Here is a 96,165-nt window from a genome sequence, read left to right as displayed (position 1 = left end):
GATCAGTACTGCGTATTCGTGGTAGGCCGTGCGGGATTCGAACCTGCGACCAACGGATTAAAAGTCCGCTGCTCTACCAGCTGAGCTAACGACCCGAAGAAGAAAGATTATAGGGGGTGCCCGGGGTTCTGTCAAACCTAACGGGCAACTTTTTCCCCGGTTTTACTTTTTACCGGCCCGTTCCTTGGCCGTTTGCGCGGCGCTGGAGTCCGGATAGCGCGCGATCAGTGCGTTCAGGGTCTTGGTGGTATTGGCCTTGTCTTTCAGTTCCGTGTAGCAGCTGGCGATGTTGAGCATGGCATCGGCCGCCTTCGGGCTGTCCGGGTAGTTCTTCACGACGGCTTGCTGGGCGCTGATGGCGCTCTTGCAGTCGCGCTGGGCGTAATACGCGTTGCCCAGCCAGTATTGCGCGTTGGCCGCGTAGGCCGAGTCCGGGTAGCGCTTGACGAAGGCGTCCAGCGCCGTGGCGGCGCCCTTGTAGTCGCCCGATTTGAACAGGGCCAGCGCCGCTTCATATGAACTTTGCTCGGACACCCCGACGGCCGCTTCCTGGCCGTCGATGGTGACCTGGCGCGGTTCGAGCTTGCGCAGGCGCGCGTCGAGGTCGGTGTAGAAATCTTTCTGGCGCTTTTGCACATTGGCCAGGTCATTGCCCAGCACTTCGATCTGGCCGCGCAGGCGGGCGATTTCCTGCATGGTCTGGTCGTGCTGGTTGAGCATGGCGAGGGTACTGGTCTTGTCCGCCTTGGTATCGATGCGGCTGTTCATGTCGCGTGATAGCGCGTCGACTTTCGAGCGCAGCTCCAGGATGGCCTTGCGTGCTTCGTCGTCGTCGAACAGGGCTGCGTTGGCGTGCAGGGGCAGGGCGGCGAAGGCGGCCAGCAGGGCGGCGGCGAGGCCGGCTTTCGAGAATGTCATCATGAGTCGGGCTTTCAAAAGTTACGCATACATGCAAACGGGGCGCCGGGCGGTAATCCGCGCAGCGCCCCATTATTATGCCTATGACTGGCCAGTTAGGTAAGCGTCTATCTTGCCGCGCCTACCGCTGTACATCAATAAACGATGTCAGCGCGGCGGTTTTCTGCCCATGCTGCTTCGTTGTTGCCTTGTGCCTTAGGCTTTTCTTTACCGAAGGACACAGCTTCCATCTGGCTGTCGGACACGCCCAGGGCAGCCATCGACTTGCGCACGGCTTCGGCACGTTTCTGGCCCAGGGCCAGGTTGTACTCGGCGCCGCCGCGATCATCGGTGTTGCCTTGGATGATGACTTTGCGCGATGGGGTTTTCACCAGGTAGGCCGCGTGGTTTTGCACCACTGGCGTTTCCGATTCACGCACGACGTATTTGTCGAAATCGAAGTACACGCTGCGGTTGGCCAGCACGCCTTTTGGATCGTTCAGCGGATCGACGACTTCAGCGACAACGGTGTTGACGGCGCGCGTGTCCGGTGCTGGAGGCGCGGTTTTTTCAGGAGCGCGCTCGACGACTGGGGTTTCTGCCAGTTTGACAGGGGTGCTGCAAGCCGACAACAGGGCTGCAGTAGCTGCGATGAAAGCTAAACTTTTAAAGTTACTCATTTTTATTCTCCGGGTCGTGGTTAAGGTAAAACGTACTGCATTACTTCATGAAAGGACCCCAGGTGGGCTCCTTGATATTGCCAGCTTGCGTGGTCAGACGCTGCTTGACGCGACCATCCACCGAAACCACCGCCAACGACTTGCGTCGTCCGGATTCGGTCGCGTACATGATATATTTCCCGTTGGGCGAGAAGCTCGGTGATTCGTCGTTGGCGGTGTCCGACAGGCGCAGGTCCTGGCCACTAGCCAGGTCGAGCGCGTAGAGCTGGAAATTGCCGTCGCGACGGGAAATATAAGCGAGTGTCTTCCCGTCGGGGGAGACCCGCGGGCTGGTATTGTAGGAGCCGCCAAACGTCACGCGCTTGGCTTCGCCGCCATTGATGGGCATGCGGTAGATTTGTGGTCCGCCGCTGCGATCGCTGGTGAAGTAGATGCTTTGGCCATCGGCCGAGAATTGTGGTTCCGTATCGATGCCGCTGCTGGTGGTCAGGCGGCGCAAGCCACCGCCATCGGCGTTCATGATATAGACCTGGGTATGGCCGTCGCGCGACAGGGCCACGGCCAGGCGCGTGCCGTCCGGGCTCCAGCTGGGCGCTGAATTGCTGCCTTTTTCGTTCGATACGATGGTGCGCTGGCGCGTCACCAGGTTTTGCACGTAGACGATGGGCTTGCGTTTTTCAAACGACACATACGCCACCTTGGTGCCGTCTGGCGACCAGGCGGGCGAAATGATCGGCTCGTTCGAGCGCAGGGCCACCTGGATGCCTTCGCCATCGGCGTCGGCCACTTCCAGGCGGTATTCGCGGCCCGATTGCGTGACGTAGGCGATGCGCGTGGAAAACGCGCCCTTGGTGCCCGTCAGCTTTTCATAGATGTCATCGGCGATCTTGTGCGCCAGCAGGCGGTTGAACTGCGGCGCGGCCGCATTGTTCATGCTCGACAGCTGCGTGCCCTTGATGGTGTCGAACAGCTTGTAGCGCACGTCCAGGCGGCCGTCGGCCATGGTTTGCACGCTGCCGGCCGCCAGCGCGTCGGCGCCGCGCGACTTCCACTGGTCGTAGCTGACGGGCGCCGTTTCGGCGATGGCCGTGTCGGCATCGATCAGCTTGAACACGCCGCTGCGCGTCAGGTCGGCCTTGATGATGGACGACAGCGGTTGCGGCGCCGCCGATTCATTGACGAAGTTGGCGATGGCGACAGGAATCTGGTTGCTGCCGATACCGGTAATTTCCACGCGCAGCTGCGCCTGGGCGCCGGCTGCGCCCAGCATCAGGCTGGCGCAGAGCACGACATAGCTCATTTTTTTCATGGTCATCATTTAGGCAAATCCTTCATCTCGAATATGAGTTCAATCTCGCGTTCCACAGTGCCGTCTTTTTTCTTCGGCAGTGGCGACGATTTATTAATGGCGTTTTCCACCGCGCTGTCATACGCCGGCAGTCCGCTACTTTTTATCTTTCGGACCGAAATAATTTCCCCAGTTGGCAATTGCTCGATCTTGAACACGGCGCGCGGGTTGCCCGGCACGTCCGTGCTGCCGCTATACGCGAGGTTGCCCTTGATCTTGCTCGTCAGGGCAGCGACATAGCCGCTGTCCTTGCGTGGCGCGGTCGCTTTCGCGGCCGTGCCCGTCGTACCCGTGCCGACGGCGCCCGTGATGCGGCTCATTTCGGCGGCGCGTGCCTTGTCGGCGGCTTTTTTCTCTTCCGCCGCTTTCTTCGCCTTGGCGGCTTTTTCCGCCGCGGCTTTCTTGTCCGCCAGTTCCTTCTCGGCTTTTTCTTCCGCTTTCTCTTTTTCCTTGGCCAGCTTGGCTTTTTCCAGCTTGTCAGCCTTCTCTTTTTCCAGCTTCTCGGCCTTGTCTTTCTCTTTCTGCTTCTGTTTTTCCAGTTCGCGCTTTTCTTCCTCGCGTTCCTTCTGTTCCTGCTTGCGGCGCTCTTCCGCCGCGGCCTTGTCTTTTTCTTCCTTCAGCTTGGCCTTCTTGCGTGCGAGGGCGATTTCCGCTTCGCGCAGGTCGACCTTCGGCTCGGGCGCCGCCACGGGCGGCGGTGGCGGCGGGGCGGGCTGCTCCACTACCGGCTCCGGCGGCGGCGCCGGGGTGGGTTCCGGCTCGGTAGTCACTTCGGGCGCCGGCGCGGCCGTCTGCACCTGCATGTCCCACACTTCCGCTTCCACGGCGACCGGCTCCGTACTTTGCCAGTGTACGCCCACCCACAGGAAAAACAGCAGGCCAAGGTGCATCGCCAGCGCCAGGCCCAGCGAGGGCCAGCGGCTGCGTTCGCGCGGCACGCTGTAGGGCTTGCCGAGTACATGGTCGATTTGTTTGGTCTGCAAAGTCTAGTCTATCTAAAAACGGTCAAGTCTGGAGTCGGGGTGCTGCGCTTACTTGGTGGCCAGGCCAACGCGGGTGATGCCCATCTTCTTCGCTTCCGAAATCAGCTGGATCACGTCGTCGTATTTGCTGTCCTTGTCGCCCGCGATCATCACGGGATACTCCGGATTGGTTTCATGCAAGCCGCGCAGCTTGCGCAGCAGGGCGTCGCGGTTCGGCTCCGTTTCCGGCGCCAGCTGTTCCTTGCCAATCAGGCCGATCGACAGCGAACCATTCGGTTTCAGCACGATCTGAATATAGTCGTCGGGCGGTTTCGCCGACTTTTCCGCGTTGGGCAGGTTCACCACGCTGGGATTGTTCGACGACGGCATCACCATGAAAATGATCAGCAGCACCAGCATCACGTCGATGTATGGCACGACGTTGATTTCCGACTTGAACTTGCGGCCGCGGCCACCGCGCATGCCGCCACTATTGAATGAGGAACCCATGGGCAGTGCTCCCTCTTAGCGCGACTGGCGCTGCAAGATGTTCGAGAATTCCTCGACGAAGCTCTCGAAGCGGATCGCCAGGCGGTCGATGTCGTGCGAAAAACGGTTGTAGGCGACGACGGCGGGAATCGCCGCGAACAGGCCGATGGCGGTGGCGATCAGCGCTTCGGCAATACCGGGCGCGACGGCGGCCAGGGTGGCTTGCTGCACGTTGGCCAGGCCGCGGAAGGCGTTCATGATGCCCCATACGGTACCCAGCAAGCCGATGTACGGCGAGACGGAGCCGACGGAAGCGAGGAAGGCCAGGTGCGATTCGAGCGCGTCCATTTCGCGCTGGAAGGCGGCGCGCATGGCGCGGCGGGCACCGTCGAGCACGGCACCGACGTCCAGCGCTTCGCGCGAACCGTAGGACGCCTTGCCCTTGATGAATTCGCCCATGCCGGCGTCGAAGATGCGGGCCAGCGCGCCGCTCTGGTCGCGGTTGCCGCTGGCGCTCTGGTGCAGCGCATGCAGGTTGCCGCCGGCCCAGAAGCTACGTTCAAATTCGATGGTCTGCTTGCGCGCCTGGCGCACGGCAAACATCTTGCGGAAAATATAGGTCCAGCTGGTCAGGGAAATCAGCAGCAACAGGGCCATGATCAATTGCACGATCAGGTGGGCATTGGTGATGAGCGCGAGGAAAGAAAGATCTTGTGTAACGTTCATTGGCAGGCAGTCTGTTGGGTGAATTGTCCGGGGTGGCGGGTGGGGCTCAGGCGGCGCGCATGCGGGCCGCCACGGCATCGGGCACGGCGCGCGGGCGCAGTGCCGAATCGACGCAGCCGATCTTGACGCGGGCCGTGTTGAGCAGGCTGTCGCCGCACCAGGCTTGTTGCAGGAAAACGATGGAGGCGCGCCCCATTTTTTCTATGCTCAGGGTTAATCTTAACGTGTCATCGAGCCTGGCTGGCGCATGATAGTCGGCGTTGACGCTTTTGACAACGAACATCGCGTCGTGCTGTTCCAGCAATTCCTGCTGGCCCACGTCGATGGCGCGCAGCCATTCGGTGCGCGCGCGCTCGAAGAATTTCAGGTAGTTTGCGTAATAGACGATGCCGCCGGCGTCGGTGTCTTCATAGTAGACACGTACGTTCCAGGTAAAGACTGAAGGCATGTTTATTGCGCCAGTAGTGAGATTGAGCAACATTTTACGCGATTTTTCTTGTTGTGACTGTGGGCGCTTGCTGGAAAGCCATGTAAAAGCAGCATGCAAGTTGCACCGCAGCATTGTAGATCCGGGGTGCGCAATGGCAAGCTTCGTAACATACGCTTACACGCCCTGGCCAGGTTTAAGTTCAGCTTAAGAACTGGCGCCCGCGCCCGGGGCGCGCCCGGGCCGTTGCGGCGCGCGGCGATTATAGCCGCACCGTTGCATTCCTTGCTCAATTTGGGCACTTAACTTACAATTTGATTTCCATTACGTCTCACGTGACTGGCGAAAAGTCGGCGATCAGCCTGAATGGCGATCGGCAAACCGGCGAAAGGTGGGCATCCACCGGGAAACGTGAGATTTTTCATCAGCCGTTCGCCTGGGTAGCCACTATGGAAAAGCACGAAGAGGCTGCCTGTCCAATGTTGTTATTCACTTAACGCCGGCTCCCCTCATTCGATCCAACCTGCCAGTACAAGCACCCTCATACTTGGAGTTTTTACATGTTTGCAAAAGATCACAACCTCGCCAACGTCGATCCGGAACTGTTCGCCGTCATTCAAAAAGAAAATACGCGCCAGCACGACCACATTGAACTGATCGCGTCGGAGAACTACACGTCGCCAGCCGTAATGGAAGCGCAAGGCTCGCAGCTGACGAATAAATATGCCGAAGGCTATCCAGGCAAGCGCTACTACGGCGGCTGCGAATACGTCGACGTCGCCGAGCAACTGGCCATCGACCGCGTGAAACAGCTGTTCGGCGCCGAATGCGCGAACGTGCAGCCGAACTCCGGTTCGCAGGCGAACCAGGGCGTGTTCTTCGCCATGCTGAAACCGGGCGATCTGATCATGGGCATGTCGCTGGCCGAAGGCGGCCACCTGACCCACGGCATGCCGCTGAACATGTCCGGCAAGTGGTTCGACGTGGTCTCGTATGGCTTGACGGCGGAAGAAGACATCGACTACGACGCCATGGAACGCCTGGCCCGCGAGCGCAAGCCAAAGCTGATCATCGCCGGCGCGTCCGCGTTCTCGAAAAAGATCGACTTCGAACGCTTCAGCAAGATCGCCAAGGAAGTGGGCGCCTACTTCATGGTGGACATGGCCCACTACGCGGGCCTGATCGCGGCCGGCCTGTACCCGAACCCGGTGCCGTTCGCCGACTTCGTCACCTCGACCACGCACAAATCGCTGCGCGGCCCGCGCGGCGGCATCATCCTGATGAAGGCCGAGCACGAAAAAGCCATCAACTCGGCCATCTTCCCTGGCATCCAGGGCGGCCCGCTGATGCACGTGATCGCCGGCAAGGCCGTCGCCTTCAAGGAAGCGCTGAGCCCTGAGTTCGTCGAATACCAGAAGCAAGTGATCAAGAACGCCGACGTGCTGGCGAAGACCCTGATCAAGCGCGGCCTGCGCATCGTGTCCGGCGGCACCGAGTCGCACGTCATGCTGGTCGACCTGCGCGCCAAGAACCTGACGGGCAAGGAAGCCGAAGCCATCCTCGGTTCCGCGCACATCACCTGCAACAAGAACGGCATCCCGAACGACCCGCAAAAGCCATTCGTCACCTCGGGCATCCGCCTGGGCAGCCCGGCGATGACGACGCGCGGTTTCAAGGAAGCGCAAGCGGAAGAAGTGGGCAACCTGATCGCCGACGTGCTGGACAATCCGCATGACGCCGCCACCATCGAGCGCGTCAAGGCGGCCGTAAAAGTGCTGGCCGATGCGCACCCTGTGTACGCTGCTTAAGAGACTGTCCAGAATGTGTCATACAGAGTAAGATTCTGTCTGACACATTCCAGTTCTGCCCAAGGGCGTCCGGAGTGATTCGGGCGCCCTTTGTACAAGGGCGGCGATTTTCCGTCATTAACTACTATAAAGCTGTCCCGCCCCATGAAATGTCCATTTTGCCAGCACGGCGACACCCAGGTTCTCGATACGCGCGTATCGGAGGAAGGGGATGCCATCCGTCGGCGCCGCCGCTGCGGCAAATGCGACAAGCGTTTCACCACCTACGAGCGCATTGAACTTATCATGCCGGCCGTCGTCAAAAAGAATGGCAGCCGGACGGAGTTCGCTGCGGATAAGTTGCGCGGCAGTCTGATGCTGGCCTTGCGCAAGCGCCCCGTCGCGGCCGCCTCCGTGGATACGGCCATCGCCTCCATCCAGGAAAAACTGCTGACCAGCGGCTTGCGCGAAGTCGATTCCGGCTATATCGGCGAGCTCGTCATGCAGGAACTCAAGCGCCTCGACAAGATCGCGTATATCCGCTTCGCGTCCGTGTACAAGAATTTCGAAGACCTGGCCGAATTCCAGGATGCGATTGCCGAAGTGGGGCAGGCCCGCAAGCCCTGACGCTTCTGCCGTAACGGGGCGGAGCGTCCACCGCGTTACGGCGCGTTTGATCGGCCCGTTTTCCGTTTTCCGTTTCCCGTTTTCCCCCGTTCCCGCTCACCACGCCAGCGTTCGCCTGGCAAGCCGCCTGATCAATTCCAGCGCCGTTCTTTGCTGCTTATCGCCGGACTGTTTGCGCTCGCGCAGACCGGAGTGCGCTAGCGCGCCTATCTTGTAGCTGGGCCGCCGGTTCCTGCGACTCTTTCCGCGGAAGGGAGCACCTCATGCGCAACGGCGGTCGCGCCTATCGTTTGCCCGGTGGCAGCAGCCTGGTCGAGGTACTGGTGTCGCTGCTGCTGTTGGCGCTGGGCCTGCTGGGCGCCAGCATCCTGCAACTGACCTCCCTGCGCGCGCGCCATGAATCGGCGCTTCTGTCGGCGGGGACGCAACTGGCCGCCGGCATGGCCGAACGCATGCGCGCGAATAGCGCACTCATGTATGGCCCCGATGCGGGCAATCCCTATCTTGGCGTGTCCTATGTGGCACCGGCGGATGGCGCCGCGCCTGGCGGCGGCGCGGTGGCCTGTTTCGGCATTGCCGCCTGCAGTGCGGCGCAGCTGGCGCAATTCGATATCGCCGAGTGGAAGCAGCAGCTGCATGCCGCCTTGCCCGGCGCGCGCGTGCAGGTCTGCCGCGACGCGCAAGCGTGGGACGGCGCGGCGCAAGGCTGGCACTGGAGCTGCAGCGGCGGCAAGGGCGCCCCCGTCGTCATCAAGCTGGGCTGGCGCGGCCGCCAGCCCGATGGCCAGGCGGCCGTGAATGGGGCGGGCGAGTCGCTGCCCAGGGTGGTGTTGCAGCTGGGGGGAAGCGGGGCATGAGAATCGCACGTCGTCGCGGCATGAGCCTGGTCGAACTGCTGCTGGCCTTGTCCCTGGGCGCCATGCTGATGCTCGCGGCCAGCGCCGTGCTGCTGGCGGCCAGCGGCAGTTACGCCGGCCAGTCCGCCGGCGCGCGCCTGGACGACAACGGCCGCTATGCGCTCGACACCATCGCCCGGGCCGTGCGCCAGACGGCGTACGTGAACTGGGACAGCAGCGCCGCGCCGCTGTTCCAGGCCGACCACGACAGCGCGAACATCGCCGGCCTCGACGCGCACGGCCTGGGCAAGAATAGCGAGGGCATCAGCCAGCCACTGGCCGATGCCATGCACGGCAGCGACGTGCTGGCCTTGCGCTATGACGGCGCCGGCGCGAACGAGGGTGGCGACGGTTCCATCCTTAACTGCGCCGGCTTCGGCGTGGGCGCCGCGCAGTCGGAGGCGCAGCGGGGCTGGAGCATTTTTTATGTTGCGCAAGGCGCCGATGGCGACGGGGAACTGCGCTGCAAATACCGCGGCGCGAATGGCTGGGGCGCGGACGCCATCATCCGCGGCGTGGATGGCTTTCAGGTGCTGTACGGCCTCGATACGGATACGCCGCCCGATGGGGTGGCGAACCAGTATGTCAACGCCACGCTGCTTGACGCCGCCGACGCGGCGCTGCTGCTGGCAGGGGAAACGGCAGCGGAACGCCAGCGCGACTTGCACCGCCGCACGCACTGGAAACGCATCGCCGGCGTGCGCGTGGCCCTGCTGCTGCATGGCGAGACGGGCGCGGCGGCCAAGTTCGAGGACATGGGGCCGGCGCAGTTCGACCTGTTTGGCAAGGACTATACCCAGACGTCCGGCGCCAATGATCCCGGTGTGCATATCCTGCGCACGGCCTTTCCGGCCGCGCAGCAGGGACGACGACGGCACGTCGTCCAGACCAGCATCCTGCTGCGCAACGGGCCGGGATAGGGGATGCGCGCCATGGCCAGCCATCATGCCGGGCCGCGGCGCGAGGGCGGTGCCACCCTCGTGTATGTGCTGTGCCTGCTGATCGTCATCTTGCTGCTGGGCGTGTCGGCCGCGCAGATGGCCTTGCAGGGTGAAAAGGCGGCGCGTGGCGGGCGTGACCGGCATGTCGCGTTCCAGGCGGCGGAGGAGGCATTGATGGATGCGCAGAACGATATCGAAGGCTTGCCCGGCGCGCCGGGGCGCAGCGGCCTGTTCGCCCCCGGCAGTGCGGCGGGATTTGCGGCCGGCTGCGGCGATGGGCTTGGTGCGGGTGGCGAGCTGGGCTTGTGCCTGCCCGCGGCCCCAGGCGCGCCGGCGCTGTGGTTGAGCATGGAACTGGATGCCGCCGGCGCGGCCAGTGGAAGCGGCGCCAGCCGTTCGGTGCCATATGGACAGTTTACGGGCGCGCTCATGCAGACGGGGCAGGGTTTCCTGCCATCGCGCCGGCCCCGCTACATCATCGAACTGCTGCCGTTTCACCCGCCCGGCGAAGAGGCGGGGGCGGCGGCTGGCAGCCTGGGCACGGAAAATTATGTGTACCGCATCACGGCCATCGGTTTTGGCGCGCAGGACAGCACGCAAGTCGTACTGCAAAGTTACTACCGCAAGCAGGCTGCGGGGGCGGTGCCATGACGGCGCGCCGCTTCGTCTGGCGGGGCGCCGGCCGCGCATGCCTGGCACTGGCGGCTTGCCTGGGCTGCGGCGCTGCCATTGCCGCCGCAGCCGCCACGCCCGCAGTGGATTTGGCGCGCGCCGACGTGGGCCTGTATGGCGCGAGAGTGCCGCCGAACCTGCTGCTCAATCTGTCGCTCACGCATGCGGCCGCCGCTGCGGCCCATGGCGGCGACTATGCGCCGCAGCGCGACTACGCCGGCTACTTTCATGCGCGCATGTGCTACAGCTATCCATATCGCAGCAAGGATGGCGTCATGCTGCCGGACTTGCGCGTAGCGACCGCTTACTTCTCCGTGTCGAAGCGGGCTGACGCACTGCACGGCTGCGGCGGCGACAGTTTCAGCGGCAATTTTCTGAACTGGGCCAGCGCCAGCATGCTCGATATCGTCCGCTATGCCTTGACGGGGGGCGAGCGGGTCATCGACGAGGTGCGCAAGACGGTGCTGCAGCGCGCCTATCTGCCCGATGGCGGGGGCGGCCCCGATTTTTTCTCGCATCCCGTGTATTTTCCGCGCAAGGTCCTGCACGAAGGCGTGGCGGCCGCGACACCATTCAGCCTGGCGCAACTGGCCATCGTTTCTTGCCGCAACCGCCTGCTGTTTGGTGATGGCAGCTTGCCCCTCGACGCCAGCTGCGAGGCGCCCGGTGCCGCCGGCAAGCATGGCGTGTTCCTGGCGCGCGTGCGCGTCTGCGATGCAGACGAGGGACCGGTGCGCGCCGACTTGTGCATGGCCTATGGCAAGAACTACAAGCCGGTGGGGGCGATCCAGCGCCATGACGGCAGGGTGCGCGTGGGGGTCTTCGGCCACCTGAACGCCGCGCCGTCCAGCGCCGGTCCCGTGTATGGCGGCGTGCTGCGCGCACCGCTGGCGCATGTGGGACGGCAGCGCTGGCTGGCGCCCGATTTCCTGCCGCAAGACAATGCTGACGCCGAGTGGTATGCCGCCAACGGCATGTACGCGGAGCATGGCGGTGGAGTGACCGCTTACATCAATGGCCTGGGCCGCAGCCATGCCGAACGCCCTGGAGCGTACGCGGCGGTGGCGCCGCTGGCCGAACTGCTATACGAATCCTTGCGCTACCTGCAGGGCCGGCAAGCCAGCGCCGTGTTGCCAGCGGCCATGCCACCGCCCGCTGTCGATGACGGCTGGCCCGTCGTGAGCCCATGGAGCGATCCGCAGCTGGCCAGTTGCCAGCGCCACGTCGTCGTCACCGTGGGCGACGCTGGCATGGCGGGCGACCGTTACGTGCCTGGCAATGTCCCCGTGCATACCGGCTCCGCCGGGGGCGCTGACATTGCGCGCGCCGCGGACACTTTTTCCTCGCCGGCGCTGGACGCGATGGCCTGGACCCGTGCGGTGGGCAAGCTGGAAAGCGAAGGCGGGCAGGGCAATCCCGCGCCGCAGCCTGAACTGGCGGGGCTGGAGGCGCTGGCCGATGGCGCGGGTGGTGCCAGCTATCATGCGGCGGGCTTGGCGTACTGGTCGCATGTCAAGGCGCTGCGCCCTGGCGGCAAGGCAGGCGGCGCCGTCGCGGCAACGTTTGAGCCGCTGCTGCAGCATTATGCGGGCGACTTGCGCCCCGGCGATCCTGCTGCCGCGCCGCTCTCCACGCCCCTGCTGCTGGCGGCCAAGTATGGCGGCTTTGCCGATACGAATGGCGATGCCAATCCGTACAAGAGTGGCACGGGCGACGCGAACGCGGAGTGGCGTGGCGGACGCTGGCCGGAGCATTACTTGCCGGGCAGCGATCCTGCCGCCCTCATCGCCGGCCTGCGCGCCGCGTTCGTGGCGGCCGACAAGGGTACTGGCGTAGCGGCGCTGGCTGGTCCGTCGCTGATGGCGCTGGCCGGCGGCGCGGAAGAAGCATACTGGTTTCAGACGCAGCTGCGCCTGGCGGATGGCGGCATGAGCGTGTCGCGCAGCGCCTTCGCGCTGGGTAGCGACGGCGCCCTGGCGGCGGGCAAGACTTTGTGGCGGACGGGCGAGCGAAATGATGCGGGGCCGGGCGACGCGCCGGCAGCCTTGCGCCCCGTATATACGCTCGATGGTCAGGGCGCATTGACGCCGCTGGCGTGGAAACAACTCGATGCAGAGCAGCGCGCGCTGTTCGACGGCGGTAGCGGCGGCCAGGGGGAGCAGCGCCTCGATTATGTACTGGGAAATCGAAGCCATGAGGTGGGCCAGCCGGGCGGCTTTTTGCGGCGCCGTTCTGGCAGCCTGGGCGCCGCGCCGCATGGCAATCTGGTCCATGTGGGCGCGCCGGGGCTGGGCATGTCCGGGCCTGGCTATGGCGTGCACCGCCAGATGTTGCTGCAGCGGCGCAAAATGCTGTATCTGGGCGCCAATGATGGTTTGCTGCATGCCTTCGATGCGCGCACGGGCAAGGAATGGTTTGCCTATCTGCCGCAAGCGCTGCTGGGCGCTGCTGCCGCCACGGCGAGCACTCACTACAGCCCGGGTCCCGTGCTGGACGGCGCCGCCGCCACGGCGGAAGTGCTGGCGCTGGGGCGCTGGAAGACGGTGCTGGCGTCGGGCATGGGCGGCGGGGCACAGGGCGTATTCGCGCTCGATATCACCGACCCGGCCCGCTTCGCGCAGGACGGCGCACTGTGGGAATTTACGGACCGCGACGACAAGCTCATCGGCAATGTGCGCGGGCCGCCGGGCTTTGCCCGCATCAACATGGGCGGCAAGGAGGGCGCGCTGGCTTACCGTGACTTTGTCGTGGTCGGCAGTGGCTACAACAACCACGTGGATGATGGCAAGGAAACGACGGCACCCGCTTCCAGCGCCGCCGTCTTCCTGCTGGCGCTGGACAGGCCGCCTGACACGCCGTGGCTGTTGGGCAGCAATTACTTCCGCTTGAAAGTCCCCGTGGCCGGCGGCGGCGATGCCGGCCATGATGCCGGCGCGGACGCTGCGGCGGTGGCTGTCTCCCATGCGCTGGGACCGCCCGCGCTGGTGCCGGGGGAGGATGGCGCGCTGGCCGTCCTGTACGCGGGCGATTTGCAGGGCAATATCTGGCGTTTCAGGATGGCTGGCGGGCCGCCGTGGAACGATGGCGTGGTGCGCAAGCTGGTCTTTGTCGCGCGCGATGCGCAGGGGCGCCGCCAGCCCGTGACCCAGCAAATCAAGGTGGCGCATGCGCCGGGCGGCGGTTATCTGTTGCTGTTTGGCACGGGCAAGCTGGTCGAGGCCGCGGATGCCTGGCCAGGCGCCTTCCTGTCGCAGGCCTTGTATGCCGTTCACGATGACTTGCAGGAACAGTCCGCCACGCGCAGCCGCGCCGACCTGGAACCGCGCCACCTGGCCGAGGCGCCAGGCGGCATGAGCGTCGATGGCGCCGCGTTGCGCTACACGGGCGACGACGCCAGGCATGGCTGGTACGTCGATTTCATCCATGCCGCGCAAACGGGCGAGCGCAGCGTGCATAGCCCCGTGCTGGCGGGCGGCAAGGTGCTGTTCAATACCGTCCTGCCGGGGCGCGACGCGTGCGCCCGGCCAGCCACGCGCCTGTATGCGCTCGATGTGCTGAGTGGCTTTGCCGCCGATGGCGCGGGCCTGGTGCAGCCGGGAGCGGTCACGGGAAGTGTGTTCGACGGCCTGGCGCGCGCGCCGCCGCTGGTGCTGGAAGTGGGCAGCAGTGTCGGCGCCGTCACGGCGGCGGGGCGTGCCGAAGGGCGCAAGCAGCTGGCCGTGCTGCAACCCGGCTTGCCAGGCACGGTGAACGAGACGAGCGGGGTAATCAATGCCGTCAAGGTGGTCAGTGCGGCATTGCCGGCGCGACGCATCAGCTGGCGCGAAGTGGCGAACTGGAGGGAGTTGCACGAAGCTGCCGAGAAAAAAGTGCCGTGAATGGCATGCGAGGGAAGGTGATGGATCGCCAAACGGCAGGCAGTCCGCAAGTGGCCGGTCAGTAAGGGCCTATTCAGCGCCTATTCAGCGGCAATTAGGCCGCGATTAGGTCGCAATTAGGTCGCAATTCGGCGGCAATTAGGCGGCAATTAAGCGCTAACTGCGCGGTCATTGCGTGCTAACTGCGCGGCAACTGCGTGCCAACTGAGCGGCAACGATATCGGGTAGTCCGGGAGATGGGAGCGGGCATGGAAATGGCAGCAAGGCGCAGCGGGACCGCCGTATGTCAAGGTCGTGCCAGCCTGCGCTCAGGCCAGCGGAGCCAGCACGGCATCAGTCGACGGCAGCTTGCCTTGCCATCGTCGCTGGCGCGCAAGGTGCAGGGCAGTATGCTGCGCGCGGGCTTCAGCCTGATCGAACTGCTGGCCGCGCTGGTGATCGTGGGCGTGTTGCTGGCGCTGGTCATGCCCGCGTATCAAGGCCATGTCGTGCGGGCCAAGCGGGTGCAGGGGCAAGCGGCACTGCTGCGTCTGATGCAGCAAGAGGAGCGCTATTACACGCAAAACAACCAGTATCTGGCGTTTTCATCGGCCTCGCCTACTTTGCTGGCGCAGCAATTTCCGTGGTGGTCCGGCGACGGCCCTGCCAGTAGCGCGGCCGGCAGCGCCTATGAAATCGAGGCGCTCGCCTGTGCGGAATCGACGCTGGCACAGTGCGTGCTGCTGCGCGCCACGCCGGGCACCGCCAAGGTGGATGCGCAGTTTCACGATGCCGCGTGCGGCACCTTGTCCTTGAGCAGCACGGGCCAGCGCGGCAGCAGCGGGCCAGCCAGCCACTGCTGGCCATGATGGCTGGACTTGGCCATGATCCTCATGACAGCGATGGCTGCTGCCACTGCCATGATTGGACCGGCCCGCTCTGGAAGCGTGCATGGCGCCGGCCTGCGCGCGGTCATGGCGGCGGCGCGCAGGCACGCCGGCGGCCATGCCGTACCGGCCATACCCTGCTGGAACTGCTGGCCGTCTTGTCGATCGCGGCGCTGCTGATGGCGGCGGCCTTGCCCAGCCTGCAGCAGGTGCTGGCCCGTCAACAGGTGCGCGCGGCGGCCACGGACCTGTTTTCCGCCATCGAGTTGACGCGGGCGCAGGCGATGGCGCGGGGCCAGCGCGTGCTGTTGATGCCGGCCGGGCCCGGTGGCATGGACTGGCGCACGGGCTGGCTGGCCTTCATCGACCGCAATGTCAACCTGGTTTTCGATGGCGACGACGAACTGCTGTTCCGGCAGGGCCCGCTGGCGGCGGGCTTCACTGTGCAGTTCGCCTTTTCCTCCGCCACGCCCCCCTTGTATATCGCCTACAATGGCGCGGGACGCAGTTGCAGTGCCACCAACAGTCTGGCGGCACGCTGGGGTACCTTGTCGCTGATATTGGGGAAACAGCGGCGGCATATTAAAATCAATATGCTGGGCAGGGTGCGCGTGTGCGACCCGCAGCAGCAGGCGGCCAATTGCAGCGGCGTGGCCGACAGTTCCTGACAAGATTCACTCATTCTTTACCTCTTTCAAGCAAAGTAGCCCGTGGAAATACTCAACGATATCGATGGCATGCGCCTGGCACTGGAATGGGCGGCGCGCGGTTTGTATACGACCTCGCCGAATCCCCGCATCGGCTGCGTGATCGTCAAGGATGGCCAGGTGATCGGCGCCGGCGTGACGCAGGCGGCGGGACAGGATCATGCCGAGGTGCAAGCGCTGGCCAATGCGGCGGCGCGCGGCAATGACGTGCGCGGCGCCACGGCCTATGTCACCCTGGAGCCGTGCAACCACCATGGCCGCACGCCGCCGTGCTCGGATGCGCTGGTGCGCGCCGGCCTCGGGCGTGTCGTGGCCGCCATGACGGACCCCAACCCCTTGGTGGCGGGGCAGGGACTGGCCAAGCTGGAGGCGGCCGGCATCGCCGTCACCACGGGCGTGCTGGCGGACGAGGCCCATGAAATGAATATCGGCTTTTTCTCGCGCATGCAGCGTGGCAAGCCGTGGGTGCGCATGAAAACGGCGGCCAGCCTCGATGGCATGACCGCCTTGCACAATGGCCAGAGCCAATGGATCACGGGGCCGCAAGCGCGCGCCGACGGCCATGCCTGGCGCGCGCGCGCCTGCGCCATCCTGACGGGCATCGGCACCGTCAAGGCGGACGATCCGCAATTGAACGTGCGGGCCGTCGATACGCCGCGCCAGCCCCGGCGCATCGTCATCGACAGCCGGCTCGACATCAGCCTTGACGCGCGCATCCTTGCCGGCGGCGGCACGTGGATCGTGGCGGCCGTCGCCCATCCCGAAAAGGAGGCGCAGCTGCGCGCCCTGGGCGCGGAAATCATCATGCTGCCGAACGCGGCCGGCAAGGTCGACCTGGCCGCGCTGATGCTGGAACTGGGGCGCCGGCAAATCAATGAAGTCCATGTCGAGGCCGGTTCCAAGCTGAACGGTTCGCTGATCCGCGAAGGCTGCGTCGACGAATTGCTGCTGTACCTGGCGCCCACCTTGCTGGGCGACGCGCAAGGCATGTTTGCCTTGCCCGCCTTGACGGACCTGAAGCAGCAACGGACCCTGCAATTTCACCAGGTTCAGCAAGTGGGCGAAGATTTGCGTATCCTTGCAAGGTTCACCCAGCGCAACTAATCGCAACTAATCGCAACGCATACGCAACGCATACATTCATTCATTTTTTATAGGTATAGCTCCATGTTTACAGGAATTGTTGCCGCCATTGGCAAGATTGAAACCGTCCAACCGCTTGAAGGCGGCCTCGACGCAGGCGTGCGCCTGACCATCCACGCGGGCGGCTTGCCGCTGGCCGACGTGGCCCTGGGCGACTCGATCGCCATCAATGGCGCCTGCATGACCGTGGTGGAAAAGTCGGAGACGGGCTTTGCCGTCGACGTCTCGCGCGAAAGTCTCAATTGCACCGTGGGCCTCGATACCACCACGGAAGTGAACCTGGAAAAAGCCCTGACCCTGGCCGAGCGCCTGGGCGGCCACCTGGTGTCCGGCCACGTCGACGGCCTGGGCATCGTGCGCAAGTTCGAAGCCGTGGGCGAGTCGTGGGAACTGGTCATCGAAGCGCCGCATGCGCTGGCGAAATACCTGGCGTTCAAAGGTTCCGTCGTCGTCAACGGCGTGTCCCTGACCGTCAACCGCGTGGAAGACCTCGGTGACGGCGCCATCAATGGCTGCCGTTTCTCGATCAACCTGATTCCGCACACGATTGCCATGACGACGTTGAAACATTTGACGGTCGACGGCAAGGTGAACCTGGAGATCGACCTGATCGCGCGCTATGTCGAGCGCATGTTGTCCCTGGATAAAAAAGCGTAAGCAGCCGGCCCCTGCATGCAAGGTGCAGGGGCCGCCAGCCCAGGCCAGCCCAGGCCAGCCTTGGCCGGTTCTGGCCTGGCGCTGCAAGCTGGCGCCAAGCGTGTGTTGCTTTTCCCGCAGGCGCGCATACTATGAAGCTTTCCGCAGTGAAGGATTGCCATGGACCCGATTTCGCGCGCCACCCTGCCTAATATCATCCCGGCCACGCCACGTGTGGGCGAAACGGCCCCGCTGGCGCCAGCTGCGGCTGTGCCCGCCCCCGGCGCGGCGGCCGTCAATGCCATCCTCGCTTCCACCCAGGTCGATATTTCGCCGTTGGGCCAGTTTCTCTCTGGCGTGGCCTTGTCGCGCCGGCAATTGCTGGCCTTGCAGGGCGCCACGGAGCAGGCCGGCGCGGCGACTACCCCCGTGAATGTCAACGATGACTTGCTGGCGCTGGCGCGGCAGCTGACGGAATCGTTTGCGCAGCTGCAAACGAGCGGCATCGACGCGAGCCAACTGGCGACGGCCGGCGATACGCCGGGCAGCCTGGCGCAGCGCTACGACTTGCTGTCGGGCGACGGCACGACGGATGCGGCAGCGGCGCTGGCGCAAGACGGCAAGCTGCTCACGCAGGCGGGCCTGGCGCGCATCGGCATCGACTTGCGCAATGAAGACGTGGATGCGGCCACCTTGCAGGCGGCCTATGCGGCCGACCGTACGGCCACGCTGGATGCCTTGCAGCAGGGGACGGACGTGCTGGCGCAAGTGGGCGCCGTGCTGGCCCAGCGGCAAGGCGCCCCCGTCGCCTCCGTCGTGGAAGCCGATCTGAACGGAGAAAGCGTGGCGGCCAGCGCCGTTGCCGCGGGGCCGGCGGCGTCGACCGCAACGCCAGCGAATGCGTCGGCTCAAGCGCCACTCGATGCATTGGGGCAGCGGCAGCTGGAAGTGCGGCAACAGATGGAAACGGAAGAGCTGAGCCAGGACTTGCAGGAGGTGCGCCAGGCGGCGCAAGATGCCGCCGGACAGCCGCCCGCGACAGCCGCCCGCGACCCGCTGGACCAGGCAAGCGCCTTGCAAACCCAGCAAACCCAGCAAGCCCAGCAAGCCCAGCAAGCCCAGCAAGCCCAGCAAACCCAGCAGGCCCAGCAAGCCCAGCAAGCCCAGCAAGCCCAGCAATCCCAGCAAGCCCAGCAAGCCCAGCAAGCCCAGCAAAGCAATGCCGAGTTGCTGCGGCAGCAGGCGCTGCAGGCCGATAGCGGCCAGGACCGGCTGCCGGCGCAGCGCACCGACAGTGTGCGCATCGACGCCCAGCGCGTCGATACCGAGCGTATCGACGGTGATCTCCAGGCCCGACAGCAAGATACGGCGCGCGTGGAGGATCTGCGCCAGGAACAATTGCGGCAAGCGCAGTTGCAGCAGTCACAGCTGCAGGAGCAGGCGCAAGTGGCGGCCGACGAGGCGGCGCGGGCGCAGCTGGCCGCCAGTGATGCGCAACTGGCCGCGCAGGCGGCTGCCGAGCGCACGCAGTCGCTGGCGCGCACGGAGCAGTTGCAAGCCGATCAGGGTCTGGCGGCGACGGCGCAGTCCCAGCTGGCACAGCAAAATGCGCAGGCGCAAGCACTGGCCGCGCAAAACGCGGGCATGGCCGTGCCGCCACCGTCATCGCAAGACCCGTCCGTGGCGGCGGCCATCGCCGCGTATAACCTGAATAATGCGGCCTTGAACCCGGGCTTGATGAACCGGCAATTGTCCGCCAGCGACGTGCAGAAGCCGCTGGTGACGCCGGTCGCCCCCGTGGAGCCCGTCAAGCCCGTGAACAAGATCCAGGGCGGAGGAGTTTAGGACAGCAGTGTGGCATCCAGGGTAATGTTGGCTTTTAGTAATTTCGACACGGGGCAGCCCGCCTTGGCCTTGCCCGTCAACTCCGCGAATTTGGCCTGGTCGGCGCCGGGTATCCTGGCTTTCAGGATCAGATGGACGGCCGTGATGGCAAAGCCGTCGTCGACCTTGTCCAGGGTCACTTCCGCCGTGGTCTCCATCTTTTCCGCCGTCAGGCCCGCTTCGCCGAGGATCAGCGACAGGGCCATGGTGAAGCAGCCCGCGTGGGCCGCGCCGATCAGCTCCTCGGGATTGGTGCCCGGCTTGCCTTCGAAACGGCTGGCAAAGCCGTAGGGGTAGTCCTGCAAGGCGCCGCTGCGGGTGCTGATGGCGCCCTTGCCATCCTTGATGCCGCCTGACCAGATGGCCGATCCGTTGGTTTTCATGCTGCCGCTCCTGTGTGGGGATAATGCGAAACATAAGAAAGCGCCCGCTGCGGCGGGATCCGCGGGGTGCGCGCGATAGTCAGCGTGCTGACCCGGTGATCTTATGCTCTTCGCAACGCTGGCGGCGCGCGTTTTGCCGTCGCCGTTTGCGCTGGATCGGGGAATCGGCACTTTTCAAGGCTGCCAGGGCAGGTACTGCCATTCTCGCCGTTGTCAGACTGTCTTATTTCAGGTCTGCAAGCGCTAAATCCTTTAAAATAGCAGGTTATATGTAAATTCCCGGAAATGCCGCGGAAGATACACAGCAGCTTTTTCAGTTTCATTAAAGGATCAATGATGTCTATTTCAAGCACCGAAGAGATCGTCGCTGAGTTGCGCGCCGGCCGCATGGTGATACTGGTCGATGAAGAAGACCGGGAAAATGAAGGCGATCTGGTGCTTGCCGCCGATTTCGTCACGCCTGAAGCCATCAATTTCATGATCACGCATGCGCGTGGCCTGGTCTGCCTGACCCTGACGGAAGAGCGTTGCGACGAGTTGAACCTGTCGATGATGACCTCGCGCAACGGTACCGCCTATGGCACCAATTTCACCGTGTCCATCGAAGCGGCTGAAGGCGTGACCACGGGCATTTCCGCCGCCGACCGCGCCAAGACCATCCAGGTGGCCGTGGCCAAGGGCACGCAGCCCAGCGATATCGTCCAGCCTGGCCATATCTTCCCGCTGAAAGCGCAAAAGGGCGGCGTGCTGATGCGCGCAGGCCATACGGAAGCCGGCTGCGACCTGACGGCCATGGCCGGCCTGACGCCCGCCTCCGTGATTTGCGAAATCATGAAGGACGACGGCACCATGGCGCGCCTGCCGGACTTGCTGGTATTTGCCGAACAACATGGCCTGAAAATCGGCACCATTGCCGACCTGATCCATTACCGCAGCCAGACGGAATCGCTGGTCGAGCGCGTTGCCGAGCGTACCCTGCACACGGCGCACGGCGAATTCCGCCTGATCGCCTTCCGCGACAAGCCCAGCGCGTCGGCCCACCTGGCCCTCGTGCACGGCGACCTGGCCCCTGGCTTGGAAGCGCTGGTGCGCGTGCACCAGCCCGTTTCCCTGCTGGACGTGCTGGAAAGCGAAGCGACCACCCACTCGTGGACGGTGGCTGCCTCGATGGCCGCCATCAAGCAGGCCGAGCGGGGCGTGATGGTCTTGCTGAACTGCGGCGAGACCTCGAGCGAGCTGTTTGCCCAGTTCGCCGCGCTCGATACGCCGCAAGCCAAGCCGAAAGGCCGCGCCGCCAGCATGGATTTGCGCAGCTACGGCATCGGCGCGCAGATCCTGCGCGACCTGGGCGTGAGCAAGATGCAATTGCTGGCCAGCCCCCGCAAGATGCCGTCGATGGTCGGTTTCGACCTGGAAGTCACGGGTTTTCAGTGCCACCCAGGCCAGACGCCTGGCTAAATCTACTGCGCGGCGCGATTTGCGGCCTGCGATGCTCACTGTACCTTCGTACAGTTGCGCTTCTCGGCCACAAATCACTGCCGCTCGCTATGATTTTGTCAGGCGTCGATGTGAGAGTAAATGATGGCGGCATGTGCATGTCGCCCTGAACCACCAGATTAAAGAGGCATATGATGACCGTAGGAACCTATGAAACCAATTTTGCCGGCGAAGGTTTGCGCGTCGGTATCGTCCAGGCACGATTCAATGAAATCGTCGGTGGTGGCTTGCTGTCGGCATGCCTGGAAGAGTTGAGCAAGCTGGGCGTGGCCGATGAAGATATCCTGCACGTGACCGTGCCGGGCGCCCTGGAAATCCCACTGATTCTGCAAAAAATGGCGGAAACCGAGCAATTCGACGCCCTGATCGCACTGGGCGCCGTGATTCGCGGTGAAACCTACCACTTCGAGCTGGTATCGAACGAATCGGGCGCGGGCATCACGCGCGTCGGTCTCGATTACGGCATCCCCATCGCCAACGCAGTGTTGACGACGGAAAACGACGAGCAGGCGGAAGTGCGCATGCTGGTCAAGGGAGCCGAAGCGGCACGCGTGGCAGTGGAAATGGCTAATCTGGCGCAAGCGCTAGAAGAGTTGCAAGAATCCGAGGAGGACTAGCCGTGTAGTGAACGTCCGATAAAACGCCCATAGCTGCGTTGCGAGCCCTCGCCGTACATTCGGGCTCGCGCCTTGCTCTGAGCATTTTCTCGAACGTTCTGACACGCGGTTGGCTGCGGCGCGTTGAAAAGCGCGCCGTGCTGTCTCGCCGGAATTTGTAGTGAACACGTACTTAAGAACAGGTAACAATCATGACTGAGAAAAATTTGCTCGCCAACCCCAGCAAAAACCGCACGCCGCGTCACCGCGCGCGCGAGTTTGCGCTGCAGGGCTTGTACCAGTGGCTGCTGAACAATGAAGATGCGACCACCGTGGTGAACAATATTCGCGCCGCGCACGGTTTCGACAAGGCCGATGGCGATCATTTCACCGTGCTGCTGTACGGCGCCATCAAGGATTCGCTGGCGCTGCGCGACAGCATGGCACCCTTGATCGACCGCAATATCGCAGAACTGTCGCCCATCGAACACGGCATCCTGCTGATCGGCGCATTCGAGCTGAAGAACAACATGGAAATCCCGTACCGCGTCGTCATCAACGAAGCGGTCGAGCTGGCCAAGTCGTTTGGCGGCATCGACGGCCACAAGTATGTGAATGGCGTGCTTGACAAGCTGGCAGTGAAATTCCGCGAGGAAGAAGTCAACGCCGGCAAGCGCAAGTAATTAGCAGGAGATCCTGCGGCTGATGCTGCAGGGCAAAGTAGTAGGAAATCCTGCGGCTGATGCCGCAGGGCAAAGAAAAAGCCACCGCACGCAAGTGCCGGTGGCTTTTTCTTTGGATGCCCCTGCAAGGGCTTTTAAAGGGGTGCAGGGGGATCAGAGGCCCGCGATCTCGTTATGCGGTGCGATCTTGATGGTAATGTTGCCGCTTTCCGCTGCAGGCGCCTTGACTGGCGCCGGCGTGTTCGATGCCATCACCGGCGTGCTGGTCGGCACGCGCTGGCCGGCCGACACTTGCTTCAGGCGCCGGTATTCGGCCAGCACGCGCGAGCCGTAGCCCGAGTCGGTGGCGAAGTTGGCGGCGCCCACATAGGTTTTCAGGCCCGCTTCGACGGAACCGCCACGCGTCACATAGTCTTTCAGGATCAAGGAGCCGACACGGATGTTGGCCACCGGATTCAAGGCCGCTTGCACGCCGCCCATTTCCTGGAAGCGCTCGTGGTGGATCTTCGACATGACCTGCATCAGGCCTTGCGCGCCGACCGGGCTTTCCGCGAACGGATTCAGGCCCGATTCGATGGCCATCACGGCCAGGATCAGCAGCGGGTCCAGCTTGATTTCACGTGCCGTCAGGTAAGCCGTCGAGACCAGCATATTGGTCGCGTCATTGGCCACGCGGTAGCGCTTGGAGAGCCAGTCGGTCACCCATTGCTGCTGCTTCTTTGTGCCCAGCAAGGCTTTTTCTTCCTTGGTCAGCGGTGCCTCGTTGACGGCGGCCGTCTGCACGGAAGCAGGTGCTTCCATCAGTGCCGACAGGGCCGGTGCCTCGACGGCCTGCGCCTCTGCCATCGGCAGCGGGAACAGGCTGTGCGTCAGTTGCTTGCCCAGTTCAGGGCGGAACATCAGCAAGGCAATCAGTGCCAGGGCGGAAATGCCAAACACGGTCAGAGTATGTTGCGCCGTGGTTAATACGCCACGAGCTGAAATGGCTTGTGCGCGGGCGCGCAAACGCGCCAACGCTGGCTGGCCAGCCACGGTTGAAGCAGGCAAGGCTGCTTCGGTGCTACGATGAGTCATAGAGTTCCCCGAAATGTCGCGTCAACAGGCAGCCCCTCCGCGGTCTCGCGGTGTCGTGGGTACTGCCAATGCCGTGCATCAGAAATATCATCGTTTCCGCCGCGTATGGATGCGTGCGAGAAACGCCGTCATTGCTTGCTTGAGCTGATCGGTCCACATTGGTATTGGATCAGTCGCAATACAACTTTTACCGGGGGTAAGGCAGACGCCTTTTGAAAACACTCCTTAAAATGTCATGTGGAGCCCCGACTCCGTGAATGAGAGAGAGACGCTAAAATCAAGCCTTGGGCCGGCGTCCTCTTTCAAGTTGGGCGAATTGTAGAAGCCGTTTTATATCAAGTCAATACTAACGAATCGATTCTTTATTACTTTTATGTCTTACTTTTTGACTTGCATTGTGCCAAAAGCCAATAAAATCAATTACTTGGCATAGATCCTTCAGCAACGGCGTCCGACGTCAAAAAAAATTAAAAACACATGAAATATTCAGATTTGCGAGATTTTATTTCTCAACTGCAACAAATGGGTGAACTTAAGCCCATTTCGACGCCTGTTTCACCATATTTGGAGATGACGGAGGTGTGCGACCGCACCTTGCGCGCGGGCGGACCGGCCTTGCTGTTCAACAATCCGACGGGTCATGCGATGCCGGTGCTGGGCAATCTGTTCGGCACCACGCGCCGCGTGGCGCTGGGCATGGGCGCGGAAGACGTCAGCGAGCTGCGCAAGATCGGCCATGTGCTGGCGCGTCTGAAGGAACCGGAACCGCCGAAGGATTTCAAGGATCTGCTGGGCCTTGGTTCCTTGGTGAAATCCGTGTGGGACATGTCGCCGAAGGAATTGCGCGGCGCCAAGTGCCAGGAAATCGTCTGGGAAGGCAATGACGTCGACCTGGCGCGCCTGCCCATCCAGCATTGCTGGCCCGGCGACGTCGCCCCCCTGATCACCTGGGGCCTGGTGATCACCAAGGGACCGAACAAGAAGCGGCAAAACCTGGGCATCTACCGCCAGCAGGTGCTGGGGCGCAACAAGGTCATCATGCGCTGGCTGGCCCATCGTGGCGGGGCGCTGGACTTCCGCGAGCACGCGATCCAGAGCAAGGGCAAGCCGTATCCGATCGCCGTCGCGCTGGGCGCCGATCCCGCTACTATATTAGGCGCCGTCACGCCGGTGCCGGACAGCCTGTCCGAATACCAGTTCGCCGGCTTGCTGCGCGGCAGCCGCACGGAGCTGGTGAAAGCCATCGGCAGTGAACTGCGCGTGCCCGCATCGGCCGAGATCGTGCTCGAAGGGCATATCTACCCGGACGAAAACCATCCGAGCGGCTACGAGCACGCGCTGGAAGGGCCGTATGGCGACCACACGGGCTACTATAATGAGCAGGACAGTTTCCCGGTCTTCACCATCGACCGCATCACCATGCGCCGCGACCCGATCTACCACTCCACGTATACAGGCAAACCGCCGGACGAGCCGGCCGTGCTGGGCCTGGCCCTGAACGAGGTGTTCGTGCCGCTGCTGCAAAAGCAGTTCAGCGAAATCACGGATTTCTATCTGCCGCCCGAAGGCTGCAGCTACCGCATGGCCGTGGTGCAGATCAAGAAGCAGTACGCGGGCCACGCCAAGCGCGTGATGTTCGGCGTGTGGAGCTTCCTGCGCCAGTTCATGTATACCAAGTTCATCGTCGTCGTCGACGAAGACGTGAATATCCGCGACTGGAAAGAGGTCATCTGGGCCATCACCACGCGCGTCGACCCCATCCGCGACACCACCCTGGTCGACAACACGCCGATCGACTACCTGGACTTCGCCTCGCCCGTTAGCGGCCTGGGCAGCAAGATGGGCATCGACGCGACGAATAAATGGCCGGGCGAAACGACGCGCGAGTGGGGCACGACGATCGCCATGACGCCGGAAGTGAAGGCCAAGGTGGATGGCATCTGGCAGGAGCTGGGCTTGTAAGGCCAACCCAAGAGCAGGGCTTGTAGGGCGGCTGGGGTCAGACCCTCAACACCGCTAACACAAAGGTCATTGCCAACGCGACCGGGGGTCTGACCCCGGATTTCAGCTTGCTTTCCCAATCCGCGCCAAGTCGGTTATAATTGTCCCCGGCGGGCCCCTGCGCATCGTGGCATGGCTAACCTGGTCAGGTCGGGAACGAAGCAGCCACGGCTATTAACCATGAGTGCCGCAGATCAGGCTCGCCTCCTTCGGGAATGTTTTATCAGGATCAACAATCAAGCTGCCATGGGCAGCTTTTTTGCTTTTACGGCGCCATTTTTTTGTGACGCCGCAGCATTGCCGGGCTTGCCGTGTTTTCCATATTTCCACCTGGCCATGTTATACAATTGCTGCTTTGCCGCGTTTGCCATATTGGAATGGCCCGGCCATGAGGCTTGCGCCCGCCGCGCAGGATCACCCGCAAAATCGCATGGTAAAATCTCAGCATGTCCTATCAAGTCCTCGCCCGTAAATACCGCCCCAAGAATTTCGAGACGCTCGTCGGCCAGGAGCACGTCGTGCGCGCGCTCACGCATGCCTTGCACAGCGGCCGATTGCATCACGCCTACCTGTTCACGGGCACGCGCGGCGTCGGCAAGACGACCCTGTCGCGCATCCTGGCCAAATCGCTCAATTGCATCGGCCTTGACGGCACGGGCGGCATCACGGCGCAGCCGTGCGGCCAGTGCGAAGCGTGCACGGCCATCGATGCGGGACGCTTTGTCGACTATATAGAGATGGATGCGGCGTCGAACCGCGGCGTCGATGAAATGGCGCAACTGCTGGAACAGGCGGTCTACGCGCCAAGCAATGCGCGCTTCAAGGTCTACATGATCGATGAGGTGCACATGCTGACGAACCACGCGTTCAATGCCATGCTGAAAACGCTGGAAGAGCCGCCCGAGCACGTCAAGTTCATCCTGGCCACGACGGACCCGCAAAAGATTCCCGTCACCGTGCTGTCGCGCTGCCTGCAGTTCAACCTCAAGCAGATGCCGCCCGGCCACATCATCAGCCATTTGGACAATATCCTGGGGCAGGAGGGCATCGCCTTCGAACAGCCGGCCTTGCGCCTGCTGGCCCAGGGCGCCCACGGCTCCATGCGCGATGCGCTGTCGCTGACGGACCAGGCCATCGCGTACGCGGCCGGCGAAGTCACGCTCGACGCCGTGCAAGGCATGCTGGGCGCGCTCGATCAGTCCTACCTGGTGCGCCTGCTCGACGCGCTGGCGCAGCAGGATGGCGCCGATCTGCTGGCCGTGGCCGACGAGATGGCCTCGCGCAGCCTGTCCTACAACGGCGCCCTGCAAGACTTGGGCACCTTGCTGCACCGCATTGCGCTGGCGCAAACCGTGCCGGCCGCCTTGCCGCAGGACTTGCCCGAATATGCGGACATCGTGCGTTTGGCCGGCGCGTTCGACGCGGAAGAAGTGCAGCTGTTTTATCAGATCGCCGTGCATGGCCGCAATGAACTGGGCCTGGCGCCCGACGAATACGCGGGCTTTACCATGACCTTGCTGCGCATGCTGGCCTTTCGGCCCGGCATAGGCGGCGCCGACGGCGTGCCGGCCGCGGCACCGGCGGCTGCGCCTGGCAACCGTCCCGCCGCTGTCGCCGCCGCGCGCGCCGCCGCTGGCGCCTCCGCACCGGCCGCCCGCGCCGCGACAAACAGCGTGGCCAGCCATGCCGCCGTGACCCCGCCTGCCGTGGTGGCCGCCGCGGCCGCCAGCATGGCCCGCAGCGAAGCGCCGCCGCCGCGCGCGGCCGCGCCGGCACCGGCACCCGCACCTGTGACAGCCCCGGCGCCAGCGGCGCCGCCGCCCGCCGCGCCGGTTCCCGCGGCTGCGGCTGCCCCGGCAGCATCGGGCGCCCCCATCAGTTCCGCGCGCGCCGCCATCAATGCGGCGCTGGAAGCGGCCCGCGCCGCCTCGAAAGGCCGTCCTGGCAGTGCGCCGTCGGCGCCGTCCTCCGCGCCGAAGCCGGCCGCCGCCCCTGCGCCGGCGGCGGAACCTGTCGCCGCGGCGGCGCCGGCCGCGCCCGTTCAGGCCGCTCCGCCAGCAGCGCCCGCCGCCGCCAAAGCACCGGCGCCGTGGGACGATGCGCCCCCTGTCGCCGTCATGGACGCTCCCGCAGCGGCGCCGGCCCAGCCGGTCCGCCAGGCGCCGCCGCAGCAAGCGCCAGCCGACGACGACCTGCCGCCCTGGGTCACGGAATTTTCCGACGACAGCGCCTCCGTCGCCGTCTCGGCGCCCGCCAGCGGGCCCGCCGAGCAGCCCGCCGTCATCATGCCGCAGCGTGCCGCCAAGCAAGCCGCACCCAGCGGGCCGTACGTGATCACGCCCGTGCCCGGCCTGGACTGGGACGGCAACTGGCCCGCCGTGGCCGCCGTGCTGCCCTTGCGCGGCGTGGCCCAGCAGCTGGCCGTGCAGGCCGAGCTGATCGAATGTCTGCATGACGGCCACAGCACCACGTTCCGCCTGCGCGTGCCCATCGACACGTGGCGCAGTCCCGCCAACGTGGAAAAACTGGCCGCCGCCCTGAGCGAACGCTTCGGCCGCAAGGTGAATGTCGACACGGAACTGGGCGCCGTCTGGTACACGGCCAGCGCGGAAGCGCAGGCGCACCGCGAGGCGTGCCAGCTTGCGGCCGAAGAAACCATCGCCAGCGATCCCTTCGTGCTCGACATGAAGCGGGCATTCGACGCTTTTGTCGTGCCGGGAACGATTACCCCTGCACCGGCCGGCTCCGCCGCGCCGACCCTGCATTGATGATTAACACACTCACAAACTGAATTAACGGAGCATTCTTATGATGAAAAATCAACTGGCTGGCCTGATGAAGCAGGCGCAAGCAATGCAAGACAACATGAAAAAGGCCCAGGAACAACTGGCGCTGGTGGAAGTGGAAGGCCAGTCCGGCGCCGGCCTCGTGAAAATCGTCATGACCTGCAAGAACGACGTCAAGCGCGTTTCCATCGACCCGTCCTTGCTGGCCGACGACAAGGACATGCTGGAAGACCTGGTGGCCGCCGCCTTCAACGACGCCGTGCGCAAGGCGGAAGCGACGTCCGCGGAAAAAATGGCAGGCTTGACCGGCGGCATGAACTTGCCAGCTGGCTTCAAAATGCCATTCTGATGCACAGCCGCATGCGCCCGATCGATGGCACGGGACAGGGTTGATCCATGTCCAAGTCGCTTGAATTCTTGACCGAGGCGCTGCGGCGCCTGCCTGGCGTCGGCCCCAAGTCGGCGCAGCGGATGGCGTTTCATTTGTTGCAGCACGATAGGGAAGGCGCGGCCATGCTGTCGCGCGCCCTGTTCCAGGCCGTCGATGCCGTGCATCACTGCGGCCTGTGCAACACCTTTACCGAACATGAAGTGTGCGAGACCTGTCTCGATGACGAGCGCGACAAGCGCTTGCTATGCGTGGTGGAAACGCCCGCCGACCAGCTGATGATCGAGCAGACGCTCACCTACAAGGGCCTGTATTTTGTCCTCATGGGACGGCTCTCTCCGCTGGACGGCATCGGCCCGAAAGATATCCACCTCGAAAAATTGCTGAACCGCGCCAACGATGGCGTGGTCGGTGAAGTGGTGCTGGCCACCAATTTCACGAATGAAGGCGAAGCGACGGCCCACTACATCAGCGAAATGCTGAAGGCGCGGGGCTTGCGCGTGAGCCGCCTGGCCCGCGGCGTGCCCGTGGGGGGCGAACTGGAATACGTCGATGCGGGCACCATCGCCCGCGCGATGCTCGACCGCAGGGCAACTTAAATCATGCAAGAAAAAACGTCGGCTGGTCCTTTGGCGGGCATCAAAGTCCTGGAACTGGGCACCCTGATCGCGGGGCCGTTCTGCGCCCGCATGCTGGCCGAGTTCGGCGCCGACGTGATCAAGATCGAGTCGCCCGACGGTGGCGACCCCATCCGTACTTGGCGCGTGCTGAAGGATGGCACCTCGCTGTGGTGGTCGGTGCAGGCGCGCAACAAGAAAAGTCTGACCTTGAACCTGAAGGCGCCCGAGGGCCGCGCCATCGCCCGCCAGCTGGCGCTGGAAGCGGACATCATCATCGAGAATTACCGTCCCGGCGTGCTGGAAAAGTGGGACCTGGGCTACGAACAACTGAAGAAGGACAAGCCTTCGCTCATCATGGTGCGCCTGTCCGGCTTTGGCCAGACGGGGCCGATGAAGGATTTGCCCGGTTTCGGCGCCATCGGCGAATCGATGGGCGGCTTGCGCTACGTGTCCGGCTTTGCCGACCGCCCGCCCGTGCGCGTGGGCGTGTCGATCGGCGACTCGGTGGCGGCCCTGCACGGCGTGATCGGCGCCATGATGGCGCTGCGCCACCGCGATGTGACGGGTGGGCGCGAGCACGGGGAAGGGCAGATGGTCGACGTGGCCCTGTACGAATCCGTGTTCAACCTGATGGAGTCGCTGGTGCCCGAGTACGACCAGGCGGGCGTGGTGCGCGAGCGCACGGGCGGCTCGCTGCCCGGCATCGTGCCCTCGAATACCTACACGACGGGCGATGGCGAAAACATCGTCATCGCCGGCAATGGCGACGCCATCTTCAAGCGCCTGATGCTGGCCATGGGCCGCATCGACATGGCGGGCGACCCGCAGCTGGCGCGCAACGACGGCAGGGTGGCGCGCACGCAGGAGATCGACGACGCCATCGGCGCCTGGTGCGCCACGCACACCATCGATAGCGCGCTGGCCGTGCTGAAGGCGGCCGACGTGCCCGCCGGAAAAATTTATTCCGTGCGCGACATGCTGGTCGATCCGCAATTCCTTGCCCGCGAGATGTTCGAACAGCACCATTTCGCCGATGGCACGCCCGTCAAATTACCCGCCATCAGCCCGAAACTATCGGCCACGCCGGGCAAGACGCAGTGGCTGGGGCCGACGCTGGGCCAGCACAACGACGAGGTGCTGGCATCGCTGGGCTATGATGCGGCCGCCATCGCGCGGCTCAAGGCCGGTGGCGTGGTGTAATCCGCTCTTAACCCACAGAACTAAAGCTGGGGTCAGACCCGGCGGGTCTGACCCCGGAATTTTCTTCCCGACTTATTTGATACCGATCATGTCTCCATTGTTCCGCACCGCGCTTGCCCTGGCGTCCGCCGCTGTTCTTCTCTCCGCCTGCGCCAGCATCCCCCGCGAGGAGTCGATTGCCGGCCTGCGCCTGATCGGCGAACAGCGCATCGCGCTCAAATACGCGTTCGAGGGCACCACGGTGGGCGGCTTGTCCGGCATCGACTACGATGCGGCCAGCCATAGCTGGGTGATGGAAAGCGATGACCGCTCGGAAATCAATCCGGCCCGCTTCTACCGCGCCACGCTCAGCTATGACAGCGCTGCATTCTCCGGCGTGACCCTGAACAGCGTGCATTTCTTCACCCAGCCTGATGGCAGCCGCTATCCGAACCTGGCCCATGCAAAACTGGAGCGGGGCGACCAGGTGGCCGACATCGAGACCATCCGCGTCGATCCGCAGGATGGCAGCCTGTGGTATGGCAGCGAAGGCAACCGCAAGGTGGGCTTGCACCCGTTCGTGCGCCATGCCGACCGCGATGGAAAATATCTCGCGACCTTGCCGACGCCCGCCATGTTCAAGGTGTCGCAGGCGGAAATCGGCTCGCGCAACAACATGAGTTTTGAAGGCTTGTCCTTCGCGTCGGACGGCAAGAGCCTGTGGCTGGGCATGGAAGCGGCCCTGTACCAGGATGGCCCGCTGGCTACGCCCGAGCACGGCTCCGTGGTGCGCATCACGCGCCTGGACCGCGCCGGCACCGTGCTGGGCCAGTATGCCTATCCGCTTGACGCGGTGGCCTCGCGGCCCGCCCCGGGGCGCGAGGCGGACAATGGCGTGTCGGAAATCCTTGCCGTCAACGACCATCAGGTGCTGGTGGTGGAGCGCGCCGGCGTGGAAAACGCGGACGGCATCTACACGAATCACGTGCGCGTGTACGAGATGGAGACGCAGGGCGCTACGGATATCGCGTCCATCCCGGCGCTGGCGGGCGCGGCCTACGTGCCGGCGCGCAAGCGCCTGCTGCTGGACCTGGAAAGGATCGGCCTGGCCAGGGTCGACAATATCGAAGGCATCAGCTGGGGCCCGCGCCTGGCGAATGGCCGCCGCAGCCTGGTGATGATTTCCGACGATAATTTCAACGCACAGCAAGTCACGCAAATCCTTGCCTTCGAAGTGCTCTAGCTTCCAGGCTGGCCACTTGGCCCGCCTGTTTGACGAGCATGGCCGTGATCGTGTCGTGCGGCGACGGGTGGCCCAAGAAGTATCCCTGGACCATGTCGCAGCCGTATTCTTCCAGCATCAGCAACTGCTCGTCCGTTTCCACGCCCTCGGCCACCACCACCATCTTCAGCCCATGCGCCATGGCGATGATGGCGCGCGTGATGGCCGCGTTTTCCGCATCCTGCGGCAAGCCGGCGATAAAGCTCTTGTCGATTTTCAAGGCCCGCACGTCGAAGCGCTTTAAATAATTCATCGATGAGTATCCCGTGCCGAAGTCGTCGATGGACAGGTAGACGCCGATGCCGCGCAATTGCTCCAACGTCACCATGGTGGCGCGCGCGTCGTCCATCAGGGTGCCCTCCGTCAACTCCAGCTCCAGCAGGCGCGCATCGAGGCCCGTGTCGGCCAGCGCCGAGAGCACGATCTGCATCAGGTTTTCATCCTTGAATTGCTTGGCCGACAGGTTCACGGCCATGCGGATGGCCCGCCCGCCATCGCTTTGCCACGCCTTGGCCTGGTTGCAGGCCGTGCGCAGCACCCATTCGCCGATCGGCACGATGAGTCCCGTCTCTTCGGCCAGCGGGATGAATTCCGTGGGCGAAATGATGCCCCGCTCGGGATGGCGCCAGCGCACCAGCGCTTCCACGCCGACGATCTGCGTGCTGGGCACGTCGATCTGCGGCTGGTACAGCAGATACAGCTCATTGTTTTGCAAGGCTTTCCGCAAGCCCACTTCCATTTTGACGTGGCTCATGATTTCCATCGTCAGCGAAGAGCTGTACAGCTTGGCGTTGTTCTTGCCGCAGTTCTTCGCGTGGTACATGGCAGTGTCCGCATATTTCAACAGCGAATTGCAATCCTCGCCATCTTCCGGGTACAGCGAGATGCCGATGCTGGCCGTGACGAAAATCTCGTGCGCCTCGATCATGAACGGCCGGCGCATGGCTTCCTTGACCCGGTGCGCCACGTTCAGCGCGTCCTCCACCCGCTCCAGGTCGGGGATCAGGATCGTGAATTCATCGCCGCCCAGGCGCGCCAGGTTGCTGCCGCCGGAGGTGGGTTCAAACTCGTGCCCGGCGCGCAGCACCAGGTCGCTGGGGCGGATGGTTTCGCGCAGGCGCTCGGACACCACCTTGAGCAGGTGGTCGCCCACGTCGTGGCCCAGGGTGTCGTTGATGCGCTTGAAGGCGTCGAGGTCCATGAACAGCACGGCGAACTTCTTGTCGTGTTCCTTCGAGCGCACCAGCTCGCGCTCCAGGGTTTCCAGGAACGCTTGCCGGTTCGGGATGCCCGTCAGGCTGTCGCAGTAGGCGAGGCGGCGGATCTGTTCTTCCGTGCGCTTGCGCTCGCTGATGTCGCGCACCAGGCCCAGCACCTCGTCGGCCCCCGTCGCCACCAGCCGCGCCTCGAAGTGGCGCGTGCTGTCGGCATGCGTCAGCGTGTAGTCGACCGAGCCGATGTGCTGCGTGGCGAGCACGGCGTGCGCCTGGTCCAGCAGGCGCGCGGCGATCTCGGGCGGCAGCACGTCGCGGATGTGGCTGCCCACGCAATTGTCGATGGAAAAGCCGGCGCTGGCGTCGTGGCCCTGTTCGTAGTCGAGATAAAAGCCGTCGCGGTTGAGGCGGAAGAAGGTGTCGGGAATGGCGGCCAGCACGGCGCGGTTGTGTGCGTCGGCGATGCGCAGGCGGGCGATGGCGTCGCTGGCGCGCAGCACGTACAGCACGCGGTGTCCGAGGATGGGCCAGTTGATGGGCTTGGAAATGAAATCGGTGGCGCCCACCTCGTACGCGCGCGTGACGGCTTCCAGTTCGTCGCCGCCCGTGACCATGATGATGGGCACGGTGCCGCCGACTTCCTGGTGGCGGATTTCGCGGCACACGGCAAAGCCGTCCAGGGCCGGCATGTCGACGTCGAGCATGACCAGGTCCGGGCCGCTGTGCTTGTAGCTGGCCAGCGCCTGCACGCCATCCTCGGCCTCGATCACGTCCAGGCCCACCTGCGTGAGCATCTGCCGCATCAGCAGGCGCATCACGGGATCGTCGTCGGCCACCAGCACCAGGCCGCGTGGGGGAGGGAGGGGCGCTGTCATGTCAGTGTTCCTTCACGAGGATGGCGCTCAGCGATTCGCGCACCGCCAGGAACGCCTGCTGCATTTCCTGCAGCAGGGGCGCGGCGCCTTCCGTGCTGCCGGCGCGGCCGAGTTTTTCCATCTCCTTGCACAGTTGCGCCAGGCCGTCGGCGCCCACGTTGGCGCTGCCCGATTTCAGGCTGTGCGCCACCTTGCGCAGCGCTTCCGCATCGGTGCCGGCGATGGCGTCGCGCATGGCGGCCAGCTGGCGCGGCGTTTCGCCCGTGAAGGCGAGGATCACGCGTTCCAGCAGCGCATCGCCGTCCGTGCCGGACAGGGCGCGGATGTTTTCCAGCGCCTGGCGGTTGAGCGGTAGGCCGGGTGCTTGCTGCGGCGCCTGCTGGGCAGGCGCAGGCTGCTCCGGCATCGGTTTCGCGGCCACTTCCTGCTGCTCGCTGTGGTGCACGGTGGCCGCGCGCGGCAGGGTGATCCAGCGCGCGATGGTATGGCCCAGGTCTTGCTGCGTAAAAGGCTTGCTCAGGTAATCGTCCATGCCGGCCGCCAGGCACGCTTCGCGGTCGCCCTGCAGCGCGTTGGCCGTGATGGCGACGATGGGCAGCACGCGCGCGTGGCCGCAATGCTGTTCGTGGCGGCGGATTTCCGCCGTGGCGGCAAAGCCATCCATCACGGGCATCTGGCAATCCATCAGGATCAGGTCGAAATCCTCGGCCTGCGCCGCCTGCAGCGCCTCTTCGCCATTGCGCGCGCAGACCACGTCCAGGCCCAGGCTGTCGAGCATGGCCAGCGCCACTTCCACGTTGACGGGATTGTCTTCGGCCAGCAGCACGCGGCGGCGCTGGCGCCGGCCCACCTGGCGCGCCGCGTGCGGCGGGTGGATGCGCATGCCTTCGCTGGCGCGCGGCGGCGTGACGATGCAGTCGAACAGGTCGCATTCGCGGGCCGGCTTGATCAGCTGGAAGGCCACGCCCGCCTCGCGCCGCTGGACCGGGTCGGCCGCGCCCTGTTCCGTACTCAGCAATAACAGTTTCAGGTCGGCCAGCAGCGGGTCGCTCTTGATGGTGGCGGCCAGGGCCAGGCCGCTGGTGCGCGGCAATTCCATGTCGAGCAGGGCCACGGCATACGGCGTGCCCGCCCGGGCGGCCGCGCGCAGGCGGTCGAGGCAGTCGCCTGCCGTGTCGGCGCTGTCGCTGACGATGTGCCAGCTGGCCAGCTGCCGCTCCAGCACGGCGCGCGTGGCGGGGGTGTGATCGACGATCAAGGCGCGTAATCCTCGCGTGGTTTTCAGATTGAAGGACGGGTCGTCGCTGTCGACCCTCCGCTTATCGAAATTTACTTCGAACCAGAAGATGGAGCCTTGCGTTAAAGCATTGTCGACGCCGATAGTTCCGCCCATCAACTCCACCAGCTGTTTCGAGATCGTCAGGCCCAGGCCCGTGCCGCCATGCTTGCGCGTGGTCGAGCCGTCCGCCTGCGAGAACGATTCGAAGATGCGGCTCTGCGCTTCGCTGGAGACGCCGATGCCCGTGTCGTGCACCTCGAAGCGCAAGCCCACGCTGGGCGCATCCTCGCCGCACACTTCCACCTTGACCGTCACCTTGCCCGTCTCCGTGAACTTGATGGCATTGCCCAGCAAATTGACGATGATCTGGCGCAGGCGGTTCGGGTCGCCGCAGATGGCGATGGGAATGTCGTTGGCGATATCGAATTCCAGGCAGATATTCTTCGCTTCCGCCTGTGGCGCGAAGACGTGCTCTATATCGTCGAGCAATTCGCGGAAATTGAAGCGGATGTATTCCACGCTCAGCTTGCCCGCCTCGATCTTGGAGAAATCGAGGATGTCGTTGATGATCACCAGCAAGTTCTGCCCCGAGCGCTGCACCATGCTCGTGTAGTGGCGCTGCTGCGGGCTCAAAGGGCTGGCCAGCAGCAATTCCGTCATGCCCAGCACGCCATTCATGGGCGTGCGGATTTCATGGCTCATGGTGGCGAGAAACGCGCTCTTCGCCTGGCTGGCCGCCTCGGCCGCATCCTTGGCCTTCTCCAGCTGCGCCGTGCGCACGCCCACCTGGCGTTCCAGCTGGTCGCGGTAATTGGCCAGGGTGCTGTCGCGGCTGTCAATCTGCGCCAGCATGTCGTTGAAACTGTCGATCAGCACGCCCAGCTCGTCGCTGCGCTGGTGCGCGATGCGGTGGCTGTAGGTCTGGCTGCTGGAGACTTTTTGCGCGGTATCGATCAGCTTGGTGATGGGCTCGGCGATCACGCTCTTGAAGCGCCGCGCCAGGAAGACGGCGACGAGAAAGGACAGCAAGGTGGCGCCGCCGATGGCGCCCACGTGGCGGCCGATGTCGCGCCACATGTGGTTCAGGTCCGCCTCGATCAGCACGACGCCGATGAACTTGGGCACCTTGTCCTGGGTCCAGTAGATGGGACGATAGAGCCGCATGGCGGGCGCCAGCGTGCTGCCCGTCGCTTGCGACTGGCTTTCCGTCGCCAGGTCCGCCAGCAGGGCCGGTTCCAGGTCGGCCAACGGCGCCAGCCCCTGCGCATGTTGCGGCGCCCGGTACTGGGCCAGCAGGCGGCCGCCCGCGTCGAACAGGGCCGCCTGGGCAATCTCGTCGCGCGCGCTCAGGGCGGCCAGCACCTGCTCCGCCTGCACAGGTTTGCCCGCCAGCAAGGGTGCCGCGCCCGCCGCGCCGATGACGCCCGCCAGCGACAGCAATTGCTTGCCTTCATCGTCCTTGTGGCTGAGCACGGACGTCAGGGCGAACGCCACGAACACCAGCAGCAGCGCGCAGCCCGACGACAGCACCGAGATCATGGTCAGTTTCTGGCTGATGCTGGAGCGTTGGAAATTGAACATGGTGGCGGCGCTTCCCCGGTCGACCCGTTGACTGTTTTTTAATTCCTACTGGAAAAATATAGACGCGAAGACACATCACGATGTTGATGTGGGTCTAAGGGAGGAGAGGGGAGGGGAACTAAATAAGGCCGGGGGCGGACCCTGTGGGGACATGTGCCCCAATGGGGCACATGTCGATCCCGCAGGGACTGACCCCAGTATTTGCTGTGGGGGGGTATGAAAACTAACCCCTGAACAGCTGGGGTCAGACCCAAGGGTCTGACCCCGTCGCAGCCGCTGGACTTAGCAGCAGCCGCCGCGCTTGCCGGCCCCGCCGTAACGGGCTTCCTGCCGCTCGCGGAAGAACTCTTCATACGTCATCATCGGCTCGCCGGGATGGGTCACTTCCCGGTGCGCCACGTAGGTGTCGTACTCGGGCAAGCCGCACATGAGGCGCATGCTTTGCCCCAGATACCGTCCCGCCTTGATGATTTCATCGATCATCATTGCACCGTGGGCATGGCCTGGAACGGCGTTTCCTTGGTGCTCGGACGGCTGTCGGCGCGCGCCTTCAAAATCGTGCGGATGCCGAAGAACAGCACGCTGACCACCACCACCACGAAGAAGGCGGCCAGGCCGGCGTCCAGGTAATCGTTGAAGATGATCTGCTGCATCTGCGCCACCGACTTGGCCGGCGCCAGCAGCGTGCCTTCATCCAATGCCGCCGAGTATTTCTTCGCATGCGCGAGGAAACCCACGCGCGGGTTGGCATCGAAAATCTTTTGCCAGCCCGCCGTCAAGGTGCACAGCAGCAGCCAGATCGTCGGCAGGATCGTCACCCACGCGTACTGGCCGCGCTTCATCTTGAACAGCACGCAGGTGCCGAGGATCAGCGCGATGGCGGCCAGCATCTGGTTGGCGATGCCGAACAGCGGCCACAAGGTGTTGATGCCGCCCAGCGGGTCGACCACGCCCTGGTACAGGAAATAGCCCCAGGCCGCCACGCACAGGCCCGTGGCCAGCAGGTTGGCGATGACGTTTTCCGTCTGTTTCAAGCTTGGGACGAAGCTGCCCAGCAAATCCTGCAGCATGAAGCGGCCGGCGCGCGTACCCGCATCGACGGCCGTCAGGATGAACAGCGCTTCGAACAGGATGGCGAAGTGGTACCAGAAGGCCATCATGGCCTTGCCGCCGATCGCGCCGGAGAGGATCTGCGCCATGCCGACGGCCAGGGTCGGGGCGCCGCCGGCGCGCGAGATGATGCTGTGCTCGCCAACGTCCTTGGCCGTTTGCGTCAGCATTTCCGGCGTCACATAGAAGCCCCACTGCGAGATGGCCTGTGCGGCCGATTCCGCCGTGGTGCCGATCAGGGCGGCCGGGCTGTTCATGGCGAAATAGATGCCTGGCTCGATGGTCGAGGCGGCCACCAGGGCCATGATGGCGACAAACGATTCCATCAGCATGGCGCCATAGCCGATGAAGCGGGCGTGGCTTTCGTTTTCTATCATCTTCGGCGTGGTGCCCGAGGAAATCAGGGCGTGGAAGCCGGACACGGCGCCGCAGGCGATGGTGATGAACAGGAAGGGGAACAGATTGCCCGACCAGACGGGGCCGGAGCCGTCGATGAACTTGGTCATGGCCGGCATTTTCAGGTACGGCGCGACGACGATGATGCCGATGGCCAGCCCCAGGATGGTGCCGATCTTGAGGAAAGTGGACAGGTAGTCGCGCGGCGCCAGCAGCAGCCACACGGGCAGGACGGAGGCGATGAAGCCGTAGCCGATCAGCATCCACGTCAGTTCCGTGCCCGTGAACGTGAACATCGGGCCCAGCACGGCGTGTTCCTGCACGTACTGGCCGCCGATGATGGCCAGCATCAGCAGCACGAAGCCGATGATGGAAATTTCGCCGATGCGGCCCACGCGGATGAAGCGCGAGTACACGCCCATGAACAGGGCGATGGGAATCGTCGCCATCACGGTGAAGCTGCCCCATGGCGAACCGGTCAGCGCCTTGACGACGATCAGTGCCAGCACGGCCAGGATGATGACCATGATCATGAAGCAGCCCAGCAGGGCGATCATGCCGGGGATTTCGCCCAGTTCAGCCTTGATCAGGTCGCCCAGGGAGCGGCCGTCGCGGCGCATGGAAATGAACAGCACGATGAAATCCTGCACGGCGCCGGCAAACACCACGCCCGCCAGGATCCACAGCATGCCGGGCAAATAGCCCATCTGCGCGGCCAGCACGGGGCCGACCAGCGGGCCGGCGCCGGCGATCGCCGCGAAATGGTGGCCGAACAGCACATATTTATTCGTCGGCACGTGGTCCAGGCCATCGTTGTGCTGGAAGGCGGGCGTCATGCGGCGCGGGTCCAGGCCCAGCACCTTGTCGGCGATGAACAGGCTGTAGAAGCGGTAGGCGATCAGGTAGACGCAGACGGCGGCGATGACGATCCAGATCGCGCTGATCGGTTCGCCACGTTGCAGGGCGACGACGCCCAGGGAACCGGCGCCGGCCAGCGCAAGCGCTGCCCAACCCAGTTGTTTGAAAATGCGGTTCATGCTTCCTCCAGAGATTGACGGGCGCTGTGCCGTGCGATGATGTGTGCCGCGGAGCCTGGTCGTCGCCAGTTTGCATATGCCTGTTCGGTGTGTCCGCAGCTTATGGCTAGTATTCAGGAACCGTATAATCGTGGCAAGCGCAGCACTACGCAGTAACGCTCAGTATTACTACGCAGACCAATCGGCGCGCCGCGACGTAAAATCACGCATTTCCACCCGTATCGACGCCGCCGGAGCGCGCCAGGCCATGAAACTCAGACAGAAAGTCATCTTCCTGGCCCTCACGCCGCTGATCCTGGCCCTGTGCGCCATCGCCTTTGCCGTGCGGCACCAGGCGAATACCCTGGCCGAGCAGCAGCGCGCCACCATCCAGCAAGCGTACCTGGCCAGCAAGGAAGCCGAACTCAAGCATTACGTGACCCTGGCCAGCCATTCCATCGCCTCGTTATATGGTTCGGGGCGCAAGGATGCCGCTACGCAAGAAGAAGCCAAGCGCATCCTCGCCTCGCTCAGCTATGGCGACGACGGCTATTTCTTCATCTACGATTTGCAGGGCAAGTCGCTGATGCATCCGCGCCAGCCCGAGCTGGTGGGACAGAACCTGTGGGAGTTGCGCGACGCGGAAGGCAATCTGACCATCCAGCGCCTGATGCAGCGGGCGAAGAGCGGCGGCGGTTTCGAGCGCTACAACTGGATCAAGCCGTCGAGCAACAAGTCCGCGCCCAAGCTCGGCTATGTGATCCTGATGCCGGAGTGGGGCTGGATGATGGGCACCGGCATCTACATGGATGACGTGGACCAGGCGCTGGCCCAGGTCGACGCGCAGCAGTCGCGCAATATCCGTTCCACCATGGAGCTGATCGCCGGCATCGCCATCCTCGGCTCGCTGCTGGTGGGCGCCTGCGGCCTCGTGCTGAACTTGCGCGAATTGCGCGTCGCCGATGCCAAGCTGAAAGTGCTGGCGCAGCGCGTGGTGGAATCGCAGGAGGAAGAGCGGGCGCGGCTGTCGCGCGATTTGCATGACGGCATCAGCCAGTGGCTGGTGTCGATCAAGCTGCAGATCGAGGCGGGCATCGCGCGCCTGGGCGGTACTGCCGAGCAACAGGAAAAGGCGCCGGTCACCTTCGAGCGTGCCGCCGAACAGCTGAACAAGGTGCTGGGTGAAGTGCGGCGCATTTCGCACAACCTGCGCCCGGCCATCCTCGACGACCTGGGCCTGGCCGCCGCGCTCGACCATTTGGTGCATGAATTCAATGACAGCAGCAGCGCGCAGGCCAGCTTCACCGCCAGCCCGGCCACCGCGGGCGAAGGCTTGCCGGACATGGTGAATACCGTGCTGTTCCGCATTGCCCAGGAAGCGCTGACGAACAGCGAGCGCCATGCGCATGCCAGCGCCGTCGACGTCAGCCTGCACGAAGCGGGCAAGGCGGTTGAGTTGCGCATCCAGGATAATGGCAGCGGCTTCGACCTCGACGGCATCGCCCTGCATCCGCAGCGCGGCATCGGACTGCGCAACATGACGGAACGCATGGAAGCCATCGGCGGCAGCCTGCACATCACGTCCTCGCCGGCCGGCACCCTGGTGCTGGCGCGGCTCGGGCTTCCTTCCACACATTAATATAGAGAACCATGACCGAGACGATCAACATCCTGCTGGTGGACGACCACCCCCTGGTGCGCGACGGCTTGCGCGCGCGCCTGGAAGCGGTGGCGCATTTCGACGTGGTGGCCGAGGCGGGCGGCGCCGACGAAGCGCTGGCCCAGGCGCGCCTGCACCAGGTGGACCTGGTGCTGATGGACATCAACATGCGCGGCACGAATGGGATTGAAGCGACGGCGCTGTTCAAGCAGGCGTTCCCGCAGATCGCCGTACTGATCCTGTCCATGCACGACAAGCTCGAATACGTGTCGCAGGCCCTGCAGGCGGGGGCGCGCGGCTATGTGCTCAAGGATGCTCCAGGGAAAGATATCGTCTTTGCCATCGAGACGGTGATGTCCGGCGGCATCTATTACAGCGCGGCCCTGGCGCGGCAGCTGTTGCGTCCGCAAGTGCACGATTCCTTCCTCACCACGCGCGAGCAGCAAGTGCTGCAGCACATCGCGGCGGGCCAGTCGAACAAGCAGATCGCCCGCGAACTGGACCTGAGCGTGCGCACGGTGGAAACACATCGCCTGAACATCAAGCGCAAGCTGGGCATCGAAGGGCAGGCGGAATTGATCAAATATGCGGTCGAGCACGCGCATGGGGGCGCTTGACAGGGCGCCGCGCGCAACACGGTGTTTTTTTCAAACCCGCATGGCAGGCGGGTCTTCCGGGAGAATGTTTTTTTTGAACATTTATTGCCAATATTAAACTGTTTCGCGGGTGAGATTCAGATAGAATGATTCTTCGCTGTCGAAATGGCATCCCTGTCGGGCCAGGGTTGCCAATGCTGGTCAGTTTATTTACTATGGCGCCCTACCCACACTGAGATACCGATGTCAGCGTCTGAATCAAACCTGTTTCCTTTGGTGGGATTACAAGCAGTTGCCAATGCTCATAACGAGTGGGTCGCTGTCACCTTGCATGGCCCGCAGCCATCGACGGCGCCGCTCATGGCGGCGCTGGCTGCCGCCGATGTCTACGCTTTCCTGGCGCCACTCGATTGCATCATTCCCCTGGCCGATCCGCACGACGTGGACGAGGCCCTGCTGGCGCAACTGGCGCCGCGGCGCACCATTTTCCGTTTGCCGGCCAGCTTTGCCGGCGACCAGCAGATTCAAAAGAAATGCCAGCAATGGCGCGACGCCGGCTACCGCATCATCCTTGACGGGCCTGGCGCCGGTCCCGTGACGGCGGCGCAGGTCGAGGCGCGCGCGCTCGCCATCGACGCGGCCGGAGAACTGCCGGGTCTGTATCAATTGCTGCCGCTGCCCGGTCCGCACCTGGCCTACAACATCGGCGACGCACAGCGTCTTGCTGCCTTACACGAGCTGGGCGTGAGCTGGTTCGCCGGCGACTACGCCTTGCACCATGCGCGCCAGCAAAGCGAGCCGGAGGATGCGACGTCGCGCAAGCGCCTGCTGGCGCTGCTGGGCTTGCTGGCCCGCGATGCCGACGCGCATGAACTGGAAGTGCCGCTCAAGCAAGATCCAGCGCTCAGCTATCATCTATTAAAACTGGTCAATTCGGCGGCCTTCGGCTTCACGGCGCCGATCACCAGCTTCAGCCAGGCCATCACCTTGCTGGGCCGGCGCCAGCTGCAGCGCTGGCTGCAACTGCTGCTGTATGCGCGCCAGCAAGACGATGGCAAGATCCACGCGCTGCTGCCGCTGGCGGCCGTGCGCGCGGCGCAGATGGAAGCGCTGTGCCAGCTGCGCGGCGGCGACCGCGACGCGCAGGACCTGGCCTTCATGGCGGGCGTGTTTTCCCTGCTCGACATCCTGCTGGGCATGTCCATGCCGGACATCATCGCCAGCCTGAACCTGGCGCCCGCCGTCAGCGCCGCCTTGCTCGAGCGCAGCGGCGAGCTGGGCACCTTGCTGGCGCTGGTGGAAAGCACCGCGCCACCCCCCGAAGGCTTGCAGCGCGCCGGCATCGATGGAGAAACCTATTGGCGCAGCCTGCTGCAGGCTTACCAGTGGGCCATCCAGGTCAGCCGGAATCTGTAGCATGACCTTGCTGCCGGTGTCGGATTACCTCAGTGATAGCGCCGCCCTGTGCGACGCCGTCGTGCGTTTGCGCGGCCCCGCCCTGATGGCCGAACTGGGCCGCATCGCCTGCGCCGTGATGGCCAGCCCGTATTGTCAGTTCCTGCCCGCGGCCAGCGCCGACGCCGCCGAGCCTCCCGCGCCATTCGCGCGCGACACGCCCGCCTTGCTGCAGGAGGTCAGTTTCGACGGCCATTGCTATGGCCACTATGCCGTGGCCGGCCGCAAGTTGTACAACGACGCCGACCGCCGCCACCTGGCCAGCCTGGCATCCTTGACGGCGGGCGTGCTGCAAGTGCACTCGCTGGCGCAGCGTTCGACCCATGCCTACGCGCAAGTGGAAGCCTTGCTGGCGCAGCAGACGCAAATCCTCGACCAGCTGCACGAATCCGTGCTGACCATGGACTTGACGGGCTACATCACCAGCTGGAACAAGGGCGCCGAGCGGCTGTTCGGCTACACCTCGGTGGAAGCCGTGGGCCGCAACATCCTGTTCCTGTACGACGACGAGGACACGGGCTTCCACGATGCCTTCCTGGAGCAGGGCGGGCGATTGATGGAGGTGCGGCGCCGGAAGAAATCGGGCGAGATCTTCTGGGCCAGCCTGTCGCTGTCGCCGCTGCAGGACATGGACGGCAAGCCCATCGGACTCATCGCCTACCTGACGGATATCACCGAACGCAAGCTGGCTGAAGAGCGCTTGCACCACCTGGCGTATTACGACCCGCTGACGAGCCTGCCCAACCGCACCCTGCTGGCCAAGCTGGTCGACCAGGCCCTCTCCGTGGCGCAGCGCAGCAAGATGCTCGGCTGCGTGCTGTTCATCGACCTGAACCGTTTTAAGTTGATCAACGACACCCTGGGCCGGCGCATCGGCGACGAATTGCTGCGGCAAGTGTCGCTGCGCTTCCGCCAGGCCCTGCGCGACCAGGACCTGGTGGCGCGCCTGGGCGGCGACGAGTTCGCCGTCGGCCTGTTCGATATCGGCCAGCATTTCGAGGCCAGCATGGTCTCGCAGAAACTGCTGGCCTCATTGGTGGAACCGTTCCTGATCGAAGGCCACGACCTGCGCGTGGGCGCCAGCATCGGCATCAGCGTGTATCCGCAGGACGGGCAGGATGCGGAAACCCTGCTGCGCCTGGCCGACATCGCCATGTACCGCGCCAAGCAGGACAGTGGCGGCGAAGCGGAAAGCGTGGCCTTCTACAGCCAGGACATGAATTTGGGCATGCAGGCGCGCATGCGCCTGGAAACGGGCTTGCGCCAGGCCCTGTCCGAACAGCAACTGCTGCTGCACTACCAGCCGAAATACGCCTTGACGAGCGGCCGCATCATCGGCGCCGAAGCGCTGGTGCGCTGGCACCACCCGCAGCACGGCATGATCCCGCCCGGCGAATTCATCCCGCTGGCCGAATCGACGGGCCTGGTGGTGCAAGTGGGCGAATGGGTGCTGGAAGCGGCCTGCGCCCAGGCGCAGGCGTGGAAACGGGCCGGCCTGCCGCCCATCCGCCTGGCCGTGAACGTTTCCGCCCGCGAATTCACGGCGGCCCTGCCGGCCAGGGTGGCGGCAACCCTGGCCCGCTACGGCCTGGAAGCGGACTGGCTGGAGCTGGAAATCACGGAAAGCACCCTGATGCACAACATCGAGAGGGTCATCGGCATCATGGACCGCATCACGGCGCTGGGCGTGGCCCTGTCGCTGGACGATTTCGGCACCGGTTATTCCAGTCTGTCTTATCTGAAACGCTTCCCCATCGACACCTTAAAAATCGACCGCTCATTTACCACCGGCATCCCGACCGACGCCAGCGACTGCGCCATCGCCAGCACCATCATCAGCATCGCCCAGCAGCTGCACCATAAAGTGATCGCGGAAGGCGTGGAAACGGCCGAGCAGCTGGCCTTCCTGAAGAGCTCGGGCTGCGACGAAGTGCAGGGCTACCTCTTCTCGCGGCCCTTGCCGGCAGGGGAGTTCGAAAAGGCGCTGCGGAAGAATTGGGGCGTGTAGGGTCTTCCGCCCGCGTGCCGGCACCGGCATGGCCCCCACCGGCTAACAGCGGGACGCAGACCCGCCAGCTCCGCCCCCAAAGCAAGCTCCGGGGCTTAAATACGCGGCACCGACGACTCGCCATTGGTAAGCCACCGACCTTTATGTATAATGCTGCCATCTGGAAGCGTGGCCGAGTGGTTGAAGGCACTAGTCTTGAAAACTAGCGACGGGTTAAACTGTTCGTGAGTTCGAATCTCACCGCTTCCGCCAGAAAATAAAGAAACCGCCCTCGGGCGGTTTTTTATTGCCTGGTGAAAGTGAGCAGGGCGCCTTCGCGCCCTGCGTGTGAGATTCGAAGGGCTGGGCCTGGCCGTCCCCCCGCCCCGAATCCGCCAACCAAGTCTTTGCGCGGCAGCTCCGCGCGCCGAGAGCGCGCGTTTGTGGTTGTCATCAGGCTTTCGAATGGGCCATTGCCCACAATCGACTGAGCCAGCATCCACCACCCCCAACGCCCCTGTCCGTCTGCGAATGGCAGACCTGGCGCTCGCGCCGCGTGAAAGGCAGACCTGCTCCCCGCATCGCATCTTGCATGGTTTTCAACTGGGACATTTTGTCCCAATGTATGGATATTGTTTTCAAGTAGTATGCATCAGAGCGTGCAGCAATACCGTCCTTGCATGGCAGTCGCTGACGTTTTCTCGTCTCTCATCTGCATTTGGCAAATCACCGCGCCGATGCCATCGTTATTTCATCGGTAGCTATAATGACAGAGCCAAGCAGGGTGTCCGGGAGATGGTTGGAACAGAGGCTGCTGAAGCAGCGTTTTGAGGTAGTGCTCCTCACGATAGATAGTGTCAAGTAATAGACTGGAAATACGCAAAATGATGGATTGGACCCCTATAGTCTTCGTGACGTTCAAGGCTCTCGTGCTCGGCACGGGCATGTTCTACGCCATCAAGTGGCATTACGATCAAGGGAAGAAGGACAAGGATAAGGCGAAGCAGAACCGCGCGGTGCTGCGCGCGAGCGGCAAGGTAGTTACCATCTTCGTGCTATTGCTCATAGGCCTGGGGATCGCCACTTACTTCCTCATCAGGATGGGCGGTTTGGATTTGGACTTGACCCTGCCGTGATGGCAACGCATCGCCGGCCGATATGCGGTGATGCGGCAGCGCGCAGGCATTGTGCTTGCAATATCGCTTGATGTCAGTGTGCAAATGGCAAGACATGACCCTTGCATGTCTTGCCATCGGCCATGCCATCTCACTCAGACATCTGCACATCCCTTTTGTCAAAAACGAACCACGCCGTACCGGCTCTGACGAGAAGTTTCGTTGACGTCAGAAATTCCACCGTGACGGGAACGTTGTTGCAGTCTTCCTTTAGCACGATGAGGCTGCCAAGGGTGTTGCTGCGGATATTGGTTTGATAGGCTGTGTGGTATTGCTCCGCTGCTGCCGCTGGCCAGCTCAGACCTGTGTCCTGGACTATCTTGGACATTTTTTCCGGTGCGGCATATGCGCCGTCATAGCCATGGTAGTTGACGCACACGCTGACGCCATCACCGGCATCGACCTTGAATTGGCGGGGGCCGATCTCCACCGGCGCCACCAGGGTTTGATAATTGATTTGCCAGCGGCGCTTGGTCGTGCTGGCTGCCCAGTCATAAATCAGGGCTACACCGGCCTTGGGATTGTAGGCAACGCTGCGCACCGCGCCAGTCAGCAAGGGATTCCATACAGATGTGTTGATGTTCCTGCTGCGGTAGGCCGCCGTGGCATCGCCGGTCGCGACGGACCAGTCACTTGCATCGTCCGCACGAAAATTGATCAGCTTGCCGTGCGGCTGCAGATAATAGAGTGGCGCACCCGGCAGGGCCGCCGCCACCGTGGGTTCGGACTGGCCGATACCCGCATCGGTATGGCCCTCGCCCGCATCGAACGTCAGCGCATTCTTGTAGCGCGTGGCGCGCGTGATACGTTTGTTCAGATCTTCGCCAAAATCCCCATACACGCCGCCGGAGACAAAAATATTCTTGCCCTTTGAGACAAAGGTAAACGCGTTATTGTCCGCGTGGCTATGGTTGATCGCGCCGAGCCGGCTGGAGCGGAAGAACAGGCTGGAACGCTTTGGATCGGCCGTATCGGAATGCATGGCGACAATGCCTGCATCTTCAAACAGATAGCTGCGTTTCAAGGCGGGAAGCACGGCGGGGGCGACGGGTGGTTTGACCGCCGTCAGGAAGTAATGATGGAAGGGCAGGGCGAGGGCCTGTGTTTGGGCAATGTTGTCCTGGTAGTACCATTCATCGACAGGATTTTGTGTCAGGTGGGCAAACAAGCGGTATGCACTCCAGGCATAGGATTCGTAGTTTCCCGTCACCTCCGTGCCATCGCCGAATGCGCCGCGTACTTTTGTCCAGCGGTCGCGTACCGTCTGCGCATGGAAGTTGTCGCCGTAATGCTGCAGGGCCGGGACTTTGCTGAAATCCACGTTGGCCATCAGCAGGTAGGACGCCATGGCTGGCGCAATGGAATTGAGCGAATTCCATGCATAGTTGATGCCATTGCCAAACGCGCTGTCCGTGCTGCCTCCCCATGTACCCGAGCTCGTGACCAGGGTTTCCCACGCTGCCGTGAAGCGGTCGTATGGCGCCAGCGGCTTGTTATTGGCATTGCAGGCATTGCCATACTCGGCACCCTGCTCGAAGGTGACATCGCCGTTGGGGCCCTGGCCGACGGCACCGGCCGACAGCATCAGGGTTTGCATCGCGTAGTAGGCGGCGCCCAGCACATGCGAGTCATATGGATTGGCGCGCAAGTCGGCTTCCATTTTGTACATCAAGGGATTGAGCCTGCGGTTGATCGCATCGATGAGCACGTGGCGGTCTGTTCGCGGCATATCGTAGTAGAGCAGGTCCAGGCCTTGCGCCAGGGATACCATGATCAGCCTGTTGGCCTGGTCCTGTTTGCACTCGCTGGTCACACCTTCTGGCAGCCACCTGGCCAGTTGCAGCAGCCGGGAAATGGCTTCTGTGCGATAGCGCAGGTCGCCCTTGATGCGCGCCGCGAGCACCAGGCGCTCTATCCCCACGGCCGCCCTGAACGATGCGTCGGCGATATCTTTGTTGCTCCGCCCGATCGGCTCGGCGGGCATGGCATAGATGGTATTGGCCAGCACCTGGTCCGCTTCGCGCAGATACGTGGCATACGAGGGCGCCAGGGGGCTTGCCTGTACGGCGGCATGGATTTCCCACATTTGCATGACTTGCCCGTTTGCGCCCAGCGGGATGAGGCGGGGATGCAGACGCTGTCCGATGCGGGCCTTGACTTCAGCGGCCGTGGGCAGGTCAGGCAAGTTATTAGGCGCATTGCCATCAAAATAGAAGCGCCGCACGGCGCCAGCCCGGCGGCCACCGGCCGGCAGCTGATAGTGCACCTGCCAGGTGTATATCCCGGTTTCGGTCAACAGTTCGGGCAGGATCAGCGACGTTCGGGTGGTGGACAGGAGCAATGGACTCTTCCCACTGGGAAAATTCACCGTCAGGGTCATGTCCGTGACGTTATATTGGGACGGCCAGACAAAGACGGGATTGCGCACCTTTACGGTCGTGCAATCACGCGGTTCGATGCGCGCATACTCATGGCCGAGGACAAAATCGCCTTCCGCTACCGGCGCGCAGCCGGCAGCGTAGGCCTGGGGGATATAGCCTTTATCCAGCAGCACGCCGGGGGTGAGTTCAATGGTGCGCGTGTCGTTCGCCTGCGGATCACCGGCGCTGGCAACGAGGGTGTAGCGCAAGGTGGCGTTATCCCCTGCCGCGTATTTGACGATCTGGCTATTGCCACTGACCGCCTTGCCGTTCAACGTGACGCTGGTCGCGCCGCTCACGTCCCATTGCAGGCGCACTGGCTGGCCTTCAACGACTTTGATCTGATCGGCATCGAATGCCTGGATGACGGGCGCGGCGTGCGCCGCACCGACTACAGCCGATAACAACAGCACGGCAGGAAATTTTTGCATAGGTGGACCTTGTAAGCGGGTGAGGGGGAAAGCAGCGGTTGCATGGACAGGCGAGCGCCATGAAATTATTAATATAGTAATATAAAAATAATAAATAATTAGCATATTGCACATTGAATCCAGCGTATGCCGCCGCGACTGCAACACCGGGAGCCTCGATGTGCATCGCCTTGACTTAGGTAAATTTTCCCATCGAGATTCGTTTGACCCCATCGCGCGAGCCGCCTACAGTCATGACAAGACGCCTCCCACTTCATGCCCATGGCCAAGCCTTTCCCCTTACACCCCAGGAACCCCGAACGCATCTGCTGGGGCTGCGATAAATATTGTCCGCCGGACGCCATGCGCTGCGGCAATGGCTCCGAGCGCACGCAGCATCCCGTCGAGCTGTTTGGCGAGGGCTGGAATGACTGGGGGCTGGCGGCGGCCGACGATGCCAAGGGCGACGCGGAAGAGGGCGAAAGCAAGCCTTGACGGCGAAGGCAAGCGCCCGCCGCAGCGCGCCGCGCCGCTCCCACTGCCGCCTCGCTCATCCATCCCCTGTTCTGTGCAGACTCATCCGCTGCGCGGCACGTCCGCGGTAGCGCTGCTGGATGCCACCTTGGCCCGTTTCCTGGCGCACACGGGCCACGCGCCGCGCGTGCCCGGCGTGCCGGCGCGCGCCTGACAACGCGCCGCGCCCTTGTTCCTGACGCGGTGGGCCTTCGTCGTGCTGGCGCTCAACCCGTCCTGCCGGATCATCGGCTGGCGCTGGGCGCGGCGGCGGCTTGCACTGCTAGTGGCCTGCGACCGGCGCGCCGCCGCTCCTGCGTCCCGGCCTGAAGCCATGCTCGCGCGCCGACCAGGCGATCGCGAATGCCAGCAGGATCAAGCCCGCCATGGCCCACGGGAAGGCGGCCACGCCCCAGGTTTCCAACAGGGTGCCGCCCGCCACGCCGGCGGCGGCGATGGCGCCATTCCAGGCCACCACGTTCATCGACAAGGCCACGTCGGCGCCGCTGCCGGCCGTGTCCGCCAGCGCTGTTTGCAGCAGCGTGGCCGCGCCGCCAAAGCTCAGGCCCCAGACGGCCATGGCCACGTAAATAACGGCAGGCAGATGCGCGGCAACGCCCAGCACGAGGGCGGTGGCGGCGAACACGGCCAGGCTGGCCAGCACGCTGCTGCGCAGGTGGCGTTCGACCAGCTTGCCCGTGATCCAGATGCCGGCCATGGCGGCGGCGCCGAAGACCAGCAGCACCAGGTCGACTCTTGCCGCCAGTCCCGCAGGCGCGACGAACGGGGCGATATAGGTGTAGAGAATATTGTGCGCCAGCATCCAGGCGATGACGACGGCCAGCACGGAACGCACGCCCGGCGTGGTGAAGACGCGGCGCAGCGGCATGCGCTCGTGCGCGGACTGGCCCGGGTAGTCCGGCACTTTCGCCAGCACCCAGGCGATCAGGATCAATGTCAGACCGGAAATGATCCAGAACGCGGCGCGCCAGCCCACCAGGGAGCCGAGCAGGGTGCCCAGCGGCACGCCCAGCGACAGGGCGACAGGCGCGCCCACCATGGCCAGCGCCAGGGCGCGGCCTTGCTGGCGCGGCGCCACCATGCGCCGCGCGTAGCCGGCCAGCAAGCTCCAGGCCAGTCCCGCCGCCATGCCGGCGAAGAAGCGCGCCGCCAGGGTCAGCCAGTAGTGCGCGGACAGCGCCGTGACGGTATTGAAGACAAGAAAGCCGATGATGGTCAGCAGCAGCACGTTGCGGCGGCGCCAGCCGCGCGTGGCAATCGTCAGCGGGATGGCCGCCAGCAATGATCCCAGCGCATAGGCGGTCACCATTTGCCCGGCCAGCGCGGCGCTGATGTTCAGGCCGGCGCTGATCTGTGGCAGCAAACCGGCGGGCAGGGTTTCCGTGACGATGCAGATAAACCCCGTCATGGCCAGGGCCAGCAAGCCGGCGACGGGGAGGCGGTCGGCCAGCGCTGGGCTGGCTCCGGTGGTGAGGGTGGCGTGATTCACGGCAAACATCCTTGAAAAGTGGCGGGGCGCAGGAGTGCCCCAACCGTTGTGGCGGAAGATATGTATCGATCGGTATAAATATAGATGAGCTTGCGTCGCGTTGTCAACGACTTCTGTATCGAGTAGTATGTAAGTAGCTGTATCAGTGAGAAAAGAAAAGGAGCGGGAATGGCGCAAATGGGACGGCCGCGCACGTTCGACCGGCAGGCGGCGGTCGAACAGGCCATGTTTTTATTCTGGCAGCAGGGTTATGAATCGACGTCGTTGAGCCAGCTCAAGGCGTCCCTGGGCGGCGGCATTTCCGCGCCCAGCTTTTATGCGGCGTTCGGCTCCAAGGAAGCGCTGTTCCGCGAGGCCGCGCAATGCTATCTGGACACCTATGGGCGCGTGACGCAGTGTCTGTGGGAGGACGCGCTGGCGCCCCGCGAGGCCATCGAACTGGCCTTGCGCCGCTCTGCCACCATGCAGTCCGCGCCGGGACACCCGCCCGGCTGCATGGTGGCGCTCGGCTGCATGAGCGCGCCGACGGCGGAGCACGCGGCCGTGGCCGAGCCTCTCACGCAATCGCGCGCCCGCACGCGCGCCGGGTTCGTACGCTGTGTGGGGCGCGGCGTCGCCAGCGGGGAATTGTCCGCCGGTACGGATGTGGCGTCGCTGGCGGCCGTCTTCGACAGCTTCCTATCGGGCGTGTCGATCCTGGCGCGCGATGGCGTCGGCGACGCCGTATTGGACGCGGCCGTCACGCAGATCCTGCGCGTGTGGGATGCCAGCCGCCCTGTTCAGCCGCCGGCGCATCCCCCCTGCCTGGCGACGTGATTGATGGCATGGCGGATTAGATATTTCCATGGGGAAATTTTTAAAATGATAATATGGGCATTCTTTTGATGGAGTGCCCATGTTGTCTCAATTCAGGAACGCTGTACTGGCATCGGCCCTGTTGTCCATCGCCGGCGTATCGGCAGCGCACGCGCAGGGCAAGCAATATCTGATCTCCGCCAAGGCAGGCAAGGAAGTCTGCGTCGCCGATGCTGCCAGCAAGGGGCAGGTATGCGTTGCCGGCGGCAGTTTTTCGCATGATGTATATAGCTTGAAAATCGATGGCAACACGGTACTCAAAGGCATCGACGACCAGTTATCGGTGGGTCTGGCTGGCAACTACCAGAATCAGGCCATCGCCTTTGTCTGCGACGCCCAGAATATCTTTCCGAAGGAAAGCCCCGAAGCCACGCTGGCGGAAGTGCGGCGGCTGATGCCCAATTCGCCGCCAGAGCGCATCAAGACGATTGCCGATCTGCTGGAGCCGGGAACGATGGGAATGGAAATTGGCAGACTGTGCAAGGCCAGCAGCGATGGCCAGCCTTTCATCACCGTGCAAGTCATGTTTGACTGATCTGCCTGCCCACCGCGGCGCCGTCTCCCGGCACAGGAGCCGGGCCGGCACCGCATCCGCCCGCCGCTTAAGTGTCCGTCTTGAACATAAATTCCAGCACCTCATCCCCATACTGGTCCGTTTCGCCTGTCGCCGTCCAGCCCAGATGGCGATAGAAGCCATGCGAGCGCGAGGCGGGATCGCTGGAGCAGCCGAGGAACAGCCGTGGATGGCCTTGCGCGCGCAGCTCTGCCATCACCAGTTCCAGCAAGGTCTTGCCGATGCCTGAGCCTTCGTATTCCGGCAGCAGCGCCAGGACGACGATTTCGCCCGTGTCGCGCTCGCCAAAGCAGTAGCCGGCCAGCTGGCCGCCGCGCTGGCAGACATAGCCAGGCAGGCTGCCCGAGCGCATCATCCGGGCCCAGGTGTCGGCCGTGATGCCCACTTCCGCCAGGCGTTCGCTGGAGATGGCGTTTTGCCGCGTCTTGCCGCGCAGTGCGATGAAGGCAGCCGTGTCGTCCGCCTGGGCGGCATGGAAGGAAAGGGAAGCGGGAGAAATCGTCATGGCGAGTCGTCGATGGTGTCAATGTGGCGGTCTGTACGGTGTGGGATGAACATCATTGCCCCGGTTTGCGCATGCTTTGCGCATGGCGCTGCCAGTCATAGATGTGGGTATTTTCCATCGCCCCCTGGCCGGGTTTGCCGGCATCAATGACTTCGTCCTTGACGAGTATCAAGGCATTGCTTTCATTCACGCGGTATTCCCGGTAGCGTTCGCAATCCTGCTCGCGCCGGGCGATGGTGATCAAGTTGTTTGCCTGCCACGCATAGCTGTCTTCGTAAAAACATTGCGCGGCGCAGCCGCAATTGGCGATGCCGCCTTCAATACGCTGGTCTGCCAGGCGGATGTCCAGATTCGGTATGGCCGATAATGGCTTGTTGAAACTGTATTTCTTCGCTTGCGCATCCCACAGCCACACATCGGAACAGCGTATGCGCCCCTGGCTATCCGTGTAACCCGTGACCCACAGGTCGGCGTGGCCGTCGAAATTCATGTCGACCAGCAGCGCGTGCAAATTGCCCATGCCGCTGCTGCTGCAGCTGCCACTGACCCATGCCTTCCCGATCTTCAGCTGGTAAGTCTGCCGTTCATCGTGATTCACGTAGCGGATATCGGCCGCTTGCCGCATGGTGCCCGTGGCGGCTTTCTGCAGATGCAGCGTCGCGCCGCAGGCAGCGGTGGAAATCAGTGACAAGAGCAAGGCGATCAGTTTCATGAAAATATTCCTTGGCCGGCAGGATAGTTATCCTGCAGTTCGCGGACGCGCCGCTCGATGAGGTGCTGGTCCATCTGGTTTTCTCCTGCTTAATGCTCAGTGGCGGCGCGGGGCTTGCCATCGGCCGCCGCCAGCTTGACCAGTGTGCCTGTTGCATCAAGCTCGTACGTATCAAAATCGCGCGCCAGGAATAGCCTGCCGGAATAGTGCTGGCGCGCTTCCGCTTCCAGTTCGGCCATGCCGTCCGCGTTGTGATAACGGGCGCTGAAGTGCGTCAAAATCAAATTCGGCAGGCGCGCCGCGTCGGCGAACTGCGCCACGCGCTGCACCGAGCTGTGCGTGGGGCCGGGTCCCACTTTCTGCAGCATGGCTTCCGTGTAGGTGGCTTCGTGCACGAGCAATTGCGCATCGGCGCAGGCGTGCGCCAGCAGCGCTGGCGTGTCGTTGTCGCCGCCAATCACCACCGTGGCGCGCTGCGTCTCGACCTGGCGGAAAGCGGCGGCGGACAGGAGCGTGCCATCGTCGAGCGTCGCATCCTCGCCCGCCTGTAATAATCCCCAGGCGGGGCCGGGCGGCGCGCCCGCGGCCAGCAGGGCCGCCTTGTCCAGTTTCCATTTGCTGGTTTCCAGCGCGAAGCGATACGCGACGCTGGGCGCGCGGTGCGACAGCGCATGGCGCGAGACGGTCAAGCCCGCTTCCTGGTGCACGACTGGCGCGCTGTCCACGTCGATATGGATCAGCGGATACGTCAGGAACAGTTCCGTGTGCAGCAAGGTGGCGTCGATCCACGCCTTGATGGCGGCCGGGGCGATCAGCAGCAACGGCTTTGTGCGCCCCGTCATGGAGGCGCTGGCCAGCAGGCCCGGCAGGCCATAGCTGTGGTCGCCATGCACGTGGGTGATGCAGATGCCCACCAGGTCGTGCACGGACAGGGCAATGCGCTGCAAGCGGTGCTGCGTGGCTTCGCCGCAATCGATCATCCACCAGTCGCGGTTGTGCGTGGTTTGCAGGGCCAGCGAGGTGACGTTGCGGTGGCGCGTGGGCACGCCGGAAGACGTGCCGAGAAAAGTCAGTTTGAACATGCCCGCATTATGCGGCAGCCATGCCCGCTTGCCAACGCCGTTGGCTATCCGGCGGCCAGCGGCGAAGCCAGCTTGTCCTTGTAGATGCGCCCGTTTTTCATGATCAGCAGCAGCTTTTCCTCGGGCTGGGCGAGGAAATCGAGGTTTTTCGTGGGGTCGCCATCGGCCACCAGCAGATCGGCAAACGCGCCCGCGGCCAGCTTGCCCAGGGTGCCAGGGTAGGGCGCGCGCTGGCCGCACAGGGCCAGCAGGTCGCCGTTCTGTCCTGTCGCCTGCGCGAGCAGGGTCAGCGGGTCGTAAAAGCGCGTGAGCTTGGCCAGCTGGCGGCCTTGCGTGGGGGTGTTTTTCGCGTTGAACAGGATGTCCGTGCCCCAGCCCGTGCGGATGCCGTACTTTTGCGCCAGCGCATAGGCTTTGACGGTGCCTTCCGAAACAATCGCCTGGCTGGCCTTGCGCGCCGTGTCAGGGTAGACATTCGCATCCGCGTCCTGCAGGAAGGGCTGCAAGCTCCACCACGTGCCCGCATCGCGCATCATGCGCACGGATTCGTCGTCGGCCAGCTGGCCGTGCTCGATGCTGCGCACGCCCGCGCGGATGGCCCGCTGGATTCCTTTCGGCGTGTAGACGTGGGCCATCACATAGGTGCCCCAGTCGGCGGCCGCGTCCACGCCCGCGCGCAGTTCGCGCTCCGAATACTGCGTGCTGTCGAGCGGGTCGTACATCGAAGCGACGCCGCCGCCGGCCATCATCTTGATTTGCGTCGCGCCCAGCATCAGCTGCTCGCGCACGCGGCGCAGCACTTCCGTTTCGCCATCGGCGATCATGGCCATGCCCGCCGTTTCCGCCATGCTCAGCGGGGCGTTGGGTGCGCGCGGGATTTCCGAGCGCAGGCGGAAGTCGCCATGGCCCGAGGTTTGCGAAATCATGGCGCCGGACGGAAAGATGCGCGGGCCATCGACGATGCCTTCATCGATGGCGCGTTTCAGGGCGAAGGCGGGGCCGCCAGGATCGCGCACGGACGTAAAGCCGCGCAGCAGGGTGCGCTGGGCTTCCTGCGCCGCCACCAGGTACAGGTAGCCCACGTCGGACGTCATGGCCGTCACCTGGTTGATGGCCGCCAGCATCGTATGCCAGTGCGCGTCGATCAGGCCCGGCATCACCAGCTTGCCCTGGCAATCGATGAGGCGCGCGCCTTCCACCTTGTCGCCGGCCGGTAGCAGGGCGGTGATGGTCGGCCCCGTCACCAGCATGTGGATGCCCGTGCGGGGCGCCTTGCCCGTGCCGTCGAACAGGCGCAGATTGGTCAGCAGCATGGGGCGTTCGGCCGCCTGCGGCTGCTGGGCGATGGCGCTGCCGCTGGCCAAGCCGGTGAATGGCGCCAGCAGGGCGGCCGCGCCGCCGAGGAACTGGCGCCGCCGCATGTCCGCCATCACGCGCTGGTGCAGGATGGTGAAGACGGTGCCGCCGCAATCGCAGGCGCGCGGTTTCAAGCCGCCCGTCTGCCACGTGTTTGCCAGATGTTGTTCCTGTGCCAGTGCCATCGCGCCATCCTTTCATCGTTGCCGCGCACCCTGCCGCAGGCAAAAGTTAATAATGGGAAACAATGACCATTGAAAGCCCGCAGCGTAGGCAAGTCAAGCGTGCACTTGCTTTCCGGCAAAGAAAGTAGCATGGGCGTGTGCATGTCCATGCTGGCCCGTATTTTCCCCATGCCCGTGTTTCCGTGCTTAATCGAGCTGATAGCGTGGGCAGGGCTGGATCGATGGCGGCAGCGCGTCGCCATTCAGTTCCCGCAGCGAGCGCTCCGTTTCGCGCGTCATGGCGTTCAGGGCCAGGCAGTTGGGCGCCAGGCCGAACGGTTCGGCGATCTGCTGGGCGATGGCTTCCAGCGCGAACAGCGTATACGCGACAAACACGGAAATGAGGGGCGTGGCCACGCCGATGGCGTCGACCAGCCCCAGCGGCAGCAAGAAGCAGTACATATAGACGGTGCGGTGCACCAGCACGCCATATGGATACGGGATCGGCGTGTTCTTGATGCGCTCGCAGCCAGCCACGGTGGCGGCCAGGTCGTTGAGCTGGGTGTCGAGCATCCACAGCAGCTGCGTTTGGCCCGGCTGGCGCTCCACGGCGTCGTGCAGCATGGCGCGCACCCAGTGCAAGAGGGCGACGGGCTGGTAGGCCATGCCTTGCAGGCGCTGCACGTCGTTGGCCGGCAGGTGGCGCGCCAGGTCGGGCAGCGGGTCTGTCTGGCGCAGCTGGTGCTTGAGCGCATACACGAAGGCCACCAGGCGGCGCAGCAGCAACTGGCGGTCCAGGCCGCTCGTTTCCTGTGGCAGATACGTGATCGCCTGCGAGGCCAGGGCCCGCGCGGCGATCAGCAATTGCCCCCAGATATGCCGCGCCTCGGCAAAGCGCGCATAGCTGGCGTTGTTGCGAAAGCCCAGGAAGATCGCCAGGCTGATGCCGACCATGGGAAACGGCGCCGTGTCGAGGGGAATCTTGACGCCGAAGATGCGCCCGTCCGTCAGCAGCGCAAGCGAGCTGATCACCAGCATCAGCAGCAGTTGCGGCACGATGGCTTGCAGCACCGAGCCGTTCCAGATGAACAGCATGCGCAGCCAGTGCGAGGTGGAGCGGACGATCACGCGTCGGCCCCGACGGAGCGGGCCAGCAGCACGGGAATCGACTTGAAGGTGGGCGTGCCGGACCCTTGGCCCACGCTGTCGAGCGGCACCAGCGGATTGGTTTCAGGATAATACGCGCCGATGCAGCCGCGCGGGATGTCGTACTCGACCAGCAGGAAACGGTCGGCGCGGCGTTCGATGCCGTCGTGCCAGACGCCGATCAGGTCGACCCAGTCGCCGGCCGCAAAGCCCAGCATGGCCAGGTCGTCCCTGTTGATGAAGACGACGCGGCGCTGGCCGAACACGCCACGGTAGCGGTCGTCCATGGCGTAGATCGTCGTGTTGTACTGGTCGTGCGAACGCGTGGTCATCAGCACCATCAGGCGCTCGCCATATTGCTGGCGCGCGCGCTGGATCGGCGTATCGCGCTCCACGCCATTGACGAGGAACTGCGCCTTGCCGCTGGCCGTCTTCCACACCCGTTCGCGCGAGGCGATTTCCAGGTGAAAACCGCCCGGCTTGGCCACGCGCAGGTTGTAGTCGAAAAAGTCATGGAAGACTTGCTCGATGGAATCGCGCAGCAGCGCATAGTTGCCCGCGTAGCGCAGCCAGTCGATCTTCCCGCTGCCCAGGGTGGCGTGCGCCATGCCGGCCACGATGGCGATTTCCGAGCGCAAGTTGGGCGAGGCGGGCTGGTTCATGCCGAACGAGATGTGCACCATGCTCATGGAATCCTCCACCGTCACGCCTTGCGCCACGCCCCCCTGCAGGTCGATTTCCGTGCGCCCCAGGGTCGGCAGGATCAGCGCATCCCTGCCGTGCACCAGGTGGCTGCGGTTGAGCTTGGTGGCGATCTGCACGGTCAGGTCGCACGCGCGCAGCGCGTCCCAGGTGCGCGGCGTGTCCGGCGTGGCCATCGAGAAATTGCCGCCCAGCGCGACGAATACCTTCACTTTCTTTTCCAGCATGGCGGCGATGGTGCCGACGGCGTCGTAGCCGTGGTGGCGCGGCGGCGCAAAACCGAACACCAGGCCCAGGCGGTCGAGGAAGGCCTGGGTCGGCTGTTCCTCGATGCCCATGGTGCGGTCGCCCTGCACGTTGGAGTGGCCGCGCACGGGGCACAGGCCCGCGCCCCGCTTGCCGATATTGCCGCGCATCATCATCAAGTTCGACAGGATCTGCACGGTGGCCACGGAATGCTTGTGCTGCGTCACGCCCATGCCCCAGGTGGCGATGACGGCCTGGCCTTTCACGTAGATCTGCGTCAGCTCTTCGATCTTGTCGCGCGCCACGCCCGATTCGGCCAGCAGCAAGTCCCAGCTTTCGGCGCGCAGGTCGGCCGCGAAGGCGTCGAAGCCGCTCGTGTGTTCGGCGATGAAGGCGCAGTCGAGGACCCTTTCCTGGCCATGCGCGGCGGCCTCGTCATCGAGTTCCAGCACGCGCTTGGCCATGGCCTTGATCAGCGCGAAATCGCCGCCCAGGGTGGGGCAGATGAACAGCGAGCAGATGTTCGTGCTGCCGCCCGTCAGCATTTCCAGCGGATGCTGCGGGCTGGTGAAGCGCTCCAGGCCCCGCTCGTGCAGCGGATTGATGGAGACGATGACGGCGCCGCGGCGCGCCGCGTCGCGCAATTCGCCCAGCATGCGCGGGTGGTTGGTGGCCGGATTCTGGCCGAACAGCAGCAGGGTATCCGCATGCTCGAAATCGTCCAGCACCACCGTGCCCTTGCCGACGCCCACGGTTGCCGGCAAGCCGCGGCTCGTCGCCTCGTGGCACAGGTTGGAACAGTCGGGGAAATTGTTGGTGCCGAAGGCGCGCACGAACAGCTGATACAGGAAGGCCGCCTCGTTGCTGGCGCGCCCCGACGTATAGAAGGCGGCCTGGTCCGGGTCGTCCAGCGCCTGCAGGTGGCGCGCCACCAGCGCATACGCGGCATCCCAGGAAATGGGGACATATTTGTCGCTGGCCGCGTCGTACACCACGGGGTCCGTCAGGCGGCCATGCTGCTCCAGCGCATAGTCCGACTGCAGCATCAGTTCGGTGACGGTATGCTGCTGGAAGAAGGCGGGGCGCACGCGCTTGCTGGTCGATTCGGCGGCCACGGCCTTGACGCCGTTTTCGCAGAATTCAAACGTCGACGCGTGTTCGCGGTCGGGCCAGGCGCAGCCGGGACAGTCGAAGCCGTCCGGCTGGTTCTGCTCGAACAGCGCGCGGTAGTTGCCGGCGCCGACTTTTTCCTTGAGCAGGTTGATGGCCACGTACTTGAGCGCCCCCCAGCCGGCGGCCGGATGGGTGTAGGGCGCGATGCGCGCGTCGGACTTTGGCTTGCTCATGGTGACTCTCCTGGTGATATGCGATGGGACACGCACATGGTAAGGGCGGCGCACTGCCGCGCAGGCGTACAGTTCCAGGCAAAAAAACAGAGTACAGATGGCCCCGCCGATGTCTGCCGCGCTGGCACCGGCCGTGATTTATGATGCGGGCAAGGGAAGTGTATCGCGCATTTCCCGCCTTGAACGGGGAACAACATGCACGGGGAAGACGGAATCGACGCGGCCCTGGTGGCGCTGCTGGCGCTGCTGTGGCAAGCGCATCAGGAAGGCGGCGGGAAGCCGTGGTCGCTGGCCAAGCTGGCCAAGCGGGCAGGGGTACAGATGAGCACTTTGCTGCGCCAGCTCAATGCGCTGTCCGGCGCGGGACTGGCCATCGTGACCACGCGGGAAAACGGCGGCGGCGCCGCGTCGCTGAGTGTGGCCGGCGCCGCGCTGTGCGCCAGCGTGTTCGTGCCGCCGCCGGCAGCGCGGTAAGGGCGTGGCCGGGCGCGTCTGTACTCTATCGGCAGGTACCGGACTGTACCTCCCTGGCTGCCTGCATTCGTCCTATGCTGTTTCCAGACGAATCCAGATCAAAGGGAAGCACAGTGCACACCATCACGTATCCGCCGCCAGCGCTGCGGCAGCCAGACCATGTGGAACCATGCGTGGACCTGCTGGGCCGTCCATTGACGGACTTGCGCATCTCCGTCATCGACCAGTGCAACTTCCGCTGCACGTATTGCATGCCGGCCGAGCTGTATCCCGGCGATTACCCGTTCCTGCCATCGGGCCAGCGCCTGTCCTTCGCGCAGATCGAGGCCATGGCGCGCGCCTTCGTGCGCCTGGGCGTGGATAAGATCCGCATCACGGGCGGCGAACCGCTGCTGCGCAAGAACCTGGAACAGCTGATCGAGCGCCTGGCGCGGCTCACCACGCCGGACGGGCGCGCCGTGCGCATCGCGCTGACGACGAATGGCAGCCTGCTGGCGGCCAAGGCCCGTTCGCTGAGGGAGGCGGGCCTGGAGCGGGTCACGGTCAGCCTCGACAGCCTGGACGACGGCATTTTCCAGCGCATGAATGGCGTCGATTTTCCCGTCGAGAAAGTGCTGCACGGGATTGCGGTGGCGCAAGCCGTGGGCTTGCATCCCGTGAAGGTCAACATGGTCGTGCAGAAAGGCGTCAACGATAGCCAGATCGTGCCGCTGGCGCGCCACTTTCGCCACACGGGCGTGATCCTGCGCCTGATCGAATTCATGGACGTGGGCGGCATCGGCGCCTGGTCGCGCACGCACGTCGTCACGTCGGACGAAGCGCGCGCGCGCATCGCGGCCGAATTTCCCCTCGTGGCGCTGGGCGAAGGCAAGCCCATCCTGCACGAGACGGCCAGCCGCTACCGCTATCTCGATGGCGGCGGCGAAGTGGGCTTCATTTCCAGCGTGTCGCAGCCGTTCTGCGGCGACTGCAGCCGCGTGCGCGTCTCGTCGGATGGCAAGCTGTTTACCTGCCTGTTCGCCCACGACGGCCTCGACCTGCGGCCCCATCTGGATACCGAGCAAGGGCTGGAAGCCCTGCTGCGCCGGCACTGGCAACGCCGCGGCGACCGCTACTCGGAAGCGCGCGGCGCCGTGCCTGAGGGCTCGCGCAAGCAGTATCCCAGCGTGCGCATGTCGCTGGTGGGCGGGTGAATGGTTTACAAAAATTCGGTGATCAGCTTGCCCAGCAGGATGATGGCCTGTTCCACCTCCACGCTCCACGGATAGCTGTAATTGAGGCGCAGGCAATGCCTGTAGGCCTGGCTGACGGAAAACATGCGTCCCGGTCCCACGGTGATCCGGCATTCCAGCGCGCGCCGGTACAGCTGCATGGCATCGACGTTGCCGGGCAGTTCCACCCACAGCACGTAGCCGCCCTGCGGTTGCGAGACTTTGGTGCCAGGTGGAAAGAAACGCTGCACGGCGGCGGCCATGATGCGCGCCTGCTGGGCATAGGCCTTGCGCACGCGGCGCAGATGCTGTTCGTAGCCATCGTTCTGCAGGTATTCGGCGATGGCCAGCTGCGGAAACGAGGAGGTGGCCAGGGTGTTGAGGAATTTGAGCTCCTCCACCTTGCCCCGGTAGCGGCCGGCCAGGGCCCAGCCCACGCGCTGTGCCGAGCTGAGGCTCTTGGAAAACGAGGAACAGTGCAGCACCAGGCCCTCGCGGTCGAAGGACTTGAGCGAAGACGGGTGGACGTCGCCGTAATACAGTTCGTTGTAGACGCCGTTTTCGATGGCGGGCACGTCGTGCTGCGCCAGCAGCTGGACCAGGGCCCGCTTGCGCTGGTCCGACATCTGGAAACCCAGGGGATTCTGGAAGTTCGGCATCACCATCACGGCGGCGATGGGCTGGCGGGCCAGGATGTCGGCCAGCGCTTCGATGCTGATGCCGTCATAGGGATCGGTGGACACTTCCACCACCTTCATGCCCAGCCGTTCGACGGCCATCAGCATGGCATAGAAGGTGGGCGACTCGACGGCGATGGTGTCGCCCGGCCTGGCCACGGCTTGCAGGCACAGGTTGATGGCTTCCGTGGCGCCCACGGTGACGATGATTTCGTCGGGATCGACGGCCAGGCCATTTTCCAGGTAGCGGCGGGCGATTTCGCGGATCAGCTGCGGGTTGCCCGGCGGCAGGTCGTCCGTCACGCTCCAGGCCCGGTTGCGGCGCGCCACGGCGCTCGCATACTGGTTGATGCGTTCCCAGGGAAACAGCGCGGGATCGGGGTAGGGCGAGCCCAGCGGGATGGCGTCGTGCAGGCCGATCGAGCGCAGGGTGGACAGCACCAGGCGGCTGACGTGCACCTCGGCCGGCACGGGGCTCGGCTGCGATGCCTGCATGCACAAGCCGGCGCCGGGCGCATCGCCGGCGCGGGCGCGCACGAAGTAGCCGGACTGCGGACGGCTTTCGATCACGCCCAGGCTTTCCAGCTTGACATAGGCGCGCAGCACCGTGGTGATGCTCAGCTTGTGCTGCTGGCTGCTCTGGCGCACGGAGGGAATGCGGTCGCCGGGCAAGAGCACGCCCTTGGCCACCAGTTGCTCGATGTCGCCGGCGAGCTTTTCATACAGTTTCATGCGATGGCATCCCGTCTTTGATTCTTGCTCTACGTCATCGCATTATCGTTCAATTCATGGTGGCGCATGGCGCCGGCAAGGCATGTTGCTGAAATGAAACTGGCAGGTGGCGCGACCTGGATTATTATCAACACACAAATGGAAAAGGAACCATGCCATGGCAATTCCACAAAGCATGCTGTCCGTCGTCGCGCGCGACGAAGTGCATTTGCAGTTCAATCTCAAGGCGGGCGTGCCGACGCGCCAGCTGTTCAAGCTGCTGGGCCGGCTGTGGGAGTCCGGCTTGACGGGCATCCTCGATCCCACCCTGAACCGCCACCATCAGCTGACGGGCGGCACGGCCAATGTGGTGCTGGGATTCAGGCCGGAACTGTGGCGCGCGGCCTGTCCGGGCGGCGTGCCGGACAAGCTGGCGTCGTTCGAACACGACCTGGTGGGCGCCAATGGCAAGACGGCGCCGGCCACCCAGCACGATCTCTGGGTCTGGATCACGCAGTCGAACGCCGCCACCCTGTACGACAGCATGCGCACGGCGCTGACCTTGCTGGCGCCCGTTGCGGCGCTGGCCAGCGAGCAGGTGTGTTTTCCGTATCATAATAATGTGACGTTCGACGGCTTTGCCGACGGCGTCGCCAACCCGAATCCGTTCCGCGCCCACGGCGTGGCCATCATTCCCGATGGCGAGGCGGGGGCGGGCGGCTCCACCGTGCTGCTGCAGAAATGGCGCATGGACGTGGAGCGCCTGCGCGCCTTGCCCGTGCATGCGGCCGAGCAGGTGTGGGGCCGCACCAAGGCGGGCAGCCATGAACTGTCGCCCTTGCCCGTGGATTCCCACGTGGGCCGCAACCAGTTTATCCGCGATGGCGAGGAAGTCGATATCGTGCGCCGCAATGCCAACTATGCCAATGCCAGCGAGGCGGGCATCATGTTTGTCGGTTTTTGCAAGGACATCACGGTCAGCATGGGCATGCTGCGGCAAATGTACGGCGTAGGCTATGATGGCGTCACCAAAACGGACCGGCTGCTGGAGTTTTCCACGGCACTGTCGTCGGCGATCTATTTTGTCCCCAGCATCGACGCCTTGCTGGCGATGGGTATTTCGCCGGCGGATCCCGGCTGAGTGCCGTCCCGGCAGTTTCCGTTTATTACTTTATTACAAGGAGCATTCCATGCGCATTCATACCAGCAAATTGTTGTCCATCCTGATCCTCGGCAGCGCCGTCTTCAGCGCCAGCGCTTCGGCCGTCGGCCTGGGTTTCCTGGCCGATACGCCGATGGCTTACCTGAACAAGAACGACAAGCCCGTCTTCGTGAAAGCCGTCACCGACGTGCTGAACGAGAAAAAAGATGGCGAAACCACGCAATGGAGCAATGAAGGCTTGCGCAATTCCGTGCGCATCAACGCCGAGATCACGGCCAGCGACACGGAAAAGACCGATGCGCAAACCTGCCGCAAGGTGCAGGTGGCCTTGAGCGCCAAGGGCCAGGAGCAAACCCTGAAGCTGAAAGTGTGCAAGGCGGGCACGCAGGGCTGGAAAGTGGCGAAGACGTAAATTGTAATTTATGCACTTTTCTCGCGCCGGGAAAATCCCTGGCGCGTCGACGACTTTCTCATGGGGAAGCCGCACAAGCGGTAGAATCACGCTTTCCCTTATTCTTTCCCCCCATCTACATGCAGCAAAGTCGCCTCCTGTTTTTCCGCCTGGTCGGCCAGTTTCGCCGCTACGGCGCCATCGTTGCCGCCACCTTGCTGGCGGTAGGCGTGGCGTCCGCCACCGATGTGTTGTTAATCCGCCAGTTGCAAAACGTTGTCGACGCCATGCGCGAGACGGCGACCGCGCAGGTCGCGCCCACGTCCGGCGTGATGGGCGTGCTGCAGGGCTGGGTTGACCGCTTCCTGCCGGCCCAGGCGGGACAGGTGGACCTGTGGGTGATTCCCGCGACGATCCTGGGGCTGGCCGCGCTGCGCATGGTGTCCAGTTTTTCCGGCGATTACGGTTCCGTATGGCTGTCGAGCCGGGTGCAGGCCGATTTGCGCGAACAGATGTTCGCCACCATCATGCGCCTGCCCAGCCGCTTTTTCGACACCACCACCACCAGCCTGACGCAGTCGCGCGTCGCTTTCGACGCCAGCCAGGTGTCGCAGGCGGGCTTGAACGTGCTCAACGTGATGGTGCGCGATTCCGTCGCCACGCTCGGCTACCTGATCCTGCTGTTCAGCATTGACGTGAAACTGGCCCTGTTCTGCATGGCCTCGATGCCCATCGTGGCCATCGTCGTGACCCTGGCGGGGCGCCGCATGCGCCACCTGAGCAAGAGTTCGCAGCAAGCCGTGGGCGAGCTGACGTCCGTGCTGGACGAGAGCATCGGTGGCCAGCGCGTGGTGAAGATTTTTGGCGGACAACAGTACGAGCAGGCGCGTTTCGTCGACGTGGTCAAGCGCAACCGCCAGCTGGCCGTCAAGCATGCCGCCACCTCGGCCATGAATTCCGGCTTCATCATGATGCTGGTCGGTATTACCCTGTCGTCCGTGATTTATTTTGCCATGCTGCGCGCGCAAAGCGGCGCCATCACGCCCGGCGCCTTCGTCGCCTTCATGGGCGCGCTGATGGCCATGCAGTCGCCGATCAAGAACCTGACCAAGATCAATGAGCCGCTGCAGCGTGGCCTGGCAGCGGCAGAGTCCGTCTTCAGCCTGATCGACACGCCGCTGGAACCGGACCCGGGCACGGTCGCGCCGGCCACGGTCGAGGGCAATTTGTCGCTGCAAGACGTGAGTTTCCGCTACAACAGCGACGATCCCGATGCGCCCACGGCCTTGAGCCATATCTCGCTCGATATCCGCGCCGGCGAAACGGTGGCGCTGGTGGGCGGTTCCGGCGGCGGCAAGACCACCTTGCTGGGCCTGCTGCCGCGCTTCTATGACGTCAGCAGCGGCCAGATCCTGCTCGATGGCGTGGACTTGCGCGACTACGCCTTGCTGGCCTTGCGGCGCCAGTTCGCCCTCGTCAGCCAGGATGTGATCCTGTTCAACGACACCATGGCGGCGAATATCGCGTATGGCGACCCGGCGCCGGACATGGCCCGCATCGAAGCGTCGGCGCGCGCCGCGTATGCCCACGATTTCATCATGCAGCTGCCGCAAGGCTACGCCACGCAGGCGGGCCAGAACGGTTCGCGCCTGTCGGGCGGGCAACGCCAGCGCCTGGCCATCGCGCGCGCGCTGTACAAGGACGCGCCGATTTTGCTGCTCGACGAGGCCACCAGCGCCCTGGACACGGAATCGGAACGCCAGGTGCAGGCCGCGCTGGAAGTGCTGATGCGCAACCGCACCACCGTCGTCATCGCCCACCGCCTGTCGACCATCGAAAGCGCCGACCGCATCGTCGTCATGCAGGGCGGCCGCCTGGTCGAGTCGGGCAGCCATGCGGCCTTGCTGCAACAGGGCGGCGCGTATGCGCGGCTGCATGCGAGCCAGTTGTCGCCGCAGCGGGAAAGCGTGGGTTGACAGGCGCGGGCGGCGCCGTGTGCCGCTGAAAACAGAAACAGCAAGGGCGCCCATGTGGCGCCCTTGCTGTTTCTGGCCCGCGGAATCGGGCTGGAAGCCGCATATTATCAGCATTTCCCCGCTTAAATGATTTGGCGCCTGGCGGATATTAATTTTCAAATGACGTTTGATTATTGGATTTTATATGCATGAAATGAGTGCGTGAAATCTATCCAAAAGTAACAATGCATTTTTAATTTAATTCGCAGGAAAAGGGATGGGAAATTATTTTTAAATAAAATATTTGCAATTGTTATTGGCGGTCTCTTAATTTTATTTTTCATTATTTTTAAATTCAGTTACAATAAATTCCGTGTGGAAATATATTTTCCTGGTGACGACCTGCGTGCCGAGAATGCGGCATGGCTTGGAAGTTAATGCATGGTGATTGCTTCTATTTTTCCGGGCTGATTTCTGGCGCTGTTGCCGATGAATTCCCCGCCCAGCGGGTATGCATGCGCAATGGCATAGCGAATGGCGTACCCGTGGCGCGGCCTTCAACCTGTTTTTCTTTATTTGAAACGATAACTATAATGATGAACCCGATTTTCCCCGCGTCGAAAATGGCTACTGCCGTGCTGTGTGCGCTGACCTTTGTTTCAGCCAACGTGGCGGCGCAGGAATCCGCTTACGCCGATCTGAATGCGTGCGTACAGTCGGAGCAGGTGACGGCCACTGCCAAGGGCGCCGCCGTGGGCGCCTTGACGGGCCTGGGGGCGTCGCTGTTCGGCGGAATGAAGAAAAAAGATGCCATCAAGGCAACGGCGCTGGGCGCGCTGGCGGGTGGCGGCATCGGCTTCGTCAAGGCGTATTACGAGGCGACCGATACGTGCTACACCAAGAATCCTGGCTGGGTGCCGGCGTCGAACATCACCCGTTCGGCAACCCTGGCGCAAGCCAAGAAGGCTGCCAAATACAAGCCGAGCGAAGGCATCAAAACTGCCATCGTGGGCATCGACATGCCGACGTCCGTGCCAAGCGGCACTGCCAGCATTCCCATGAATACCAAATTCACGGTATTGACGCCAGATGATGCCGAAACTCCGGTGGAAATCTCGCGGAAAATCTACATTATCGAAAATGGCAAGGAAGAGCCTATGCCGTTTACGGCCGGCCGGGCCACGGAAGTCAAGACTTTCGAGCCGGCGCAGCATACCGACAGTATTAACTTCCCGCTTTCCTCCGATTTCAAGCCGGGCATGCAGCTGCGTTATGAAGTGCAGATGAAAACCGCCAGCAGCCCGCTGGTGAGCGAATCGAAGACAGTTACCATTATTTAAGTCAGTCCTGATTTTTTTTGGTAACGGGCAGGCCGTCTTTATTTTCAGGCGGCTTGCTGCATTTCCCCATTCCCTACATAAGTGCATCCCATGATGAAATCGCTATGGCGCAGCCTTGCCGTCCTTGCCATGCTGTTGCTTGCTGGTTGTGCCGCCAATCAATTACCTGGCTATCAGCCCGTGTATTATTCCTACGATGTGCCGCCGGAACTGCTGCAGAAAATCAGCGTGAAATTCAAGCAGCACGGATTACCGAATGCCAGCGTGGTGCGCGACCAGGTAGGCCGCGTGCGCCTGGCCGGCAGTTATCAGAATGAGCAGGAGGTCGAGCGGGCCTTCGTCATCACGCAATCGATCGTCGGCTTGAAGACGACGTCGCCGATCTACCCGGACAATATCAAGCAGCGCCACTGGGAAAAGGATGCGCAGCAGGCCAGCGCCGATTTCTTCAAGCAGCGCAATGCGCAAAAGCTGGCCATCCTGGGGGCGCCGCAAAAGCGCGCGCTGGTTGTCGGCATCAATGAATTCCGCAACGGCGCCAAGATTCCTGCCATTCAGGGCGAGGACGATGCGCGCGTGGTGGCCGAGCGCCTGCGCCGCACCGGCTATCAGGTGACGTCGCTGTTTGGCAACCAGGCAACGAAGGCGAATATCGAGACAAAGATTGCCGAAGTGGCCACCAGCTTGCGGGCCAACGACAGCCTGTTCATCTATGTGTCCAGCCACGGCACGCCTCCCATACCGTCGCCGGAGGGCCTCGACCAGCGCCGCATGTCCATCATCGCCTACGATTCCGGCAGCAGCGGCAAACGCGGCGATGCGCACGATTTTGCCTTGGAGGTACAGGAAACGTCGGTCTCCGATACGCTATTGCAGCAATTGGCGCAAAAGCCCAGCCGCGAGACGCGCGTCTTCATCGATACCTGCTACAGCGGCGAAATGCTGAACGACGTCAAGGACGAGTCGACCGCGTTCATTCTGAAGGCCAACAATGGCCAGCCCGAGCGCGAAGGTGTGTCGCTGGCAGCCTGGACGGGCGAGAAATACACGGGCAAGGCCATCGTCTTCAGTCCGGACGAGGCGGCGGCCAACGAGAAGGCGCGGCGTCTGGGCACGCCGCAGAAGATCGACCGCAGCCGCAATAGCTACACGGTGATTACCGCCACCAGCGCCGGCCAGATCGCGTTGGGTCCGGTGCGCGAGATCGGCGAGTTTGCCAATCCCCTGGCGCCGGCGGAAACCTTGCGCGGGTCCTTCTTCACGCAGGCGTTCTTTGCCTATCTGGAGAAAAGCCGTGGCGAGATCGAGCCTGCCTTCGAGCAAGCGCGTGACTTTACCTCGGCCAAGGCCCGGCAGGTCAGCGGTGGCAAGGTAGAGCAAATGCCCCGCAAGTACACCACCTTCCCTGCCAAGCAAGACAATCTGTATCTGTAAAACCACCAGCGGGCAGGCGCCTGGCGGCTGCCCGCGTGACTTCTGGAAAGCGAATCATGCAAAAAACAATCATTGCACTCTCCCTCGCCCTGTTGATGAATGGCGCTGCCGCCCAGGAAGGCTATAGCGCCAAATCGCTGTTCTTTGGCGAAGATGGCGCGGTGTCGACGGCCAACACGGGCACGCCAGCGCCTGCCGAACCCGCCAAGGCCGTGGCCAAGAAGGCCGTCGCCAAGAAAAACGTGGTGGCAGCGGCCAAGAAAAGCAAGATCGATACCCAGATCGGCACCAGCTACTTCATCCGTATCAAGAATAGCGACGGTTCCACGCGCGATGTCCTGGCCAGCCGCAAATTTAATACCGGCGAGAAGTTCCAGCTCGGTGTCAAGGTCAACCGTCCATCGTACGTGTATGTGCTGAACCAGGCGCCGGACGGCAAGGTCACGCAGATCTACCCGCAGCCGGGCAAGGATAATTTCATCGACGCCATGGGCACGGTCTTCCTGCCGGGCCGCGGCGCTTTCGAGTTCGAAGGACCTCCAGGCACGGAGCAGTTGCTAGTGTACCTGTCGCCAAAGCCGCTGGACGTGCCAGCCTCGGCGAAGATCGACAGCCTGCAGCCGGACCTGGTGGCCAGCAATAGCGGCTTCAGCAATGTGGGCGGCCCGGCCTGCCCGCCGCCGGCGCAGGCTGTCGCTGCGGCCGCCACGCCGCCCGTAACCGCCACCGAGTGGAAAACCGTCGATCCCGCGCAGCCGCAGCTGGCCGATGCCGGCTACAGCGCCAAGAGCGTGGTCTTCACGCCCGACAGCGAATGCGCTGCCGCGCCGGCCGCTGCCCAGGGCTATGCCTCGAAAGCCATCGTCTTCAGCGAAGACGTGCAGCCCGACACGGGCGGCCACGTGGCGGCCTATATCGTCAAGACCCTCACTTCCAAGGACGACGGCTTGTACCTGAAATTGCAGCTGTCGCACCAATAATCCGATTTCCGATCACCCATCACGATAGAACGCTATGTCAAATAATCATCTGATCGTCGGCCTCGGCGGCACGGGCGGCAAGATCATTCGCCAGATCAAGAAAACCATTGAACGCAACAAGGATGCCGACGGCGCCAGCGTGTCCGACGCGCGCTTCGATTTTCTCTACATCGATACGTCCACCGACGAGCTGGACAAGCGCGACGAGTGGAAGGTGCTGGGCAAGGATATCGAGCTGGACCGTGGCCAGGTGGCCATCAATACGGCCAGCAATATCCGCCCCGTGCTTGACGATCCCGGTTCCTTCCCCGGCATGCAGGGCTGGATCGAGCCGCGCGCCATCTTCGATTTCGTCAAGCCGGGCATCGCCGGCGCGGCGCAGCGGCGCAAGCTGGGCCGCATGGTGTTCGCGCAGAACGCGCCGAAATTCGTCAAGGCCATCGAGGAGCGCGTGCACGACCTGCAAGCGCAGGGCAAGACGGGCGTGACCATTCACGTCGTCTGCGGCCTGGCCGGCGGTACGGGCAGCGGTTCGGTGGTCGATGCGGTGGCGCAAATCCGCCACCAGCTGCCTGAACACGACAAGTACCGCATCCTGATCTACGCCTTCCTGCCGGAGAAAAATTCCAAGCGCGTCAAGGACGTGGCCGGTTTCTCGAACTACTACGCGAATGGCTATGCGGCCCTGGCCGAGCTGAATGCCATGGCGGTTGGCAAATACCATCCGATCAACTTGCTTGACGGCACGCCGATGGCGCATGACGTGTATTTCAACGGCTGCTACCTGATCAACAACATCAACGAGCACGGCATCCAGTTCGAAGTCGAATCGGAATTGCCGACCATCGTGGCCGAATTCATTTACCAGAAAACCCTGAACAAGGCCTGGGAAGGCTTGCATCGGGCCGAGAAGGGGGAAAATGACATCATCAACTTCGAGACCGAAGATGAGGCGGGACAGAGCCCGGAAAAGGCGCGCGCCAAGCTGTTCCTGTCGTTCGGCATCAAGCGCGTGGTCGTGCCGGAGCAGGAAATCAAGGAATTCCTCGCCTATGGCTTTGCCGAACAGGCCAGCCGTCAATTGATGTTCAACAACTTCCGCCAGGGCGAAGGCTATGCGGACGAAGCGCTGGAAAAAGACTGGGGCTCGGAAGTGCGCAAGGCGGAGGTGCTGCAAAGCCTGCTGCTGACGGATGCGCACCTGATGCTGGAAACGGGCATCCTCGACGACGACGTCAAGAACAGCAACTGGAAGCCGCCGCAGGAATACTGGAAGCAGATCGTCAACCGCCTGGCACCGGAAATCAAGGCGGACAAGCTGATCGAGGAGACCAGCTGGATCGACGTGCTCAACACGCGCCTGGCCAAGGTTTTCGACGATACCTACCGCACCATGGGCGGCGTGCGCAAATTCTATGAGGTGAAGGGCAATGCGCGTCTGGACATGGCGCGCCATATCGGCCGCCATATCGAGAAAGAACTGTTCGGCCGCTGGAAATCGGGCACGGCATCGCTGCTGCAGCTGCGCCACTATACGGATGCGCTGGTGCTGGCGCTCGATGAACGGCAGGACGTCATCCTCGAACGCATCGCCAAGATGCCGACGGTGCTGCAGGGCATCCAGCAGCGCAATACGGAGTTGTCGGCGCAATTCAACAAGGTCGGCTTCCTCGGCAAGCACCTGACGGACAAGCGCGGCGGCCTGTTTGCCGATATCGCGACCCAGCACCAGGACCTGTACGTGGCCCGCACCACGCTGGAAGGCTTGCGCTTTGCCAGCACCTTGCTGCCTTTCGTCAAGGAGCAACTGTTGACCTTGCGCAGCAAGATCGATGAGCTGCATCAAAACCTGGCCGTCGCCACCGACCAGTTCAACCGCGAAAAGGCGGCCCGCCTGGGCGCGGCCGATGCCGCCTACCAGAAGCGCATCTTCGACATGGGCGCCATCACGGCCATTCTGAAGGCCATGGTCAGCGATGAAGTCAGCCAGGCGGCGCGCACCCAGCGCGTGCGCCAGTCGCTGATCAACCTGGCCGGCGTGGAAGTCGAGTCGTTTGAAAAGCTCAACCGCAGCATCTCGCTGGGCAGCATCATCGGCACCCTGTCGCAGGAATCGGCGCGCATCGTGGAACTGGCGCACGGCGAGATCGCCAAGAATTTGCCACCCGTGCTGCATGTCAATATTGTCGAGCGCTTGCAGAAACAGTACGACGCCAACAAGAGCGGCTTGAAGCAGTTCGTGCAAAGCCTGTACGACGAGGCGGGCAGCACCCTGGTCTTCAACAAGACCGAGGTCGACCGCAAGGTGGGCAATGCCTCGCCGGGCGTGTATGAAACCGTGGGCGTGTTCCTGCCCGCCTGCGAGCACCAGAAGGCGTTCCGCGCGGACCTGGAAAGCGAGTTCAAGTCGCAGCGCGATTCGGCATCGAGCACCACCATCAGCGTCGGCCAGATGCCGAACCAGATCGTCATCATGAAGGTGACGGCATTGATGCCGCTGCGCTACACGGAATCGCTGACCTACCTGAAACGCCACTATGACGGCTTGCTGGGCGATCATAACGAATCGTATCTGCTGCATGGCCAGGGCAATGGCAAGACATTGCCACCGCTGTTTGCGCGCACAGCCAATGAAACGAGGGAGCGCGGCATGCGCAAGCCGACCTTGCTGGTGGCCAATTTGCTGCAGATGATCAAGCAGCGTCCGAACCGCCAGTCCGGCCTGCAGGAATGGGTGTTCATCGCCATGGAAGATGGCTTGCCATCGTCGAAGGTGCTGGCCGGCGCCAGTTTGCAGGATGTGATGGAAACGGAGCATCCGATCGACCTGCAGAAATCCATCGAGAAGGAAGTGGCGCGCAAGATCGAGACGGAATTCCAGCATATCGATCAAAAGAACGCGCTGTTCAAACAATATACGGACCTGGCCACGCAGCGTTTCGACGCGGCCGGCCAGGATGACCAGGACCCCGAATTCCTGGCCCTGCGCGCCTTGCGCGATCCCGTGCGCGTGCTGATCCGCATGCCGCAGGCAAGCTAACTCTGTTTCATCCGGGCGCGGCGGCGCTAGGCTGCCGCGCCTGCTCTTACGATAAAAGGTATGACGATGGCAAAATATAAATGTCCCACCCTGGGCGATTGCGATAACGCCAACTCGGGCGAAGTATTCGAGCGCTCGCCCGGCGACGATGTGAAGTGTCCCAAGTGCGATACGCCCATGGAATTGCAGGCGGGCGGCCAGGCCGGTGCAGGCGGCCCGAACAAGAAGGTCCTGGTGGCCGCCGTGGCCGGCGTGCTGGTCTTGGCGCTTGGCGCCGGCGGCTACTGGTACATGCAGCGCCCCGTGATGGCGGCGGCGGCCCTGATCGAGGCGGCTCCTGTCGTGATCGATGCGGTGGCGGTGGCCATCGACGCCAGCAAGGATGCCGTGCTGGCGCCGAACGATGCCGATACCAAGGCGCTGCGCATCGAAGGCGATCAGAAACTGGCCAGTGGCGACGCCGCCGGTGCGGAAACGGCCAGCAGCAAGGCCGCTGCCAATGAGATGCTGAAGACGGCCATTTCCAGGATGGCGCAAGGCAAGCTGGACGAAGCGGAGAAGGAACTGGGCGAAGCGCGCCTGCGTGATCCGCACAATGTCCTCGTGTCGTACAACGTGGCCATCCTGCGCCTGAAACAGAACCGTACGGACGATGCGCTGACGGAATTCGAAGCCAGTTTCAAGGATGGCTTCCAGTACTTCGACCAGATGGGCCAGGACCGCGACCTCGATACCTTGCGCAAGGATAAACGCTTCCAGGAATTGCTGAGCCGCTACCAGCCACAAAAATCCTGATATCCCGCCATTCTCCTCATGCCGGATGCGCCTGTTGGCGCCTCCGGCTCTCCCGCCTTCCCGCCACGTCAGCTTGTCCCCGCCTCTTCCTAAGCACGCGCGTCTTGCGTGAGGAGGAAAATCGTTACTTTCCATTATGATGGCAGCCGCAGAATAACTCGGTGATGGAACCGCATGTATAGACGACAGACGATAGCCATGGCGCTGGCCGCCATGCTGGCCTTGCCGCTGGCGGCGCAGGCGCAAACACGCCAGCCGGTAGCGGCTGCCGGCCCCGTGCAACAGGAAGAGGACAAGACCATGTATCTGGATGAAAATTTCATGCCCAGCAATGCGCGTCGCGCCGCGTATGCGCTGCGCACGCCGCCCGTGCGCGACGAGGCGCTGGGCGCCTGGCACGTGCGGCTGGAATTTCCCGACACGCCGGGCGTGCTGGCCTTTGAAACCTATGCCACCGACCTGGACTTGAGCCAGGTCAGGTTCGTGCGGTTTCGCAAGTATTACCACGAAAATGGCCAGCTGCTGCGCGAAACCTATTTCGATGCCCAGGGCGGGGAGCTGCCCGGCGGCAGCGTGTACTTCGAGAGTGGGCAGGTCCAGCAGCGGGTGACGCCGCTGCCGAACGGGCGCGACAGCATCTCGGAGACGTATCACGAGAATGGCCAGCTGATGAGCCGCACCGTGTATCACGGCGACACGATGGCCGATGGCGAATACGTGTCGTATGGCGCGAACGGGGCCGTCAGCAACCGCTCGTATCGACGCAATGGCCAGATGGATGGCGTGGAGGAATCGTTTTATGCCGATGGCAAGCTGTTCCGGAAGGGGCGGTACGTCGATGGCCAGCGCGAGGGCGAATTCGTCATGTACGCGCAGGATGGCAAGGTGCTGGCCCGGACCGTGTGGGTGCACGGCCAGCCCGACGGCTGGTCGTTTGAAAGCCATGGCAATGGCGTCGTGTCGAACAGGACGCTGTACCAGCACGGTGCCGTGCTCAGCTTGCAAACGTGGGCGCCGACTGGACGGCCCGTGTTTGCATGGCAGAAAGACGCGCAGGGGCGCGACCACGGCGATACGACGCAGTGGCATGCGAATGGCGTGCGCGCCAGCGTGACACCGTTTGTCGAAGGCCAGCGCCACGGCTTGCTGCAGACCTGGTACAGCGATGGCGGCCTGCGGCAGCTCGTGCCGTACGCACACGGCAAGAAGCATGGTATCGAGCGCCACTGGGACAAGGCCGGCAAGCTGGTGCTGGAGCAGGCGTGGCGCGATGGCCAGCCCGTGACAGGCAGTTAGTGGGGCGCCGCCATTGCAGGTATCATGTACGGATTCCGGTCCGCCAGCAGGCGTGATGCCGGGGCAGATCAGTGGAGGCAATGGTGGTGGAAGCGGAAGTGACGGAAGTGACGGAAGTGACGGAAGTGGCGGCGGTGGCCCGGGCGCAAAGCCTGGCCTTGCAAAACATGCGCGTGGTCATGCGCGCGGCGCAGCGGCATTCGGCGCAGATCGAAAAGCAGTGCGGCGTGTCGGGCGCGCAATTGTGGGTAATGCAGGAATTGCTGGAGCGGCCAGGCTTGCGCATGGGCGAACTGGCCGGCAAGATGTCCATCCACCAGACGACGGCCAGCAACCTGGTCGAGGCGCTGGTGAAAAAAACCTATGTGCGCAAGGCGCGCGACCAGCCCGACCAGCGCGTGGTCACGCTCACCCTGACGGCGGAAGGGCGGGCCGTGATCGCCGGCGCGCCGCAGCCGGCCCGTGGTTTGCTGCCCAGCGCGCTGGCCCAGCTCGATGCCGCCAGCCTGTCGCAGCTGAACCAGGGCCTGAGCGCCTTGCTGGCCGTGGTCGCGCCCGATGAGCGGCAAGGCGGCATGCAGCCGTTTCCGTTTACGATGTAGTGTCGCGGCTGGCCTGCGGCAGGCGCTGCAGCTGCAATTGCGCCAGCGCGCCGTACAGCGGCTCGCTTAGCACGCGCGAGACGGTGCTGGCCACCACGGCGCAGGCCATCAGGCTGAGCACCATGCCGTGCCCATCGACCATTTCCATGACAATAATGAAAGCCGTCAGCGGCGCCTGCGTGGCGGCGGCCAGGAAACCCACCATGCCCAGCGCGATCAGGGCCGGCGCGTGCGGGTAGTGCAGCAGCACGGCGATATCGTGGCCGATGCCGGCGCCGATGGCCAGCGACGGGGCGAAAATCCCGGCCGGCACGCCCGACCAGACGGTCAGCCACGTGGCCACATATTTGAAGGCGACGAAGGCGGGCGCCACGTCGGACGCGCCTTCCAGCATGGCGCGCGTGGCCACGGTGCCGCTGCCAAACGTGGCGCCATGGCTGGCGATGCCGATGGCCGCCACCAGCACACCGCAGACGGCGGCGAACAGCACGGGCCGGCCGCTTCTCCACGCAGACAGTTTCCCCAGCGGATTGCCCCGGGCGGACGCCAGCAGCAGGCGCGCGAACAGGCCGCCCGCCACGCCCGCCACCAACGTGACCAGTAAACCTGGCAGGGCCAGCGCCAGGCCGATGGGGCCCGGATGGATGATGCCGAAATGCGTGGCGTTGCCGTGGATCGACACGGCCATCATGCCGGCCAGTACGATGCCGGCGACGATCAGGCCGCTGTTGCGCTGTTCCGGCGAGCGCGACAGTTCCTCGATGGCGAACATGACGCCTGCCAGCGGCGTGTTGAAGGCGGCTGCGATGCCGGCCGCGCCACCGGCCACCAGCAGCGAATGGGCGCTCACCTGCGAGTGGCGCGGCAGCCAGCGTCGCGCGGCCAGCATCACGCCGGCGGCGATCTGCACGGACGGCCCTTCGCGTCCCAGCGACAATCCCCCCAGCAAGCCGCCCGCCGTCAGCACGATCTTCGCGGCGCTGAGTTTCAAGGAGACGAACAGCGAGCGCTGCTCGGGCGCCACGGCCGGGTCCAGGGTGGCCATCACCTGCGGGATGCCGGAACCGGCCGCGCCCATGGCGTAGCGGCGCGTCAGCCAGACCAGCACGGCGGCGCAGGCCGGTGTCCACAGCAGGGCGAACCACCAGGCCTTGCCATTAAAAAACAGGAACAGATCCAGCGCCTCCTCGGCCAGCCAGGTGAAACCGACGACGACGAGGCCGGCGATGGCGGCCATGCCGACGACGACGGCGCGCGACCACCACAGGCGCGGGTTGGCAAATTCATGCTTGAAGGCAGAGGGGATGTCGTGCAAGTGCTTCATTGCGGCAAGTCCAGGAAGGGGCGCGCAGGGCGTCGGGGAGACTTGCCATTATATAGATGTATTTGCTCAAATGTATTTCGCTGTGCCTTATTTGTGGGCAATTGGCGACAACAGCTCCGCCTTGGCCAGGAAATCGACCAGCGCCCGCACCTTCGGCGCCAGGTGCGGCCCCGACGGCCACAGCAGCCAGCAGCCGTGGGCCGGATGGTGGCTCATGGCGTAGTCCGTCAGCACCTCGACCAGGCTGCCATCGTCCAGCGCCGCCTGCACCGTGAACGCGGGCAGCCAGGCGATGCCCAGGCCTTGCCGGGCGAAGTGCAGGCGCGCTTCCACATTGTTGCAGATCATGCTTAAAGGCAAGTCCGGCGGCGCCGCGCCATCCTCCTGGCGCAGCGGCCACGCTTCGATCTTGCCGCTGTGGCGGAAGCGGTAGTGCAGGCAGGCATGCTGCTGCAGGTCGGCGGGATGCCGCGGCGTGCCGTGGCGCGCCAGGTAGGCGGGCGAGGCCACCAGGCAGGAGCGGAACTGGCCCAGCTTGCGGGCGGCCAGGCGCGAGTCGCGCGGTGCGCCAATGCGGATGACGGCATCGAAACCGTCGCCGACGACGTCGGCCAGCGCGTCGGAAAAGTCCAGGTCGAGGTGGATGGCGGGATGCTGCCGGGAAAATTCGCCCAGCGCGGGCAAGAGCCAGCCGCCCAGTTCCGGCAAGCCCAGGCGCAGGCGTCCCCGTGGCGCGAGATTGCCCGCCAGCTCCTCCTGCGCCGCCTGCATCTCCGCCAGGATGCGTTCGCTGCGCGCCAAAAACAGCTGGCCTTCCGCCGTCAGGCTCAGCTGGCGCGTGCTGCGCTGGAACAGGCGCGCGCCCAGGCGCCGCTCCAGGCGGGCCAGGCTTTTGCTGACGGCCGACGGTGAAATGCCGGCCGCGCGCGCGGCGGCGACAAAGCTGCCCGCTTTGGCCAGCTGGACGAACAGGGCCACGCCGGAGAGATTATCGCTATCTTGCTTGTGCATGATTCATGACGGGTTGGTCAGTAGTGAAACGCATTGAAGCATATTTTTCTTTCCCGCGTGGCTGCTTACCATGCAGCTTTACCGGGAGCAGGCAATGAAGATGATTGGTTTTAACAAGGGCAGCAGCGCGGACGAGTCTGGCAACCTGTTCGATACGACGGGGGAAACCCCCGTGCCTGGCCCGCGCGATCTGCTGGTGCGCGTGCGCGCCGTGGGTGTCAATCCGCTCGACACCAAGGTGCGCGCGGGGCGGGTGGCTGTGCCGGAGCAGGTTGTCAGCCTGGGCTGGGATGCCGCCGGCATCGTGCAAGCCGTGGGCAGCGAAGTGAGTCGGTTTTCGCCGGGGCAGGCCGTGTATTACGCGGGCTCGTTCGACCGCACGGGAGCGAATGCCGAATACCACCTGGTCGATGAGCGCAGCGCGGCGCGCATGCCGGCGAGCCTGGATTTTGCGCAGGCGGCCAGCGTGCCGCTGGCGGCGCTGACGGCGTGGCAGCTGCTGTTCGAGCGCTTTGCGATTTCCCCCGGCGACCGGCGTGAGCGGGGCAGCCTGCTGGTGCTGGGGGGCGCCGGCGGTGTCGGTTCCATGCTGGTGCAACTGGCGCGCCAGCTGACGGGTTTCACGGTGATCGCCACGGCTGCGCGTGAAAACAGCGCCGACTGGTGCCGTGCCATGGGCGCGCATCACGTGATCGACCATACGCTGCCGCTGGCGCCGCAGGTGGCGGCGCTCGGCATGGCGCCCGTGCAGCATGTCGCCGCCCTGTCGCATACGGCGCGGCATTTTTGCGAACTGGTCGAGATCATCGCGCCGCACGGCAAGCTGGCCGTCATCGATGACCACGATGTTTTTGATGCGGCGCCGTTGAAGAGCAAAAGCATCTCCCTGCACTGGGAAATGGTGTTTACGCGGCCCCTGCACGCCACGCCCGATATGGCGGAGCAGCAGCGCATCCTGAGCCGCGTGGCGGACCTGCTGGACGCGGGCGTGCTGCGCCATACCCTGCGGCAGCGGCTGTCGCCCATGGACGCGGCCACCGTGGGGCGCGCGCACGCGCTGCTGGAGCGGGGCGGGCAGCCGGGCAAGGTGGTGGTCAGCGCGCAGTGAGGCTTACACGAACAGGTCGCGCCGCGCGCTCTGGCTGATGGCGACGGTGGCCGGGTGGCGCAGGCGGCGCTCCGTGGTGATGGCATACACTTGCTCGACCAGGCTGTCGACACGCCCCAGTTCCACCACGGCGTACTGCTGGCACACCTGGCGCGCGATGACGGTGGGGGCAAAGAACAGGCCGGCGCCTGATTGGCCGAAGGCCTTCATCATGGCGCTGTCGTCGAATTCGCCGACGATGCGCGGATGCAGATTGTGCTCGCTCAGCCACTGCAGCAGGCGCCCGTAGATGGCGTAGTCCTCGCCCGGCAGCAGCAGCGGGGCGCGGTCCAGGCATTGAGGGAAGTCACCTTGCAGGCTGGCGGCCAGCGCGGCCGTGCCCAGCAGGGTCATGCCGCTTTCGCCCAGCAAGTGGTTGTAGCCGCGCACGCTCAGGTGGGCCGGCATGGGGCGGTCGGCGATGATCAGGTCGAGACGGTGCACGGCCAGGTCCGCCAGCAGGCTGGCCAGCCGTCCCTCGCGGCAAATGATGCGCAGCGGTTCCTCCAGGCCCAGGGCCGGTTCCACCAGCCGGCAGGCGATCAGTTTCGAGACGGAATCGGCGCAGCCCACGCGAAACGCGGTGGTCGTCGCGCGCGACTGGTCGCGCACGATTTCCAGCAATTCATCGCCGGCGCTGAAAATGTCCTCGGCATGGCTGAGGATGCGCCGGCCCGTGTCCGTCAGCTCCAGCTGGCGCCCGCTGCGGCGGAACAGCTCCACGCCCAGGGTGTCGGCAAAGTCGCTGAGCTGGCCGGAAATCGATTGCGGCGTCAGGTGCAGCTGTTCGGCCGCGCGGGCGATGCTGCCCGTCTTGGCCACCATCCAGAAGTAGCGCAAATGTTTGAAGTTCAGATTGGACATGCTCGATCCTGGTTGCTAATACATCGAATTTTTCGATGTATTAAGTAATTATATTCGATTTGTTCGATGTGTTAATTCGGCATATGATGGTTGCTTGTTATTCAAGCGAGGAGAACGCCATGTGCTGCAAGGTAGACGGAAACACTGACGGAGGCCGCCGATGAACGGCCTGGAAAGCATTGCAACGGCACCCATGTGGGCCGGCTTCATCGTGTTCGTCCTGTTCATGCTGGCGCTGGACCTGTTCGTCTTCGGCGGCAACAAGGCGCACAAGGTGGGCGTCAAGGAAGCGGCGACGTGGTCGCTCGTGTGGGTCAGCCTGGCCCTGCTGTTCAACGGCGGCCTGTGGTGGTACCTGAACGGCACGGCCGGTCCCGAGATCGCCAACCAGAAGGCGCTGGAGTTTTTCTCCGGCTACCTGATCGAGAAAGCCTTGTCGGTCGATAACGTCTTCGTCTTCCTGCTGATCTTCAGCGCCTTCCAGGTGCCGATCCAGTACCAGCGCCGCGTGCTGATCTATGGCGTGCTGGGCGCGATCGTCATGCGCGCCGTGATGATCATGGCCGGCGCCTGGGTGGTGAGCGAGTTCAGCTGGGTGCTGTATCTGTTTGGCGCCTTCCTCTTGATTACCGGCATGCGCATGCTGGTGGCGGCCGATGCCGAGCCGGACGTGGCGAACAACCCGGTGCTGCGCTTTGCCCGCCGCCACTTGCGGGTGGCGGACGGCGACCACGGCGAGCGTTTCTTCGTCGCCAAGAATGGCTTGCGCTATGTCACGCCGCTGTTCCTCGTGCTGATCCTCATCGAGGTGACGGACCTGGTCTTCGCGGTGGACTCGATCCCGGCGATTTTCGCCATCACGACGGACCCGTTCATCGTCTTCACGTCGAACCTGTTCGCCATCATGGGCTTGCGCGCCCTGTACTTCCTGCTGGTGGACGTGGCGGACCGCTTCCACATGCTCAAGTACGGCCTGGCGATGGTACTGGTGTTCATCGGCGCCAAGATGCTGATCATGCCGTGGTACCACGTGCCGGTGGAAGCCTCGCTGCTGGTGGTGGCCGTGCTGATCGTGTCGAGTTGCGTGGCGAGCGTGTTCATCACCCGCAGCGAGAAGAAATAAACGCCGTACCGCGCGCCCTGCAATGGCGGGGCGCGCTTTTTAATCAATCACAATGAAAGAATGCATCATGCGTACGTATGAAACGAACAGTCCCCAGGCCGCGGGACGTATTTTGGCCCTGATGATGGTGGTCGACGGCAACCTGGCCAGCGCCGAGCTGCAAGCCATGCACCGCAGCAAGATTCTCGAACATATCGACCTGGCGCCGGCCGCCTTTCAACAGCTGCTGCAAGACCTGTGCGACGACATGCTGACCTCGACGGTGCATGGCGCCATCCAGCTGGGCAATGGCGTGATCGACAGCCTGCTCGATGAAATCGATGACCCGGACCTGCGCCGCAAGCTGCTGCAAGCCATGTGGAAGATCGCCGACGCGGACGACTGGCTGGCCGATGGCGAAGCGGTCTTGCTGGCCCGCGCCAGCGCGGCCTGGTCGGCGGAAACGAATTTCCGCCAGCATGCGGCGTGAGCGTCCTTACGCCGCCTTGTGTCCCATGGCGATGACGGCGGCGCCCGCCAGGGCCAGGGCCACGCCGGCGACATCGGTCCAGGCGGGCGTAATGCCGTCCACCAGCCACAGCCAGCCCAAGGCCGTGGCGATATAGATGGCGCCATACGTGGCGTACACCCTGCCGCTGGCGGCCGGGTGCAAGGTCAGCAGCCAGACGAAGATCAGCAGGCTGATGGCCGCTGGCAACAGCAGCCAGGCGCTGCCCTTGTTGCTGAGCCACAGCATGGGCAGGTAGCAGCCCAGCAGTTCGGCCACGGCCGTGACGGTAAACAGCCCGAAGGTGCGGGCAAGACTGGTCCATTCGATGGCGTCGTGCATGGTGTTCCTGTGATGTGGTCAAGACGCCATTCTAGCTGCCAGCTTGCCGGCACTGCTATGATCGGGTCAGGATACCCGAGGAGAACACCATGACGACGACCCCGGCGCCGCGCGCCTTGCTGCAAGCCATGTTCGACGCCGCCATCGCGGCGGCCCAGCCCTCGCACTGCGTGCCGCCCCACCTGCCGCCCGCGCCGCGAGGCCGCCTGATCGTCATCGGCGCGGGCAAGGCCTCGGCCGCCATGGCGCAGGCCGTGGAACAGCATTGGCCGGGGCCGCTGTCGGGCCTCGTCGTCACGCGCTACGGCTACGGCGTGCCGTGCGAGCGCATCGACATCGCCGAAGCGTCGCACCCCGTGCCCGACCAGGCCGGCATGGACGCGGCGCGGCGCATGCTCGATCTGGTGAGCGACTTGCAGGCCGACGATACCGTGCTGTGCCTGATTTCGGGCGGCGGCTCGTCCCTGCTGGCCTTGCCCCTGGATGGCATCAGCCTGGAAGACAAGCAAGCCTTGAACCGCGCGCTGCTGGCGTCGGGCGCCACCATCGGCGAAATGAATTGCGTGCGCCGCCATTTGTCCGCCATCAAGGGCGGGCGCCTGGCCGCCGCCTGCCATCCGGCCCAGGTCATCACTCTGGCGATCTCGGACGTGCCCGGCGACAAGCTGGGCGATATCGCCTCCGGCCCCACGGTGGCCGATGCCACGACGTGCGAGGATGCGCTGGCCATCGTGCGCCGCTATGGCATCGCCTTGCCGGACAGCATACGAAAAACGCTGGAAAGCGGGCGCGGCGAATCCGTGAAGCCCGATGATACGCGCCTGGCGCGCACGCGCACGACCCTGGTGGCCACGCCGCAGATGGCGCTGGAAGCGGCGGCCGCCGTGGCGCGCGCGGCCGGCGTCACGCCGTATATATTAGGCGACAGCCTGGAAGGCGAGGCGCGCGACGTGGGCACGGTCATGGCCGGCATCGCGCTGCACGCGGCCGTGCGGGGCCAGCCATTTCCCGCCCCCTGCGTGCTGCTGTCGGGCGGCGAAACGACGGTGACGGTGCGCGGCAATGGCCGCGGCGGACGCAACGTGGAATTTTTGCTGGCGCTGGGCCTCGCGCTGCAAGGGCAGGCGGGCATCCATGCGCTGGCCGGCGACACGGATGGCGTCGACGGGCAGGAAGAGATCGCGGGAGCGGTCCTGGCGCCCGACACCCTGCGGCGCGCCTGGGCGCTGGGCATCCATCCCCGCGACAGCCTGGACAACAACGATGGCCACGGCTTCTTCCAGGCGCTGGGCGATAGCGTGGTGACGGGCCCGACCTTGACGAATGTCAATGATTTCCGGGCCATCCTGATTAGCTGAATCTAGAATCCTTCGAGGACAATTTTCCCTTTGGCAGTATTGCTTTCCAGCAGGGCATGCGCGCGTTTCAAATTCGCCGCGTTGATCGTGCCGAAGCGTTCGGCCACGGTGGTCTTGATGACGCCCGCATCGACCAGCTGCGCCAGTTCATCGAGCAGTTCATGCTGCTGGACCATGTCCGCCGTCTGGAACAGGGAACGGGTAAACATCAGTTCCCAGTGCAGGGACACGCTCTTGCCTTTGAACTTGCGCACGTCGATCTGCTCGGGGTCGTCGATCAGGGCGAACTTGCCTTGCGGCGCGATGAGTTCGACGATTTGCTCGAAATGCCGGTCGGTCTGGTTCAGGCTGATCACGTAGTCGACGGGCGGTAAACCCAGACGCGTGATTTCGGCGGCCAGCGGCAGGCTGTGGTCGATCACGTGGTGGGCGCCCAGTTCCTGCACCCAGGCCGCCGTTTCCGGACGCGACGCCGTGCCGATGATGGTGACACCCGTCAACTGCCGCGCCAGCTGCACCAGCACGGAACCGACGCCGCCGGCCGCGCCGATCACCAGCAGGGACTTGCCGGAGAGACTCTTGTCGCGGCTGATCTGCAGGCGGTCGAACAGCAATTCCCAGGCCGTGATGCCGGTGAGGGGCAGGGCGGCGGCGGGGGCGAAATCGAGGCTGGCCGGCATGTGGCCCACGATGCGCTCATCGACCAGCTGGAACTCGCTGTTGCTGCCGGGACGGTTGATGGCGCCCGCATACCAGACCTTGTCTCCCACCTGGAACAGGGTGACGTCGGGGCCGACGGCGCTGACGACACCGGCCGCGTCCCAGCCCAGCACTTCCGGCTGCCCCTCTTTCGGCGCGCGGTTCTTGCGCACCTTGGTGTCGACGGGATTGACGGAAATGGCGTGCACGGCGACGAGCAGGTCGCGCCCCGTGGCGACGGGCGTGGGCAGCTCGATGTCGAGCAGGGCGTCGGCTTCGGTGATGGGCAGGCTGTGGTGGTAGGCGATGGCTTTCATGGGTTTCCTTTGGTGAAACAGTGGTGGAGTGGGGCAGGTCGGATCAGCGCGGCTGTACCGCGCGTCATTCGACACCACCATCGGCCACGCCAACAATGTTGTCGGATTACCCTCCTTCGGACCTGATCCGACCTGCGCCATACAGGCGTGATGACGTATCATGGCCATTTTCACGCCAAGGTAAAAGAGGGCGCGTACCGAAACACTTTCAAAGGAATGCTGAAAATTGCTGCGCCTCGATGACTTGCAGGTATTTGTGCGTACGGCCGACCGGGGCAGCCTGTCGGCGGCCGCGCGCGAGCTTGGCATCTCGCCCGCGCTGGCCAGCGCCGCCGTCAAGCGCCTGGAGGCAGAGTTGGGCTTGCGCCTGTTGGCCCGCACGACGCGGTCGCTGAGCCTGACGCCGGAAGGCACGCAATACCTGGAACACGCGCGCGAAGCCTTGCGCCTGCTGCGCGCGGGCCACGACGCGCTATTGGCCGGCAAGGACAGTTTCGGCGGAACCTTGAAAATTGCCATGCCCTCCGACCTGGGCCGCAACCTGATGCTGGGCTGGCTCGATGCCTTCCAGCAGCGCCATCCGAAGCTGCAGTACCAGCTCAGCGTCAGCGACCGGGTGGCCGACATGGTGCGCCAGCAAGTCGACGTGGCCTTGCGCTACGGCCAGCAAGACGATTCCAGCATGGTCGCCATGCCCATCGCGCCCGCGAATGACCGCGTGCTGGTGGCCTCGCCCGCCTATCTGCGCGAACACGGTCCGCTGCTGGCGCTGGACGAGTTGGCGCGGCACAATTGTTTGCGCTTCGCGCTGGAAGACGGCTTGCACGACCGCTGGACCTTTTACCGCCTGCCGCAGCGCGAGCAGGTGACAATCCAGGTGAGCGGCAACCGCAGCGCCGACGATGCCGAGCTGGTGCGGCGCTGGGCCGTGGCGGGCCTGGGCATCGCCTATAAATCGCGGCTCGATGTGGCTGGCGACGTGGCTGCCGGCCGTTTGCAACTGCTGCTGCCCGAGGTGGCGGGCGAGGCCACGCCCTTGCACCTGGTCTGCACGCACCGCGCGCAAGTGACGCCGCTGGTGCTGCAGCTGCGCGATTTCCTGCGCGAGCAGTGCGCGGCCCTGGCATAAAAGCATTCTTGATTACAACTCGTTGCAAATGGCAATCATGCGCGGGTCAACCAGGGCGTACTCTCATGCATTCTGCTTGACACTGCCTGAAGGACTGCCATGCCCCCCAAGCGACTGCTGCCGACGACCCTGATTTCCCTGCTCTTGCTGGCGGGCTGTGCCGGATCGGGAGCCGGATCGGGAGCCGGGCCGGGAGCCGAGGCTGGATCTGCCGTGCAGGCGCGGCATCCGGCGCAGGAGCTGGCCATGCTGGAGCGTATCAGCTGGGGCGTGAACGGGGGCAGCGTGCGCCAGTTGCAACAGCTGGGCTGGCAGCGCTACCTGCAGGCGCAATTGCATCCAGGCAAGGCCAGCCTGCCGCCCGCCGTGCAGGCGCAGATCGATGCCATGACGATCAGCCAGGTGCCGCTCGACCAGCTCGTCCTGTCCGTGGAGCAGAAGCGCAAGGAGTCGGCCGCCGTCTTGGACGACATGGCAAAACAGCAGGCGCAAAAGGAGTATCAGCAGGAACTCAACCGCCTGGCGCGCGAGGCGGCCACGCGCTCCCTGCTGCTCGACGTGTATTCGCCGAACCAGCTGCAACAGCAGCTGAGCTGGTTCTGGCTCAACCATTTCAGCGTGCATCAAGGCAAGCACAATCTGCGCGCCATGGTGGGCGATTACGAGGCCAATGCCATCGCCCCGCATGCCTTGGGGAAATTCCGTGATTTATTGGGCGCCACGGTGCACCATCCTGCCATGCTGCGCTACCTGGACAATGAAGCCAATGCTGTCAAGCGCATCAATGAAAACTATGCGCGCGAACTGATGGAGCTGCACACGCTGGGCGTGAATGGCGGCTACAGCCAGACGGATGTGCAGGAACTGGCGCGCATCCTGACGGGCGTGGGAGTGAACCTGGGCGCGGACGCGCCGAAGGTGAAACCGGCGCTGCAGGAGCAATATGTACGGCGTGGCCTGTTCGAGTTCAATCCGAACCGCCATGATTACGGCGACAAGCAATTCCTTGGGCAAACGGTGAAGGGCAGGGGGCTGGCCGAACTCGATGAAGCGCTGGACCGGCTGAGCCGCAGTCCCGCCACCGCGCATTTCATCAGCGGCAAGCTGGCGCAGTATTTCGTCGGCGACAATCCGCCCGAAGCCCTGGTGGCGCGCATGGCGGCCACCTTCCAGCACAGCGACGGCATGATCGCCGACGTGCTGCAGACCATGTTCAACAGCCCCGAGTTCAGGCAGTCGCTGGGCAAGAAGTTCAAGGATCCCATGCATTATGTGGTGTCGGCCGTGCGCCTCAGCTATGACGACAAGCCCATCCTCAATGCAGGTCCCATGCTGAGCTGGCTGTCGCGCATGGGCGAACCGCTGTACGGGCGCCAGACGCCCGATGGCTATCCGCTGGCGGATGCATCCTGGGCCAGCCCCGGCCAGATGACGACGCGCTTCGATATCGCCCGCACCATCGGCTCGGGCAGCGCCGGCCTGTTCAAGACGGATGGCCCGCAGCCGCAGGAAAAAGTGGCGTTTCCGCAATTGGCCAGCGCCCTGTATTACCAGTCGCTGCAAGCGACCTTGAGCCCGGCCACGCGCCAGGCCCTGGAGCAGGCCGCCTCGCCGCAGGAGTGGAATACGTTTTTCCTGTCGTCACCTGAAATGATGCACCGCTAAGTTGACACTGGAGGATTCACCATGCACCGTCGTGACCTGTTGAAAGCCCTGGCCGCCGCCCCCTTGCTGGCGCATGCGGGCAGCCTGCTGGCGGCGCCCGCCACCAAGGCGAAGCTGCTGTTCGTTTTCCTGCGCGGCGGCTATGACGCGAATAATTTGCTGGTGCCGGTGGGCAGCGATTTTTACTATGCGGCACGGCCGAATATCGCCATTGCGAAGCCGGGCGCGGACAACGGCGCGCTGGCCCTGAACGCCGACTGGGCCCTGCATCCGGCCTTGCGCGACACCATCTATCCCATGTTCAACAGCGGCGAGGCGGCCTTCATTCCGTTTGCCGGCACGACGGATCTGACGCGCAGCCATTTCGAGACGCAGGATACGATCGAGCTGGGCCAGGAGATCGGCGGGCGCCGCGATTTCCGTTCCGGCTGGTTGAACCGGCTGGTGCAGACCTTGAACAGCAGCAAGGCTAACCCGCTCAATCCGGCCATCGCCTTCACGGACCAGCTGCCGCTGATCTTCCAAGGGGGCGTGCAAGTGCCGAACATGGCGCTGCGCTCCGTGGGCAAGGCGGGCATTGACGCGCGTCAAAGCCAGATCATCGCCGCCATGTACAAGGGCACGCCCTTGCAGCAGCCGGTGGCCGCCGGTTTTGTCGTGCGCGACGACGTGACGAAGGAATTGACGGGCGAGATGCAGGCGGCCAACCGCAACGCCATCTCGACCCGCGGCTTCGAACTGGAGGCGCAGCGCATCGCCCGCTTGATGAAGGACAAGTACAACATCGGCTTCGTCGACGTGGGCGGCTGGGATACGCACGTGGGGCAGGGCGGCGCGCATGGCTACCTGGCCGGGCGCTTCGACGAACTGGGGCGGGGCTTATCCGCGTTTTCGCAGGAAATGGGCGGCGAATGGCGCAATACCGTGGTGGTGGTGGTCAGCGAATTTGGCCGCACCTTCCGCGAAAACGGCAACCGTGGCACGGACCATGGCCACGGCAGCGTGTTCTGGGTGCTCGGTGGCGGGATCAAGGGCAAGCAGGTGGCGGGCCAGCAGGTGGCGATCACGCAGGCAAACCTGTTCCAGAACCGCGACATGCCCGTGCTCAACGAGTACCGCGCCGTGTTGGGCGGCTTGCTGCGCCGCACATTCGGCTTGAGTCCGGCGCAACTCGAGCATGTGTTTGCCGGCGTGGCGCCGGCGGACCTGGGCCTGGTGTAAGCTTATTTTAACCAGGGCCGTGTTACGCTATGCCTGCGCAATTGGCGCATAGGCAAGCCCGCCACCTCCCGGGGAGTGCGGCACGAATGGAGTGGTATGACCGATACCCAGCGCGATATGCTCAGCGCAGGCTTTTCCCTGGCGCTGATAGCCCTGACGGCGTTCGTCATGCAGCGTTTTTTCCTGCCGCTGGTGTGGGCCGGCATCCTGTGCGTGGCCACCTGGCCCCTGTATGTGCGCGTGCGCGCGGCCGTGGGACAGCGCACCATCATCGCGGCCGCCGTGCTGACCCTGGCGTTTGCCTGCATCTTCATCATTCCCGTCCTGTTCGGCGTGGCGCAGGCGGCGCGCGAAGTGCCCGTGCTGGCCAATTTCGTCGTCAATGCGAATGGCAACGGCTTGCCCGTGCCGGACTGGACCGCGCATATACCGCTGGCGGGCGACGCCATCCGCGACTGGTGGCAAGCCACCCTGAGCCAGCCGCACGGCCTCAGCCATTTCTTTGCGGGCAGCGCCGTCGGCGGCTTTCATTCCGCGCGCGATATGCTGAAAATTCTCGGCGCGGACGTTTTCCACCGCCTGGTCGATTTCGGCCTGGCGTTTCTGTGCCTGTTTTTCTTCTACAAGGATGGCGAAGCACTGACGCGCCAGATCACCGCCATCGGCAGCCATTTCCTGCGCCCTGAGCGCTGGGGCCGCTATGCGCAAAAGATTCCGACCGCCATCCGCGCCACCGTCAACGGCCTGGTGCTGGTGGGCCTGGCCGAAGGCGTGCTGATCGGCATCGCCTATGCGATTGCCGGCTTGCCGTCGCCGGCCCTGTGGGCGTTCGCCACCGGCATCCTGGCCATCATTCCGTTCGGCGCGCCGCTGGCTTACCTGTGCGCGGCTGCCTTGCTGCTGTTCCAGGGCAGCGTGGGCGCCGCCATCGGCGTGGCCGCCTGGGGTACCGTGGTGCTGTTCGTGGCCGACCATTTCGTGCGGCCCGGCATGATCGGCAACGCCACCCGCTTGCCTTTCCTGGCCGTGCTGTTCGGCATCCTGGGGGGCGTGGAAACCCTGGGCCTCGTGGGCCTGTTCATCGGCCCTGTCGTGATGGTGCTGTTCGTTACGCTATGGTACGAAGCGAATGTGTTTGACACGCTGCCGCCCGCCAAGGCGGGTGGGAAAACACCTGCCAGCCCGGCCGCACCGGAACGCACGCAGTAATGAGGGGTCGGCCAGCGTTGCCGCCGGCCGGTACTGGCGCGTTCCCGGCGTGGCCGGGCGGGGCTTTCAAGCAAGGTCGTCGAAAGCCCCGGAATACACCGGAAAAATCCAGGCGGGCGGCAATGCATTGTGGCCAGGAAGCAGCTGTACTCTGGTACAGCGAGCATTGGTACAGCGAGCATCGCCAGCCGCAAATCGCGCCGCGCGGCGGATTTTTAAGGCGTATTTAATGCGCTTTAGATAAGATCAACAGCCAACGGCGCATCAGCAGCACTTCAACATAGCCCGGCTCGATGCCCGTACCGCACTCGATCAAGGGATTGACGGTGTAGTAGCGCTTGCGGAAGTCGCGGCAGACGAGGATTTCGCGCTTGCCCATGCGGACGAGGAAAGAGCTTGGGGCGTATTCCAGGCCAAACCGTGAGCCAAAACCGCTATTCAATGTTGCCATGACAATTCCTTTGAGGGAGATGTGTTGAACGAGTCATCAGAATAGCATAACTACTGTATGAAAACACAGCTACTGTATGAATAAACAGTATTTTTTTACTGGTGTGGTTTTTTTGATCAGCACCAAGAACAGGGAAGAGAGACCAGTTTGCAGCAAAAGAATGACATGGGCATGACCACGGGATGGACCACGAAACTGCGCCGCTTCGTCGAGGCGCGCCTGTCGCCCGAAGGCGAGCTGGGCCTGCATATGACGGTGGGCGTGGCGCTGATGCTGATTGCCATCGTGGTCTTCCACGAGATCGCCGAAGCCGTGATGGGCATGGCCCACATCACGGTGATCGACCTGCAGGTGGCGCACTGGTTCAACCAGCATGCCGTGCCGTGGATCACCAGCTGCCTGCTGGTGATCACGCACATGCACGGCGTGGTCGGCGCCATCACCCTGGCCACCCTGCTGGGCTGGTACTGGTACCGCAAGGGCGCCACCTACTGGCTGTTCACACTGCTGATCACCATGCCGGGCGTCATGTTCCTCAACCTGCTGCTAAAGTACATCTTTGTGCGCGCGCGGCCCAGCTTTGACGAACCCATCCTGCAGACGGCCTTGAGCACGTACAGCTTTCCCAGTGGCCATACGGCCACCTCGACGGCCCTGTATGGCTTGCTGGCCGCCTACCTGATTTGCCAGACGGCGCCGGGCGCGTGGGGCAAGCGCATCGCCATCGCGCTGGCGGCCTTCCTGATGGCGGCGCTGGTGGGCTTCAGCCGCATTTACCTGGGCGCGCACTACCTGAGCGACGTGCTGGCGGCGATGGCGGAAAGCTATGGCTGGCTGGCCATCTGCATCGCCGGCGTGTCGACCCTGCGCCGGCGCCGGCATATCCGTCAAACCAAATAAGGGGAAACTGTCCTGAGTACAATCGCCGTCATCATCAATGCAGGAGCCGGTTGCGGCTACGCGCCCGACTGGGCGCAGCAGCTGGAAGCCAAATTTGCCGCCGTCGGCCTCGACGCCGCCATCACCCTGGCCGCCAGCGGGGCCGAGATGATCGCCACGGCGGAGCAGGCGTTGCGGGACGGCGCGCCCATCGTGGTGGCCGGCGGCGGCGACGGCACCATCAATGCGGTGGCGTCGGTGGTGGTCGGCAGCGGCACGCCCTTTGGCGTGCTGCCGCTGGGCACGCTCAACCATTTCGCCAAGGATTTGAACATTCCCCTGGAACTCGATGCGGCCATCGCCAATGTAGCGCAGGGCGTGCCGCATCCGGTCGACGTGGGCGACGTGAATGGCCGCATCTTCCTGAACAATTCCAGCCTGGGCCTGTATCCGGACATCGTGCGCGACCGCGAAAAGCAGCAGCGCCGGCTGGGGCGGGGCAAGTGGCTGGCGTTCAGCTGGGCGCTGGTGGCCGCGCTGCGCCGCTATCCTTTCCTCAGCGTGCAATTGAAACTCAACGACGCCGTGCATGCGCGCCGCACGCCCTTCGTTTTCATCGGCAATAATGAGTACCTGATGGAAGGCTTGAATATCGGCGAACGGGAGCGCCTCGATGGCGGCCAGCTGAGCCTGTACGTGGCGCAGCGTCCGGGCCGCCTGGGACTGCTGAAGCTAGCCTTGCACGCGCTGTTCGGCAAGCTGTCGCAGGCCAAGGATTTCGACGTGCTGACGGCCACCGACCTGGAAATCGCCACGCGGCACCGGCGCCTGCGCGTGGCCACCGATGGCGAAGTGACCGTCATGAATACGCCGCTGCGCTACCGGATTCGTCCCGCCGCGCTGCAGGTGATTGTGCCCGCGCCGGCGCCAGCCCAGGAGTAAGGCATGCGTACTATCGTGCATTTATCGGATTTGCATTTCGGCCGGGTCGACGCGGACCTGCTGGCGCCCTTGCGCGCGCTGGTCGAGCGCCTGGAACCGGACGTGGTGGTGGTCTCGGGCGACTTGACGCAGCGCGCGCGCAGCGCCGAGTTCCAGGCGGCGCGGGCCTTTCTCGACCACTTGCCGGGGCCGCAGATCGTGGTGCCGGGCAACCATGACGTGCCCCTGTACAACGTCTTTTCCCGCTTCCTGACGCCGCTGGTGAAATACCGGCGCCACGTGACGGACGACCTGACGCCCGAATATATCGATGAGGAAATCGCCGTGCTGGGCATCAACACGGCCCGTTCATTGACGTTCAAGGATGGCCGCATCAGCCACGAGCAGATCGATTTCCTGCGTGAACGCCTGGGCCGTTTGCCGCCTGGCTTGACGCGCATCATCGTCACGCACCATCCGTTCGACTTGCCCGAGCATTTCGATGAGGATGACCTGGTCGACCGCGCGCCGCAGGCGCTGCAGATGTTTTCCGAATGCGGCGTCGATTTGCTGCTGGCGGGACACTTGCATGCCAGCGTGGCGGGCAACACGGCCGAGCGCTACAAGATTGCCGGCTACGCGGCCTTGATGGTGCAGGCGGGCACGGCCACGTCCACGCGCGGCAGGGGCGAGTCGAATTCCTTCAATGTGCTGCGCGTGGAAAGCAGCTGCATCCGGGTCGAGCGCTACAGCTGGAATGAAGACAGCGCCGATTTTGAAAAGGTCAGCACGGAAGCGTTCGAACGCCAGGGCGGCGTGTGGGCCAGCATGCGCCCGCTGTGATCGATGATGTTTTAATTACAGATGGCGTGCCGCATCCATGCGGTCATGCAAAATGCGGACGATGGCAATGCCATAGTGAGTGATGCGGAAATAAATCATGTGCCGTCCGACTTTGCGGCGCCGGTAGCCGGGCCGAATCTGCTCGCATGCCGGTGCCGTCTCGGGCGCGCGTGCCAGGTCATCGAAGGCTGCCGTCATGGTGTCAAGATAAAGACTGGCCTGCTGCACGCTCCACCGCTGCGACGTATACGCCCAGATCGCCTCAAGGTCACGTTCGGCGGCGGGCGTCAGCCGGTATTCAGCCATGCGCTGCCAGCATTCTCTGCTTGAAAGCCCTGGCGTCGAAAGGCTGGGGTTCGCCGCTTGCCTCGCCTTCCACCAGCGCCGCGCGGATCGCATCGAGTTCGGCGCTGCGTTCCTGTTCACGCCGGATCAGGTCGCGGATGTATTCGCTGTCGTTCGTATAGCGTCCCGCGTGAATTTGCGCCTTGATCCAGTCGTCCTGCTGGTCCGTCAAGGTAATGGTCTTGCGCACGGTTCCCATGGTGGTCCACTCCAGATATGAGCAGTACGACGATCGTCATACTATTGGTGCAATATAGTGCATATTTGTGCAAATATCCAGCCGCCTGATCGGTGCTTACAGCCAGTAGTTCATGAAACGCGCCGCCCATTCCTTCATGCGGTCAGAGATGGGCCGCGTTTCCCATTTCGCCTTGGTGATCTCTTCCGAGTCGCGCAAGTCTTCCTGGAAGGCGTTTTCCATTTCGCGGCCAAAGCTGTCGCCCAGCACCACCACGTTCAGTTCGCTGTTATGCAGGAAGCTGCGCATGTCGATGTTGGTCGAACCCACGGTCGACCAGGCGCCGTCGATGACGGCCGTCTTGGCGTGCAGCACGGCCAGTTTCAGATGGAAGATGCGGATGCCGCCGGCCAGCAGCTGGTCGTACAGCGCGTGGCCCGCGTGGAACACCAGGCCGCTGTCGGACACGCCCGGCAGCACCACGGTGACGTCCACGCCCCGCTTGGCGGCGGCCACCAGCGCATCGACCGTCTGCTGGTCGGGCACGAAATAGGCGGACGTGATGTGGATGGATTTCTTGGCTTCCTGGATGGCCAGGATGTAGGCCTTGTAGATCTCGAAGCCGCCCTCCGGCTCGCTGGCCACCACGCGCACCAGCTTGTCGCCCACTTCCGAGAGGACGGGGAAGTAATTGGCGTCCGGCAAGTCGGCCTGGTCTTGCTGGGCCCAGGTGCGGATGAACAGCCACTGGAAGGCAGCCACGGCCGGGCCTTCGACTTTCACGTGGGTATCACGCCAGCCCACGTCCTTCTTGTCCGTGGGCTTCGATTTGGAGCGGAACAGTGAACTCTTGGCATAGGTGTCGCTGATATTGATACCGCCCGTAAACGCCGTCTTGCCGTCGACGATCAGCACCTTGCGGTGGTCGCGGTTGTTGATCTTCCACTCATCGCCCTTCAGCTTGGCGGGATTGACGGGGTTGAAGGCCACCAGGTGGATGCCGGCCGCGCGCATGCGGTCGAAGAAGGCTTGCGGCACGCCCAGGGTGCCCACGCTGTCATAGATGACGTTGACCGTCACGCCCGCCTGCTGCTTTTCGATCAGCATGTCGGCGAACTTCAGGCCCAGCGGGTCCTGGTCGAAGATGTACGTTTCCAGGTTGATGCTGGTCTTGGCGTCGCTGATGGCCTGGAACATGGCGGCCATGGTTTGCGGGCCGTCAAACAGCAGCGTGACTTTGTTGCCCTTGATCAGTGGCACGCCCGTGGCCGCCTCTTCCAGCGCGGCCTGGGTCTTCAAGTCCATGCCGGACTTGGCCCAGCGCTTGTTGAGCAGGGCGGCGCGGCTGTTGACGTTCAGCACGGCGCCCTTGCCGGTGATCACCTTGGGCTTGGCGACCGGTTCCAGGGTGGTATTGAGGTGCTTGACATTGGGCAGCGAGGCGCATGCAACCAGGGTCCAGCACAGCAAGAGGGCGGTGAGGCAGGGTCGCAGGCGCCGAGCGGTCATTTTTGAGCCTTGGTGGTAGGTGACATGTTTGCCGATTCATCGGCCAGTGCCAGGGGCGGCGGATTTTTTGAACCAAAGAAGAAGACGATGGGCGACTTCAGGAAACGCTTGCCCAGGATCTTCAATAATTGCATGCCGTGCTTGAAACGCACCTGGCGCGAACGCAGGGCCACCCACAGGGCCAAACCAAAACTGACCAGCAAATTGGCCGTGCCGATGGCGAAGATGCCCGACAGCGACTTGACGGCCAGCTGCCAGCTCATGTTGTGGTCGAGTCCCACCAGGGCCGTGGCGAAGTTGGCGGCCGAGAAGGTGATGTGGCGGATATCGATCGGCAGGCCGATCAGGAAGCCCAGGGTGCCGATGGAGCCCAGCAGGATGCCGAAATAGAAATTCCCCATCAGGCCGCCCAGGTTGTTTTCCAGGTACAGGCCCAGGCGCTGCAGCCGCTCCTGGCCAATCAGCCGGCCCAGGCCGCGCAATTGCGCGATGCGCTGCGCCCAGCGCGTGTACAGCGCCTGGTTGTCATAGTAGCCGGAAATCAGGCCGGCCACGAACAGGCACACGCCGGCGATCATGGCATAGAAGATGGCGGGGCTGCCGATGGGGTCGATATCGTGCAGCAGGTGCATGGCTTTTTCCGGCGTCACCAGATTGTGCCCCGTGATCGCCTTGTAGCCGAGCGCGATCAGCCAGGCCGTGGGAATGGCCGTGGCCAGGTTGCCCAGCACGGCCATGTTTTGCGTGCGGAAGACCTTGTTGATCAGTTCCGCCATGCTGTCCAGATCGATGTTCCTGCCATCCTTGCTGTGCAGGCCGGCGGCGATGCGCGAGGCCGTCATGGCCGGCTGCTTGGTGGCCACCGTGAAGTGCAGCAAGTGGATGAACATGAAGCCGATCGAATAATTCATGCTGAACATGAAGGCTTCGACCAGCGGCGCCGAGCGCAGGTACGACATTAAAATCTTGAACAGGGCCATGAAGCCGATGATCACGCCGGCGCCCGCCGACGAGAGGAACATGGCACCCATTTCACGGCGATTTTCCGCGATGTAGTGTTCGCCCGTGCGGCTGGCGTTTTCCGTCACATTACGCGCCAGCAAGTTGATATTGTCGGAAAACAGGTCGCTGACCT

Annotated in this window: 83 protein-coding genes, 2 tRNA genes, 1 other RNA gene and 1 riboswitch (1 of these 87 cut by a window edge); of the genes, 53 read left to right on the top strand and 33 right to left on the bottom strand. The window is 63.8% G+C overall.

Going from position 1 to position 96,165, the window contains the following annotated elements; genetic code table 11:
- Nucleotides 1–19 precede the first annotated feature (19 nt).
- From BM193_RS22880 to ybgC, 8 genes are all read right to left on the bottom strand, one after another.
- Nucleotides 20–95, bottom strand: a tRNA-Lys gene (locus BM193_RS22880).
- Nucleotides 96–162: 67 nt separating this feature from the next.
- Nucleotides 163–921, bottom strand: coding sequence for a tol-pal system protein YbgF (gene ybgF, locus BM193_RS22875; RefSeq protein WP_092800565.1), 759 nt, complete (start codon nucleotides 919–921; stop codon nucleotides 163–165).
- Nucleotides 922–1,052: 131 nt separating this feature from the next.
- The gene (gene pal / locus BM193_RS22870; RefSeq protein ID WP_092800568.1) at nucleotides 1,053–1,577 is read right to left on the bottom strand and encodes a peptidoglycan-associated lipoprotein Pal; all 525 of its coding nucleotides are present in this window, start codon (nucleotides 1,575–1,577) and stop codon (nucleotides 1,053–1,055) included.
- 40 nt (nucleotides 1,578–1,617) lie between these two features.
- Nucleotides 1,618–2,895 carry a Tol-Pal system beta propeller repeat protein TolB gene (tolB, locus tag BM193_RS22865; RefSeq protein WP_092800571.1) on the bottom strand — a complete coding sequence of 426 codons (1,278 nt, stop codon included), beginning with the start codon at nucleotides 2,893–2,895 and terminating at the stop codon, nucleotides 1,618–1,620.
- Nucleotides 2,892–3,908: a cell envelope integrity protein TolA gene (gene tolA, locus BM193_RS22860; RefSeq protein WP_092800574.1), complete on the bottom strand. Its 1,017-nt coding sequence runs from the start codon at nucleotides 3,906–3,908 to the stop codon at nucleotides 2,892–2,894. Before tolA ends, tolB begins: the two co-directional genes overlap by 4 nt.
- Nucleotides 3,909–3,956: 48 nt before the next feature.
- Entirely contained in the window at nucleotides 3,957–4,397 is a 441-nt protein-coding gene (locus tag BM193_RS22855; protein WP_254786378.1) for an ExbD/TolR family protein, read from the bottom strand.
- Between the two features lie 15 nt (nucleotides 4,398–4,412).
- Complete coding sequence (gene tolQ, locus BM193_RS22850) at nucleotides 4,413–5,102, bottom strand: protein TolQ (protein WP_092800580.1); 690 nt, start codon at nucleotides 5,100–5,102, stop codon at nucleotides 4,413–4,415.
- Nucleotides 5,103–5,148: 46 nt separating this feature from the next.
- On the bottom strand, nucleotides 5,149–5,550 hold the full coding sequence (gene ybgC, locus BM193_RS22845; protein ID WP_092800583.1) for a tol-pal system-associated acyl-CoA thioesterase: 402 nt from the start codon (nucleotides 5,548–5,550) through the stop codon (nucleotides 5,149–5,151).
- Nucleotides 5,551–5,854: 304 nt separating this feature from the next.
- Nucleotides 5,855–5,978, top strand: a riboswitch (ZMP/ZTP riboswitch).
- A gap of 111 nt (nucleotides 5,979–6,089) precedes the next feature.
- On the opposite strand from ybgC, the gene glyA reads away from it, so the two are divergent.
- The 11 genes from glyA (at nucleotide 6,090) to BM193_RS28875 (ending at nucleotide 19,527) form a co-directional block, all read left to right on the top strand.
- Nucleotides 6,090–7,337, top strand: coding sequence for a serine hydroxymethyltransferase (gene glyA, locus BM193_RS22840; RefSeq protein ID WP_092800586.1), 1,248 nt, complete (start codon nucleotides 6,090–6,092; stop codon nucleotides 7,335–7,337).
- Between the two features lie 144 nt (nucleotides 7,338–7,481).
- Nucleotides 7,482–7,943 (top strand): transcriptional regulator NrdR, encoded by a 462-nt coding sequence (gene nrdR, locus BM193_RS22835; protein ID WP_034759169.1) that lies wholly within the window; start codon nucleotides 7,482–7,484, stop codon nucleotides 7,941–7,943.
- Between the two features lie 263 nt (nucleotides 7,944–8,206).
- Nucleotides 8,207–8,800, top strand: coding sequence for a type IV pilus modification protein PilV (gene pilV, locus BM193_RS22830; RefSeq protein ID WP_092800589.1), 594 nt, complete (start codon nucleotides 8,207–8,209; stop codon nucleotides 8,798–8,800).
- Complete coding sequence (locus BM193_RS22825) at nucleotides 8,797–9,759, top strand: PilW family protein (protein ID WP_092800592.1); 963 nt, start codon at nucleotides 8,797–8,799, stop codon at nucleotides 9,757–9,759. Before pilV ends, BM193_RS22825 begins: the two co-directional genes overlap by 4 nt.
- A gap of 12 nt (nucleotides 9,760–9,771) precedes the next feature.
- On the top strand, nucleotides 9,772–10,431 hold the full coding sequence (locus BM193_RS22820) for a pilus assembly PilX family protein (RefSeq protein WP_254786377.1): 660 nt from the start codon (nucleotides 9,772–9,774) through the stop codon (nucleotides 10,429–10,431).
- A complete protein-coding gene (locus BM193_RS22815; RefSeq protein ID WP_092800598.1) occupies nucleotides 10,428–14,330 on the top strand; it encodes a pilus assembly protein in 3,903 nt (1,300 codons plus the stop codon). Before BM193_RS22820 ends, BM193_RS22815 begins: the two co-directional genes overlap by 4 nt.
- Before the next feature lie 353 nt (nucleotides 14,331–14,683).
- The gene (locus BM193_RS22810) at nucleotides 14,684–15,178 is read left to right on the top strand and encodes a type IV pilin protein (protein ID WP_368087095.1); all 495 of its coding nucleotides are present in this window, start codon (nucleotides 14,684–14,686) and stop codon (nucleotides 15,176–15,178) included.
- Entirely contained in the window at nucleotides 15,175–15,864 is a 690-nt protein-coding gene (locus BM193_RS22805) for a GspH/FimT family pseudopilin (protein ID WP_368087291.1), read from the top strand. The genes BM193_RS22810 and BM193_RS22805 overlap by 4 nt, the downstream gene beginning before the upstream one ends.
- Before the next feature lie 42 nt (nucleotides 15,865–15,906).
- On the top strand, nucleotides 15,907–17,007 hold the full coding sequence (ribD, locus tag BM193_RS22800) for a bifunctional diaminohydroxyphosphoribosylaminopyrimidine deaminase/5-amino-6-(5-phosphoribosylamino)uracil reductase RibD (protein ID WP_092800602.1): 1,101 nt from the start codon (nucleotides 15,907–15,909) through the stop codon (nucleotides 17,005–17,007).
- Nucleotides 17,008–17,070: 63 nt separating this feature from the next.
- Nucleotides 17,071–17,703, top strand: a complete 633-nt coding sequence (locus tag BM193_RS22795) for a riboflavin synthase (RefSeq protein ID WP_092800605.1) — start codon at nucleotides 17,071–17,073, stop codon at nucleotides 17,701–17,703.
- Between the two features lie 159 nt (nucleotides 17,704–17,862).
- Nucleotides 17,863–19,527 carry a hypothetical protein gene (locus BM193_RS28875; protein WP_092832517.1) on the top strand — a complete coding sequence of 555 codons (1,665 nt, stop codon included), beginning with the start codon at nucleotides 17,863–17,865 and terminating at the stop codon, nucleotides 19,525–19,527.
- Here the strand turns inward: BM193_RS28875 and BM193_RS22785 are convergent.
- Nucleotides 19,524–19,949, bottom strand: coding sequence for an OsmC family protein (locus BM193_RS22785; RefSeq protein ID WP_092800608.1), 426 nt, complete (start codon nucleotides 19,947–19,949; stop codon nucleotides 19,524–19,526). The two genes, BM193_RS28875 and BM193_RS22785, sit on opposite strands and share 4 nt — an antisense overlap.
- A 336-nt stretch (nucleotides 19,950–20,285) precedes the next feature.
- Here BM193_RS22785 and ribBA point away from each other — a divergent pair, with 336 nt between their 5' ends.
- The 3 genes from ribBA (at nucleotide 20,286) to nusB (ending at nucleotide 22,725) form a co-directional block, all read left to right on the top strand.
- Nucleotides 20,286–21,407: a bifunctional 3,4-dihydroxy-2-butanone-4-phosphate synthase/GTP cyclohydrolase II gene (ribBA, locus tag BM193_RS22780; RefSeq protein ID WP_092801153.1), complete on the top strand. Its 1,122-nt coding sequence runs from the start codon at nucleotides 20,286–20,288 to the stop codon at nucleotides 21,405–21,407.
- Nucleotides 21,408–21,580: 173 nt separating this feature from the next.
- Nucleotides 21,581–22,063, top strand: a complete 483-nt coding sequence (gene ribH, locus BM193_RS22775) for a 6,7-dimethyl-8-ribityllumazine synthase (RefSeq protein WP_070219579.1) — start codon at nucleotides 21,581–21,583, stop codon at nucleotides 22,061–22,063.
- 191 nt (nucleotides 22,064–22,254) lie between these two features.
- Complete coding sequence (gene nusB, locus BM193_RS22770) at nucleotides 22,255–22,725, top strand: transcription antitermination factor NusB (protein ID WP_092800611.1); 471 nt, start codon at nucleotides 22,255–22,257, stop codon at nucleotides 22,723–22,725.
- 153 nt (nucleotides 22,726–22,878) lie between these two features.
- Here the strand turns inward: nusB and BM193_RS22765 are convergent, their stop codons facing one another.
- A complete protein-coding gene (locus tag BM193_RS22765; protein WP_175533391.1) occupies nucleotides 22,879–23,799 on the bottom strand; it encodes a lytic transglycosylase domain-containing protein in 921 nt (306 codons plus the stop codon).
- Nucleotides 23,800–24,276: 477 nt separating this feature from the next.
- On the opposite strand from BM193_RS22765, the gene ubiD reads away from it, so the two are divergent.
- From ubiD to BM193_RS22730, 7 genes are all read left to right on the top strand, one after another.
- Complete coding sequence (gene ubiD / locus BM193_RS22760) at nucleotides 24,277–25,761, top strand: 4-hydroxy-3-polyprenylbenzoate decarboxylase (RefSeq protein WP_092800618.1); 1,485 nt, start codon at nucleotides 24,277–24,279, stop codon at nucleotides 25,759–25,761.
- Nucleotides 25,762–25,909: 148 nt separating this feature from the next.
- Nucleotides 25,910–26,008, top strand: an RNA gene (ffs, locus tag BM193_RS22755) — signal recognition particle sRNA small type.
- 238 nt (nucleotides 26,009–26,246) lie between these two features.
- The gene (gene dnaX / locus BM193_RS22750; protein ID WP_092800621.1) at nucleotides 26,247–28,568 is read left to right on the top strand and encodes a DNA polymerase III subunit gamma/tau; all 2,322 of its coding nucleotides are present in this window, start codon (nucleotides 26,247–26,249) and stop codon (nucleotides 28,566–28,568) included.
- A gap of 40 nt (nucleotides 28,569–28,608) precedes the next feature.
- Nucleotides 28,609–28,935: a YbaB/EbfC family nucleoid-associated protein gene (locus BM193_RS22745; protein ID WP_034759121.1), complete on the top strand. Its 327-nt coding sequence runs from the start codon at nucleotides 28,609–28,611 to the stop codon at nucleotides 28,933–28,935.
- Nucleotides 28,936–28,982: 47 nt separating this feature from the next.
- Nucleotides 28,983–29,573, top strand: a complete 591-nt coding sequence (gene recR, locus BM193_RS22740; RefSeq protein ID WP_092800624.1) for a recombination mediator RecR — start codon at nucleotides 28,983–28,985, stop codon at nucleotides 29,571–29,573.
- Nucleotides 29,574–29,576: 3 nt separating this feature from the next.
- Nucleotides 29,577–30,794, top strand: a complete 1,218-nt coding sequence (locus BM193_RS22735; RefSeq protein WP_092800628.1) for a CaiB/BaiF CoA transferase family protein — start codon at nucleotides 29,577–29,579, stop codon at nucleotides 30,792–30,794.
- An 88-nt stretch (nucleotides 30,795–30,882) separates the two neighbouring features.
- Complete coding sequence (locus BM193_RS22730; protein WP_092800631.1) at nucleotides 30,883–32,016, top strand: esterase-like activity of phytase family protein; 1,134 nt, start codon at nucleotides 30,883–30,885, stop codon at nucleotides 32,014–32,016.
- Here BM193_RS22730 and BM193_RS22725 read toward each other — a convergent pair.
- From BM193_RS22725 to BM193_RS22710, 4 genes are all read right to left on the bottom strand, one after another.
- Nucleotides 31,985–34,144, bottom strand: a complete 2,160-nt coding sequence (locus BM193_RS22725; protein WP_092800634.1) for a putative bifunctional diguanylate cyclase/phosphodiesterase — start codon at nucleotides 34,142–34,144, stop codon at nucleotides 31,985–31,987. The two genes, BM193_RS22730 and BM193_RS22725, sit on opposite strands and share 32 nt — an antisense overlap.
- A 1-nt stretch (nucleotide 34,145) precedes the next feature.
- A complete protein-coding gene (locus tag BM193_RS22720) occupies nucleotides 34,146–37,004 on the bottom strand; it encodes a response regulator (RefSeq protein ID WP_092800637.1) in 2,859 nt (952 codons plus the stop codon).
- Between the two features lie 282 nt (nucleotides 37,005–37,286).
- Complete coding sequence (locus BM193_RS22715) at nucleotides 37,287–37,487, bottom strand: YbdD/YjiX family protein (RefSeq protein ID WP_010396213.1); 201 nt, start codon at nucleotides 37,485–37,487, stop codon at nucleotides 37,287–37,289.
- Nucleotides 37,487–39,547, bottom strand: coding sequence for a carbon starvation CstA family protein (locus tag BM193_RS22710; protein ID WP_092800640.1), 2,061 nt, complete (start codon nucleotides 39,545–39,547; stop codon nucleotides 37,487–37,489). Before BM193_RS22710 ends, BM193_RS22715 begins: the two co-directional genes overlap by 1 nt.
- A gap of 247 nt (nucleotides 39,548–39,794) precedes the next feature.
- Here BM193_RS22710 and BM193_RS22705 point away from each other — a divergent pair, with 247 nt between their 5' ends.
- The 6 genes from BM193_RS22705 to BM193_RS22680 all read left to right on the top strand — a co-directional run bounded on the left by BM193_RS22705 (nucleotide 39,795) and on the right by BM193_RS22680 (nucleotide 46,360).
- On the top strand, nucleotides 39,795–41,165 hold the full coding sequence (locus tag BM193_RS22705) for a cache domain-containing protein (protein ID WP_092800643.1): 1,371 nt from the start codon (nucleotides 39,795–39,797) through the stop codon (nucleotides 41,163–41,165).
- An 11-nt stretch (nucleotides 41,166–41,176) separates the two neighbouring features.
- Entirely contained in the window at nucleotides 41,177–41,803 is a 627-nt protein-coding gene (locus tag BM193_RS22700; RefSeq protein WP_092800646.1) for a response regulator transcription factor, read from the top strand.
- Nucleotides 41,804–42,142: 339 nt separating this feature from the next.
- Nucleotides 42,143–43,198, top strand: a complete 1,056-nt coding sequence (locus BM193_RS22695; protein ID WP_368087096.1) for an EAL and HDOD domain-containing protein — start codon at nucleotides 42,143–42,145, stop codon at nucleotides 43,196–43,198.
- 1 nt (nucleotide 43,199) lies between these two features.
- Nucleotides 43,200–45,245, top strand: a complete 2,046-nt coding sequence (locus BM193_RS22690) for a putative bifunctional diguanylate cyclase/phosphodiesterase (RefSeq protein ID WP_092800652.1) — start codon at nucleotides 43,200–43,202, stop codon at nucleotides 45,243–45,245.
- A 162-nt stretch (nucleotides 45,246–45,407) separates the two neighbouring features.
- A tRNA-Ser gene (locus tag BM193_RS22685) sits at nucleotides 45,408–45,497 on the top strand.
- Between the two features lie 611 nt (nucleotides 45,498–46,108).
- Nucleotides 46,109–46,360, top strand: coding sequence for a hypothetical protein (locus tag BM193_RS22680; protein WP_092800655.1), 252 nt, complete (start codon nucleotides 46,109–46,111; stop codon nucleotides 46,358–46,360).
- Nucleotides 46,361–46,490: 130 nt separating this feature from the next.
- Here BM193_RS22680 and BM193_RS22675 read toward each other — a convergent pair whose 3' ends face one another.
- Nucleotides 46,491–49,250: a heparinase II/III domain-containing protein gene (locus BM193_RS22675; RefSeq protein ID WP_175533390.1), complete on the bottom strand. Its 2,760-nt coding sequence runs from the start codon at nucleotides 49,248–49,250 to the stop codon at nucleotides 46,491–46,493.
- Between the two features lie 261 nt (nucleotides 49,251–49,511).
- On the opposite strand from BM193_RS22675, the gene BM193_RS22670 reads away from it, so the two are divergent.
- Nucleotides 49,512–49,724, top strand: a complete 213-nt coding sequence (locus BM193_RS22670; RefSeq protein ID WP_092800661.1) for a DUF3079 domain-containing protein — start codon at nucleotides 49,512–49,514, stop codon at nucleotides 49,722–49,724.
- Between the two features lie 301 nt (nucleotides 49,725–50,025).
- On the opposite strand, the gene BM193_RS22665 is transcribed toward BM193_RS22670, so the two are convergent.
- Nucleotides 50,026–51,171 carry an MFS transporter gene (locus BM193_RS22665; protein ID WP_217638511.1) on the bottom strand — a complete coding sequence of 382 codons (1,146 nt, stop codon included), beginning with the start codon at nucleotides 51,169–51,171 and terminating at the stop codon, nucleotides 50,026–50,028.
- A gap of 249 nt (nucleotides 51,172–51,420) precedes the next feature.
- On the opposite strand from BM193_RS22665, the gene BM193_RS22660 reads away from it, so the two are divergent.
- Nucleotides 51,421–52,068: a TetR/AcrR family transcriptional regulator gene (locus BM193_RS22660; protein WP_092800668.1), complete on the top strand. Its 648-nt coding sequence runs from the start codon at nucleotides 51,421–51,423 to the stop codon at nucleotides 52,066–52,068.
- A gap of 79 nt (nucleotides 52,069–52,147) precedes the next feature.
- Nucleotides 52,148–52,642 (top strand): hypothetical protein, encoded by a 495-nt coding sequence (locus BM193_RS22655; protein WP_139176273.1) that lies wholly within the window; start codon nucleotides 52,148–52,150, stop codon nucleotides 52,640–52,642.
- A gap of 67 nt (nucleotides 52,643–52,709) precedes the next feature.
- Here BM193_RS22655 and BM193_RS22650 read toward each other — a convergent pair whose 3' ends face one another.
- From BM193_RS22650 to BM193_RS22625, 6 genes are all read right to left on the bottom strand, one after another.
- Complete coding sequence (locus tag BM193_RS22650) at nucleotides 52,710–53,186, bottom strand: GNAT family N-acetyltransferase (RefSeq protein ID WP_092800674.1); 477 nt, start codon at nucleotides 53,184–53,186, stop codon at nucleotides 52,710–52,712.
- A gap of 52 nt (nucleotides 53,187–53,238) precedes the next feature.
- On the bottom strand, nucleotides 53,239–53,898 hold the full coding sequence (locus tag BM193_RS22645; protein WP_092800677.1) for an XAC2610-related protein: 660 nt from the start codon (nucleotides 53,896–53,898) through the stop codon (nucleotides 53,239–53,241).
- Between the two features lie 89 nt (nucleotides 53,899–53,987).
- On the bottom strand, nucleotides 53,988–54,980 hold the full coding sequence (locus BM193_RS22640) for a ribonuclease Z (RefSeq protein WP_092800680.1): 993 nt from the start codon (nucleotides 54,978–54,980) through the stop codon (nucleotides 53,988–53,990).
- A gap of 44 nt (nucleotides 54,981–55,024) precedes the next feature.
- Nucleotides 55,025–56,521 carry a metal-dependent hydrolase family protein gene (locus tag BM193_RS22635; protein ID WP_092800684.1) on the bottom strand — a complete coding sequence of 499 codons (1,497 nt, stop codon included), beginning with the start codon at nucleotides 56,519–56,521 and terminating at the stop codon, nucleotides 55,025–55,027.
- 186 nt (nucleotides 56,522–56,707) lie between these two features.
- Nucleotides 56,708–57,628: a bestrophin family protein gene (locus BM193_RS22630; RefSeq protein ID WP_092800687.1), complete on the bottom strand. Its 921-nt coding sequence runs from the start codon at nucleotides 57,626–57,628 to the stop codon at nucleotides 56,708–56,710.
- Entirely contained in the window at nucleotides 57,625–59,940 is a 2,316-nt protein-coding gene (locus BM193_RS22625; protein WP_092800690.1) for an FdhF/YdeP family oxidoreductase, read from the bottom strand. Before BM193_RS22625 ends, BM193_RS22630 begins: the two co-directional genes overlap by 4 nt.
- A gap of 195 nt (nucleotides 59,941–60,135) precedes the next feature.
- Here BM193_RS22625 and BM193_RS22620 point away from each other — a divergent pair, with 195 nt between their 5' ends.
- Both BM193_RS22620 and moaA read left to right on the top strand, forming a co-directional pair.
- Entirely contained in the window at nucleotides 60,136–60,414 is a 279-nt protein-coding gene (locus BM193_RS22620) for a hypothetical protein (RefSeq protein WP_092800693.1), read from the top strand.
- A gap of 122 nt (nucleotides 60,415–60,536) precedes the next feature.
- Entirely contained in the window at nucleotides 60,537–61,607 is a 1,071-nt protein-coding gene (gene moaA / locus BM193_RS22615) for a GTP 3',8-cyclase MoaA (protein WP_254786381.1), read from the top strand.
- A gap of 5 nt (nucleotides 61,608–61,612) precedes the next feature.
- Here moaA and BM193_RS22610 read toward each other — a convergent pair whose 3' ends face one another.
- Entirely contained in the window at nucleotides 61,613–63,034 is a 1,422-nt protein-coding gene (locus BM193_RS22610; protein WP_092800699.1) for an aminotransferase-like domain-containing protein, read from the bottom strand.
- A gap of 157 nt (nucleotides 63,035–63,191) precedes the next feature.
- Here BM193_RS22610 and BM193_RS22605 point away from each other — a divergent pair, with 157 nt between their 5' ends.
- From BM193_RS22605 to BM193_RS22560, 10 genes are all read left to right on the top strand, one after another.
- Nucleotides 63,192–64,154, top strand: a complete 963-nt coding sequence (locus BM193_RS22605; protein WP_092800702.1) for a Dyp-type peroxidase — start codon at nucleotides 63,192–63,194, stop codon at nucleotides 64,152–64,154.
- A gap of 49 nt (nucleotides 64,155–64,203) precedes the next feature.
- The gene (locus tag BM193_RS22600) at nucleotides 64,204–64,587 is read left to right on the top strand and encodes a hypothetical protein (RefSeq protein ID WP_092800705.1); all 384 of its coding nucleotides are present in this window, start codon (nucleotides 64,204–64,206) and stop codon (nucleotides 64,585–64,587) included.
- A gap of 119 nt (nucleotides 64,588–64,706) precedes the next feature.
- The gene (gene msbA / locus BM193_RS22595) at nucleotides 64,707–66,542 is read left to right on the top strand and encodes a lipid A export permease/ATP-binding protein MsbA (protein WP_092800708.1); all 1,836 of its coding nucleotides are present in this window, start codon (nucleotides 64,707–64,709) and stop codon (nucleotides 66,540–66,542) included.
- Nucleotides 66,543–67,114: 572 nt separating this feature from the next.
- Complete coding sequence (locus BM193_RS22590; protein ID WP_092800711.1) at nucleotides 67,115–67,861, top strand: hypothetical protein; 747 nt, start codon at nucleotides 67,115–67,117, stop codon at nucleotides 67,859–67,861.
- Nucleotides 67,862–67,951: 90 nt separating this feature from the next.
- Nucleotides 67,952–69,295: a caspase family protein gene (locus tag BM193_RS22585; protein WP_092800714.1), complete on the top strand. Its 1,344-nt coding sequence runs from the start codon at nucleotides 67,952–67,954 to the stop codon at nucleotides 69,293–69,295.
- Nucleotides 69,296–69,351: 56 nt separating this feature from the next.
- Nucleotides 69,352–70,275 carry a DUF4384 domain-containing protein gene (locus BM193_RS22580; RefSeq protein ID WP_092800717.1) on the top strand — a complete coding sequence of 308 codons (924 nt, stop codon included), beginning with the start codon at nucleotides 69,352–69,354 and terminating at the stop codon, nucleotides 70,273–70,275.
- A 34-nt stretch (nucleotides 70,276–70,309) separates the two neighbouring features.
- Complete coding sequence (locus BM193_RS22575) at nucleotides 70,310–73,315, top strand: tubulin-like doman-containing protein (protein ID WP_092800720.1); 3,006 nt, start codon at nucleotides 70,310–70,312, stop codon at nucleotides 73,313–73,315.
- Nucleotides 73,316–73,381: 66 nt separating this feature from the next.
- The gene (locus BM193_RS22570) at nucleotides 73,382–74,110 is read left to right on the top strand and encodes a TPR end-of-group domain-containing protein (RefSeq protein WP_092801156.1); all 729 of its coding nucleotides are present in this window, start codon (nucleotides 73,382–73,384) and stop codon (nucleotides 74,108–74,110) included.
- A gap of 174 nt (nucleotides 74,111–74,284) precedes the next feature.
- Nucleotides 74,285–75,406 carry a toxin-antitoxin system YwqK family antitoxin gene (locus BM193_RS22565; protein WP_139176277.1) on the top strand — a complete coding sequence of 374 codons (1,122 nt, stop codon included), beginning with the start codon at nucleotides 74,285–74,287 and terminating at the stop codon, nucleotides 75,404–75,406.
- Nucleotides 75,407–75,486: 80 nt separating this feature from the next.
- Nucleotides 75,487–76,008 (top strand): MarR family winged helix-turn-helix transcriptional regulator, encoded by a 522-nt coding sequence (locus tag BM193_RS22560; protein WP_092800727.1) that lies wholly within the window; start codon nucleotides 75,487–75,489, stop codon nucleotides 76,006–76,008.
- On the opposite strand, the gene BM193_RS22555 is transcribed toward BM193_RS22560, so the two are convergent.
- Both BM193_RS22555 and BM193_RS22550 read right to left on the bottom strand, forming a co-directional pair.
- Complete coding sequence (locus BM193_RS22555) at nucleotides 75,998–77,332, bottom strand: chloride channel protein (protein WP_092800730.1); 1,335 nt, start codon at nucleotides 77,330–77,332, stop codon at nucleotides 75,998–76,000. The two genes, BM193_RS22560 and BM193_RS22555, sit on opposite strands and share 11 nt — an antisense overlap.
- Before the next feature lie 87 nt (nucleotides 77,333–77,419).
- The gene (locus tag BM193_RS22550; RefSeq protein WP_092800733.1) at nucleotides 77,420–78,343 is read right to left on the bottom strand and encodes a LysR family transcriptional regulator; all 924 of its coding nucleotides are present in this window, start codon (nucleotides 78,341–78,343) and stop codon (nucleotides 77,420–77,422) included.
- A 100-nt stretch (nucleotides 78,344–78,443) separates the two neighbouring features.
- Between BM193_RS22550 and BM193_RS22545 the strand changes: the two genes are divergently transcribed.
- Nucleotides 78,444–79,451, top strand: coding sequence for a zinc-binding alcohol dehydrogenase family protein (locus BM193_RS22545; protein ID WP_254786376.1), 1,008 nt, complete (start codon nucleotides 78,444–78,446; stop codon nucleotides 79,449–79,451).
- Between the two features lie 3 nt (nucleotides 79,452–79,454).
- Here BM193_RS22545 and nhaR read toward each other — a convergent pair whose 3' ends face one another.
- Nucleotides 79,455–80,354 (bottom strand): transcriptional activator NhaR, encoded by a 900-nt coding sequence (gene nhaR, locus BM193_RS22540; RefSeq protein WP_092800739.1) that lies wholly within the window; start codon nucleotides 80,352–80,354, stop codon nucleotides 79,455–79,457.
- Nucleotides 80,355–80,514: 160 nt separating this feature from the next.
- Between nhaR and BM193_RS22535 the strand changes: the two genes are divergently transcribed.
- Together BM193_RS22535 and BM193_RS22530 are read left to right on the top strand one after the other, a co-directional pair.
- Complete coding sequence (locus BM193_RS22535; protein ID WP_092800742.1) at nucleotides 80,515–81,477, top strand: TerC family protein; 963 nt, start codon at nucleotides 80,515–80,517, stop codon at nucleotides 81,475–81,477.
- Between the two features lie 67 nt (nucleotides 81,478–81,544).
- The gene (locus BM193_RS22530) at nucleotides 81,545–81,946 is read left to right on the top strand and encodes a tellurite resistance TerB family protein (RefSeq protein WP_092801159.1); all 402 of its coding nucleotides are present in this window, start codon (nucleotides 81,545–81,547) and stop codon (nucleotides 81,944–81,946) included.
- 6 nt (nucleotides 81,947–81,952) lie between these two features.
- On the opposite strand, the gene BM193_RS22525 is transcribed toward BM193_RS22530, so the two are convergent.
- On the bottom strand, nucleotides 81,953–82,306 hold the full coding sequence (locus BM193_RS22525; protein ID WP_092800745.1) for a YnfA family protein: 354 nt from the start codon (nucleotides 82,304–82,306) through the stop codon (nucleotides 81,953–81,955).
- Nucleotides 82,307–82,395: 89 nt separating this feature from the next.
- Between BM193_RS22525 and BM193_RS22520 the strand changes: the two genes are divergently transcribed.
- A complete protein-coding gene (locus BM193_RS22520; protein ID WP_092800748.1) occupies nucleotides 82,396–83,664 on the top strand; it encodes a glycerate kinase type-2 family protein in 1,269 nt (422 codons plus the stop codon).
- A gap of 2 nt (nucleotides 83,665–83,666) precedes the next feature.
- Here the strand turns inward: BM193_RS22520 and BM193_RS22515 are convergent, their stop codons facing one another.
- Nucleotides 83,667–84,680, bottom strand: coding sequence for a zinc-binding alcohol dehydrogenase family protein (locus BM193_RS22515; protein WP_092800751.1), 1,014 nt, complete (start codon nucleotides 84,678–84,680; stop codon nucleotides 83,667–83,669).
- 226 nt (nucleotides 84,681–84,906) lie between these two features.
- Between BM193_RS22515 and BM193_RS22510 the strand changes: the two genes are divergently transcribed.
- The 4 genes from BM193_RS22510 to BM193_RS22495 all read left to right on the top strand — a co-directional run bounded on the left by BM193_RS22510 (nucleotide 84,907) and on the right by BM193_RS22495 (nucleotide 89,904).
- A complete protein-coding gene (locus BM193_RS22510; protein WP_092800753.1) occupies nucleotides 84,907–85,809 on the top strand; it encodes a LysR family transcriptional regulator in 903 nt (300 codons plus the stop codon).
- A gap of 99 nt (nucleotides 85,810–85,908) precedes the next feature.
- Nucleotides 85,909–87,474 carry a DUF1800 domain-containing protein gene (locus tag BM193_RS22505; protein ID WP_092800755.1) on the top strand — a complete coding sequence of 522 codons (1,566 nt, stop codon included), beginning with the start codon at nucleotides 85,909–85,911 and terminating at the stop codon, nucleotides 87,472–87,474.
- A 21-nt stretch (nucleotides 87,475–87,495) separates the two neighbouring features.
- Entirely contained in the window at nucleotides 87,496–88,695 is a 1,200-nt protein-coding gene (locus BM193_RS22500) for a DUF1501 domain-containing protein (RefSeq protein WP_092800757.1), read from the top strand.
- Nucleotides 88,696–88,791: 96 nt separating this feature from the next.
- Nucleotides 88,792–89,904 carry an AI-2E family transporter gene (locus BM193_RS22495; RefSeq protein WP_092800759.1) on the top strand — a complete coding sequence of 371 codons (1,113 nt, stop codon included), beginning with the start codon at nucleotides 88,792–88,794 and terminating at the stop codon, nucleotides 89,902–89,904.
- A 226-nt stretch (nucleotides 89,905–90,130) separates the two neighbouring features.
- On the opposite strand, the gene BM193_RS22490 is transcribed toward BM193_RS22495, so the two are convergent.
- Nucleotides 90,131–90,355, bottom strand: a complete 225-nt coding sequence (locus BM193_RS22490) for a hypothetical protein (RefSeq protein ID WP_010396348.1) — start codon at nucleotides 90,353–90,355, stop codon at nucleotides 90,131–90,133.
- Between the two features lie 171 nt (nucleotides 90,356–90,526).
- Here BM193_RS22490 and BM193_RS22485 point away from each other — a divergent pair, with 171 nt between their 5' ends.
- From BM193_RS22485 to BM193_RS22475, 3 genes are read left to right on the top strand one after another with little or no spacing between them, the layout of a single operon-like run.
- Nucleotides 90,527–91,255 (top strand): phosphatase PAP2 family protein, encoded by a 729-nt coding sequence (locus BM193_RS22485; RefSeq protein WP_368087097.1) that lies wholly within the window; start codon nucleotides 90,527–90,529, stop codon nucleotides 91,253–91,255.
- A gap of 12 nt (nucleotides 91,256–91,267) precedes the next feature.
- Nucleotides 91,268–92,176 carry a diacylglycerol/lipid kinase family protein gene (locus tag BM193_RS22480; protein WP_092800761.1) on the top strand — a complete coding sequence of 303 codons (909 nt, stop codon included), beginning with the start codon at nucleotides 91,268–91,270 and terminating at the stop codon, nucleotides 92,174–92,176.
- Between the two features lie 3 nt (nucleotides 92,177–92,179).
- Nucleotides 92,180–92,998 (top strand): metallophosphoesterase family protein, encoded by an 819-nt coding sequence (locus tag BM193_RS22475; RefSeq protein ID WP_092800763.1) that lies wholly within the window; start codon nucleotides 92,180–92,182, stop codon nucleotides 92,996–92,998.
- Between the two features lie 15 nt (nucleotides 92,999–93,013).
- Here BM193_RS22475 and BM193_RS22470 read toward each other — a convergent pair whose 3' ends face one another.
- The 4 genes from BM193_RS22470 to BM193_RS22455 form a co-directional block, all read right to left on the bottom strand.
- Nucleotides 93,014–93,304 (bottom strand): type II toxin-antitoxin system RelE/ParE family toxin, encoded by a 291-nt coding sequence (locus tag BM193_RS22470; RefSeq protein ID WP_092800765.1) that lies wholly within the window; start codon nucleotides 93,302–93,304, stop codon nucleotides 93,014–93,016.
- Nucleotides 93,297–93,542 (bottom strand): type II toxin-antitoxin system ParD family antitoxin, encoded by a 246-nt coding sequence (locus tag BM193_RS22465; protein ID WP_092800767.1) that lies wholly within the window; start codon nucleotides 93,540–93,542, stop codon nucleotides 93,297–93,299. Before BM193_RS22465 ends, BM193_RS22470 begins: the two co-directional genes overlap by 8 nt.
- 96 nt (nucleotides 93,543–93,638) lie before the next feature.
- A complete protein-coding gene (gene cls / locus BM193_RS22460; protein ID WP_092800769.1) occupies nucleotides 93,639–95,030 on the bottom strand; it encodes a cardiolipin synthase in 1,392 nt (463 codons plus the stop codon).
- Nucleotides 95,027–96,165: the 3' portion of a site-specific recombinase gene (locus BM193_RS22455; RefSeq protein WP_092801165.1), read on the bottom strand. 973 nt of this gene lie beyond the right edge of the window; 1,139 of the gene's 2,112 nt are visible here — the last part of the coding sequence; its start codon lies beyond the right edge, outside the window — the gene reads right to left on this strand; its stop codon occupies nucleotides 95,027–95,029. The genes cls and BM193_RS22455 overlap by 4 nt, the downstream gene beginning before the upstream one ends.

It is taken from the genome of Janthinobacterium sp. 344, from assembly GCF_900112025.1.
Classification (GTDB): Bacteria; Pseudomonadota; Gammaproteobacteria; order Burkholderiales; family Burkholderiaceae_D; genus Janthinobacterium.
The sequence above is the reverse complement of the archived record's forward strand: the minus strand, read 5'-3'. Positions and strand labels throughout refer to the sequence as shown.

Coding starts and splice junctions, on each gene's coding strand:
- BM193_RS22600 (WP_092800705.1), top strand. CDS start 64,204: ATGCGCATTCATACCAGCAAATTGTTGTCCATCCTGATCCTCGGCAGC.
- pal (WP_092800568.1), bottom strand. CDS start 1,577: ATGAGTAACTTTAAAAGTTTAGCTTTCATCGCAGCTACTGCAGCCCTG.
- BM193_RS22660 (WP_092800668.1), top strand. CDS start 51,421: ATGGCGCAAATGGGACGGCCGCGCACGTTCGACCGGCAGGCGGCGGTC.
- nusB (WP_092800611.1), top strand. CDS start 22,255: ATGACTGAGAAAAATTTGCTCGCCAACCCCAGCAAAAACCGCACGCCG.
- BM193_RS22665 (WP_217638511.1), bottom strand. CDS start 51,171: ATGACGGGGTTTATCTGCATCGTCACGGAAACCCTGCCCGCCGGTTTG.
- BM193_RS22815 (WP_092800598.1), top strand. CDS start 10,428: ATGACGGCGCGCCGCTTCGTCTGGCGGGGCGCCGGCCGCGCATGCCTG.
- BM193_RS22610 (WP_092800699.1), bottom strand. CDS start 63,034: ATGAAACTGTATGAAAAGCTCGCCGGCGACATCGAGCAACTGGTGGCC.
- tolQ (WP_092800580.1), bottom strand. CDS start 5,102: ATGAACGTTACACAAGATCTTTCTTTCCTCGCGCTCATCACCAATGCC.
- BM193_RS22530 (WP_092801159.1), top strand. CDS start 81,545: ATGCGTACGTATGAAACGAACAGTCCCCAGGCCGCGGGACGTATTTTG.
- BM193_RS22855 (WP_254786378.1), bottom strand. CDS start 4,397: ATGGGTTCCTCATTCAATAGTGGCGGCATGCGCGGTGGCCGCGGCCGC.
- BM193_RS22570 (WP_092801156.1), top strand. CDS start 73,382: ATGGCAAAATATAAATGTCCCACCCTGGGCGATTGCGATAACGCCAAC.
- BM193_RS22730 (WP_092800631.1), top strand. CDS start 30,883: ATGTCTCCATTGTTCCGCACCGCGCTTGCCCTGGCGTCCGCCGCTGTT.
- BM193_RS22820 (WP_254786377.1), top strand. CDS start 9,772: ATGGCCAGCCATCATGCCGGGCCGCGGCGCGAGGGCGGTGCCACCCTC.
- ubiD (WP_092800618.1), top strand. CDS start 24,277: ATGAAATATTCAGATTTGCGAGATTTTATTTCTCAACTGCAACAAATG.
- BM193_RS22465 (WP_092800767.1), bottom strand. CDS start 93,542: ATGGGAACCGTGCGCAAGACCATTACCTTGACGGACCAGCAGGACGAC.
- dnaX (WP_092800621.1), top strand. CDS start 26,247: ATGTCCTATCAAGTCCTCGCCCGTAAATACCGCCCCAAGAATTTCGAG.
- glyA (WP_092800586.1), top strand. CDS start 6,090: ATGTTTGCAAAAGATCACAACCTCGCCAACGTCGATCCGGAACTGTTC.
- BM193_RS22485 (WP_368087097.1), top strand. CDS start 90,527: ATGACCACGGGATGGACCACGAAACTGCGCCGCTTCGTCGAGGCGCGC.
- BM193_RS22645 (WP_092800677.1), bottom strand. CDS start 53,898: ATGAAACTGATCGCCTTGCTCTTGTCACTGATTTCCACCGCTGCCTGC.
- BM193_RS22535 (WP_092800742.1), top strand. CDS start 80,515: ATGAACGGCCTGGAAAGCATTGCAACGGCACCCATGTGGGCCGGCTTC.
- recR (WP_092800624.1), top strand. CDS start 28,983: ATGTCCAAGTCGCTTGAATTCTTGACCGAGGCGCTGCGGCGCCTGCCT.
- BM193_RS22500 (WP_092800757.1), top strand. CDS start 87,496: ATGCACCGTCGTGACCTGTTGAAAGCCCTGGCCGCCGCCCCCTTGCTG.
- BM193_RS22560 (WP_092800727.1), top strand. CDS start 75,487: ATGGTGGTGGAAGCGGAAGTGACGGAAGTGACGGAAGTGACGGAAGTG.
- BM193_RS22785 (WP_092800608.1), bottom strand. CDS start 19,949: ATGAAAACCAACGGATCGGCCATCTGGTCAGGCGGCATCAAGGATGGC.
- BM193_RS22585 (WP_092800714.1), top strand. CDS start 67,952: ATGATGAAATCGCTATGGCGCAGCCTTGCCGTCCTTGCCATGCTGTTG.
- ribH (WP_070219579.1), top strand. CDS start 21,581: ATGACCGTAGGAACCTATGAAACCAATTTTGCCGGCGAAGGTTTGCGC.
- BM193_RS22655 (WP_139176273.1), top strand. CDS start 52,148: ATGTTGTCTCAATTCAGGAACGCTGTACTGGCATCGGCCCTGTTGTCC.
- BM193_RS22520 (WP_092800748.1), top strand. CDS start 82,396: ATGACGACGACCCCGGCGCCGCGCGCCTTGCTGCAAGCCATGTTCGAC.
- BM193_RS22680 (WP_092800655.1), top strand. CDS start 46,109: ATGATGGATTGGACCCCTATAGTCTTCGTGACGTTCAAGGCTCTCGTG.
- BM193_RS22550 (WP_092800733.1), bottom strand. CDS start 78,343: ATGCACAAGCAAGATAGCGATAATCTCTCCGGCGTGGCCCTGTTCGTC.
- nrdR (WP_034759169.1), top strand. CDS start 7,482: ATGAAATGTCCATTTTGCCAGCACGGCGACACCCAGGTTCTCGATACG.
- BM193_RS22725 (WP_092800634.1), bottom strand. CDS start 34,144: ATGACAGCGCCCCTCCCTCCCCCACGCGGCCTGGTGCTGGTGGCCGAC.
- BM193_RS22575 (WP_092800720.1), top strand. CDS start 70,310: ATGTCAAATAATCATCTGATCGTCGGCCTCGGCGGCACGGGCGGCAAG.
- BM193_RS22505 (WP_092800755.1), top strand. CDS start 85,909: ATGCCCCCCAAGCGACTGCTGCCGACGACCCTGATTTCCCTGCTCTTG.
- BM193_RS22825 (WP_092800592.1), top strand. CDS start 8,797: ATGAGAATCGCACGTCGTCGCGGCATGAGCCTGGTCGAACTGCTGCTG.
- BM193_RS22720 (WP_092800637.1), bottom strand. CDS start 37,004: ATGTTCAATTTCCAACGCTCCAGCATCAGCCAGAAACTGACCATGATC.
- ribBA (WP_092801153.1), top strand. CDS start 20,286: ATGTCTATTTCAAGCACCGAAGAGATCGTCGCTGAGTTGCGCGCCGGC.
- nhaR (WP_092800739.1), bottom strand. CDS start 80,354: ATGTCCAATCTGAACTTCAAACATTTGCGCTACTTCTGGATGGTGGCC.
- BM193_RS22640 (WP_092800680.1), bottom strand. CDS start 54,980: ATGTTCAAACTGACTTTTCTCGGCACGTCTTCCGGCGTGCCCACGCGC.
- BM193_RS22625 (WP_092800690.1), bottom strand. CDS start 59,940: ATGAGCAAGCCAAAGTCCGACGCGCGCATCGCGCCCTACACCCATCCG.
- BM193_RS22580 (WP_092800717.1), top strand. CDS start 69,352: ATGCAAAAAACAATCATTGCACTCTCCCTCGCCCTGTTGATGAATGGC.
- ybgF (WP_092800565.1), bottom strand. CDS start 921: ATGATGACATTCTCGAAAGCCGGCCTCGCCGCCGCCCTGCTGGCCGCC.
- BM193_RS22715 (WP_010396213.1), bottom strand. CDS start 37,487: ATGATCGATGAAATCATCAAGGCGGGACGGTATCTGGGGCAAAGCATG.
- BM193_RS22795 (WP_092800605.1), top strand. CDS start 17,071: ATGTTTACAGGAATTGTTGCCGCCATTGGCAAGATTGAAACCGTCCAA.
- BM193_RS22695 (WP_368087096.1), top strand. CDS start 42,143: ATGGCGGCGCTGGCTGCCGCCGATGTCTACGCTTTCCTGGCGCCACTC.
- BM193_RS22650 (WP_092800674.1), bottom strand. CDS start 53,186: ATGACGATTTCTCCCGCTTCCCTTTCCTTCCATGCCGCCCAGGCGGAC.
- BM193_RS22745 (WP_034759121.1), top strand. CDS start 28,609: ATGATGAAAAATCAACTGGCTGGCCTGATGAAGCAGGCGCAAGCAATG.
- BM193_RS22635 (WP_092800684.1), bottom strand. CDS start 56,521: ATGGCACTGGCACAGGAACAACATCTGGCAAACACGTGGCAGACGGGC.
- tolB (WP_092800571.1), bottom strand. CDS start 2,895: ATGATGACCATGAAAAAAATGAGCTATGTCGTGCTCTGCGCCAGCCTG.
- BM193_RS22555 (WP_092800730.1), bottom strand. CDS start 77,332: ATGAAGCACTTGCACGACATCCCCTCTGCCTTCAAGCATGAATTTGCC.
- BM193_RS22475 (WP_092800763.1), top strand. CDS start 92,180: ATGCGTACTATCGTGCATTTATCGGATTTGCATTTCGGCCGGGTCGAC.
- BM193_RS22735 (WP_092800628.1), top strand. CDS start 29,577: ATGCAAGAAAAAACGTCGGCTGGTCCTTTGGCGGGCATCAAAGTCCTG.
- BM193_RS22675 (WP_175533390.1), bottom strand. CDS start 49,250: ATGCAAAAATTTCCTGCCGTGCTGTTGTTATCGGCTGTAGTCGGTGCG.
- pilV (WP_092800589.1), top strand. CDS start 8,207: ATGCGCAACGGCGGTCGCGCCTATCGTTTGCCCGGTGGCAGCAGCCTG.
- BM193_RS22515 (WP_092800751.1), bottom strand. CDS start 84,680: ATGAAAGCCATCGCCTACCACCACAGCCTGCCCATCACCGAAGCCGAC.
- BM193_RS22690 (WP_092800652.1), top strand. CDS start 43,200: ATGACCTTGCTGCCGGTGTCGGATTACCTCAGTGATAGCGCCGCCCTG.
- BM193_RS22470 (WP_092800765.1), bottom strand. CDS start 93,304: ATGGCTGAATACCGGCTGACGCCCGCCGCCGAACGTGACCTTGAGGCG.
- BM193_RS22545 (WP_254786376.1), top strand. CDS start 78,444: ATGATTGGTTTTAACAAGGGCAGCAGCGCGGACGAGTCTGGCAACCTG.
- BM193_RS28875 (WP_092832517.1), top strand. CDS start 17,863: ATGGACCCGATTTCGCGCGCCACCCTGCCTAATATCATCCCGGCCACG.
- BM193_RS22620 (WP_092800693.1), top strand. CDS start 60,136: ATGCACGGGGAAGACGGAATCGACGCGGCCCTGGTGGCGCTGCTGGCG.
- BM193_RS22565 (WP_139176277.1), top strand. CDS start 74,285: ATGTATAGACGACAGACGATAGCCATGGCGCTGGCCGCCATGCTGGCC.
- BM193_RS22765 (WP_175533391.1), bottom strand. CDS start 23,799: ATGACTCATCGTAGCACCGAAGCAGCCTTGCCTGCTTCAACCGTGGCT.
- BM193_RS22710 (WP_092800640.1), bottom strand. CDS start 39,547: ATGAACCGCATTTTCAAACAACTGGGTTGGGCAGCGCTTGCGCTGGCC.
- BM193_RS22670 (WP_092800661.1), top strand. CDS start 49,512: ATGGCCAAGCCTTTCCCCTTACACCCCAGGAACCCCGAACGCATCTGC.
- BM193_RS22700 (WP_092800646.1), top strand. CDS start 41,177: ATGACCGAGACGATCAACATCCTGCTGGTGGACGACCACCCCCTGGTG.
- BM193_RS22525 (WP_092800745.1), bottom strand. CDS start 82,306: ATGCACGACGCCATCGAATGGACCAGTCTTGCCCGCACCTTCGGGCTG.
- BM193_RS22590 (WP_092800711.1), top strand. CDS start 67,115: ATGATGAACCCGATTTTCCCCGCGTCGAAAATGGCTACTGCCGTGCTG.
- BM193_RS22805 (WP_368087291.1), top strand. CDS start 15,175: ATGATGGCTGGACTTGGCCATGATCCTCATGACAGCGATGGCTGCTGC.
- BM193_RS22605 (WP_092800702.1), top strand. CDS start 63,192: ATGGCAATTCCACAAAGCATGCTGTCCGTCGTCGCGCGCGACGAAGTG.
- msbA (WP_092800708.1), top strand. CDS start 64,707: ATGCAGCAAAGTCGCCTCCTGTTTTTCCGCCTGGTCGGCCAGTTTCGC.
- ybgC (WP_092800583.1), bottom strand. CDS start 5,550: ATGCCTTCAGTCTTTACCTGGAACGTACGTGTCTACTATGAAGACACC.
- cls (WP_092800769.1), bottom strand. CDS start 95,030: ATGACCGCTCGGCGCCTGCGACCCTGCCTCACCGCCCTCTTGCTGTGC.
- BM193_RS22490 (WP_010396348.1), bottom strand. CDS start 90,355: ATGGCAACATTGAATAGCGGTTTTGGCTCACGGTTTGGCCTGGAATAC.
- BM193_RS22705 (WP_092800643.1), top strand. CDS start 39,795: ATGAAACTCAGACAGAAAGTCATCTTCCTGGCCCTCACGCCGCTGATC.
- BM193_RS22495 (WP_092800759.1), top strand. CDS start 88,792: ATGACCGATACCCAGCGCGATATGCTCAGCGCAGGCTTTTCCCTGGCG.